This window comes from Paenibacillus sp. 05T425 (genome assembly GCF_056396205.1).
Map to the genome: position 1 here is coordinate 115,343 of NZ_JBFTLA010000012.1, position 93,069 is coordinate 208,411.

Sequence of the window (93,069 nt, forward strand, 5' to 3'; positions counted from 1 at the left end):
ATACGAGTTGGGGATCCTCGAGTAGCGAAAGCATCGCACAAGTTATTACGGCTTTATCCGGCTTTGGGGTAGATGCCCACACGGATGAGCGTTTTATTAAAAACGGCATCTCGGCATTGGACGCGCTATTGGCTTTCGCAGTGCCCGAAGGCGGCTTCAAACATGTCAAGACGGGTAAAGTTGACGGCATGGCAACCGACCAAGGCACATACGCGCTTGTTGCCTACAGTCGATACATTAACGGACTGACGTATTTGTACGATATGACCGACGTAGAGATTTTGACGCCGGATACGAAACAGCCCGTCATCTCGGTTGAGGGGATCGTTAATGGTCAGGAAGTCGATTTGGAACACCTTGGCTTTAATGTTTCGGTTACGGATAATCGAACCAAGGGCATCGTTCCGGTAGTGAAGCTGAACGATACTATCGTTAGCAGCAAGAACGGGAAGTACGAGGCGACGCTTCGCGAAGGAGCGAACACGATTGTCGTAACAGCCGTGGATGCGGCGGGCAATATAGCGGAGAGCACTTTTACATTTACTTATAAGCCTGGAACCGTTCAGACAGCTCAAAATCATTTGAAAAAAAGCTTAACCTATCTGCTTGCGACGGTGAATAACCCGACATGGGGAACGCTTGGCGGAGAATGGTCCATTTTCACGCTTGCGCGGGCCGGACATGACGTGCCTAAAGGGTATTACGAGACGTATTACAATAATGCGAATGCCGCAATTAAAAAGGAAATCGAGGAATACGGTGCGTTTTGGTCGAGCACCGACTACTCCAGAACGATGATCGGACTTGCTTCCATCGGGATGGACGTTTCGAATATCGGCGGAATCGATCTGAAGGACGGTTTGGCGGACTACGATTTCGTAAGCGGGCAAGGTCTTAACGGTCCGGTATTCGCTTTGCTTGCTATCGATGCCTACGATTATGAAATTCCAGAAGCAGCCCCCGGAAAGGTGCAGACGGATAAAGAAAAATTAATTCAATCTATATTGGACAAAGAAATCAACAAAGGCACGGATAATGCGGGAGGATGGACTTTCTACGGAGATGTGGCGGATCCCGACATGACTTCAATGGCCATACAAGCATTAACGCCTTATTGTGCAGCCAGAAGCGATGTCAAAGCCGCGGTGGACAGAGCCGTTGATTGGTTATCCAATGCTCAAATGAGCGATGGAGGCTTTGATAATTGGGGTGCAAACAGCGAAAGCACCGCGCAAGTCATAGTCGCTCTAACGGGACTGGGCATTGACCCTCATACCGATGCCAGATTCATTAAAAACGGCAAATCGGCTTTGAATGCTTTGCTTGACTTCGCCGTTGCCGGTGGTGGATTCAAGCACGTGCAAATGGAGAGCGATGCCAATGCGATGGCTACCGATCAAGGCACGTATGCACTTGTTGCGTATGACCGGTTCCTGAAAGGAATGAACCGTCTCTATGACATGACGGACGTCGAGCTCTATGTGCCCGAACCAACGAAGGACGGTAACGAGCTTGAGCTTCCTGCCGGCGATAAGCCGGAGGTAGTCATTCCGCAGGACAACGAGGATTACACGATTCCGATCACGGCAAGCGACAGCGGCAAAGAAGTGACGATAACGATTCCGGAGGGCAAGTCGTCTAAAGTATCCGTTGACCTTTCAGGCGCAGTGAACCTGCCGGAAATCAAGGCCGTAAAGGGTGGAGCTGCTGCTTTCATTCCAAGCGGTACGCGGGTTGTGAGCGGCGATGCTTCGGCAATCGAGCTGCTGACGTCGAAATCGGTGACGGATCCTGCGTTGATCGCTCAGATTAGCGACAGTCTTCCGGATAATCGCAGCCTGGATGCGCTCGTACAAGCGTTCTCCATGGGCGGCAGCGGAAGAGTCGAGTTCAGCGATTACGTAACGCTGACGTTCATAGGAAAAGCTGGCAAGGATGCGGCTTACATCGAGGGGGGCATCGCCTATCCAATCGGGAAGTTTGCCAACGATGCGGCGGGCAAAGCAAGCGGCAAGAACGAATATGCGTATGACAGCGGATCCGATCTCATCGTCAAAACGAATCATTTTACGGACTATGTCGCTTATTCGTCTTCTGAGGTCGAAGCACCAGGTGGCGGTACGGAGCCTCAGCCGAAAACATATGCGACGTTGTCGGTCGACAAGATGACGATTAATAAATGTTTTGTATTGAGCCCTACTAAAGTTGAGCTGCAGTCCGGGGATACGGTATGGACGGTGCTCAAGCGTGTGCTTGGCAGCAAAAATATTAACATGCAATATTCATGGAGCGAGGAATACAACAGCGTCTACGTAGAATCGATTGCCGGAGACGGTGAGTTCGATCACGGCCAGTATAGCGGTTGGATGTACAACGTGAATGGCATTTATCCGAATTACGGCGCAAGCTTGTATGAGCTTGAAGACGGAGACGTTATTCAATGGCGCTATACGACAAATTTGGGTGAAGACTTGGACATATACGATCCGAGCCAATGTTTCTCGGAGCTCCCATCGGACGGAAAATCGTCAGAACTGATCGTAAACCCTAACGAATCTAACCCGGTCGTTCAAGTACCGAACGATGCTCAGAAAAACTATTTCATTAAATTATCAAAAGAACATAACAATACCGACAACATTACGGTTCAAATTCCTACTACGAACTTAAAGCTGCAACTGCAGCTGGCGGACGTTGCGGACGGTATTCCGCATGTAACGGCCGTTAAAGGAAATATAACCGCGGCGATCGCGAAGGGCACAAAGCTATTGTCTGGCCCGCAAACGATAGAGCTTCTGTCTGCGCCGAGCATTACGATTTCCGAGCTTGAAAATCTGATTAAGTCATCTCTTGCCGGCAGCACAGCTTCTCTTAAAAATGTGAATTACGCTTTCGTACTCGGCAATGACAAGGAACCTGTGAATTTCGATACGCCGGTGACAATCTCACTGAAAGACGCGGCAGGTCAAGTTCCGGGGTACTACGAGAAAAACAAGTTTACGGAAATAAAGGTTTACGATACGGATGAGCAAGGCGCACTGGAAACAAAAGACAACGAGAAAAAAATCTATGCATTCGTGAACGGCAATGATCTTGTTATTAAATCGAATATCGGCGCGGCATTCGTGGCGTATACGAAGCAAGCGATCGACATCGCGAAGCTGTATTCCGATAGCTCATCCATCTCGGCATGGGCTTATCAAGCCATTACCGATGCGACCGGGAAAGGGTTCGTTCAAGGCAGCAACGGAAAGTTCAATCCGAAATCGACGATAACAAGAGCGGAGTTCACGAAGCTGTTGGTATCTGTGCTTGGATTGAAGACGGATATTGACAATGCGATCGCCTTTACGGACGTTGCCAAGGATGATTGGTTCTACCCGTACGTCAATGCGGCATATAAGGCAGGCTTCGTATCGGGCTACGATAATAAGTTTGATCCGAGCAAGAGCATTACGCGCGAACAGATGGCGGCTACGATTGTTCGAGCGCTCGGTTTGAAAGCAGCAACCCCTGTAACGCCTATCAAAGATTTGAGCTCAGTATCGAACTGGGCCAACAAAGACGTACAAACGATTGTCGCATTGGAATTGATGCTCGGTTACGGCAACCAGTTCCAGCCGAAAGCTGACGTTACGAGAGAAATGGCAGCAGTCGTTGCAATGAGGGCTTATGCTCTTACCGGTAAGCAGGCAGAACAGCCTGAAGCTGGGCAGGATCAAGCAGTCAAGCAGGTTATCAATGAGGCTGCATCTTACTTGCAGAAGACTGTAACCAATCCAATTATCGCAAGCATTGGCGGTGAATGGTCAGTACTGGGACTTGCTCGTTCGGGGGTAAACGTTCCAGACGGCTACTATGCCAAGTATGTAGCCAATGTCGAACAAACCCTTAAGGAAAAAGAAGGAAAGCTTCATCATGTCAAATACACGGAATACGACAGGGTCGTCCTAGCGCTTACCGCGCTAGGGAAGAAAGTCGACAATGTGGCAGGATACAACCTGCTCAAGCCGTTGGCCGATTTCAATACCGTCATTAAACAAGGTATTAACGGTCCTATATTCGCTTTGATTGCTCTGGACAGCAAAGGTTACGAGATTCCGGTCGACTCGGCAGTCAAGACGCAAACGACGAGAGCGCTATTGATCGACTTCATACTGGGACGTGAAATCGCAGGTGGAGGCTGGGCGCTTGGCGAGGAAGCGGCTGCGGCCGATCCGGATATTACGGCAATGGCTATTCAAAGCCTTACGTCTTACTATGGCACCAACGAGAAGGTGAAGGCAGCCGTGGATCGCGGCTTGGTATGGCTGTCCAAGGCACAGCTAGCGGATGGCAGTTATGCAAGCTGGGGTTCGTCGAATGCCGAAAGTATTGCGCAGGTCGTCGTTGCTCTATCTGGACTTGGCATCGACGCGGATACCGATCCGCGTTTCGTGAAGAACGGCCATTCGGCGCTTGACGCGCTACTTGGCTTCGCCGTGAAGGGCGGAGGCTTCTATCATGTGAAGCCGGGCGGTATTGACAACGGAGGCGCGAAGCCTGGCGAAGTCGACTTGATGGCAACGGATCAATCCTTCTATGCTTTAGTCGCATATGACAGATTCATTAAAGGGCTTAACCGATTGTATGAGATGTCGGATGTCACTTAATAGAGCAGATGCAAGCAAGGCAGGCGCGACAATATGAATAATAAAAAATGGCTCGCAGCGCTGGCGATAATAGCCGTTCTGGCGGTTGCTTTCTTCTGGGGCGGCGATTATGGCAAAAGCACGCAGCCGAGCAAGAGCAGTGAGGCCGCTTCGCAGGTGGTGGAAGAGGGCGAGGTTTCGTTGGACGAAGAGAGCGAGCGGCCGACAACGACTCCGGACATCGCCGGTGCGAACGAGCCGAGCTTAAATCCGCAGGCGACGGGAAGTGTTATTGTTGAAGCGGGCGAAACATCGCCTGCTTCAACCGAAGCTACCGGCACACCTTCGGCAACGCCGAAGCCGAAGCCAGATAAGCCTGAGGCAACGGCCACGGTAACGAGCCGTCCGGCAGAAACGAAGACGCCGGCAACGACGCAGACGACCAAGGAACCCGATAAGGATAAATATCTTACAGATCCCGTCCCTTCAGGCAAGCCGAAACCAGTGGAGCCACAGGATGTTACGGTCGACAAGAACAAAAAGCTGACCGTCACGTTATCCGTAAGCGCCGCTACTATACTGGACAATTTGGATATGCTCGACGAGGACAAGCTAGAAGTGCTACCGAAGGACGGGGTTATCTACAAGGCTCGCAAAGTGACTTTTTACGAAGGTGAATCGGTATTCGACGTGCTGCTTCGGGAAATGAAGGCGAACAAAATTCATATGGAATTCGAGATGACTCCGATCTATAACAGCAACTATATCGAAGGTATCAACAATTTGTACGAATTTGATTGCGGCGAGCTGAGCGGCTGGATGTACAAGGTGAATGGATGGTTTCCGAACTACGGCAGCAGCCGCTACAAGCTGAAGGACGGCGATGTCGTTGATTGGGTATATACATGCGATCTTGGACGCGACGTGGGCGGCGATGCGGCCACGGGAGGAACGGGACAATGAATAGGGAAGCGAACCGCGACAGCTTCTCCGGTTATCATCCATTCATAAGCTTCGGATATTTTGCCGTAGTGATTGCTTTCAGTATGCTGTTCATGCATCCCGTATTTCAAGCGATAGCGCTATTTAGCGCTATCGCTTACTCTATTATGCTGAAGCGCAGGAAAGCCGTTAGATTCAACGTTCTATATATGCTTCCGCTGCTGCTTGGGATGGCGGCGTTGAATCCGCTTTTTAACCACGCGGGTGTCACGATTCTATTTTACTTGAAAAACGGTAATCCGATTACGCTGGAATCGATCTTATACGGACTCGCTTCCGCATGTATGTTCGTAACGGTTATTGTATGGTTCTCTTGTTATAATGCCGTCATGACTTCGGATAAATTTATTTATTTGTTCGGACGAATTTTGCCCGCGCTGTCGCTTATTTTTTCTATGGCGCTCCGACTCGTGCCACGCTATATGCATCAGATCAAGATCATATCGAACGCGCAGCGGAGCATCGGCAGGGATGTGACGCAGGGCAGCCTGCTTGCCAGAGTTCGCAACGGACTGACGATCCTTTCCATAATGACGACCTGGGCACTCGAAAATGCGATTGAAACGGCCGATTCGATGAAAGCCAGAGGTTATGGGTTGCCGGGGAGGACGAGCTTCTCGCTTTATCGGTTTGATCGGCGGGATAAAGCGGTGCTTGCTATCATGCTGGTACTCATCGCCGCCATTCTATACGGATGGGCAATAGGCGAAAATACGATGCGTTATTTTCCCTCGATGAAAGCGGCTGAAATGAAGGCGGTTAGCCTGGCCGTGTATGTCGCGTATCTCGGATTATGTTTGCTGCCTGTCATTACAAATGCGGTGGAGGAACTGAAATGGAAAGCTATCGAATCAAGGATTTAAGCTTCAAGTTTCCTCTTGCAGAAGAGGAGGCGCTGAAAGGAATCAATCTCACAATCCATAGCGGTGAGTTCATTACGATCTGCGGAAGGTCCGGCTGCGGCAAGAGCACGCTGCTAAGGCAGCTGAAGCCGATGCTTGCGCCGCACGGCGAGCGTACGGGACAAATCCATTTTCGCGGCATTCCCATTGAGCAAATCGACCAAAGAACACAGGCATCGGATATCGGCTTTGTGCTGCAGCATCCCGACAACCAGATCGTAACGGACAAAGTGTGGCATGAGCTGGCTTTCGGCCTCGAGAGCTTAGGCGCAGACAACGCGGCGATTCGTCTAAGGGTAGCCGAGATGGCGAGCTTCTTCGGCATCCAGACTTGGTTTCACAAGAACGTGACGGAATTGTCAGGCGGGCAGAAGCAGCTCCTCAATTTGGCTTCCATCATGGCGATGCAGCCTTCCGTGCTTATTTTGGACGAACCAACTTCCCAGCTCGATCCGATCGCCGCGACCGATTTTCTAGAGACGGTGTTCAAAATCAATCGCGAGCTCGGTACGACGATCATTATGACCGAGCATCGGCTCGAAGAAGCGCTTCCGCTCTCGGATCGCGTCATCGTTATGGACGAAGGCTCGATTATAGCGGACGATTCGCCTTGGGTTGTAGGCGAAGCGCTAGCTCGCATGAACCATCCGATGTTCGCTTCGATGCCGTCTCCCATTCAAATCTGTGCCGGCGTTGACAGCGAGCTGCCTTGTCCGATTACAGTCAAGGAAGGGCGACAATGGCTGAATGCGTATCTGGAAGGCAAGACGGCTGCCGAATCGGGGATCGCTGAGGGACGACGGGACGTATCGAAGAAGTCGCACAGCAAGGCAATCATGTTCCAAGACGTTTGGTTTAAGTACGAGAAGAACGGGGCGGATGTCATCAAGGATTTGTCGCTGGAGGTTGGCGAAGGTGAGTTCCACTGCATCGTCGGTGGCAACGGGACGGGGAAGTCTACCGCGTTATCTTTAATTGGCGGTATTCTTAAGCCTTATAGAGGGAAGGTGCTTATCGGCGGCAAAAACGTCGCGAAACTGAACGACAGAGAACTATTCACACACAATCTTGGCATTCTACCTCAAAATCCGCAGCATCTGTTCGTGAAGAAAACGGTTGAGCAGGATTTGTACGAAATGCTTGATTCGTCCGGATTGACGAATGAGGAGAAGGCCGCCAAAGTTGCGGCTGTAGTCGAGTTCGCCGAGCTGGATCGGTTAATGGCTATGCATCCTTACGATCTGAGCGGCGGTGAGCAGCAGCGTGCCGCGCTTGCGAAGGTACTATTGCTCGAACCAAAGATTTTATTGCTTGACGAACCGACGAAGGGGCTGGACGGTTACTTTAAGGAGAAGCTGGCCGCTTTTCTAAAGCGGTTGAATGGAAAAGGCGTCACGATCGTAATGGTATCGCATGATATCGAGTTTTGCGCCAGGCATGGGGAGGTTTGCTCGATGTTTTTCGACGGGAGCATTATTGCGACGAACGAGACGAAAACGTTTTTTGCAGGCAATAGCTTCTACACAACGGCAGCCAATCGCATGGCTCGCCACGTGTGGCCGGGCGGCGTAACGGTAGAGGATGTGATTGGGCAATGCCGGAGAAGCGGATAGTGAGCGACAGGCTCAGTCGCCGGACGCTGATATCCACCGCGCTTATCTTGCTGGTTATTCCTGCGACGATTTTGTTCGGCATCTTCGTTCTGGACGACCGCAAATATTATTTTGTTAGCTTATTGATTATTTTGTATACGATGCTGCCTTTCGCGCTCGTCTTCGAGAAGCGCAAGCCACAGGCGCGAGAGTTAATCGTTATTGCTGTATTGTCAGCTATTGCTGTTGCCGGACGGGCGGCTTTCTTCATGCTGCCGCAGTTCAAGCCGGTTGTGGCGATCGTTATTATCGCGGGCGTCAGCTTCGGTGCGGAGGCGGGGTTTCTCGTCGGCGCCGTTGCGGGATTTGTCTCCAACTTCTTTTTCGGACAAGGCCCTTGGACGCCATGGCAAATGTTTTGCTTCGGCATCATCGGTTTTGTGGCGGGCATTTTGTTCAAGAAAGGCTTGTTGAAGAAAACGCGGCTGGCGCTTTGCCTATTCGGCGGACTGGCAACGTTCTTCATCTATGGAGGCATTATTAACATCGGATCGTTGATGATGTTCACGTCCACCTTCTCATGGGAGGCGCTGCTTGCAACGTACGCTTCGGGCTTCTGGTTCGATATGGTGCATGCCATCGCGACAGTCGTGTTCCTGGCCATTCTCTCGCGGCCGATGCTGGAGAAGCTGGAACGGATCAAAAGCAAGTATGGGCTGATCGAGCGCTAAAGAAGCTTAAAAAAGCTAGCAATCCGGGGAACGGGTTGCTAGCTTTATTTTTGTTCATTAATTTTAGAAGTAAAACTTCTGCATCTCTGGAGGGACACCGTTACGCCGCAGCAACTCCTCAAGCGTCTCGCTTCTCCCAGGAGCATCACCGGCAGTTAGAAGCCGGACGGCGAACTTGCTTGCCTGCCGCTCATACTTGCCTACATTAAAGAATGATTGCTCGTCCAGCCAAAACCGGTTGAATCCGGGATGCAGACGGTCATGTCCAAGCTCATGCGCGCATACGAACCGACGCCAATCCTCTGGGAGCTGTTCGTGAATGACGATGAAACGTCTGCGTAATATTTTATAATAAATGCCTCTCGTATCCTCGCCTAAATCCGCGTACCGCAAATGGATGCCAAGCCCTTCGGCTATCGTGAAAGGGTCGTTGGTCTGGAACTTTCGGATCAGCTTACGAATTAGTTTATCCATAGCAACAGCTACCTTTCGGCATCGTCAGATCTCGCGTCCTGCGGTGCAGTCTTCTTATGCTTGTTCATTTGCTTCGCTTCCCAGAACAGTCCGGTAAGCACATCCATGACACGCTGACGGTCAGTAGGGCTCATTGGGACACCGTCGAACATCACTTCCCCGTCGTCCTCCAGCAGCTTCTTGAAGTCGCGCTTATCTTTATACGTAGCCCATTCCGGAATAGTTGCCGTGGAATGGTCGCGGCCGAGTAGATAATCGGTTGTCGTTGTTAAAATATCCGCTATTTTCTGCAAGTCCTCGCTCGTCGGCGTTACGCGGTCGTTCTCGATATGGCCGAAGTTGGAACGGCCCATTTCCAGTTTAGCAGCAATTTCCTGCTGAGTCAGCCCTCTTTCGGTGCGCAGCTCTTTGATTCTTGACCCTAGTGACATTTTGAATACCCTCCATTATTGTTGTAACGGTATTTAAACTACTTGACGGTATTATAAATACCGAATACAATGAAATTCATCAGAAGGAAACGTATGGCTGTCTAATGAATAGCGGGGTTGCTATTGAAAATACTTCACAGCTAGTATATTTCTCGATGATGGTATTGTCAATACCGAAGTGTAGTTATATTTTTTTGTTTAGAAGGGTATTTAAAATACTTAAACAATAAATAGGAGGTCGTATCAAATGAATAAGGAAGAAATCGCACTTGAATTGCTGGGCTCATATCGCCGTCTGACGGCGCGCATGAAGCAGCTTGAGAAAACATCGGTCGGACCGGGCATCCGACTTAGCGCAGTGTCAGAGGACGATAAGCTGCAGGAGCTGCACCGAGAGCTTCGTAAGCTGCCGACTTATATGTATCTGGACGAGAGAGAGCAGCAGATTGAATCGGCTGCTCATGCGAACTTAACGAAATATCCGCTTGGGACACGCGCGCAACTTAAGGAAGTGAAACGAATCCAGGCTTCGGCAAGCCCGGAGGACGAGCAGCTGCTCAAAGAGCTGGAGGCCAAGATCAAGAAGGTGCTGGAAGCGAGGGCAGGTGCATCCTCATCGGAAGGGTATCGGGGCGTGCTCGATAAGATTAGCGAGCTTCAGGATCTGGAGCGACAGAAGCGGGAGATCGACGAAGCGCTGGAAGCGTTGGAGGAATGCGAGCCGCAATACGCGCAGTTGTTGAAGCTTCGTTATATAGAAGGAAAGCAAGCGGAGTTCGTTGCCTCAGAGCTTGGTATTGTGGATCGCACGTTCCGCAGATGGAAGCAGAAGGCTGTGCAAGAGCTTGTCCGGTTTATGTCCGCTTAATGTCCGAAGGTTGTCCGCCGGATGTCCGATATCGCCAAAAAAACCGTGCTATTATGATATTGTGCAAGAGATCATGAGCGAGGGACAAGCGGCTGAGGGATAAGCTGCTTGTCCCTTTTTGTACCAAGCCCGAGAGGAGTGATTCAGATGTAGCAGCCGGGCAGCACGATGTAGGCTTTTAGATGATGGAGGTAAGGATGGATGAAGAAAAGCGACAGGAAAGCAGCGAAGCCGGAGCAAAGCTTTAGCAAATCACAGTTGCTTGCAGCGAGCAGGTATTCGACTTCCGAGAAAGACGTTCTAGCCGCAGTGCTGGATGGGGACGGGACTTACTCGCATGAACAAGCAGCGAAACAAATCAGCGTTTATTTGACAAAGGAGGTCATGTAGAACATGGCAGGTGGAAATTGGACAACGCAAAACAAAATTCGTCCCGGCGTTTATATTAATGTGGTTGGCGAGAAGAAGGCAGTAAGCAACATCGGCGAGAGGGGTATTGTTTCAGTCCCGCTAACGCTTGACTGGGGCCAGCCTCAGCAAATGATCGAAATCAATGCGGAATCGGATGTATTCGGCTTACTGGGCTACACTCTTGACGCACCGGAGCTTGGATGGCTCGCAAGTGCGCTGAATCGTGCTAAGACGGTTCTGGTGTATCGCTTGAATGAGGGGACGAAAGCAACGGCTGCGATCGGCAGTCTTACGGCAACAGCGAAGTTCGGCGGCGTACGAGGCAATGAGATCAAGGTTGCTGTTCAGGAGAACGTCGATGACGGTGATTTGTTCGATGTGATCACTTACGTATCGAACGTACAGGCGGATGTCCAGACGGTGGACGGCATTGCATCGCTTGTTCCGAACGCTTTCGTCGTATTCGGCGGTACTGGCGCTCTTAGTGCAACTGCTGGCACTGCGCTTGAGGGCGGAGCGAACGGTTCGATTACGAATCAGCAGCATATCGACTTCCTGTCGAAGATCGAGCTGCTCGACTTCCATACGATCGCGCTCGTATCCAGCGATGATTCGCTTAAAGCGGCGTATGCGGCTTTTGCCCGTCGACTTCGCGAAGTAGAAGGCCGCAAAATCCAAGTTGTCGTTGCGAAATACCCTGCTGCGGATCATGAAGGCGTCATTAGCGTCAAAAACGGCGTTAAGCTGGCGGATGGTACGATCGTGGATGCGCAAAATGCGACGGTATGGGTGGCAGCAGCAACGGCAGGAGCTGCAATGAACAAATCGTTGACTTACGATGCTTACGAGGATGCTGTAGATGCGGATATTCGTTATACGAATACGCAGATCGAGGCAGCTCTGCTGGCCGGCGAATTCGTATTCACGGCAAGCAACGGTCAAGCGATCGTCGAGCAGGACATTAATACGCTGACGACGCTAACGACTGGTAAAAGTCGAGTATTCGCCAAAAACCGTGTCATTCGCGTGCTGGACGGCATTGCGAACGACCTTAAACATATTTTTGAAGCATCGTATATCGGCAAGATCGACAACAACCAAGATGGACGAAGCCTTTTCCGCAGCGAATGCGTGAAATATTTGGATGGCTTGCAGCGCCGCGGTGCTATTCAGCAGTTCGATTCGCAGACGGATCTAACCGTTTCGGGCGGCGAGTCGCCTGACAGCATCTTCATCGATGCTTATATCCAACCGGTAGACAGCGTAGAAAAAGTATATATGAAAGTGACGGTGAAGTAAGATGGCATTTTTGAACGCGGGAGATACGATTTCCGGTCAAGAGGGACGGGCGTATGCCAATATTAACGGAATCAACGAGGAAATGTTCTATATTAAGACGCTGGAGGCAAGCATCGAGAAGACGAAGGCCGAGATCAAGACGCTCGGGCATCGCGGCTTGCAGCACAAGGCGACGGGCTGGTCGGGTACGGGCAGCATGACGATCTATTACGTGACGACGAAGTTCCGCCAAATGATGCTGGACTACGTGAAGACGGGCATCGACTCCTACTTCGACATCGTCATCGTGAACGAGGACCCGGCTTCCTCCATCGGCAAGCAGACGGTTACGCTGTATAACGTCAACCTGAACAAGGTCATCATCGGCAAGCTGGATACGGAAAGCGAGGCGCTGGAGGAAGAACTGGAGTTCACCTTCGAGGGCGTCGATATCCAAGATCAATTTGCAAAACTTGCGGGCAATTAATTAAAAAACCATATAAACGTATCGGAGGACGAACATGAGTGAATTAAGTTTATTTTTTGCGCAACATGCGGCTGCGGAGGAGACCGAACCTTTTATCGTATCGAATCGCTTCAAGAACGCGGAGGGCGAGCCGATTGCATGGCAGCTTCGCAGCATGACCGAGGCGGAGAACGAGGACTGCCGGAAGTCGGCGACGCGTAAGGTGAAAGGTAAGAATGGGGTATTCGTACCTGAGACGAATACGGATGAATACTTGGCGAAGCTGGTTGTCAGCAGCATTCATTACCCGAACTTGAAGGATGCGGAATTGCAAAAGTCGTACGGAGTCATGGGCGCGGAAAATCTGCTTCGCACCATGCTTCGTCCAGGTGAATATGCTTCCCTTGTCCAGCGCGTGCAGGACATTAACGGTTTCAACCAAAGCTTGAACGATCTGGCCGATGACGTAAAAAACTAATTAAAGAGGGCGACGGAGAAGCGAACTACGCTTACTACGCCCTCCACGAGCTGCGCATCTTGCCCCACGAGCTGATGGCGATGTCCCGCCGCGAGAAAGCGGCTATCTATGCCATGATCGACGTCCGCATCGAGAGCGAGAAGAAGCAGCGGGCCAGATCGAAACGAAAATAAGGACGGGCAGCGCTCTCGGCTTCGGGAGCGCTCTTGCCCGTGTGAAGGGGGTGAAGGGATGGCAACGCCAATCAATTCTTCCGGTATTAACAATGCAACAGCGGCGGTTGAAGCGCTAAACAGGGCTCTTAAGACTACGGTTCAAGCTTTTACAAGTGTGAATCGAAAAGCGACTGGTTTGAAAAAGCTAGAGAGTAACTTCGGTAAAATCTATCAAAGGATTTCTGCTACCGAAGTCGCTGCAAAAAAGCTTGAAACAAGATTAAGCAGCTTATCAACTAGTATGAATGCAATCGTGCAAGCAAGCGCTGATTTTAAAAACAATATGAATAGCGTTCAAGTACCGACTGTTCCAGCTCCATCTGCTGCAGCGTCGGACTCTGGGGATGCGAGCAACCTATTGGAAAATGGTAATGAGGCTAAAGCAGACAGTGCCAATGCAGACAGTGCAAAAAAAACTAGGATGCAAAAGCTGAGAACGCCGCCCCCTACAGAACTGATGCCCGTTTTTGGAGCAATAGCTGCATTTACAAGTCAATTAATGATAGCGGCAGGGGCAGTATCCATCAATGAAGCGTTGAAAGAAAAACAAATGAAAGATATGCTAGCTACCCAAACCGGCAGCGAGAAAACGGGTACGCAAATATTCCAAAACGCAAGCGCAAGCGCATTAAAGCTTGGAATCGATAAAAGTGAGGCAGTTAATGTAGCTTTATCRCTTACATCAACAGCACAAGATACGGATCAACTCGGCCGCATGACAAATATGTCTACTCAAATGGGATATTTAAGTAATGGCGGGGCAACGTCAGCTGAGGCAGCGGATGCAATTCAGGTCGCAATGACAGGAGATTTTACGGGCCTCACCGATAAATTCAACATTGCAAAAGAAGAAATTGAGTCAGCGGGCTTATCCAAATTTGTCGAAGCAAAGGATATKAATGGATTTTTGGATGCGATGGATCAAATTCTAGAGAAGTCCAACTTGGGAAAATCGGCATTAGATACGATGTTGAGTAGCCCCTTAAATCAACTAACGGTACTCAAGGGACAATTAAAGTCCAGTTTTGCCAGCGCAGGGCAAGGTGCTGTAGCACTCTTACAGCCTATATTAGCTAAATTGATTGAAGCATTCGAGTCAGGGAAGTTCCAGCCATTCTTCGATATGATTCATGTTGGGTTATCTATGGCGGCGGATCTATTCGGTATGGTTGTTGACAGTGTAATATGGCTTTTTTCTGTTTTTGGTCAATTTTGGCCAATAATCGGTGGGGTATTGACAGCACTAGTAGCGGTACTATTGCCAGCCATACTTATTGGATTATGGGCGATGGTGGCACCATTAGTGGCACAAGCCATAGCATGGCTTGCGCCGTTCTGGCCGATATTCGCGATTATTGGCGCAGTTGCTCTTCTTTTGGCATTTCTTATGAATTTCGGACTTACAGCGGAGATGATCATTGGTTATGTTGTAGGAATGTTTTATTATTTGTACAGTAAAATTCATAATATCATTGCATTATTATGGAATCATTTTGTTAGTTTTGCTGAATTTTTAACTAATGCATTCATCGATCCTCTGTACGCAATTCAAAAGGCATTTTATGATGTTTTTAAAAATATATTTGATTTCGTTATAAATATTTTTAACTCTATTTTTTCTGGTATCGATAAAATGTTGGAATTAGTAGGCAGTGATATGAGGTTAAATATTAAATGGAATTCTGATTTCATAGAGGCCTTTAAGCCAGAAGATTCAAATAGACCTGTAAAAGATTTTTCTAGTATGAAGCTTGATCAAATAAATAGTACCGATGCGTTTAGTGAGGGGTACAAGAAAGGGGGGAGCTTTGTTCATCAAGCAACAGGAGCGATAGACGGATTCAAAGGTAAATTAGATGGTGCTTTTCCAGATTCTAAGGAAATATCAGAGTTACCTACCACTCCTACCGACCAACAAGGTTTTGGGGGAACGCAACCAGACATTAACCGCGTCAATGAAGTCGGAAGCATCAACGAGACGGTTGATATCTCTAGTGAAGACTTAAAGACGATGAGGGAGCTTGCCGAGATGAAGAACATTCAAAACTTCGTATCCCTGCAGCCGAGTGTCAGTGTTCAGACTGGCGATATTAACAGTGGCCACGACATTGATACGATCATCGGACGTATCGAGAAGACGCTCAATGAGCAGATCGCGACCTCCGCGGAAGGGGTGTACGCATAATGCAAATAAACAATTATTCCGAGTATGGAATCTGGCTCAGTTATAACAATCAGCAGGAGGGCTTTCGAATTCCAGTTAACCCTCCAGATATTCAAATTGGGGATTCAGTCGGCGGCAAAACCTTCGAGGTATCCGGCTTAGGTGAGATTAACGTTATTCAGAGTCCGAAGCTGACAGATATTTCATTCAAAAGCATCTTCCCGGTAAATCATTATGCTTTCGTCGCAAGCCAGGCTCTGTACGATCCGGTATATTACGTGAACTTGATCTTGAATTGGATGAAAACGAAGCATCCGATCCGTTTCGTCTTCACCGGCGCTTCATTCGATCTCAATATGGCCGTTAGCATCGAGAAATTCGAGTGGTCGGAAATCGCGGGTTCGTCGGATATCGAATACAGTATCGGGTTGAAGAAGTTTGTTTTTTATGGCGCTCGGAAAGTGATTTTGGGTAATGATCAGACGGGAATCAAGAAAAAGGTGAACCGCTCATCGGATCGTCAGATACCTAAAACGTATCGTATGAAAGAAGGCGAGTCGCTTCTGGACGTGGCCAAGCTGCAGCTTGGAAATGCAAATCTATGGCAAACTCTGCAATATGCAAATGGTATTCCGGACTACGTGCTTAATGAGAAAGACGGACTTGTCGGTAAAATCCTTAAGCTAAGGGGGTTATGAGATGCTAGAGATTCTAATCGATAACCGAAACGGCAATGTATGGGACATTACGAGTATTGTTCCGTCACTGACCTACAAGACGAAGCGAATCGGGTCGGCATCCAGTTTAAGTTTGACGCTCGTTAAGGGCAGCTTGTTCCAAAGCGATCTATTTACGGTGAACGTTGGTGACGTTATTCGCGTGATGAAGGACGGGGCCGGGGTCTTTTACGGCTATGTGTTCGATATTGATTCGGGTAAGGACGAGAGCGTGTCGATTACGGCGTACGACCAAATCCGGTATTTGCTCGCTAACGATACCTACGTGTTCACCAATATTACCGCGTCGGAGATCGTGAAGAAAATCGCTACCGATTTTGAACTGAATCTGGGGGTTATATCGGATACGGGCTACAAAATCCCGAAAATGTCGGAAGACAATAAGAAACTGCTGGACATTATTTGCAAGGCACTGGACCTGACGGTCATTAATGAAAGAGGAAACTTCTTTCTATATGATGATTTCGGCAAATTGTCCCTTCGAAATATTAAGGAGATGAAGCTCGATTTCGTTGTCGGCGATTGGAGCTTGATGCACGATTACGGTTATAAGCGTTCGATTGATAGTGATTCATACAACTATATTAAAGTGTATCAGGACAATAAGAAGACGGGGAAGCGGGATATCCATACAGGTCAGGACAGCGCGAATATCGCCAAGTGGGGCAGGCTTCAACTGTACCAGCAGGCGGATGAGAAAATGAATGAAGCGCAGATCAAGACGCTTGTCGATCAATTGCTTACATTAAAAAATCGTGAGCAAAAGACGCTCAGCATCGAAGCGATAGGCGATCTTCGTGTTCGGGCAGGCTTCTATATTCCAATCGTCATTCAAGAGCTTGCGATTAGCCAATATTTTCTCGTGGAAGATTGTACCCATAAGTTCGATGCGGATGCGCATACAATGAGTCTGGAATTGAGGGTGATTTAATGGCATTGCTGGATTCGATCAAAAAAGCAGGTGCTGCGGCATATGCAGCTGGTAACCCGATGGCCGTTCTGGTCGGTAAAGTAGCGAGTTTAAATCCTCTGGAAGTGAACGTGGATCCACGTTTCACGCTGCCGGAGGATTTTTTGATTATACCGGAAAGATTAATGAAGTTTGAGGTCGACCTGGGAGAGGCAGCGACCGGGGGCAAGGTTGTTATTCGCAAGGGGCTAGAGGCTGGCGATGCAGTGTTGTTGCTCCGCGTGCAGGGCGGCCAGCAATACGTGGTGCTCGATAAGTTGGTGCGACCATGATTCCGCAGGGGATGAGTTTGTCAGAGTCTGAATTGTTGGAGCACACCGAGACGAGCAGGACGTATAGGCTGGACACGGCTGCTAATCGCATCATTGGTTTAACCGATGGACTGGATGCTGTGAGGCAATCGGTCTTTAAAATTTTGCAAACGGAACGTTATCGATTCTTTTGCTATAGCGCTGACTACGGAGTTGAATTGGAAGGTTTGGTTGGCGCTGATCCGGCGTTTGTTCGTTCGGAGCTTAAGCGTAGGATTAGCGAAGCGCTGCTTCAAGACGATCGGATAAGTGAAGTAAATGATTTTACAATGGAGATCGATGGCGAAGGTGTAAAAGCTACCTTTACCGTTGTATCCAACTTTGGGAGCTTTCGAGAGGAGGTGAGGCAAGATGTATGAGAACGTTAATTTCGATACATTGCTGCAGCGTATGCTGGATCGCGTGCCTAATGATGTGGATAAGCGTGAAGGCAGCATCATCTATGACGCGTTAGCCCCAGCAGCGGCAGAATTAGGCGAAATGTACGCGCAGTTGGATATCCAGATGGCGTTAACCTTTGGCGACACGGCCAGCGGTGAGTATCTAAGTAGACGTACAGCGGATTTCGGTATTACAAGGCAATCGGCCACGAAAGCGAAGCGGCTGGGACGATTTTATGGAGAGGGAGATGCGCCGTTCGAGATTCCGGTGGGCAGCCGTTTTTCGGTAAGCCAATTGAACTTCAAGGTATTGGAACGTATTGCTGATGGTCAATACGAGCTCGAATGCGAGTCCTTCGGCCGCAGCGGTAATGAGCCATACGGCGCTATGCTCCCTATTGATTATGTAAATGGGCTTGCGTCGGCCGTGCTGCAAGACATATTGGTGCCGGGCGAGGATGAGGAATCAGACGAGCAGCTGAGGAGTCGCTTTTTTGAAGAGATTCAAAGTCCGGGAACGAGCGGCAATCAGTCTGATTATCGGAAATGGGCGCTATCGATTGCGGGTGTTGGCGATGTGAGGGTAGAGCCGCTGTGGAATGGGCCGGGGACGGTTCGCGTTATCGTCATAGATAGCAACAAACAGCCCGCGAGCAGCCAGCTAGTTCAAGATGTTCAGCAGTATATTAGTCCTGCTGCTGGAGCCGGTGAAGGGGTTGCGCCGATCGGCGCTAACGTCACAGTTGATGCCGCGGAAGGCGTAGAGATTAACGTGTCGGCTAGTGTTGAGCTTACCGGTACAGCGAATCTGGAGACGGTGAAGACTGCTTTTAGTTCAGCGTTGGAAGCTTATTTGAGAAGCATCGCTTTCTCTAGCGATCCGTCACCAAAGTATGTACGCATCGGATCGATGCTGCTTGACGTGCCGAGCATTCATGACTTTGCGAGCATGACGTTAAATGGCGGAGAGGTGAATGTGTCCATATTGCCTGGGCAGGTTGCTATCATCGGGGAGGTGGCCTTGAGTGAATGATTTGACGAGTCCTATGGGACGCGAATGGCTAGGCCACCTGCCTAGCTTTTATGATGGCAATAAAGAGTTCCGATTGCTGGCCGAGGCCGAAGGTGAAGAGTTAGACAGCCTATTGGTGGCAAGTGAAGCTAGCTTCGATCAACGATTCGTTGATTCAGCCACATGGGGTTTGGTGAGATGGGAGCGGGAACTCGGAGTAACTCCGTATGCCGGGCAACCCTATGATCAACGCCGAGCGGTCATCCGCTCGAAGCTTCGTGGGACGGGCACTGTTACTGCGAAGCTGATTAAGTCCGTGGCGGAGGCCTACGCGAATGGGGAAGTCGAGGTGACCGAGGATTACGGCGTTTATAAGGTTACGGTAACCTTCGTATCTATGCTCGGCGTACCTCCGAATTTAGCAGATTTGGAGCAGGCTATACGTGGTGTGTTACCTGCCCATTTGCAGATTGAATATATGTTTATCTATATAACGTTCGGTGAGCTCGAAGACTACGGGACTACTTTCGGCGCACTGGGCGGGCTTACATTCGGACAACTTGAAACGTGGGAGGGACCATAATATGCAGACGCTGCCAAGCGGAATAAAGATACTAGAAGCGACTGATAACGCAACGGTTGCGAATTTTAATGCAAACGCGGATTTACTCGACGCAAAAATTTCGAAGCTCGATGGAGTAGCAACGGGCGCGGGAACGGTAAATAGCGCGACAGATACCGTTATAGGCAACCGTACAATCGACGATACGGTTGTCGCAGCCGCAGGAGCAGATACGCCTACGCGCTTGTGGTCGAAGCTCGCGAACGTAATAAAAGGAGTTATGGGCACCGCTACTTGGTATACGTTACCGTCAATGACGATAACAGCGATTATCACAGCGCTCGGATTAAAAGCATCAAGTGCGTCGCCCACATTTACAGGGACTGTCACGCTCCCGAGTACGACGAGTATCGGCAACGTATCGTCAACGGAACTCGGGTATCTTGACGGAGTTACTAGCACAATTCAAACGCAGTTCGCTGCGAAAGCACCGTTAGCTTCTCCGGCCTTAACGGGTACGCCGACCGTGCCTACTGCGGCTGTCGGTACGAATACGACGCAAGCTGCGTCAACAGCGTTCGCTAACACGGCCGTTGCGGACAAGATTACGAATAAGGTTACGGTAGCTACGACGGCTCCGACGAGTCCCGCTGTTAATGATATTTGGATCGATCTAAGTACGTGAGGTGACGGAATGGCAACGATTAAATATTGGAACGGGTCAGCGCAGGCGAAACCGAAAGCGATACGTGTATGGGACGGATCAGCGTGGACGCAACGGATAGGAAAGGTATGGGACGGATCGGCGTGGAAGGCGTTTATCTCGTATGGCAAGATTTACGCTATCGGAGGCACTACGACAGGCGTGCAAAATGGCGTGAGGAACACGAACTTCGTATATGATCCTATGGCTAACACGTGGGATACAAAGGCCGTATTTCCCTTAACGGCGACGCAATTGGGGGCAGGTTCCGCGCTAGGTAAGGCGTACGTTGGCGGAGGAATGACGAGCGCAGCTACGAATATCGCCGCCACTTACGAATACGATCCGGTCCTCGATACATGGAGTCAAAAGGCAAACATTGCCGGATCATCGACGGGGATTATTCATCAAAAGTTCGCGTCGTACTCCGATAAAGTTTACTGTATAGGCGGCGCTCGCGGCGGTACGGCTCTAAACGCGACGTCCGAGTACTCGCCCACGCTGAATACGTGGACAGCTAAAGCGACGATGGCTAACACGCGTGCCGGACACGTAACTGGCGAGGCTAATGGGTTAATATATGCCGTGGGCGGTTCGACAGCCGATGGTAATCCGTCGACTTCAACAAACTACGAATACTCTCCCGTTACCAACGTTTGGGGATCAAAGGCGGTTTTACCTTACTCAACTTATCGTGGCTCGGGTACGGGACACAATGGCTTAATGTATATGGTCGGCGGCTCGGGCAATTCGACGACCTATTACGATAACACGTATGCATACAACGCCAGCACCAACGCGTGGACAGGACTCGCAGCGGCTCCGAAACAGCTCTACCGCCATTCCGTGAGCGCTGTCGGCGGCGTCCTTTATAGTATCGCGGGTGAAGACCCGTCACTGGCGCGAGCGCTAAACTACGCATACAACATAAATACCAACACATGGAGTGCAATCGCTAGTTTGTCCGAGGCTCGCGCGTATCACGCTACCACAGCCGTATAAAGTGAAAATAGGAGGAGAATGAACATGTTAAACGCATTGCAAATTTATGCCGAGGCGAAGAACACGTACGGCAGCACGCAGAGTTATGCCGCATGTGTCGGGTTTATTAACGCTTTTGATTGGGAAGGCGCGCGCGACGCCGAGCGCGGTAATTACGTTCTAACGCTGTATGATAAGACGTCAACAATTAACGGTATCGCGCCGGACAAAGTCCTCGAGGGCGTTCCGGAGGGCGGCGAGGTAATACTGATTTACGTACGCAGCAAGCTTACGATTATCCAAAGACACGATCCTGCGCAATCCGGATTCGTCGCAATGGATGTAGCGCTTGCTACTGAGATTGGTAACGGTATTATCTATAAATTCGTAGAGTCCAAAGTTGACGAACTCGCACGTGAGACTGTACTGATCCAAATGATTTCTTAAGCTCAGCCTCGGAGGGGCGTTATTATCGAGAGATGAAGAACAGGAAACCGTAATCGTATCGTATGACTTGGCGAACAGGTGATAGGTTAAGAAATTGCAAGCGCGGATTATGTTCGATTTAAGCTCCACTCAGGTGGGGCTTTATTTAGTGTGGCTAGCATGAGCGCTATCTTTAGGTTCAAGTCTTTGATAGTGAAGGCAGTAGTAGCCGTAGCTTAAGGCAAAGGTGTCCTCTGTGAGGAGGCATCTGAATGGAGCCGGCGGCAAATCTAAGATCTGAGGAACACGAACTTCATATAAGGCTAGCGTACGTTGGATGGGTTACTAAACAAACCAAAGTCCTTACTGCCCATGGCGTAGGAGAGTAAATGAAGCAGATACATGGTGAGGAAGATAGCGTTCTTATCTGGGGAGATCTGTACGGAACGCGCGGACATTTCGTAACCCTGCTTGTGAAAGCAGGCTGAACGTACAGAAGTCAGCAGAAGCCATAGTACTTGGGGCTGTTGTAATAGCCCCGCGGAAGGGCTAAACATGGAATAGGAACGAAACTACTTGGCGTTCGAGGATGGGCATGGATAGCAGACAATCCCATTTTTTTTGAAGGAACTTATCTGAGGAAAGTAACGGTGAATACGCGAGGGTACTCAGAAGGGCAGAGTTCATCAACGGCACAAAGAGAAGAGACGTTTACGCAAGGGAGTGTATCGAAGGACGATCGAGGAAGTGTTGTCACGAGAAATTATGCTGTCGGTGCTAGCAAGGGGCGAGGCGAATAAGTGAAGCCATAGCGTAGATAGGATGTCGTAAAAGACTTACGCAGACACATCGTACAAAACTGGCAAGCAATTCACGGAAGCATACGAAACGGAACCTAAGAGCGTGGTCCAGTCCGTCGGGTCGAAATCCCGAAACCGAGTGGTAGAACACGGTTCTTAGGTATTCCAATCGTGACAGATCGCCTTATCMAACAGGCTATCACGCAAATATTAACACCAGTATTCGCCCCAACATTCTCCGAGCAAATCTATGGATTTCGTCAGCAAATAGTGAAGACATGATGCGGTTAGGAAAGCGCTCAGTTACATGCAAGAGAGACATCGTATTGTAATAGACATGGATTTGGAGAAATTCTTCGACCGTATCCATCATGAACGCTTAAAAGGCATACGAATGGGGCAATTTGAGGAAAAAATAATTAGAGAGGGGGAGAAGTCAATGAATCAACTGAAAGAAGCTCTCTCTACCATATTGATAGCCGCCATCGGAACAGGCGGCAAAGAAACCGCCCTCAGCAGCGCAATTGCTGCGGCTGGAATTGTTGTTACCAATTGGCTCGGCGGTTGGGACAAAGCTTTGCAAGTACTCCTGCTGCTCATGCTAGTCGACTACGTGACTGGCGTGCTTGGAGCGATTAAGACGAAGCTGATCGACAGTGAAGTCATGTTCTGGGGCGGCGTTCGGAAGATCACGGTGCTGTTCGTGATCGGGCTTGCCGCGTTGATGGACGACTGGGTGCAGCCAGGCGTTCCGATCTTCCGCACGGCGGCTGTCTATTTCTACGCGGGTCGGGAGGGGCTATCCGTTATCGAGAATCTCGGGACGATCGGTGTGCCGCTTCCCGGCAAGCTCAAGCAGTTCTTAGCCCAACTGAGCGACAAGGGAGAGACTAAGAATGGGAATGGGTAACTACGTTGTCGATCATATTCCGCCTGCGACGCCATGCAATCGCCGACCTGCACATCCCATGCTGCAGCCAACGACGATTACGGTGCACAATACGGGCAATCCAACGAGCACGGCGAGAAACGAGCGGGACTGGCTTACGAATCCAACTAACACTAGAACTGCTTCGTATCACATTGTCATTGACGAGCATCAAGCGATCGAATGCATCCCGCTCTCTGAGAATAGCTGGCACGCAGGTGACGGCAGCGTTCCGGCGAGCGGGAACCGTACTTCGATCTCTATTGAAATATGCGAGAGCGGTAACTACGCACAGACGCTAGACCGTGCAGCTGTACTCATCGCTAAGCTATTAGCCGAGCGAGGCTGGGGAATCGACCGGCTTCGCAGGCATTTTGACTGGTCGGGCAAAATATGCCCTAGGCTTATGTACGACAAAGGAAAATGGACGGGCTGGCTGCAGTTCAAACAGCATATAGCCGCCAAGCTGACACAATCAGCATCAGGGGGAGAGACGATGACGAAGGAAGAGAAAGCGCTGCTGGATAGTCTCAAGACGACGGTCACTCATTTGGCAGAGCGCATCGTCTATCTAGAAAACAAACAAAGAATGAACATACCGGCTTGGGCGCAAGCAGCGGTCGATTCAGCTGTAGGCGCAGGCCTTATTCATAAACCCGATGAGGGGTCGGAGGATTTCTACCGACTCCTTACCGTTATTCACCGCAAAGGTCTGATCTGACCAGCCGAAGCCGTTTATCCGCGAGCCCTGATGGTCATAATGGGTAAAAGACCATCATGAGAATCGGAGTCGGTACATTATGCCAAAGCGCCCTATGCGTCCCATGTTTTCTTCTCGCGCAAAATCGTCCACGAGCTCTGACAAAGAAAAAAACTCTTTCGAGCCATATCCGCCTCACGAGCATACCGGCAAACCGATTGATCCCGATGTTAAGGTCAATATGGAGCGGGTTTGGAGCGAGTTGGGCGGCAGCGATGATCTCGTACTGCGTGAGATTTGTTACGAAGGCAGCGAGAAAATCGCAGCTGCAGTCGTCTATATGGATGGAATGGCGGATAGTGCCATTATAAATAGTTATATTTTTGACGTGTTGAAATTCAGCACATCGACGAATAGCGAGCCGGGGACTGAATCCGATGCTAACGCCGCGGACAAAAAAGATCTGGCTCAATCGTTGCTCCAAGGGATCGGTTCGATCCATCCCGTTCCGGATATGGCGAATCTATATCGCAACCTGCTCTCTGGAGAGGCGATCATTCTGCTCGATGGCAGCACCGAAGCGTATCGCGCCGACATTCGGCAATGGAAGGGACGAGACGTTACCGAATCGACGAACCAGACTTCCATTCGCGGACCAAGGGAGAGCTTCACGGAGACGCTGCGAACCAACACGTCGCTCGTCCGCCGGAAGATCAAGGATCCGAGGTTATGGCTGGAGACAATTACGATCGGGCGCGTGACGAAGACGGATGTGACGCTGCTCTATTTGAATGGGATCGCCAAGCCAGCGGTCGTTGCAGAAGCACGGAGACGTCTAAGGTCGATCGACATTGACGGCATTCTCGAGGGCGGATATATTGAGGAGCTTATTGAGGATGCCAAGTTCTCGTTGTTTCCTACGGTATATAATACGGAGCTGCCGGATAGCGTAGCGGGCGCATTGCTGGAAGGGAAAGTAGCGATTATGGTCGACGGTACACCGAATGCGCTCGTCGTGCCGGCTCAACTCGTCACGTTCTTCCAATCGACGGAGGACTACTACCAACGCTGGAGCTACGCGAGCTTGCTTAGGCTGCTGCGATTCATCAGCGTATTCATCTCGCTGCTGTTCCCATCCATGTATATTGCCATTACGACGTTTCATCGCGATATGCTGCCAACGTCTCTGCTCATAAGCTTAGCTGCGCAGAGGGAGGGAGTACCTTTCCCGGCGTTTATCGAGGCGCTTGCAATGGAGCTGACTTTCGAGATCTTGCGGGAGGCAGGGCTTCGCATGCCAAGGGCGATTGGCCAAGCTGTCTCTGTCGTTGGTACGCTTGTAATCGGCCAGGCCGCGGTGGAGGCTGGCATTGTTTCTGCAGCAATGGTCATTGTCGTATCTGTCACGGCCATCTCGACCTTTACGTTGCCGGCTTATACGATGTCGATTCCTATTCGTATGCTGCGTTTTCTATTTATGGGGGTGGGGGCAAGCTTTGGCTTGTTTGGTATTATTATGGGCTTGTTCGTTTTAATCCTGCATTTGTGCTCGTTACGTTCTTTTGGCGAACCGTTCATGGCTCCATTCACGCCTTATTCGACCGCTGATAATCGGGATTCACTGATTCGCATGCCTCGCTGGCTTACTTATAATCGACCTGGAAGCGCGCAGTCGGGCAACCGGGTTAGACTCAAGCGGCGATCCTGAGGAGGCATGATGCAATGTCAACCATACGCGAACGAATACAGAAGGCGCTTCTACTCTTGCTATGCGTGCTGATGCTCTCCGGCTGCTGGAGCAGACGCGAGCTGAATGAGTTAATGATCGTGTTAGGTATCGGATTGGACTGGGAGGATGGCGAATTTCTTGTTTCATTCCAGGTCGTTAATCCTAGCGAAATTTCGACGTTGCCCAAGGGCGGCGATCGCCCCCCAATGACACTCTACCAGTCTAAGGGAAAGACGTTGTTCGAAGCGGCGCGCTCCTTAACTGCCGAAGCGCCGCGCAAAGTATATATGGGGCATCTGCAAATCTACGTCATTGGCGAGGAGCTTGCGAGAATGGGAATAAGCAAGTTCATAGACAATTCTTTGCGGGATAACGAGCTTCGAATGGACTCCAACCTCATCATTGCGAAAGGAATGAAGGCACAGGATTTATTGAAGCTGTTCACGCCGCTGGAGAGGCTGCCGACCCAGAACATGCTTCATTCTTTGCAGACGTCGGAGAAGTCCTGGGCGCCTACGGTATCGGTCAATCTCGACGATCTATTAAATAAATTATCCACGCATGGCGATGAGCTGGCTGTAACGGGCATTCAGCTTGTAGGTACCAAGAAGAAAGCCACGAGCAAACAAAACGTTGAGACTTATATGCCCTCTACCCGATTTCGATATACCGGCATTGCCGTGTTTAAGACGGATAAGCTAGTCGGTTGGTTGAATGAGCAGGAGAGTAAAGGCTTCACGGATATTAGCGGTAAATTGAAGAGCACCTCAATCGAGCTGCCTTGCGGAGAGAATAGCTATATCGGGATTGAAGTCACGTCTTCCGACACCAAAATTAAAATGAAAATAAAAAATGGGCAGCCGGAGGCGCATATCGATATTAGAGCCGAATCGAATATCGTGGACCGTATGTGTAAAAACATTGATTTGGAAAATCCCGCGACCATTCAACAGCTGAACGAAGAGATTAAAGTGGTCATCCAGAATAATGCCGAAGCTTCTATTAAAAAAGCGAAAAAGCTAAAGTCTGATATTTTTGGATTCGGCAGCACGCTAGGCAAGGAGCATCCGAAGTTTTGGAAGCCAATAATGAAAGAATGGAATGAAGAATGGTTTCCGGGCCTGAAGGTTCAATACCACATCGAATCTCATATTCGTAAGCTGGGCACGACGAGTAACACGACGATGTATTAAAGAAGTGAAAGCTGAAACGGGAGGGAGCTCGGAGCATGGCATCGTTAATTGCAGTAATTGCGTTAGCAATAGGCGTTGCTTTGCTCGACATCCCTCCCCTTGTGCGGAAGAGCAGGAAACGGGAACTGTTCGTATATATCGTTCTGCTTTTGACGGCAACGGCTCTCTATAGCGCACTGGTAATGGAAGTGAATCTTCCTAATCCTTATGCCATTTTGGAGATCGTATATAAACCATTTAAATAACGTAAACAGAAGTGGCAGACGATTGAGGATGGGAGGGTAGTCGCGATGAGTAAATACAATAATGCGAAAATATCGATGCGCCAATTCGCGATTTTAATTGCGTTCGGTTCTATAGGCGACTCCATCCTCATCATTCCGACGCTTACTGCCAAGCTTGCAGGGCAAGACGCATGGATATCGATGCTGATAAGTTTTGTGCCGGGCTTCGCAACGGCTCTTCTCTATGTAGCGATTGCGAATAAGCTTCAAGGAGACGGGTTTATTCATTACGTGCAGAAGTCGCTTGGCGTTTGGCTCGGAAGTGTGGTTGGTTTGTTGTTTCTGTTCTACTTTTTTTTCTGTCATGTCACGTTAACGAGCGAGATGAGCCAGTTCATGACTACGCAAATGATTCCGGAAACGCCTACGAACGCAGTCATCATTTTGTTTATGACAGTTGCTATCATTGCATACCGGTATGGGGTGGAAGCTTTTGCACGAATGGGAGAGCTGCTCTTCCCGATTTTCGTGCTGTTCTTCTTGTTTCTCGTGGTGTTCCTGCTGCCTCAGATTGAATCAGACAACCTGAAACCAGTGATGGCGAAAGGCTTTCTTCCGGTGCTTAATGGCATGAGGCAGTCCTATACTGTTGCTTTTCCAGAGATGATTGTTTTATTGTTGATCGCTCCCCGAGTTATTGGTGCCAACAAGATGAAGCCCATTATGACCGGATTTGCCATCAGCGCTGCAGTGCTGTTCATTACGATGCTGCTATGCGTGCTTGTACTCGGCCCTAATTTGATGGTAACCAAATTTTATCCGACCTTCGTGCTTTCGCAAAAGCTAACGATCGGTAATTTTTTGGAGCGAGTGGAGGCCGTATTGGCATTCATTTGGATTATTACGGTTTTTTTTAAAACATTGCTATATTTCTACGCTTTGGTGCAAGGCATTGCCGAGCTGATGCGACTAAAGGAAAGCAATATGCTGACGATACCGCTTGGGATGATCATACTAGTGTTTTCAACCATGGTGACGCCAAATACGACGATCTATTACTACATCATTGATCATTATTGGGCGTGGTTCGATATGACCTTTTGTGTGGCGCTGCCGCTACTGCTGCTTGGTTGGATTTATGCGAAAGGAATGGTCGCCAAGGAAGAGAATAAGGGCATTGGACCAACTAAATGAGAATGAAAGTGGACGGGTGCGAGGTTGATTGGCCCCAGGTGTGGGCTGCAGGCAAAAATGAGCAAACGCACAATTTATATAATCGCCTATACCGATTGTGCGTTTATACATAGGATACTGTACCTTAAGAAAAAGGAGATGAACAAATGAGCTATGGAGTAGCAGGTGCAAACACTGGACACTGTGCACCATCTTACCCTGTTGCAGGTGTTGGAACTGGACCTTGCGGAACTGGAGTCGGCGGCGCATTCTCGGGCTTAGGAATTATACTTGTACTTTTCATTCTGCTTGTCATTATATCCCGTGCTTGCCTGTTTTAGTAAACCAATGCTTGCTTGCTAATCAGTATAAATGCGTATCCGCTATTTAATGGCAGGATCAAACTTATAAGTTTGATATTCCGAAAATAAAAACCCCCAGTCGGCTGGGGGTTTTGCCATGCCATGCCACGTCGTGATGTGCGGATTAGTAGGCTTAATCGCGAATCTCGGCAATCAGCTCAATCTCGACAGGCGTATGGAACGGAAGATCGCTCGTCCCAATCGCGGAGCGGGCGTGGCGGCCGTTCTCGCCGAACACCTCAATAAGCAAATCGGAAGCGCCGTTTATGACGTACGGCTGGTCACCAAAGCCCGGCGCGCTGTTGACGAAGCCGAGAATCTTAACGATCTTCACGACGCGGTCAAGATCGCCGAGATAAGCCTTCATAGCGGCAAGCAGATTGATAACGACTTGGCGTGCCGCCTCTTGGCCTTGCTCGATCGTTAGATCCGAGCCGACCTTGCCTTCATACATAAGAATGCCGTCCATGCGGCAATCGAAGCCGGACGTATAGATGAGGTTGCCGGTTTGGTTGACCGGAATATAGGAGAACTTGGGCGCCGTTGTTTCTGGCAGCGTAATGCCGAGCTCGGCAAGTTTTTGATCGATTATGGACATTTGGGGACAACTCCTTTGATGTAGTTCATAGTAGGTAGATAAAGTTTTTTGTTATTCGAGCATGCCGCGGGCGGCCACAGGAACTTTGCGAGGTTGGCCGTCGGCATCCACGATGTATACCGAATTGTGCAGGTTAACGGTGCTGCAAATATGGTTAGGAATAAGGGTTAGCCGATCGCCGACGCGATAAGCGCTGCTTGGATGCACGGATATCATGCCGTGCTCCTCATTCATGCGAACAAGGACAGCGCCCGGATCGCTGACAATATGAGCGAACCCTTGGAGATAGAGCGGCGTATTGCCGGGCTGCACATCGGTCGCGAACGTCTTGCTGCCGCCGTCGATGATGATCAGATCGTCGGCTGGACGGCTAACGACCGTAGCGTGCACGGTCGCGGCGCAATCCTCAAGCGAGCATACGCCGAAGGCGGCTTGCATTCGGTCTTGATAAATATAAGTGCCCGGACGGATCTCGGTCACGCCCTCGATCTCGGCCGCATAGATCGCGGTCGGCGTCGAACCGACGCTGACGTCCACGATTGCGATGCCTGCGTCGCGTAGCGACTGCGCAGCTTCGCTCATGAGGCGGCCTTCCTCATATCCGGCCGCCTGCAGATCAAGCGTCGAGGCGCCGCCAAGCATCGCGCCCCGGTACGTGAAGATGCCGCTCAAGCGAATGCCGCCAAGCGCATCGATCTGCTTAGCCAGCGCTACGGCGGCGTCTGCGCTTACGCCTGTACGGTGCAAGCCGGTGTCGATTTCCAGCCGCACCTCCAGCACCATGCCCTTCGCGACTGCAGCCTCGGATAGGCGCATTGCTCCATCCAGGCTGTCAACCGCCACGATAATGCGCACGCCAGCATGGTTAAGCTGTATCGCACGATCGATCTTCCTCGCTCCGACCAGCGAATAAGCGATGAATATATCACGAATCCCGCCTGCGGCCATGACTTCGGCTTCGGAAACTTTGGCGACGGTGATGCCCGTCGCACCAGCCGCTAGCTGCCTCAGCGCCAGCTCCGGCAGCTTATGCGTCTTCGCATGCGGCCGAAGCGCCACGCCGCGGCGGGATGCTGCTTGCGCCATCGCTTCTATATTGGCGTCAATTCGACTGTTCTCGATGACGATGCATGGCGTCTCGAGTTCATCAATGCCGCCGCCAAGCTTGCCTTTTGCCTCTATCTCGCTCATCTACGTCAGCTCTCCTTCGGAATCGTTTTGCTTGGATTCATCCAAGTAGCTGTATAACGTATATTTGGATATGCCCAAGTAACTGCATACTTTCTCGCCCGACTTCTTAATGAGGAATGCGCCCTTCTGATCCAACAGTTGAATAAATCTGATCTTATCCTCCTTGCTCATTACCGCTGCCGGTCTTCCGATCGTTTCTTGCGTCTCCTGAATGAGCGTATCAAGCAGATCGCCGACGTTGCTGACGAACGATTCGCGAACAGGCGCGAGACCGCTGGCGGTAAGCGACTGCAACGTCTTCTCGGCAACCATGAGATCGGTAATATCGAAGTTGATGCACAGAGCGCCTATAATCGTTCCTTCATTATTTTTAATGTACATCGAGGTGGAGCGGAGCAATCGCCCGTCCTTCGTCTGAGTGACATAGTTATGGCGGTTATCGCCGGCTGCCGTGCCGCGCATAATCTCAAGTCCAAGATTCGTGCCGGGATCGCCGACCTGGCGGCTCGTAACATGACCGTTCTCGATAACGACGATCGTACTGTCGACCGGCTTCGACCAATCATGGACAACGACCTCGCAATTGTCTCCGAATTGGGCAGCTATGCCTTGCGCCAATTCCGTTAGAAATAGTAGCTCCTGCGATATGGATTCCATTCGGTTCCTGCCCTTCATGCCTGCCTTCGATCATATGGTACTACCGCCGCGCTTAGAAATCAAACAAAAAGTTAGCTTTCCTAAAAAAAAGTAAGATTAGCTCATTCCTTGGGATGAACCAACGTAATAATTACGATATAATAGATGACGTCAAAGGTAGAATTAACGATTACACAACGGAAACGGGAGTATGCCTATATGGAACATCATGAACGTCTAATTCCAGTACATTTGCTGTCTGGATTTCTTGGTAGCGGCAAGACTACGCTGCTAACTCGAATGCTTGATTATTATAAAGAGCAAGGACTGAAGCCTGCCGTTATTATGAATGAGCTTGGCGACACGAATCTGGACGGCCAACTGCTGGGCGAGGAAGTGCCGATGGCGGAGATGCTGAGCGGCTGTATCTGTTGCTCCATCCGCGGTGATCTTGGCGTGGAGATCAGCATGCTCATTGACGAGCATCGGCCTGACGTTATATTCATCGAATCGACGGGGGCAGCGAATCCGATGGAGACGCTCGACGGCTTCACGGAAGCTGCGCTCTACAAGCCGATCGATCTGCGATCCGTCATAACGGTCGTAGACGGACCGGAGCTGCTTGCACGCTCGCGCAGCGGCAAGGGGCGCACGTTCAAGCTAATGCAGGAGCAGATTCGGTGCGCGACCGTTCTGCTGCTCAACAAGGCGGACAAGCTTGATCCGGAGCAGCTAGTCGAAGCCCAGCAACTTCTGGGTGACTTGAATCCGCATGTGCCTGCAACGGCGACCGTTCGCTGCGCAATCGACGATTGGAGCTGGCTGGAGCGGGCGATGAGCACGTCTGGAGCAGAAACAATCCGTTCATCCAAGCCGAGTAACGAAGCCAACGAACGCGGACATCTCCACGAACATAACGATGAACACCGCCACCAACATGCCCATCACCATTCGCATGATCATGTCATGGTCGTGACCCATTATTGGCAAAGTCCGATTAGCAGCGAGGCATTCGAAGAACTTCTTCAGCAATTGCCGGACAATATTTACCGGGCAAAAGGTATCGTCACGTTCACGGACGCGCCAAGCCGCTTCTTGTTCCAATACGCGTATCGGGAATCGGATTTCATGCGAATCGAGCCGCAGGGCAAGGTGAATGATGTTGCCGTATTCATTGGCGAGCACTTCGAGAAAGACTGGCTGCTGCGCCAGCTGAAGAAGCTGGAGGAACAGGGGCAAGATCAGCAATCGGAGAATTAGCTGCGAGCATATACCCAGCCGATTTTGTCGAATAATGCCAATTTCATGTCTATAGGACGTCTTGCATGGGCAAAATAATCCAGTAGAGGACGGCTTCCTCTTGAGCATCACGATTCTATAGGATGAAGGAGTGGCATACATGTCAGCAAAATGGTTCATACCGGCGCTAGCTTTATCTGCTCTATTGTTCGCAGCCCCTGTCTGGGCGGCAGCAATTCCGGAGGCTAACGTCTCTGAACAGCAAGCGCAAACGCCGGGAGACGCGAAGCAGGAGCATCATCATGGGCATATGACGCGCAAAGATTTCGAAGCGCATCGCCTTGAGCGCCTGAAAGAGATGGCGCAATACTTCGGCATTGACACATCGGGCAAGACGGCGCAGCAGCTTAAGCAGGAGCTTGAGGTTGCGAAGACGTCCAATAAGGACAAATGGGAAGCCTATAAGGCTGAGCATAAAGCGAGAAGGCTGGAGCATCTACGCGATATTGCCGCCAAGCACGGCATTAAGACGGACGGCAAGAGCGAAGAGCAGCTGCGCGAAGAATTGTACAAGCTCCACGGCGGCAGAAGCAGAGGCCATGGCGAGCAGCCTTCCGGGGGCTGGCACATTCATGAGCAGGATGGGGAGCAAGAGCAGGAACAGAAGCAGCAGGTTGAAGAAGCCAAGTAGCAGCCATAATTACTGAGGCTAGAGGAAATGAGTTCTGTTGCTGGCTAATAATGAAGAACCGTTAGGCAAGCGATTTGCTTGCTTAACGGTTCTTTTTGCATGGAATGATGTATAAACATGTGACACTCTTTGCATGGCGCTTTTTGTCGATTATTTTACCTGTAAACTTATGCAAATAGCATTGTAATGACTATATTTTGTCAAGTATACTAGATCCATATCATATTTTGACATATTGCGTCGATTTATGCTTGTCCAACATGGAGGGACGGATAGAGTAATGAGGAAGTTTCGCTTAAGCATCGCCCAGAAGCTTGTCATATCCTTAGGGATGCTTATACTCCTATCTTTCGGAACATTGGTTTCGGTCCATCTTGGCAAGCTTTACGATACGAATCTGAAAGAGAGCGAACTGCTCGCACAGACCGAGTCCATGGCATACTCCCATCGATTCTCGAAGGAAATCGATGAGACAATTGCGATGCTCGAAACGTTAAGAACAACGATGACGCAGATGCGACAGGATCAAACGCAAAATCGTGAAAGTGTTGTCCAAGTGCTGCAGAAGGTGCTGGAAGAGCATCCGGATGTGCTTGGCATATATACATTATGGGAAGCCGATGCATTCGATGGTCAGGACGCGCTGCATCGAAACCGGCTAAGCTATGACGACGGGACCGGGAGGTTCATCCCTTATGCCGTACGCATGGGTGATGAAATTGCAGTACTGCCTGTTCAGAACTACGAGGACGAGGTCGAAGGCGCATTTTATCAAATTCCGAAACAAACGAAGCGGTTTTCAATTATTGAGCCTTTTATGTATGAAGTAGAAGGCAGGCAGCTGCCAATGACTTCACTAGTACTGCCGATTTTGGACGATCAAGGCGAATTCCTGGGCATGGTTGGCGCCGATTATTCGCTTGAGGAAGTTCAAGCGCAGATCGAGACGATCCATCCGCTTGGCGGCTATGTGAATATTATAACATCAGACAATCGATATCTAGCTAACGGACGCAATTCCGAGCTTGTAATGAAGCCTTACATAACGTGGCCAGGCGAAGAAGGGAACGAGCTGCTAAGAAGCGATAAGCCGGAGTTGTCATATACGGATGATTCTGAGCAGACGGGGAAAGTATTCAGATTGTTTTATCCTATTCCGATCAAGGATCAGCTGTGGCATTTCGAAACGATTATTCCAAAAGATAATATGCTGGCGGATTTCAAAAAAAGCTTAGCCGATTCGATCCTTATTTCCATTGTTGCGCTATTCCTGGTGTCTATTATTATTATTTTTTTGGTCCGTATCATTATATTGGAAAACATCCGCAAGGTCATTCATGTAACGAGCGCTGTTGCGGCGGGCATTATGGACCATAAGCTTGACATTCAATCGAATGACGAGTTCGAATACATGGCGCACCAGTTCAACAAAATGATTGATCACCGCATTGAGGCGGAGCAGTTGATTGAATACCAGGCGACGCATGATCTGCTGACCAGCCTGCCGAATCGCAACGCCTATCATCGTTATATTGAGAATCTACTATTATCCGGCATACCTCGCCAAGGACATCTTGTGCTGCTGTTCATCGATTTGGACCGTTTCAAGGTCATTAACGATACACTCGATTATGGAAGCGGCGATAAGCTGTTGAAGCAGATTGCCGATCGGATCGTCCAAGCGGTTGGGACGCAAGGCAAAGTGTTCCGCTTCGGCGGAGACGAGTTCATTGCTCTGCTGGAGGATGTCAATCATCTGCATCGGACGCTGATGCTGGCTGACGACGTTCTGTCGGCAATTGCCGAACAACTCGTCATTAATGAGCGGATGTTCTACATTACGGCGAGTATTGGAATGAGTATTAAGAGCGAGCTGGGGATGGAGACGGGCGATCAGCTTGTGAAAGAAGCGGATATTGCCATGTACGTGGCAAAGAAGGAACGAAACACTTCGAAAATGTATTCGCCGTCCATGAACGATGTGCCGAAGAAAGAGCTTATGCTCGAGAACAGCCTGTACAAAGCGCTTGAGAAAGGCCAATTCACCCTCTTCTATCAACCGAAAATTGATATGATGACGGGCCGGATTTACGGCGCGGAAGCGCTCATCAGGTGGAAGCACCCGGAATTCGGCATGGTGTCGCCGCTGGACTTTATCCCGATTGCGGAAAAAACAGGCTTCATCATTCCGCTTGGGGAATGGGTGCTGCATACAGCTTGCCAGCAAATCCGCGAATGGGAGCGGATGGGGATGACGGACATGTCCGTCAGCGTAAATATGTCGATGCTGCAGTTCCAGCAAAAGCATATCGTCCATACGATCGAACACATTATTTCCAACGCCGGCATCAGGCCGGGGCAGATCGAATTGGAAATAACCGAATCGATCTTCATGGACAATGCGGAGCATACGCTCAAAGTGCTGCATGAGCTTCAGAACCTTGGCGTGAAGCTGTCGCTGGACGATTTCGGTACCGGTTATTCATCGCTAAGCTATCTTCAAAATATACCATTGCATACGCTGAAGCTCGACAAATCGTTCATCAGCGACATCGTATCCGACTTCAAGAAGCAGATGATATTCAAGTCGTTGATCGTCATTGCCCATAACTTGAACCTGAAGGTTGTAACCGAAGGCGTCGAGACGCAAGAGGAACTCAGCATTATTCGCGAGCATAATTGCGATGCCGTACAAGGCTATATTTACAGCCCTCCCGTGCCAGCGGCGCGTTTTGTAGAAATTTATTTGCACCATAACCAATAGCGAACAGGAAATACCGTCTACTAGAAGTCGGTATTTCTTTTAGTACAAAGGAAAGCTATGATAAATAAATCATAAAAACATATAAAGGTGGAAGGTCAGAATGACTTTGTTCGAACAGCAGCTTTTTGCAAATCCATATCCCGGAAGAACCCTGGCAATTGGAATGACACCTTCAGGACAATATTACGCGCAAATCTATTGGATCATGGGAAGAAGCGACAATAGCCGCAATCGTGTGTTCGAGCTCAACGGGCAGAGCGTGAGGAACGCGGCTTATGATCCAGCGAAGCTCGAGGACCCCTCCTTGATCATCTATTACCCGATTAAGGTGTGCGGGGAGCAGCATATCGTATCGAATGGTGATCAGACAGACACGTTATATGACGGATTTACGCAAGGGATTTCATTCGAGGACGCGTTAAAAAAGAGACAGTACGAGCCCGACCCGCCGCATTACACGCCTCGGATTTCAGGTGTGATCGACACTCATGAGCGCCGTTACAGCGTCTCGATCTTAAAGTCAAATAACAACGATCCGTCCGTCTGTATCCGCAATTTCTATCACTATAGTTCCTTTACGCCAGGAATAGGGCATTGCATACATACCTATAGGGCGGAGGAGCAAGGCGTACTGCGGCCGTTCCTTGGTGAGCCTATGGAGGTGCCGATTTTTGATTCAATAGAAGAAACGGCTGAATTTTATTGGCGCAACCTTAACGAAGACAACAAAATTTCATTGGTAGTCAAGTTTATTAGCGTGCAGGATCATTCCGTACAATATGTCATACTGAACAAAAATCGATAAGAAGCGGGGCCGCTAAAGGTGACGAAGAAAAAGCTGCTCGCGGCGATCGCGGGCTTGCTCGTAACGACGGGGATTGTCGTTGGCGTGTTTCTGGTCCTTCGGTTCGTGTTGCAATCTGCGCCGCTTGAGACCGTCATGTCGGAACAGTACGGCAATCGCATGATCGACTTTGAATTGATGGATATGAACGGCAATATGACCCCGGTATCCGCATCGTCGGGCAAGCCGAAACTGATTAACTTCTGGGCTTCATGGTGTCCGGGCTGCCATGACGAGGCAGAGTCATTAAACCGCATCTATGCGAAGTATAAGGATGAGGTCGAGATCATATCCGTTAACGTCAGGACGGAAGATACGGTAGAGGAAGCACAAGCGTTTTTGGATGCGTACGACATCCAAATGCCGGCCTTGCTTGATGAGGATGGTACGGTGTCCGCACAGTACATGATATCGGCTATCCCAACTAATTTTTTCGTCAAGAGGGATGGCACAATCCATAAAATCACGTTCGAGATTACGGAGGCTGGCGCTGAGGCGTTCATTAAAGAGCTGTTAGTCGATAACGAGAACGATGAAAGCTAGACTCTATTATGGAGCAGCTATTCTCTTTCTAATTGCTGCGGGCCTTGGCGTCAGACGTTATTCGGCTGCTTTTCCTCCATTCGTATCGGACCATTTTGGAGACGGGCTGTGGGCGTGCATGATCTATTGCGGCGTTCGATGCTTGTGGGTGAACAAGATGGTAGGATGGGCGGTCGTCATAAGCACGGCCATTTGTTTCGGCATTGAGTTCAGTCAGCTCTATCAAGCGAATTGGATCAATGAGATCAGAGATACGACCCTTGGCGCTTTGGTCCTTGGCCACGGATTTCTGTTTGTTGATTTAGTCAGATATAGCATTGGCATTATGCTGGCGGTGATCGTAGATGGAATAATGAAACGCCTAAGTCCGCGGACTTAGGCGTTTAGTTTAAGTTTTTTGGCAAAATAGCTATACGACTTGTCCGTCGTACATAACTCGTGAAGACTTGCTTGAATCTGCTCCTTGGCCTGCTCGATTGATGGATCCGCTAGCGGAAGCTTGTCCTGAAGCTGCTCGAGCCAATAGTCTGACGTTTCGTAGCACATGCTGCTCCAGCCTCCGTCATGATCGCTTTCTTTCGCTCCGGTAATGACAATGTCTCCGAAGTTCTGGAGTTGAACGAGCGCGGACTCGTAATCCTTCTTCTGCTCCTTCGCATCAAGCCTAGCTGCTTTCCGCAATTGCCTTGTATCTATGTTGCCTGCCTCACGGATAAGCTCGTACAGCCTATAGGCATGTGTCGATAATAGCCCGTCCCGATACCTCTCTTCTACCGATGTTCCACCCGATAGTAACAACCGAACAAGCGGAAAGGCATCGACATGAATGAAGGAGGCCTTCGTACCGAAAAATTTCCCGTACGCTGCATAACCATCCTTCACGATGCGAGTGCGCCAAAGCCAAGGATCGAGCTCTGTGCCCGAATGCCATTCATTATCGGCTGTTGCAGCGGTAAGTGAAGGATATCCAGCTACGAGATCGGAGAATGGAAATATGCGATAGCGGATAACTTGCTCGACAAACTGATCATAGGTTGTCTTACTCATTTTTTTTTCAAAAGCCTCCCCGCAATGGTTATGTTGAAACCTACTGTTAATTATATCCATTGTAAGTTTGGTTTGCTATAGACGATTAGGCCATCACCCATTGCCGGCAAGATGCGTATTCTGATTGTATTGAGGATTGAGCCTAGGGAGGAATCGGGATGGGATATTTTGTGGAAGTGGAGACGGATGTGAAGATCTATGTGGAGGACGTGAATCCGTCCAGCAGCAAAGTGATCTTCTTCATTCATGGCTGGCCGGCGAGCCATAAGCTGTTCGAGTATCAGTTCAACGTGCTGCCGGCAATGGGTTATCGTTGTATCGGTATCGACCTTCGCGGCTTCGGTCAATCCGACAAACCGTGGGACGGGTATAGCTACGATCGGCTGGCGGACGATATTCGCTGTGTCGTCGAAGCGCTCGGACTGCGGAGCTTCGTGCTGGTCGCACATTCGGTCGGCGGGGCGATTGCGATCCGTTATATGGCGCGTTACCAAGGGTACGGCGTGAAGAAGCTCGTACTGCTCGCCGCCGCCGCGCCTAGCTTCACGCGTCGTCCGAATTTCCCGTATGGGCTGGAGAAGGCTGATGTGAATAAGCTTATCGATGCGACGTATAATAATCGACCGCGAATGCTGCAGGATCTCACTTATATGTTCTTTTACCAGAATGTCGGCGAACCGCTCGCGGATTGGTTTTTTCAGATGAATCTCCAGGCAGCAGGTTACTCGACAGCAGCGGTGCTGGAGTCGTTAAGGGACGAGGTATTGTTCGGCGACTTGCCTTGGATTAAAGTGCCTACTTTGATCCTGCAAGGCATTCATGACGAGATTAGCAAGCCGCCGCTGGCGGAAGCGCTGCATGAGGGGATTGCCAATTCACGCTTAATCTGGCTGTATAACAGCGGTCATGGATTGATGTGGGAGCAGCGGAATGAGGTCAACGACGAGATAAGCAAGTTTATTGATCGATGAAGCAACCTATAGAGATTGCGCCCCGTCTAATATGGAAAATAGAGGGGGATTGCCATGAAGCGATTAATCGGAGGCCGATATGCTGTTGCCGTCATGTTATTGATCGTGCTAATCTTGCTTGCGGCAGGCTGCGACGGAGGACAAGGCGGATATAAGGATAATGTTTTAATTGGCCACTTTTCAAGAGTGGATCACGAACAAGGAAAGGTCATCGTCGACATTTCGGAGTGGGCGCATCGGAACGATAAAGGTCAGGTTCGGAATGATTGGGGAATGGAATATCACGGCCAACTGACGAACAGTACTGTCGTTCGCAATGAAACAGGAGAGAAAGTCGAGCTTGCAGCCATAAAACGCGGCCAGAAATTGCGGATTTATCCGCCAGATCCAAGCAATGATAAGATAGATGAGCTTGTTGTCTTGGAGATGACAGTTCAAGAGAAATATAAGCGTATGGGACTGCTTGCCCCAGGCAATGACCGGCTTTACACCGTTGTCATAAGCGGGCAAGATGCCAGCGAGCGATATGTTGACAGCAACATGGAGCAAGAACTCCATAACGCCCTGCAAGGGGGGCTTTCGTTGATGGAATATGATCCGAAAGCAAATGAGCTTGTCGATGTAAAGGACGAGTTCGCGCTTAAGGCGTTCCCGGCGTTTCTCGTATTTGATAATGAGAAACTGGTTTACAAGACATATAAGACAGATGAATTGGAGAAATTTCTGCAATCGAAATAAAAGAAGAACGGCTGGCTTAGAGGGAGGAGTGCCCCTTTAAGCCAGCCGTTTCTTTTTACCTTAGATCGTCCACTGTGAATGAACGATTGCGCTCACATACCAAGCGCCTTCATATTGCTCGAGCACAAGGATAAGGCTTTCCCAATCCATGCCTTCGTACTGGGCATCGAAGCCGCTGAAATGATAATCAACCGTGTAGCTATCAGGGAATACATCCTTTATATTGACGAGCGTATTGCCATGGCCGATAATCTCGTCTTCGCCAACGGTCTCTGCTTCGATAAACGGTTTGTCATAGACAAACTTATCGTAATATTGCGCGAAGGTGAGGGCGATCGGTTCGCCGGAGCCGTCATAAGCACCCCAAGTATGAATGGTCGCATCGGTCAGTGCAGGCAGAGCATCTGCCTGAAAGGTGAGCGCGGATGCTTGATCAATATGGGCATAAGGAGAGAATAGCAGCCCTTTGACCGGATGAACGAGCGAAGCAAGCATCGTTAGATCTTTGTCTTTAAGCGCTTGAATAATAGCATCTGCGGCCTCATGGGTTGTCGCATAGGTTGTTGGGGGCGGAGCTTCGGTCTCGCTGACTGCCGGGCTAGTTGTTGGGCTTGTTGTCGGCTCGTTCTCATTGGAATTGATATTGCCGCCATTAGCTGCACACCCTATTAAGAGTGCGGTTAGCGCGAAGGCAAACAACAGTTTCTTTATCATCATAATCACCTCAACTGGTTATTCATGAATGTTATTGTATGATGTCAGACGTAATCGGCATGCGAATGTTGCAGGCGGTATTGTCATGAAAGCGCTCATTTGCTAAAATAGGCATTGTAACGTTTAGTAAATTTATTAACTAAATAGAAGGTGGAACATGGCAACGATCAAACAGATTGCGCAAGAAGCCGGTGTTTCCGCTGCCACCGTATCTCGGGTACTTAATAACGATATGACTTTATCCGTCAGTGAAGAGACGAGATCACGCATCTTTAGCATTGCCGAACAGCTCCAATATAAGCCGTCCCGATTGCGTCGAATGAAGAAAGAAGAGCTGCTGTCGAGGCAGCAAGTAGGTTTGCTTATGTGGTCATCGATTGAGGATGAACATAACGATCCCTATTTCTCTTCCATACGCAAAGGAATTGAGACGCGATGCGAAGAGCTTGGCCTCTCGATTGTAAAGGTGCTTCGCGGTAATGCTCGTGCTGAATGGCAGTCTTTGCACGAGTTGGACGGTCTCATTGTCATCGGTTCGATTAACGATCAGGATGTCAATTCGCTCTATGCGCATCGCGACCGGATCGTGTTTCTGAACCATAGCACGCCTCCTCACGATTGCGATTCGGTCAATCTCCATTTCGAACAAGCGATGAAGGACGTGCTTGGCCATTTATTCACGCTTGGCCATACGAGGATCGCTTTAATCGGCGGGGAAGAACGTGTCCATTCGCTAGGGCAGCAAACGCAGCAAGTTCAGGTAATTCTCGATCCCCGCAGCTATCATTTCGAGCTGCTCATGCAAGAGCGAGACTTGTATCGTCCTGAATTTGCGATTACTGCAGATTGGTCAACCGGCGGCGGCTATGACGCAATGAACCGGTTGCTGGATCAAGCGGAGCTTCCAACAGCTTGCTTCGTTGCAAGCGATCCGATGGCAGTCGGCGCCTTGCGCGCCCTGCATGAGCGAGGAGTATCGGTCCCGGAGGAGATGGCGGTCATCGGATTCGACGATATAGAGCTGTCCGCCTACTTGAATCCGCCGCTTACGACCGTTCGCGCCCATACCGAGCAGATGGGCAGAACAGCAGCGCAGCTGCTGCTGGAGCGTATTGAAGGTCGCGAGGCAGCCGTTCATGTAAGGGTCAATACGACATTGATGGTAAGGGAAAGCTGCGGTCACGATTTAACGAAATTACATTAATAGGTTAGGGGATATTACGATGTCTATTCATTATGATGAACAGAAAGCATTATTCCATTTGCAATCCAAGGATACGAGCTATGTCATTCAATTAACGAAGCAAGGTTTCCCTGCGCACTTGTATTGGGGCAAGAAGGTTCGCGGCCTGCAACTGGACCGATTGCTTGAGCTTAAAGAGCGCGCATCGTTCAGTCCAAGCACGGATCTAAGCCAGCTTTCGTTGTCGCTCGATACGCTGCCGCAGGAATATCCGACTTACGGAAGCTCCGACTTCCGGACACCTGCTATTCAAGTTGCGCTGCCGAACGGTTCGACTGTTACGGAGCTAAGCTACGAATCCCATACGATTCGCAGCGGCAAGCCGGCGCTAACTGGATTGCCTTCTGTATACACGGAGCAAGACGACGAGGCGCAAACTTTGGAAATAACATTGAAAGACGAGCTATCGGGACTCACTGTCGTTCTTTCCTATACCGTCTTTGAGAACTTCGACGCGATTACTCGCTCGGCAATGATTACGAACAATGGCAGTTCAACACTGCAGTTGCAACGGGCGCTTAGCATGAGTCTTGACTTCGCGCATGATCGGTTCGAAATGCTGCAATTATCGGGTGCATGGACACGCGAGCGTTACGTGCACAAGCGCAAGCTCGAGCCTGGCATGCAATCTGTAGAGAGCCGCAGAGGCTCAAGCAGCCATGTGCAAAATCCGTTCATCGCGCTGCTAGCTGAAGGAGCCGACGAGGATCATGGTGATGTGTATGGAGCAAGCTTCGTATACAGCGGCAACTTCATTGCCGGCGTCGAAGTCGATCAATTCCATTCGGCTAGGCTGTTCATGGGCCTCAATCCATTCGACTTCAACTGGCAGTTGGAAGCGGGTGAGCAGTTCCAGACACCGGAGGTCGTTCTCGTTCACTCTGATCAGGGGCTTGGCGGCATGTCGCGCAGCTTCCATGATTTATATCGCTCTAGGCTGATTCGCGGCCAATTCCGCGATCAGACACGTCCAATTCTCGTCAACAACTGGGAAGCAACGTACTTTAACTTCACCGCAGACAAGATTGAATCGATTGCAAAGGTCGGACAAGAGCTGGGTATCGAACTATTCGTACTAGATGACGGTTGGTTCGGCAAACGTGACAATGACACGACATCGCTGGGCGATTGGTTCGTTGACCGCAACAAGCTTCCTAACGGTCTTGAGGATCTCGTTAGCCGCGTGAAGAAGCTTGATATGCAGTTCGGACTTTGGTTCGAACCGGAGATGATCTCGCCGGAGAGCGAGCTCTACCGCKATCATCCGGACTGGTGTCTGCATATTGATGGGCGCAGACGGACGCAAGCCCGCCAGCAGCTTATTCTTGACCTAAGCCGTGCTGACGTTCGCGAGTACATCGTACGCGTCATTTCGGATATTCTCTCCAGCGCGCCGATCACCTACGTGAAGTGGGATATGAACCGCAATATGACCGAGATCGGCTCGGCGCTTCTGCCGGCGGAACGCCAACGCGAGACGGCACACCGTTACATGCTTGGTTTGTACGAAGTGCTTGAGAAGATCACAAGCGCATTCCCGCATATTTTGTTCGAGAGCTGCTCGGGCGGAGGCGGACGTTTCGATCCGGGGATGCTGTATTACATGCCGCAAACATGGACGAGCGACAATACCGATGCCGTTTCCCGTCTGAAAATTCAATACGGTACAAGCATTGTGTATCCGGTAAGCGCAATGGGCGCGCATGTGTCGGCAGTACCGAACCATCAGGTAGGCCGAATCACGTCGCTTGAGACGCGCGGCAATGTCGCACTCTCGGGCAACTTCGGCTACGAGCTGGATTTGACGAAATTTACGGAACAAGAAAAGGAAACCGTTAAAGAGCAAGTGGCGCTGTATAAGGAAGTGCGTCATCTGGTACAGTTCGGCGACTTCTACCGCTTGCTTAGCCCGTTCGAGGGGAACGAGACGGCATGGATGTTCGTAGCGAAGGATAAGAGCGAGGCATTCGTTGTGTTAGCTGCCGTTCTTCAAGAGCCGTATCCGAAGCTGAACCGCTTCCGTCTGAAGGGCCTTGATCCGAACCGCGATTATGAGCTGGTTGGCGAGGAAGGCGCATACGGCGGCGATGAGCTGATGCATGCCGGCCTTAAGTTGCCGCAGTTCCACGGTGATTACGCTAGCCGTGTCTATCGTTTCCGTACGGTGTAGCAGCAACCAGCCTGCGGGTTAGTCATTTATGAGGATTTTCTCCCGTTATTTTTTAGGGAATGACCAAACAATTAGTGAATAACGGGAAATCCTCATGTTAATTTCAATCCTATCTGCCTGCTATTAAGAATACGGGAAGATTAACGGGAGTAATTCCAGCTATTTGATAAAAACAGGCTTGAACAGCAATAATAACGGTACAATTTCCAGTTATTTCGTTCGAGCGCGCAGTTACGTAAAAAAAACCGTTCTTTGACAAGTGGCGAGAATATCCGCCATCTGAGCAAGGAACGGTTTTTTGTATGCTTACTTTCCCTCCAAGCGTACGAACACAATCCTTACGCTTGAAGACCGCGCAGGTGCTCGGCTAGCCGAGACCAAGTCTGATCCATGCTCGGAATGAGTCCCATCTCCACGGTTCGCTTCAGCGCGCCCGACGAAACGAATTCAACACGGTTAGTCAGCTTGGTCTTGCCTTGAACGTCTTCGAACGTGACGGTTACGAGCAAACCGTCGTTAGCTTCGATGACTCCGTTCTCGTCGGATATATAATCCTCATAGACGAGCTTGTCCGGCGCTGCGATTTCGCGATAGATCGCTTTGCCCCATGATTTCGTCTGACCATCCTTGAATTCCAGGCAATATTGCCAAGCCCCACCTGGCTGGAGGTCGACATTGCATAACGTAAGATTCCAGTCCCTTGGCCCCCACCAGCGTACGAGCTGGGCCGCTTCCGTATACGCTTGAAACACAAGCTCCCGCGGCGCGTCGAAGCTCCGTTCGAGCATGAGGATGTTGCCTTTAGCTTTTGATTTTAGTTTCAATGCTTCCTTTTTCTTAAACATGCGGTTCTCCTTCATTTAGATGAATCAGAGCTTTCATAAGCTCCTAAAGAGTACATGTATTGTGCCAAAATAGCAACAGGAAGGTACGGACTGCACCTTCCTGTCGCTGTTGCTATAATGGATTGGTATGTAGAGAGAAGGTCAACTAGGCTCCCAGTGAAGCAGAGAAAATGCCCACGATCAACACAAAAACCAAGAAATAAAGAATAGTCACAATCAATGCCCACAGGAGAGCAGCTTTGTAGTAGTTCTGTTTAGTAGGATTGCCTTCTCCGAATGCCCACACGAACATCATGATGATGTTGACGATAGGGATGATGAGAATAAGCATTTGCAGCATCCAGTCCTTAACGCTGATTACCGGCGATACTTGCTGATTCGGATTGTACCCTCCGTTGTAAGGATTGACTTGCGGCTGATTGTTGTAATCCAATTGATTCGCTCCCTTAAGTTTGATTAACGTTGTCACACAACGTTCACATGCTTATTATAGCGGGAACAAACTTTATTACAATCCCTTTTTTGCTAAAATCCCCCTAATTTATTAAAAATACTACGATACTTGTCCTATTTTTCGCTAGAATAGTAGATTAATAGACATCTGTTCAACATCCGTTTAGAAAAATTTGTCGATATCTCTACCTATTATCTATTGCTCTTGACGTTACGTCAAGTCTTACACTTAAGGCAGGAGGTGCGGAAATGGAACAAAGTATGAAGTCTAATCAGAAGTACGGTATAGGCGCTTTCGCGAAGCTGACAGGAGTAACAGAAAGGGCGCTTCGATATTACGATCGCAAAGGGCTGCTCGCGCCGTCTAGCCGCAACGAGCACGGCCATCGTTTTTATACCGAACAAGACCTGTTCCAATTGCAAAAAATATTAACGCTTAAATATTTGGATTTTTCATTGGAGGAGATTCGAAGCTATCTAGAGAAGCCGGAGGTCGATCTGCAGCACTCGTTGGCTTCGCAGTATGAAATGCTGCAGCAGAAGCAGAGGCAGCTTGAACGGGTGATGGAGACGATCTCGCGTATGCAGAAGCTATTGGATGGAGCGGGCAAGGTTGACAGCAACATGCTGCTTGTATTCATTCACAGCATTCAGAATGAGGAAGTGCAGAAGGAGTGGCTGTCGCAGCAAATGCCAGCCTCCGTCGTCGAAGCTATCTTTATGAAAGGCATGTCCAAGGAAGCTCGTCTGGAGCAGGAGAAGACGATGATTGCCATATTGCTGCAGTTGAAGGAGCTCCATCAACAAGGCAAGGACCCGACAGAGACGGAGGTCATGGAGAAGGGGGGCGAGCTGGTTGCTATGCTGGAAGGGCTGCTAGCTCCGATAATGGGCGAGCTTACGGAGCAAGAACGCGCTCAGCTTCAAGAGTTGGGTGAGAGGGAAGGGATGGTCGATCCGTTCTTATTCCCGAACGCTTTTACGCAGGAAGAAGAACTTTATTTCGCCAAAGTGTTCGAGCACATCGAGGCGCTTAAGTCGATTACCGGAGGTGAGAGCAGTGAAGGATAAGGGAAAGATGGAACCCGAGACGACAGGGGGAGCTGGTATGAACGTCAGACAATTTGTTCAGCTCATTGCGAAGCATAAGCCAGCAACATGGCTGATTGCAGCCGCCATGCTGCTGGGAATTGGAGAAACGGCTCTATCGCTTACGATTCCGCTGCTTACGATGGATATGGTCGAAGAACTGTCAGCCTCAAGCTTGCGGGCGGTAACGATTGCCGTACTGGGGACGGTATTTCTGACGCAAACGGCGATGTCAGGTTTCTCGGTCTATACGATGTCCTATATCGGCCAATGCATCATAAGCGGCTTGCGGCGGGAGGTGTGGCAGCGGGTATTGAAGCTGCCTGTTCCGTTCTTCGACCGGAACAGCTCGGGAGAGACGATGAGCCGCGTTACGAACGATACGAACGTCATTAAAGACTTTATCATTGGACATGTTATATCGTTTTTGGGAGGCATTATCTCGGTTATCGGAGGCGTTATTCTGCTGCTGACTATCGATTGGCGTATGACGCTGCTCATGCTTGTAGCAGTACCGGCTGCCCTGCTGATCTTATGGCCGCTTGGGTCGAAGATGTTCAAGGTTTCCAAGTCGATGCAAGATGAGACGGCGTTGTTCCAAGGCGATCTAGGACGCGTGTTATCCGATATTCGGCTCGTAAAGGCATCGCTAGCCGAGCCTTTGGAGAAGCGGCAAGGCAGCTTCCGCATCAATAGGCTGCTCCAATTCGGTCTGCAAGAAGCGAAGATCGTAGCAATTGTATCTCCGCTTATGATGTCGGTCATGCTGCTAATTCTTGTAGTGCTGATCGGTTACGGAGGCGTACGGGTTGCGCAAGGGTCGCTAAGCGGCGGAGAATTGGTTGCTATTATTTTGTACATGTTCCAAATCGTGATGCCTTTCACGCAGATGGCCTCGTTTTTCACGCAGTTTCAGAAAGCGATGGGCGCATCGGAGCGATTGCAAGAGCTGCTGGATGAACAGCCGGAACAATCGGAAGCGGTATTGGAAAGCATCAACAAACACGTAGCAGCTGCGACTTTATCGGCAAATAAACAGCCAATCGAGTTTATAAATGTGGGCTTCGGTTATACGCATGACCGCCCCTTGCTTCAATCGCTTTCGCTGCGAGTGGAGCCAGGAAAGACGACGGCCATCGTTGGGCCAAGCGGCACGGGAAAAACAACGTTGTTCTCGTTGATCGAGCGGTTTTATGAGCCAAGCTCGGGCTTCATTACGTATGGTGAGCAGCCGATTGCCGACATGCCGTTGGACGAATGGCGCGGACGAATCGCCTATGTCTCGCAGGATAGTCCGATGATGGCCGGAACGATTCGGCATAACTTGACCTACGGGCTGGATCTCGAAGCGGAAGACAAGCTGAGGGAGGCGATCAAGCAGGCGAACTTGACCTCGTTCTTAGTTTCGCTTCCGGACGGGTTTGATACGGAAGTAGGCGAGCGGGGCATCAAGCTGTCCGGCGGCCAACGACAGCGCTTAGCCATTGCCAGAGCGATCTTACGCGATCCCGATATCTTGCTGCTTGACGAAGCGACGGCACATCTGGACAGTGAATCGGAGCAACTGGTGCAGGAAGCGCTGCAAGCGCTGATGCAAGGCAGGACGACACTCGTGATCGCTCATCGGCTGTCGACGATACGCGGCGCCGATCGGATTGTTATGCTGGAGAAGGGGGAAGTGACAGGCCAAGGAACGCATACGGAGCTTATGGAATCGCATGCGCTATATTATAAGCTTGTACAGCAGCAAATCGTTGCGGACAGCTAGTCCATCGCCAGTAGTCGTCCGCTTCGCGTATGTCCTGTCGGACGGTTAATTCGTTACAAATACAGCGTCGCCAATTGACAGTGTGCCGGTCTGCTCTACATTAGCATAGACGCCAAAGTTCAGACCGAATTTCTCATTCACGGTTCGCAGCAACGAGCTATCCTTCTCCAGCCGATCAGGATCGATCGTAATCATGGAGCAGCGGTCGCATTCGGATTTCACTTGCAGTCTTATATCTCCGATATGCAGTTGTTTGCCGATCCACTCGCGTTCATGACCTGCATCATTGTTGACGGCTATCACAATATTGGCTCTAAAGCGTCGGTAGTCCAACGACTTGCCCCAAGCGTCCTCAAGCAAACGCAGCGACCGATCCGTAATAATAAGTATGCCGTCGCTATCTACAGCCAGCACGCCATCACGGTCAGGTGCATACTCCAGCATGGTGAGCTTGTTTTTCGAATGGGATTCAATCTCAGCTAACAGCTCATCGTTCCATTCACGAATGCGGCCGTCTGGGCCTGTGATCTGGACCTCAGGGAAAGCGTGCGCTGTGCCTTCGCCAACAAGCTTTGCTTTATATTCAAGCATCCCCGCATAATTGCGGGCGGTGTAATAACGATCCCAGCCTTCCTTCGTCTCATCTATGAAGGCGCGCGCACGGTCGCCATACAGGCCGTGAGTATCGACTTGACTCGAAGACAAGCTCTCGCCTGCGAGAGATTTGACAGGATATCTGTTCAATTGAACGATGGTTCCGATTGGTTTGATCGACATCGTAAGTAAGCACCCTTTCCCTACAGCCTATTTCGATAAAAAAAGGGCAGAGAAGCCGGTTCGCCCAAGCTCCTCTGCCGTATTCAGCATTAGTATAATCGAAAATGCCGCGAATGAAACGCGCTACACCGCTGCAAGGACGGCGATAACCGTTCTACCTTGCCGGTATGAATTGTTTCACCCAGTTGCCGAAGCCTGCCGGATTACGGCTTTGGACAAGGATTACGCCTTCGCCGCGGAATCTGCATACGAGTGCTTCGCCGCTCGTTATGCTGGAGAACCAGCCCTTCGATGCCTTCTCAATCGTGTACTGCATATAGCTCGGCCATGCGACCAAATGCCCGTTATCGACAATGACCTCTTCGCCTGGAGCAAGATTAATTGCATGTATGGCGCCGTACGAGGAGAGGAATACAGTGCCTCTGCCGCTGATCTCGACGATGAAGAAGCCTTCGCCGGAAAACAAGCCTTTCGCGAGATTTTGCATTTTCGTATTGACCTGAATACTGTCCGAGCCGGCTAGGAAGCCGTCCTTCTGCACATTGAGCGTGTAGCTTCCGTCAAGCTCGATGGATTGAATATCGCCCATTGCGGTAGGGGCGAGCAGCACCTCTCCATTTCCCCTTGCAGCGGTCATTTCTTGGAAGAAGAACTTTTCCCCGCTAAGCATTCTTCCGAAACCTCTCATTAGTCCGCCGTCGACCGTGCCAGTCAGATCGATCGTTGGCGACATCGATACCATTGCGCCGGACTCGGCTTTCACTTTCTMGCCCCGATTAAGTCCTACCCTCAGAAGCGCGAACGCTCCTTGGTACAGCACCTCGTATTTCATATGTATTCCTCCCATCAGTTGAAATGTTGTCGTCGTTCACATAGGTTAAGTATAATCCATTTCTACCTTGGAGCGTTAGGTCTAACCATATAGTTAGACACTCCTTATGTACGACTGCAGCACTAATTCGTTTCCTTGGAAGCGAATATCCAATCCATTCCAATTAATCGATCATGACAAGCCCCAGAGGAACATATATATCAGACAGGCTATTATAGGGGACTGGTGGATATGTTTTCGTTGAAAAAGATCGGGGCCATCGTTATTGGCAGCATACTCATCGCTATCGGAATCAATTTTTTCGTTGTGCCGCTCGGTATACTGGATGGCGGCATCATTGGCGTTGCGCTCATCATCAATTACGTCTTCGATATCAAGATTGGGTTGATTATGCTGTTGTGCAGCATACCGATCTTCGTGCTTGCATGGTTCTACAATCGCGAGCTGCTCTATATTAGCGTAAGCGGCTTATTGCTATCCAGTTATGTGATCGATTTCATGGAGCCGTATCAATATTATTTCAGCTACTATATTGAATGGACGCCGTTCACAAGAGCCGTAGTTGGCGGCTTGGCGATCGGAACGGGCATCGGCGTTATGCTCAGGCAGCATGTATCGACGGGCGGAATGGATTTGATCGCGGAATACTTATCCGAGTATATCAAGATTAATGTTGGCATCATCGTGTTAATTATCGACTTGCTCATCATCAGCATCGGTGAATGGATACTCCCGGGCGACAGCTTCTTTCTCTCGCTCATGACGATCACCGCGGGGGGACTTGCTACAAGCTTATGCACGTTACAACGTTCAGAAATAAGTTAAAAGTTAAAAGTTAAATGCTGTAGGCCCCAGTCGCTTGATCGCGACTGGGGCTTGCTTTGTTATAGTGGAGGAGCTAGGCGTTGTATCTGTCGCGGATAATATTCATATGATGCAGCTCATGGCCGGCAATAACATACGCAAGCGCATTGACAGACATCTCATGGTTATTGACGATACCGCGTCTTGCAGGTGCGGTAATCGGCAATGTGCGAAGCAGAGACAAGGTTGAACGGCGAATGCTTGTATAACGCTCCAGGAGTTCTTCGTTCGATAGGGTGTCGAAGGACGCGGGCTCTATATAATCATCCTGTTCGAAACCGGGCAGTGCCGTCCGGTCGCCTCTGGCAATGCGAAGCAGTCGATAGCTCATAATGGCTTCCGTGTCGGCGATATGCCCGAGCACTTCCTTCAAGCTCCACTTGTCCGCAGCATAGCGGTATAAGGCTTGCTGCTCGTTCAGTGAAGAAAAGTAGTTGACCGTATCGGTCTGTTGACGTTCTAGCAGCTCAATAATGTTACCCTCGGGTACAAGACTTATGTATTGATTCTGGTAAGGAATATATTCGTCGCTTGCGGGACGCGTGAACATGATGAAACCATCCTTTCGGGTTTGGGATTATAAGCTAGTATAATAGATAAACCGCCTTGCCGAAAGCAAGACGGTTTCTTGGAGGTAAAGCCGTAACGGTTATGCGGAACGAACTTAGCCGGTAGTAACGGATTTCTTCTCTAGCAGACGCTTCAGTTCTTCATCGACCTTCGCGTTGCGCAGCTCGTTCTGTTGTTCAAATGCATGGTTTTGCGTTATTGACGACGATGGGTAATTGCTTTTGGACAGATCTCGCTGAGCTTCCCACTCCATTACCTTTTGCTCGATTCGATCGAACCCTCTCGAAGCTTCGCTGCCTTGGAGCGACTGCGATGACGGTCCGCCGGCAACACCGCCGTTTTGTCTAACGCGGGCAATCAGCTCCGTGCGCTTGCTTTGCAGGCGCGTCTTCTCTTCTTTTAAAGTCTCGATGCGCAGCGCAAGCTCGGCAGCGGCATTGTTTGCAATTTGCAACAAGCGTGTTTTCTCTTCCACTTGCTCCATGTACAGCAGCTTCGCCTCGAGAGCGAGCCTAGCATCCGCTTCACGTTGTTCCGAAGCCGCTTGAATCGCTTTGCCCTCGTAATAAGCAACCTGCTCATTGAGCTCTGTAAGCTTCGCTTGAAGCATGCGGGCTTGTGCTTGCTGCTGCGGCAAAGCGCGCTCAGCCCCTGCAATTTCCTCGTCCAAGTCACGTAAATAATGATTCAGCATCATAACCGGATTTTCCATCTTGTCCAACATCTCATTGGCCGCAGCCTTCGTCATGCTAACTACGCGTTGCAAAATTCCCATCTTCATCAGCTCTCCTTTTATTATCCGTTAATTTTAGTAGTGATCTACGAATCTGAAATCTTGGTTTGCTTTTGGAACAACCAGCGTGGCGATTAAGTAGATGACAGCCACTGCTCCGAAGCTGAAGAACGATGCGATCACGACTAATAGTCGTACAATTGTAGGGTCAATGCCCAACCACTCGCCAATTCCTCCGCAAAGTCCCGATAGTTTGCTGTCCGTTGTTGAACGAAACAGTTTTTTCATGGTTAACCATTCCTTTCTGCCTCTCAGCTATACCTTTATTGTAAAGAGCCGAGGAAGCTTTCGTAACAGTCCACGGTCGGTTTTGGGAACTGGGCTTAAGGCGGGGAGGAGATGCGACGTCTGACGGGGGGAGCTTGTTTAGGAGCTTCTCTGCATAAGGACAGAATCCTTAGGCAGGAGCAGCGCCAGCAGCCCAAGCAGAGGGAGGAAGGCGCATGCTTTGATGATCTGCTCTACGCCGTAGGCGTCGATCATGGAGCCCATAACGACGGAGCCTAGTCCTCCTAGTCCGAACGATACGCCGAAGAATAAGCCGGCAATCGTCCCGACATGCCCAGGCAGCATTTCTTGCGCATACACGATAATGACGGAGAAGCCCGACATGAGAATGAGCCCGATTGCAAGGCACAGCAGGACTGCGCCGGTTGGACTGGCATAGGGCAGCAGAAGCGAGAACGGCGCGGTGCCAAGAATGGAGAACCAAATCACCTTCTGACGGCCGAACCGATCAGCCAAAGGGCCGCCTAGGAAGGTGCCAGCCATGCCCGCGAATTGAAGGGCGAACAAGCACATTTGGGCGCTTTTTAAGCTTAGGTCGTATTTCTCCATATAATAAAAGGAATAGTATCCGCTCATGCTTGCAAGATAGACGAATTTGGAAAATAACATTAGAACGAGAATCGACATGACATACAGGATGAACGGCTTGCTGAATGTAGATTTGGCTGCAACCTTTGCTTTGGCTTTCGGAGCGGAGGAACGGATCTGCAGCCGATACCATTTGCTTATTTTCGTTTGTAATACGATTCCGATGACGGCAAGCAAGGTAAACCATAGAAAACCGTATTGCCCTTGAGGACTAATGATATAGGCCACCATAAGAGGCGCTAGCGCTTGTCCCGTATTTCCTCCCACTTGGAAGATCGATTGGGCGATGCCTTTTCCTTTGCCCGCGGCAAGGTGAGCAACGCGCGACGACTCGGGATGGAGAACAGAGGAGCCGATGCCGATCAATACGGATGCAAGCAGCAGGTAAGCAAGCGAAGGGGCGAGCGCGAATCCGATCATGCCTAGCAGCGTAAATACCATGCCTAGCGGCAATAGACTTGGCATGGGTCTCCGATCGGTGTAATATCCGATTAGAGGCTGCAGCACCGAGGCCGAAATATTCAGCGCGAACGCGACCCAGCCAATCTCGGCGAAGCTGAGATGAAGCTTTTGCTGAAACAATGGGAATACGGCAGGAACAACAGATTGCATCACATCGTTTAACAGATGCGCAGCGCTTACGCCGAGTAGAATCGTGAATGCTGTGTTTGTGCTTGCGGCTACAGCAACTCGTTGTGACATTTAAGAACATCCTCTCTAAATAAATGATTCTCTAATACTACAGCCAAGCGTGCTTTCGCGTCGTTGCGATAGTTGCTGGACTTTGAGCACGATTTGCTATAACGATAGAAATAGGTGATAGACGATGCAGATCCAATTAACGCTGCCGCAGGTTGAGATCGTTCAAATCGTGAACCGGTTCGAAAATATTCTTCATTCTCATGAAGGACATTTTCAAATGACGATTCCGACGCACGGAACCTGCTATTTTACGCATGAGAACAAGCAGATAGCGCTAACGCCAGGGGAAGCGTTGCTGCTTCATCCTAGTGACCGCCACTGCTTCCATATAGGAGATGACGCGGGTGTCATTATCGCAATTGCGCGAGGCGATCGATTTCATGTCGCTCCCCCTGGTGAGCGGGAAGAGGCCGCACTGCGCAAGTGGATCGAACCCGGTATCGTCAAAGCTTATTTTCGAAGATGGATGGATTTAGCCTTTGAGCATCCAAACGTAGAGCTGTTAGCGGCGCAAGAATCGGAAACGCGTATTTTGGACGATTTGCAGCAGCTTATGTGGGGGGGCGAAGGAAGGCGGCAGTTGGATACAGAGCAGAAACGCCGGTTCAGCCCCTCAGACAGACACTTGATGGAGGCAATGGAGTATCTTCGAGCACATTACACAGAGTCTATTAAGATCGACGACGCGGCAGCCATAGCGCTTCAGAGCAGATTTCATTTTATACGATCCTTTAAAGCGGCTACCGGTTATTCGCCCTATCAATACGTGCTTCATCTTCGGGTAGAGGAAGCGAAGCGGCTCCTTCAGCGTACGTCGCATACGGTCACGGAAATAAGCTTCATACTGGGCTTCTCAACGCCAAGCCAGTTCTACCGCGTATTTGAGAAGTCTGTCCTTGCAACGCCGGAGCAATATCGCAACGGAAAATAAGAGAAAGGCGCCGAATCGGTTTCGGCGCCTTTCACTTATTTGCATGTGATTTAATTTCTATGGGTCAAGCACATGCCAGTCCGCATAATTGGTCAAGTCCCCTCATATGATTGGTATCAGTTATAAAACATTGTGCAGAGGGGATGATTTCATGCGTCGCATTGCATGGACCGCGGCAATCTTGTTATGTTTCTCATTAATAGCAGCCGCTTGCGGTACGAAGGACGCCGAGTCCGTGATTAAGGATCTCGACAAAGTAGTCAACAGTATGGAGAGCTATCAAGGAAGCGGGACGATGACGCTGAATACGAGTCAACAGCCGCTCACGTACAAGGTAGAGGTATCTTATCAGAAGCCAAGCTATTACCGGATTAAGCTGACGAATGAGGAAAAGGATATTACCCAAATTGTACTTCGCAACGATGACGGCGTATTCGTATTAACGCCTAAGCTCAATAAAGTATTCCGCTTCCAAAGCGATTGGCCGCAAAATCAAGGCCAAGTGTACTTATATCAAACGCTCGTTCAAAGCATTCTCGTGGACGGCCAGCGTGAATTCGCGGTCGAAGAAAATGATTATGTGTTCGATGTGATGGCCAACTACAATAACGGCTCGCTTGCCCGCCAAAAAATTTGGCTGAACAAAACGAACTATCGTCCATCGAAGGTAGAAGTCAGCGACACGAATGCAGCTGTCATGGTCGAAGTGAAGTTCGATTCCTTCGAGTTCGGACAGAAGTTCGATAAGAGCGTGTTCGAGACGGAAGCCAACATGAACGCGGCACCATCGAGCCAAAGCAGCGATGAACCGACTGTCGCGATCCCTGAGCAGGATGACGATAACGCATCGGCTGAGAATAGCGGCGATGATGCGGCGGTTCAAGAGGATGATGCATCCGCTGAAGGCGACCAAGCAACGGAAGGCGACAAGTCGACGGACAATAGCGCCGTTGGCGGCGAGCAAGAAGGATCGGGCAATAACAGCGATCCGGATGCGGTGAATGAGGACGATGAAGAAACATCGGCTGGAACGGAAAATGATGCGAAAGCGCCATTCGTTGCAATGGGACCGTCTTACACGCCTGAAGGCGCGACTTGGCAAGACATGATTGATATCGTGTTCGGCGGCAACCCAGGCGTCATGAACCGTTACTCTGGCGAATACAGCTACACGCTAATTCAGACGCAGCCGAAGGATATGGCAACCTCGCTCGTCGCCGGCGATATGGTTGATCTAGGCTTCACGATCGGAGAATTGACAAACGCCGCGGATAATGATCAGAAGACGCTTACGTGGACGTACGAGGGCAGTCAATTCCGTCTTACAAGCGCTAATCTGCCGCAAACCGAGATGATTAAGATTGCCCAATCCGTGCAAGGCGAGATCGATAAGTAAAAGAAGCAGCTTACCTTAATTTCCAAGACGTTCTAGTGGAATCTGGATGCCATTTCATTGACAGTCTTAGCAGCAACGTTTAACATTATTTCTATTGATGTTTGCTGCTCGGACTGTTGTGGCTGTCAGATGAGGAGAAGGTGAACGACTTGGAATCGTTTTATCGCCCGACGAGGGTAGAAATAAATTTAGATGCGTTGAATCATAATTTGCAGGCGTTCAGGCAAGCGATGCCGGCGGATTGCCGGCTTATGGCATCGGTGAAAGCCAATGCATATGGACATGGAGCCGTTGAGATTGCAAGGGAAGCGGAGCGCGCCGGGGTTGATTACTTGGGCGTCGCCTTCCTTGATGAAGCGCTTCAATTGCGTAATGCCGGCATTCGCACGCCAATTCTGGTGCTCGGCTTTGTGCCTGCAGATGGGCTGCAGGCAGCTAGAGATAATGATGTGACGATTAGCTTGTTCAGAGACGATATCATTGAAGCGGCAGCCAAGCTTGAAGGAGATCGCGAAGGCCGCAAGCTGAAGGTTCATATCAAAATCGACTCAGGCATGGGAAGACTCGGTATCGTAGGCGCTCAGGCTGCGGAAGCTTTTATTAGGAAGGCGCTTAACGTGGAGCAGCTAGAGGTGGAAGGGATGTTCACTCACTTTGCCCGCGCTGACGAAGCTGACAAAAGCTACACGAAGCTGCAGCATGATCGTTTCAGTGAGGTTGCGGAGTTCGTCCGCCGCGAGAAGCTGCCTATCCCTATTATTCATGCAGCGAATAGCGCTGCTGGCATCGACACGCCTGAATGGGCGGGCGGGATGCTAAGGCTCGGCATCAGCATGTATGGCTTATATCCTTCTGCAGAGGTGAATAACCAGCGAATTGCACTTGAGCCAGTCCTGTCGCTAAAGACCGGAGTTTCGATGGTGAAGAAGGCGCCTGAAGGCTGGGGCATTAGCTATGGCACACGATATTTTACCTCTGGCGAGGAGCTTATCGGCACTCTGCCGATCGGTTATGCCGACGGCTTCAGCCGTATGCTGACAGGCAAGGCGTACGGTCTCGTACGCGGGGTGCGTCTGCCTATTCGCGGCACGATCTGCATGGATCAATGCATGATAGCGCTTGACGGGGCACAGACGGAAGCTCAGCCTGCGCCCGTTCAAGCTGGCGAAGAGGTTGTACTGATCGGTCGTCAAGGTGCGTCTGTTATCACAGCCGAGGAAGTTGCTGACCAGCTAGGGACCATTAATTACGAGCTGATCTGCATGATTGCGGCACGAGTTCCACGGATTTATGTTAAGGACGGACAGGTCACGGCTATTACGAACGCACTCGCTTAAATCATTTTCCAAAAATTACATGTGGTTATTTGTGGTTACGCAAAAGGATTTTCGCACTTTAAAGCGAATGTAGTATGACAGTTGATCTACCGGGATGATGCATGAAGACATACAGCATATTTGATATACGGCCGACATAGATATGTTTGAGTATAGTGTCGGCAATATATTGCAATAATGAGTATTAAGGTTTTGGAAAAGTTTTGGGGGTGCGAGTTCSGTGGCCAATGTGCAAAATACGAAAAGAATCATGATTAGCCTGCCCGATCATTTGCTGGAGGAGGTTGACGGAATTGTCGCCAAAGAAAATTCTAACCGCAGCGAATTTATTCGGCAGGCCATGAAGCTGTATCTCGTGGAGCGCAAAAAACGTCAAATCCGTGAGTCGATGCAGCGCGGATACATGGAGATGGCGAAAATTAACCTGAACATGGCCTCGGAAGCTTTTCAAGCGGAGGAAGAAGCCGATCATACGCTTGGCCGTCTCGTAAGCGGGGTGTAGAGCTTGATCGTAAAACGCGGAGATGTGTTTTTTGCGGATTTATCGCCCGTAGTCGGATCGGAGCAAGGCGGTGTGCGACCGGTGCTCGTTATTCAGAATGACATCGGCAACCGATTCAGCCCGACCGTTATCGTCGCAGCTATTACGGCTCAAATCCAAAAGGCGAAGCTGCCCACTCACGTCGAGATGGAGGCGGCAACGCATGGCTTTGATCGTGATTCCGTTGTTCTGCTTGAGCAGATTCGAACGATCGATAAGCAGCGTCTGACCGACAAAATAACGCATTTGGACGACGAAACGATGCGTAAAGTAGACGATGCACTGTTGATTAGTGTAGGCTTAATCGATTTTTGAAAAGTATAGGAGCAAGTCATAAATAGGGTACGGAATGGTGACATTCCCCATGTTTATGGCTTGTTTTTGTTATGTCGCAAGCCTTTATAGAAACAAATGGAAAAATAATGATAGACAAAATATTCAGTCATTTGCTATTATGAGCGTAGTTGGTTGTTGAATTCATATATGAGAGCAAGTTTTGCGAAGAACGCATGTGGTATAGCCGAGGGGCTGCCGCTGCGTTCTTTTTTTATGCGCTCGGGGGAGGAGAGGCGATGAACAGACGAAGGAATATATGGATTAGCTTGATTGCGGCGCTTTTATCGGCATCGCTCGTAGCAGGGCTGTATCAACTGCAGCGAATCCAAATGGAGAGGGAAGGAACGATTGCGGTTGTTGTGCCAAGTCGCTTCATAAGCGCAGGCGAGAGACTGACGACTGATATGCTGACTTATAAGCATATTCCGGAATCAGCATGGGAGCCAAATATGATGGTTGACGCTGCCGAGGTCCAGGGCAAGGAGACGGTCATACCGCTAGGAGCGGGAGAGCCGATTCTCGATTGGAAGGTCGGCAGCTATTACTTGCAGCCGAAGCCAACGGAATCGACCTTCCAAATTCCGAAGGAGTATGTTCGTTCAATCTCGAATGGCATACGCGCAGGTGATAAGGTGCTGCTCTACGCATCCGGTGAAGGAACAGCATCACGAAGGCTGTTCGGCGAGAGTATAGTCGTGGCCTCCGTGAAGTCGTCTGGCAATGTCGAAATCGACAATATGGACAACCCGAATCTGATGTCGATGGCGGATGGCGATAAGGAGAAGATGTACGCTTCCAGGCGGGAAGCGAACGGGATGATCGAGTATTTGAATCTCAACATGACTGAGGAACAGTGGCTGGAGCTCGACGGGCTGTGCAAGGACGGGAAGCTGAAGGTTGTTGTTGCGTATAGTCCGGAGTCGTTAAATGTCGATGCGGTCGGCGGCGAGGGGGCTGGATCGTGAGCCGGCAAGATGCCTCGCTGGCCGCATTCGTCGGGACAACGCCGAATATCGGTACGACTGCAGCCTCCTTCGCGACCGCCTATCGCATGGCGGGGGCAAGCAGTGATTCGATTGCCTATTTCTGCATGAACCTGAAGAGCGCAAAGCTTCATCGTTTCCTAGGGGAGGATGAGCCCGAGGTGTCGCTCGACAAGCTCAGGCCGGAGCTCATCGCGCGAACGCTGACTCCGGACAAGCTGCGAAGAGCGGCTAGTCCGATTACGAAGCTGCCCAATCTACATGTCTTATTCGGCAACATGGTCAGGGATCAAGCGGAGTTTTTCTCGCCGGAGGAAGTGAATCACTTGTTGGACGTTGCGCGCGAGACATTCGCGTACGTGATTTTGGATGTCAGCGCTTATTGGGACAATGCTGCTACGGTCTGCGCGCTGCGGATGGCAGATGTGCGGATACTTGTGACGACGCCAGCGCTTTCGCATTTCCAAGAGGACGGCAAACGCTGGATTAATCAAGTATCGCCGTTGTTCGGCGTTACACCTGATCAATATGAAACAGTTATTATACACAATTCGCATGGAAGCGGAGGTTATCGAATGAAAGAAATATGCAAAGAGCTCGGTACAACATCGCTCGGTCAGTTCAAGCTTGGCGAGTCATTGTTCAGTCAACTCGATAGCGGGCGCTATGAGGAATGGCTGCGCAGTGACGCACAAGGCAAGCAAGCGATGGACGAGCCTGCCAAACAATTGATGCATCGACATGGAATACACCCCGTTTTCAAGCCGGGCAGGACGCAGCCATGGCATCGCAAGCTAATGACGCATCGCAGAGGGAGCAGTTCATGACGGCCGGGCAAGGGAAGTTCTCGCCAACCGAATTCGCTGCGCAGGTCAGACCCGCCCGTATGATGGCAGACAAACCGGAGGGGATTAGTCATCAAGCGGACCATGAGCCGACCGAATTTCAGCGGCTGGCGGAAGATATACGGTCGTACTTGAGCGCCCCGCAAGGATTGACCGAGTTCGAGCGCAAGCAATATACGGAGACGCTTAATCGGGCGGTGCTTGGCTTCGTTCAAGAGCGGGAGCAGGTGCTCGCGGTTATAACGGATCGCCTCATTCGGCTTCGCATTCATACGCTGGAGGATGTGCAGCAGCCGTATCAGACATTGGCAGAAGCGCTGTTCGCTGAAGTAATCGGACTTAATGTGCTTGAGCTGGTGCTTGCAGATAAGGAGGGGCTCGAAGAAATTCAAGTCGTGGGCAAACGGATCTTCGAGGTGAGGGGCGGCCAGACAACGGCTTCCGCTTATTCCTTCGAGAGCGTAAGAGACGTCGAGCGAATTCAGCAAAACTTAGTGCTGTATAATAACGACCGAATTAATCCGCGCAAGCGATGGGCGGAGGTCATGCTGCGGGACGGTTCTAGGGTGACGATGACCGGCTTCGGCTTCACTTCATCGCCAACGCTGACTATTCGTTTCTACACGGTGCGAAGCTTCAGTCTGGAAGCGCTATGCGCGCCCGCGCTGCGTACGATCAACGGGAGAATACGGAGCATGCTGCTCTCCGTGCTATCCGCGAGCTTCAATGTCGTCATTATCGGCGCGACGAACTCGGGGAAGACGAATCTGATGAAGGCGCTCATTGCCGAGCTTCCAGCCGATGAACGGTCCGAACTTCTCTATATGCGCCATTAATCCTCTTCCACTTGTTGAATTAGTAATAAATACATCGATGATTTATTAGACATAATCAAGGAACAGGCCTGATGATATGTTTGTAATAAGAATGAGCTAATGATTTTGTTATGAGACTCTACTCAGCGGTAGAGTCTTTTTTGTTGAATGTATGAAGGATAATGATGGAAAATGTCGAAATTGCTGAATGGAGTATAACGATATTTGAAGGAGTTTTTTATGTTGAGTATACCATTATGGAATTTGATAAAACTACCATTTATTATAGCGTTAGCATTTGCTGGTGTTATAATAAACGCCATTTACTACAGTCTTTTTGAAGGTAGGTATCGTAAAACTGGAAAGATTAAAGAAGACATGCGTAGAGACTTAAAACTGAGTAATGAGTTTGATGAAGAGGTAGTAGCAATTAGTTGGAGATATTATCTTTTGCAAATTGGTTTTTACTTGCTCTTTTCTCCAAAGGATATAGAGAAATGGTTTCATAAAGTTATCTATAAAGATCTTGCCTTCGAAGGAAAAGATAAGAATTTAACATTTACTTTGAGTGAAGTTCTAGTTGAAACAGATAAAATATCCAATATGACTTTAAAGATTCATAACAGCGAAGAATCAGAATTCATAATAAATAAAATGGAATGCTCTCTAAGGATGAATAATAGAGAGATTGAGAATACAAAACTTCTTAACATTGATGACAATGCATTAGTTTTGAAACCAAGTGGAGAGGCTATCTATAATATTCATTTTAGTGAAGTGAAAAGTAAATATCTAATACCCTCTAATGAGATAATTGTTAATATAACGATTAATAGTGGTTTGAAAAACAGACGCTTTAAGTCCTGTAACTTTATCATTGAGCAAGAAGTTCCTCTAAAAATACAGCAGTTAATTGAAGATAATATTTCTACCTCGAAACTATACTCATTTTTAACTTCTGGAGGGTATTTCCTTATTGGAATACCACTGAGTGTGCTAATCACAATTTTAGCCGTCTTTATAGGGGGAATATTCACTACTCTGATTAGTTCCTTGTTTATAACAGTAATTCTATTGACGTGTTTCTATTTGAATAGAAGGTTCTCACTTATTTATCGATTGCTTGAAAATAAAAGGGCAAAGGAATAGTGAACATGGCATTTCAAAAGCTAATAAATAAGCTCACTGACAGAGATAAGCTTATTAACGAGTTTGATGTATTAAAAAGTAAAGTTAGCCAGTTAGAACATGAAAAGTATATCCTAATAAAGGAACTAACATTAAGAAATGAAGATTTATCTAAACTTCATTCAGTAAACAATGAACTACAGGAATTAACAAAATTAAATAGCGAAACGATTCAACAACTTAAAGAGCAAGCCCAAGAACTAATAATTAAAAACCAAACACTTAGTGAAACTGAGCAAAGTTATAGGGAGCAGTATGGAGACATTCATGTTTTCAAATCAGAAGAAAACCAAGTTGGAGACTGGGATGTGGACAAAGACTTCTTTGACTACATAGAAAAAATAAAAGGGAATCCGTTCAATAAAGACCAGGTTGAAGCTATAAGATATACGATGGATAAAAACTTGCGCATTATTGCTGGGGCTGGAAGCGGGAAGACGGAAACTATATGTGCTAAAACTGCATATCTAATGACGATGGAGAATGTTGAATCTTCGAGTATTTGTATGGTTACTTTTACACGTAAAGCAGCTGATGAGATGAAGGAGCGGGTAAACAAGTTCCTTTCGACAGATAATTCACGTGTAGCTATTGGTACATTCCATAGTATATTTAAATCTCTATTTGAACAGCTTCTAAAACAAGTACCAGCTTGTGCTTCAGTTGGCGTTGTTGGGAATAAACAAGACGATAGTGATGAAAAAGCGAATCGTTTATTTAGGCAGATCATTAAAAAATACAACCTCTATCAGTTAGATAGAGAAGGGGATAAAACAATTAAGGAACGAATTGAATATTGGACTAACTTGGGGCATAGCGCCGAAGAAATGAAAGGGTTTGTAGCCAAGCATTACGATAGTCTTGAACCTTTATCTGATTATCCAATTAATCGACGGTTCTATGACATGTATATAGAATTTGTCCGGATCCGGACAAATGAAAAAATTGTTCTGTTCGATGATTTCTTGCTAAATCTGTATCGAGCATTACAACAATATGAGTCTGCACGTATGTTCATTCAAGGGAAGTTTGATTATATTTTTGTTGATGAATTTCAAGATATCAATCCATTACAAATGGATATTTTGAAGCTGATTGCACCTACGGATGGCAGTGGAGCAAAGTTAATCATCGTAGGTGACGATGACCAGAGTATCTATGCATTTCGAGGTTCAAATCCAAGTTTTATTAAACAATTTCATGAGGTTTACGATACGTATACGTTAGAACTCATGACTAACTACCGTTCTAAACAGAATATCGTACAGGCTGGCAATCGTGTTATAAAACCAAATGCGCATGACAGGATAGAAAAAGCAATGGAGCCTTTTCACAAGGTTAACGGAGATGCTTATATTTGGGCTGCTCCAGACCAAAGCGAAGAGGCAAATTGGATTATTACAAAAGCCCAAGAGATTGGTAAGATTGAGCCATTCTCAGTTAAGGATAGAGTTGAGCCAATAAACTACACGCAATCAACCATTCTGTATCGTTCTGTTGGACAGTTACAAAGTGTATATCAAGCATTAGATTATCGAGGAGTTCCTTTTGTTATTGAGAATAATGATGACGTAATGGGAATTTTTAATATTTTCGAGTTTAAAATTGCATTTAGGAATTGGTTAGATTTATTGGCATCTGAACCGCTCAATCAAATAAGCGCATGGCGAACAGTATTACTAAATGTAGCCAATGCACACTTTATTAAGAATCAGGATTTTAACAGGTTTATAGAGCAGAACCATTTTTCATCTGTTCAAGCCTTACTACAAGAGTTTGTTGCATTTGTTAAGCATGAAAAGAAGAAATCTGAAATTGCATTAATCGAAAAATATCTAAACGGTTTATTCAAGATGATAAAAACAAGTTTTGTCGAGGTGTTGGAATTCATTGAGCCACTTGTACTATTTCCTAAGAATAAGATTAACATGTCAAAAGAAGAAGTGAATTGGATAAATAAAGAGTGTCAGCACTACAGAACTTKGACTGATTTAATTGCATATAATGAACGTTTAAAAGAAAGACGTAGTAATATGAAGAAGCAGCTAGAGCTATATCACAAAGGGGAGTATAATGCCCTTTATTTCTTGACTATTCATAAGAGCAAGGGGCTTGCTTTCAACAATGTTTTTGTCATTGGTGTTAATGATGGAGGATTACCGTCAAATCGTGCGGTGCCATTAAACAAAGTAGATATTATCGAATGCAGAGAAAAAGCGGAGCCTCCAACAACTGTTGAAGAGGAACGTCGGTTAATGTATGTCGCAGCAACTAGAGCAAAACACAATTTATATGTGACATTCCCTAAAACAATTCAAGACAAACCAAGCAAGCGGTCCATATTTATAAAAGAACTCAATCTTCCACTTAGAAATGGTTAACAACGAAAGTGCTATTAATAGGATGCTTTGTAGCTAATGGAGGGCATTATGTCAGTAAAAGATGTAACGTATGTAACAAGGTGTTTAATGATTATAGGTAGCTTTTGCTACCTTCTCATTCCAGAAAAGAACTATATGATTTTTATGACTTTGCTTGTTGCCTGTGCATTTGTTCCTGAAATTATAGGTATATGTTTTGGGGAGAAAAAAGTTAAGGGCAGAATAGCCACTAAGGATAAACAATCAAAAAAAACAAAATTAACCGATGTACCAGAACAATTAAAACCCAAATTAGCAGACCATGAACTGTTGCAAGCTGATGTCGATACTTTATCTGGAACTGACTTTGAAAGATTAATTGCTCTTTATTACCGAGACCAGGGATATCAGGTTCAGATGGTCGGGGGTTCAGGAGATAATGAAGTGGATTTAATCTTAAATGGCAAGGAGGGTTACAAAATCGCTGTACAATGTAAGCGTTGGAAAAAGAATGTAGGGAATGACATTGTACTACGTTTGAAGGCTGGAAAACAGGTTCATGGGTGTTTAGATGCTTTGATAATTACAACAAGTTATTTTACCAAAGATGCAATTGCTGCAGCTGAGAAGTTAAATATTACGTTGATTAATGGTATTACGATTGCGAGTAAACTGAACTCCTGGAAGAAGAAAAAGTATTATATTAGAAATTAAAGGCGGTTGGTAGTGTGGACAATGATTTTTATACTGGAATGTTACCTATAATAGTAGTAATTACATTAATGCTGCTGTTTCTTCTTAGAAATCTCCCTGTTATGGATAAGAAATTATTTAGTAAGCTTATTTTATGGACGTTCTTTTCCTCATTGGCGTTTATAGTTGTTTTCGGATTTTTCTTCTTTATGATGTTCGTTGCAGATTTGAATACTGCAATAGAATCAAAAATAGATGGACAGAGGGTTTTAACTAACTTTGAACATTTTGAAGGACTGATTTTTGATGCGGACAATCCAGGCAATACATATTTTCAATTGTTTTTTTTAAGTGCAACGAGCTATTTGGGGTTGGGATATTCAGTAAGTCTTGTTGGTCCTATTCAAATAGCTATTATTATTGAAAGATTTTTAGGATTAGCCCTACCATTAATGTTTGTTGTTTTGATATTTCAGCATCATACCAAAATTAGACGAGATGGACAGGACACGTTGTTTATTTACTTAAATAGAGGGTGGCAGATATTAAGAGTAAAACAATCAAAAACTTTGAAGCTTCAAGAAGTTGAGTTAGTAAGCCCCAATGCTGATAGGATGACGGAGTTGTTATTTGTAAGCAAAAATCCAGATGTTGATGATGCAATAAAACATTTTAAAATCAAATGGAAGAATGCAGACATTGCTATGGTTCCATTCTTTATGAAGTTACTTTCCGATGAACTTAGAGGAAAAGATAATGAACTTGCGTTTAAAGCCTTAGAATTTAGTCTTATTTGGGATAAAATTGATGTGGAACAGTATTCAACTCTATACTCTTATTTAGAAGAAGTCCAAGGAAATATAAGTCTAGATTCTGATATTTCCTATTCAGACATAATTTCTATACAAAAGATATTAGAGAAAAATATGCCTCAAATAGAGAATGACTTAATAAATACAATTGTTGAGGTATCAGACGATGATAAATAACCCTCATAAGTATGATACACTTGACAGACTCGCATCGTTAGCAGAAAAAGTATTACTTAATTATACTAGAACAAAATTTACTTTGTTTTTCTTAAACTCTCCAATAGTAATAAGTTGTTTATTAGCCTTTGTTTCCATACTACAGCTCAAAATAGTATTTGGAAAATACACAACTGTACTTTCATTGGCTTCTATTTTTTTAGCTTTAATTGCTATTTTCTTAGATTTACGTAGTAATACAAGAATTCAATACAAACAAACGCTGAAAATTCTAGATAAATTGATGAGTCAGTTGCATACTCTGTATCGAACAATTGAGAGAAGTGGAGAAGAAACAGATTACTTAACCTATGAAGGAGTAATTGAGTTGCATGAAAAGAATGTATCTGAGATTATCAATGACCTCAGTTTTCAGTTGAAAACAGCTAAATGTGCCAGAAGAAAAATGAAAAAAACAGTAGAATACAATTGGATTGCAGAAGCAAAATCGTATAATTTAGCTTTTAGAGAGGAATCAAAAAGACAATTGACGTAGACTTTTGCTCCTTGGTATATTATTATCAAAATTATACGTAACGGAAGCACCGTTGAACAAAGCATGTAGAATATGCTTTGTTCAACGGTGCTTTTTGCGTTAAGGAGGAGTTAATATGAAAAGAAAGAAGAGACTGATGCGCCTTATACATGATGAGCAATTTCAGAACTGTATCAACTCTGGTTCAACTGTACAAGCACATATCAATGGGGAGTTAGTAATGGAGGGAATAATATCATCATTTAGTGAGTATGCCATTTTATTTGGCAATGAGGTTTATTTTAGAGAACATTTTTCATTTTTCACTTTACAGAACTACTTTAAAATTAATAATGATTCTCCATTAATTCGATTTAACGAGGAGTATGTGTTTGAGTAGTTCATATCTATAATGAAAGTTTAAATACGGTAGTTTAAGAACAATTATTTAAAGGGTTCAAAGAAAAAAGCTGCTTCAAGTGAAAGCAGCTTCAAAGTAGTAGCGTTGACTGGTTTCGACTGGTCAACGCTTATTTATTTTGTTATGATTAAATGTCTAGGAAGCAGGAAAATACGAACTAAATGGCGAACATTAATTCGTTATGTCGAAATTTGATTTGAGGTAGGGTAAACAACCATGAATAATGCACCAACTATTTTTTCATTTTTTTCTGGCGCGGGTTTTTTGGATTTAGGCTTTGAAAAAACTGGATTTAATGTCGCGTTCGTAAACGAGTATCATCGCCCTTTTATGGAGACATATATGCATTCACGCAGAGTCATGGGTATTCCAGAACCAGAGTATGGATATCATTTACGTGACATTACTGAGTTCGAACAAGAGGCTGAAAGCGAGACCCTTTCAAGACTTATTAATAAAACAAAAAATGAAAAAAAACTAGTTGGATTCATTGGCGGTCCTCCTTGTCCTGATTTCTCTGTTGCTGGAAAGAATAGAGGACATGAAGGAGAAAACGGCAAGTTATCTGCTACATATGTAGATTTAATTTGTGAGCAAAAGCCTGATTTCTTTTTGTTTGAGAATGTAAAAGGGCTTTGGAGAACTACCAAGCATCGTGCATTTTATGAAAAGATGAAAACGAAATTGCATGGATGTGGGTATTTGACTACTGAACGTTTGATTAATTCAATTGAATATGGTGCGCCACAGCAACGTGAACGTATCATATTAATAGGCTTCCAAGAAAGCGTATTGAAAAATCTAGGGATTGGGCTTGAAGAAAATCAATCACTGACAGACATTTTCCCTTGGGAAGAGCATTTGAAATATCGTATTGAAGATATTAACGCAATGCCATGGTCTGGAATGGAAACATTTGTTGAAGATGGAGAACGTGAAAAACCAGAAGGCATTAGTGAAGATTTGACTGTTGATTATTGGTTCAAGAAAAATGATGTAGAGAATCACCCCAATGCTCATCAATATTTTACACCTAGAGCAGGACTGGCGAAATTCTTAGTCATTCCTGAGGGTGATGACTCTAAAAAGTCTTACAAGCGTCTGCATCGATGGAGACCATCCCCAACAGTAGCGTATGGAAATAATGAAGTTCACTTACACCCATATAAAGCTCGTCGTTTATCAGTTGCTGAAGCATTAGCATTGCAGAGCTTACCAAAGGAATATGAACTACCTCCAAACATCACGTTATCAAACGCATTCAAGACAGTGGGGAATGGTGTTCCTTTTGAAGCATCAAAAGGAATTGCTGAAACTATTCTAGACTTTTTGAAGGTGGAACAGAATGAGCAAACTAACCGCAGCTAATCTTGTCCATGAAATTGGATTATTGCCAAAAGGTAATATTTATAATTACGTCCATAGCAAAACTCCAACATTAATAAAAATTGTTAATGTAATCAAGCCAGAAGGACCTATTGTTATTCAAAGAATTCGTCCTAATAAAGGTGAGACGTGGAATAATGCTAAAGAAGAATCGATTTCTACACAAATGATTTGGAGACTTGCTAATGCGCTTTCTCCAAATCATCCAGTTAATGTAGATAGAATCTTTGGTGGCAGCTACAATACTCGTTCCGTTCTGGAAGCTTTGCTTGCTCATACGCCTCAATTTTACTATTGCTATCCAGGTCGTATTGAGAGCATCAGTTCTAATACAAAAATAAAGCCAGGTCATAAACATTTGATGTGGTGTCCAGAAAATCCCCATGCTCCAAATGTTATGGTTAAAGCAGAAGTGGATATGGTCATCTCAGAAGTACCCAATACAGAGATTGTTTATGATTCGTTGGTATTGCCAGATGAATTTCAAACACCTGAATTGGACATTGAAATGAAACGCAGGCATAGCCAAATGCAAGTTGCACTCATTGAAATTGGACAGCATCTAGGATTTAAAACTTGGGTTGCCCAAAACGATAAAGGCATTGTTTATAAAAATCAAAAAATTGGTGAGATGGAAGGAGTCATTGGTTCACTGAAGAAAGAAGAGAATATAATGGCTTCATTTCATGAGGCACAAAAAGCGGCATTGCTCATCGATTGCATTTGGTTTAAAAATGGGAAACTAATGCCAGCTGTTATGGAGGTAGAGCATAGTACAGGTGTAACGAGTGGTTTGACTCGAATGAAGGGGCTTCAAGATGCGTTACCGCCATTTCCAACTCGTTACGTTATTATTGCGCCAGATGAAGATAGAGAAAAAGTATTTAGAGAAGCATCGCGTCCACAATTCCAATCGTTGAACGCTAGATTCTTCTCATACAGTGCGGTAGAAGAGATGTATGCTTTGTTTAAGAGGCGAAAAATTAAAGGAATCACAGAAGAGTTCTTGGATAGCTATATGGAGCCAGTATTGGCTCAACTGGCATAATTTTATGAAGTTAAGACCGGATGAGCCATGTCCATGTGGTAGCGATTTCTTACTAAAAGAATGTTGTTTGCCTGACGAGTCGCCAGTAACTGAAAGAAATCAAGGTTATTCTCAAATAAACTTGAATTCAAGTTTAGAAGATGAGTGTGGTAATCTAGTTGTCCCGTTGTTTGGTATGAAAACGAAATTTGAGATGAGAAAACCACAGCAGCTTTCTAATCAAATATTGATTCTCATGAATTCAATAATTCCACGTATTAATGAAACCAACATGATTTCTAATGAAACGGCAAAGTACTTACATGATATTGATGATGCTCTTCATGCTTGTCATTATCATAAGAGGCAATTTCTTTATAGGTTAAGATTACTTTTTCAAGAAGAAGTATTAATGCATCGTCCAGTTAGAGGAAATGTCATTGTTGAACTGGACGATTTACCATTAAGGTATGAATTTGAAGCGTTTGTGACTCGAATTAGAGTGACATTAGATGTTTTGGCAAAATTCATATCATCTGTAATTGGTAAAAAGAATATCAATACCAATGGTGATATGTTTAGATTCATAAAAAATCCTCAACATCAAAAAATCTACTCAGAGCTTTGTCATATTTATCTTAATAATGAAAATTGGATAACTGACCTTAGAAAGATGCGGGATGCTGTTCAGCATGATGGGGTATTACCAGGATTTAAATCATTTGAATATGAAAAAGGTTTGGTAAGTAATCCAACCATTGAGGGACTCTCTGCAAATCATGTCTGCTTTAAATATTGGAAACTGCTGTTGGGTATGATTGATGATATATTTAAATGCTTATTCAAATCCGAGGAGGGACATTGAATGTTTAACTGTTCCTGTGGTGGGCTAATGCTTGTAATAGAAATTGAAACATATCCATCAAGCTTATCATCATCAGACAAATTAGAGTATGAGCGTAAATGTACAGTTGAATGTCAAAAGTGTCATACTGTATTAAAAGGTCAGAAATATGACTGAAATATTTTGGTGAAATAATAAGCTAAGTCCACGTGTTGGTGAGACTTAGCTTTTTTATATGGCTTTACAAAAATTCATTGTCGTTGTGATAAATTCAATCAAGCTATTGATGACATGGTTAAAGTCAAATTTAATGTCGTGTTCCCATATCCGTAGGATACTCCAATTTTTCTCTTTGTAATATTGAGTTGTTACAGCATCTCTTTGCTTATTGCGTTCGAATTTTGCAATCCAATAGTCTGAATTTGATTTTGGGACGTGTCCATGTATTTCACATGAAAGCCAAAAGCAGCTGTCAAAAAAGATGACGATTTTATATTTTTTATTGCAATGTCAGGCTTGCCCTTTAAATTATGAACATTCCTCCTGAAACGAATTCCACGGTTCCACAGTTCTTTTGTAAACTTATCTTCAATTTTAGTTCTTTTTGAACGAATAACGCTCATATTACGGCTTCTTGCTTGTGGAGAAATTTTATCTGTCATCAGTCTCACCTCCATTATAATACCTTGACCTAAAAGCAACGATTGATATTCAAAATTTGTTATAATAGTCAAATACGTTGTGAAAGAGGTGTAGTTATTGAAAGACCTACTCATAATAGAGCAATCAATTTCTGATGGTATGAGAGAGCAGTATAATTGCTTACTTAACGCTGGTGAGCAAATTGAAAAATTCATTCAGATGAACAAGGAACTTGTTATTAAAGAAAAGTTGATATCTAAGGCTCTCGTAACAAGAATGTTCTATGCGAACCGAGATAGCCGAGAGTATAATGATAAAATTCTTCGAGATAAGAAACCATCACTCTCTGATTTCTTTACTGAATCTGTTGGTCTGTATACGTCTTCATTTCTTAAAAATGTTGAAGGTTTTCAATTAGGTATGGAGAAAGTTTTTCGAAAAAAACGACCTGATATATTGATTATGAAAAATGGTAAAGTTGAGTATGTATTAGAAATGAAAATCGATATGGGTTATAGTCGTAATGAGTGGCAGGAAATTTATAATAAAAAGGTGGATGCATTTGGTTTACTTCCTGAGAGAGTATGCCTTATTGTATTGTCTTCATCAAACTGGTCTGGATTTGAGAAAGACAAGCCCTTAAATTGGGTTTCGCTTTCTAAAAAGCATCCTAATGATGCGAAGAAGTTTCCTCTTTACCATTATGGAAATGATTTGGAGTTAAATGATTTTGACGATTTTATTGAGCCACTACTACAAAGTATTGAAGAAACAATAAGATAGGATGATGTTAATGATAAATGTTCCAGTTGAGCATAAAGAGCGCTTAAATTACGTGCTTAATTTAGCTTGGAGTATTTTTATTAATAGGCTTTCGCTTGGTCGCATCAAAGTGAACAAAGAATCGTCCATGCAGCTCCATTTTGCATCATTGATTAACAGTTTGGGTGAATTAATGTGCTTAGACAAAGAAGATTTTTTTACGGTTGAATTGGAGCATTCTTATCAGTCCAAGAACGTAGATATTGTTTGTTATTACAACGATTTCAAAGCAGCTGTTGAACTGAAATGCTTCAAAAAATCATCGAATCGTGCAACAGATAATGATATGTATGATGTGCTAAAAGACATTGAAAGGCTTTTAGATTTTGAAGATTTTGTAGTGAAAAGATTTTTATGCTTAACTGATAATCCTTATTATATGAATGGACAACATACTGGTCATGCTGATTGTGTGAGTATCAGTCATGGTACTTTGTACATTAATGAAAATCCCATTATTCCAAGTTGGGCTGGTAAATGGAAAGATAAAAGTAGAGACAGAACATTACATTTTAAGAAGGACGTGGGGTTCGAATGGTTTCAAGAAAAGGAATGGTACTACTTGAATATGATGCTAGACTAGAGCATTAATAATAAATATGTTTAGTCTAAACACTCGGTCCATTTGGGCATAACGAGTGTTTATTTAATTTGACTATTCAAAAGTGTTTATCGAGTACTTTAGTGATAAGCCTGACACTGTTATTAACAGGATAGATAAGATTAACAACAAAAAGTAGTACATGGAGGGATAGATTGAAGCAGAACAGGAAATCAAAGCAACTATTCATCCATATTAACACTGATGATTACAATTGATTTTGATATTTAAAATACTCGTTAGTGAGGTTTGTATAGATTCATACGTTAGAAAATGAATTGATACAATTAAATGTGTGGTTTATGTATGGTTACATTTCATTTTATATGAGTTGATGTAGTTCATTAATATGATGAGCAACATCAGTTAAGCTTATGTTCCATCAATTGGAGTTTGAGCATTTTATGTATCGTCGAAAGCACTTACTATCCATTGCTGAGCTTTGACTGTGTAAATTTAAATTAGTGAAAGCCAATTCCCGATGGGTGTTGGTTCTTTTATGGATTTTAATGAATCCTCGCTGATTGGGTTAAACAAAAAAGAAAAGCCTCCCAATTGGAGACCCTTCGATAATTAAAGATAGGTAGCGATTTCACTCGCTTTAAGTAAGTATTGTATTTACCGAATGAAATTTATTTTGATTTAAATCTTTTTAATGGGTCGATGGGTATTATCTCTATGTACCCATTGTTTAAATCTTTATAAGTGGAGTTATTTCTTAAATCAATAGCACCACTTTCAACTAAGCGTTTATATTTAGTTTCTTTGGGGAAGGGATTCCCCAATTGTCCACGTGTTGTTGGAGGTTTGTGGGTAGTTCGTGACATTTTGGTATCCCTCCCTTATTAGTTTTTACTGATGATTCTTTGGATTTTCTTCCACACATCATCTTTAGATTTTGCCTCAAAACTCCAATCTTTGATGCGAGTTGTTTTGTTACTTGCCTTCATTGTCTTCTTACCTTCAACAACCCATTTTTGTTGGTTTTGAGTTAGCTCTAATTGTTTTAAACTTGTTTCTTCAATAAGTGTCCAAACGTTTGTTCCCTTATCGGTATTGTAGTACCAATTTAAGCTTTTGTCAATTTCGGACAGGTCATTCATTATTTCTATTACATTGTCATATCGCTTAGTTTCGTCAACTTCTAGCGCTGTATTAACTATTTTACGCAAAGCTGACGGGATGTGTGGCAAATAAGTTTGACGATTTGGAAACTTTCCATCAAGAATTAAGTCCCTTGCATCTTCAATAGGAATATTGAAGATGTCGTGAGTTCCGTAAAACATTTCATCTCCGTTACACATGCGATATAACGTTAGTCCGACTTGATAAATATCGGCATGTACGGTCATTGACGTTGAAAAAAACCGTTCTGGAGGAATATGACTGCGATACATTTTCTTCTGTTCAGCTACTCCATGCATATTGATGTGTTTTGCTAAACCGAAGTCAGTTAGAATAGCCGTATCTGATTGTGTAAGCAATACGTTGGAGGGTTTGATATCAAAGTGTGCTAACCTCTTGGTGTGAACGTAGTGCAACCCAGTTAAAAAGTCTAATGCATATCGAATAATTTCTTTAACGGACAGAAAGCGATTATCAATAATGGATTGAATTGAACCATTTTCTAAATATGGCATTGAAAAATAAACATGGTCATTATCCTGAGATGCATAATGAATCTCCATTACATGTGGATGCTTAGATTCATATAGTAGTCGTGCCTCTTCAAAATACTCATCAGGATTTTTAATATCACTTTTTTTAACTTGTTTAACGATGATATTTGCATCTAATTGAAGGTCCTTGGCCAGATATACTTCTGAATTTTTGCCTTCATCTTCTCCAATACGTTTGATTTTTTCAAACTTAATCGATGAATCGATGAAAGTAGGCAATATAGGAGCTTTTGGTGCTTTTGGCATTTTAGTCACCTTTCCCAACTGACAAAGCTGCAATTGCAGTAATTAAACCTTCACGTTGTTCTTTGTCCTTAATTGTATTCCAATCGGGGATATCAAGAATATCGTTTTTCTTATCAATGAAGTCTTTTACCGCTGTTGAAGTGTAGCCTAAATGCATTCCAAAAGTGGATAATCTCCCTAGATAATATTTTTTTACTTCTGAATAGGCTAACATTTCTTGCAGAACTCCTTCTAAGTTCATTCTGAACATGTCTTTCGTTGGTGAGTTACCTTCTAATACTCGGATTCCTGCATATTCAACGTTATATTCTTTTAATATTGATAGGAAATTTGTTCGGATATAAGACAAGGAACGGGGGATATCAAGTGCTATTGGGATAACTAGTGAATCATTGCTGATGATATCAAAGTCATCAATGTCTTTGCCATCAACGATACTGTAGTAAACTTTTTTAGGTGTTGCTCTTATTCCAATTGTAATCATTCAGTAGTCCTCCGTATGTAATATCATGGTTTTAATTAGTCTAGTCTTTCAGTCGTGGATTGTCTAGAGTTTGGAAAATTTGGGGGAGGGTCTAACAGTTTCTTTCCTATTTATTTCTATCTATTTATTTAATCCCAATAGAAGCAAATAGGTTGGGATAAATTATGTATAAACGAGTGGTAGAGGAGAATTTGATTAAATCTCATAGTTATCCCCATATAAAAATTCCAAAGCTTGCGCTTAGCCAGTCGCAAAGGCGTATCATCCATGCGGAAATTCGTGACACTCCGGCAGTATGACGACGTTCCACGCAGGTTGTCTTGAGGATGTCCCGGAGGCGATTACAGATATGTGCATGCTGGATGGACGCGGGATGCGGTGCTGCGAGCGATGCTCGCAAATCTGCGGATGAAGGGCTATTAGCAGCAACTTGTACACGATATTGTTCCTTTCCTCGAACTATCTTTAGATACTCCTGGAATGGTATATAAATGGGGCCGCTGAGCTCTTAGCAGGTTGACGCAAAATTGGAAAATTGGTCTAATAAGGGGAGGGAATTCGAGTTAGGAGCTGAATACGGAACGTATGAACAACTTACATATAGCCATGGATATTCCAGCCGAGCTGGTGCAGGAGCGAATTAGAAAGCTGCAATTAGCCATGCAAGCAAGACATATAGATGCTTATCTGGTTACGCAAAACGTTGATATTTATTATTTGAGCGGCTCGATGCAGAACGGTTACTTATTTGTTCCGGTTCACGGCGAGCCGTCCTTCTATGTGAAGCGCAGCTTATGGAGGGCAGGGCAGGAGACGCCGCTGCGCGTGCGGGAGCTGGGCAGCTTCAAGCAGCTGAGGGCTACTATCGAGAAGGATTATCCTGAGCTGTTAGGCGCCGACCAACTGCCAAAGATTGCTTGTGATCTTGACGTGCTGCCCGCTCAAACTTATTTAAAGCTAGCCGAGCTGCTAGGAGTGCCGAATCGTTGCCGTCTGATCGATGGCTCGGGGATCATTCGTACGCTCCGAATGATCAAGTCGCCTTGGGAGATTAGCCGCATTGAGCAGGCAGCTTTAGCCGTATCCGAATCGCTGGAGGAAGCGCTCGGCGAGCTGAGGGAAGGCGTAATGGAGCTGGAATGGATGGCTTCGCTTGAATATAAGCTAAGGAAGCGCGGTCACATCGGGCTGATGAGAATGCGCGGCTATAATCAAGAGATTACGACCGGCATGGTTATTTCGGGGGCGGCAGCAGCTGTACCCTCTTACTTCGACGGTCCTGCCGGTGGCTTGGGACTTGGCGCTGCCTCTCCGCAAAGCGTGAGCCGGATGGCGGTTAACCGCAATGAGCCAATACTTATCGATATTGGCTGCTGCATCGATGGTTATGTCATTGATCAGACGAGGACGGCAGTCATCGGACAACTGAGCGATCCGCTAATGAAGGCCTATGAATTGTCGGAGCAATTGCTGCTGGAAGCGGAGAAGAGTATGATTCCGGGAGCTATATGCTCGCAGTTATATGCTAATGCGCTTACTGGCGCAGAGACAGCGGGATTGGCCGATCATTTCATGGGTTATGGGGCTGATCGAGCTAAGTTTCTAGGTCATGGCATCGGTCTTGAGATCGACGAGTGGCCTGTACTAGCCAAAGGGTTCGATATACCGCTGCAAGAAGGTATGGTTATCGCCGTCGAGCCGAAGTTTACGTTGCCGGGGCTTGGCGTCGTCGGTGTAGAGAACAGCTATCTTGTAGAGTCGGAAGGAGCGAGGGCCTTGACGCGAACGCAGCTTGGGCTCATCGTACTTCCTTAAGAAGAAGGAGTCTTGCTATGAACAATGAACTGACAAAGCGGTTGCATCCCGACTACATCAAGGTGTACAGGATTAGCGAAATGATAACCAATGGCGTATTTTTGCTCATCATTATTACTTATTCGTTATTAGCGTTATGGAAGGACTGGACGTTTATTCCGGTATGGATAAGTATAGGGCTCTTGCTCTTATCGCTTGTTCTCTTTACATGGATTATACCGAAAGCGAAGTATGCGAGGTTTCAATATGAGTTGTTCGAGGATGAGCTGGAAATACGATCTGGGCTTATCTTCATAAGCAATGTGCTCGTTCCGATGGTGAGGGTGCAGCATGTGGAGCTGGAGAGCGGACCGCTTATGCGCAAGTTTGATCTCGCTGCTGTCTCGGTAGTGACGGCCGCGACAACGCATAAGATAAGCGGGCTGAAGCTGGAAGAAGCGCAGCAGCTTAAGCAGCGAATCGGCAAGCTGGCGAAGGTGGACGATCAGGATGAGTGAGATACAGCGCCGCAAGCTGCATCCCGTATATGTGTTTTTTGCGCTTGTGAATACGATCCAAGGCTTTATTCCGCTCCTCCTGATTGCTTTGGTTAAAGGGACGGCGTGGTCGGAGCTGGACTGGTATTGGTATGCGGGAGGCGGTTCTTTGGCCGCGTTATTGCTTGTGCTTGGATATTTGGAATGGCGCAAATTCGGATTTTGGGTGGAAGCGGATCGCATCATCATTCGTAAAGGTGTCTTCTTCCGTGATGAGAAGACGATCTATTTCACCCGCATTCATTCCGTTAACGTAGAGCAGCAGCTTGTGCATCGCTTGCTTCGCGTGGCACAGGTGAAGATCGAGACGCCTGGCGGCAATAAGAAGGCGGATGGGATATTGCCTGCCCTATCGGTTAGCGAAGCCAATCATATCCGGCTTGTGCTTCGCGGTCAGATACCTGCTGATGACACTGTTCTGCACCATCAAGAATTGGAGGCGGATGAAGTACGGCAACTGCCGCAAGGAGAGGAAGCTGTTCAGGCTTTATCTAACAAGCTTGCTGCCCAGAAACGGAACAGTACTCAGGTAGATCCAGAGACAGATCGCGACGACGCAGCGTTTCGTCTTGATGCAGTCAAGCTGCTGAAGGCGGCAGCGACATCGATGAACTTTGGTCTTGTTGCGGCATTTGCAGCGGGTCTGTATTCATTCGCAGATGATTTCGTTCAAGCGCTGCTGCCTGATCATTTCTTCGAAAATGTCGTCGAAGACTCGACGAGTCTAATGCCAGGTTACTTCTTAATCGGCGTTATCGTCCTACTGGGCATTGCTGCGGCCTGGGTGCTTTCCATTCTGCTCTACATATTGAAGTACAGCGGCTATACAGCTAGAAGAGTAGGCAAGGAAATATCGGTGTCCTATGGTTTGCTGGAGAAAAAGACTTTTTTATTCGATCCGAAGAAGGTGCAGGCGGTTATCGTGAAAGAAGGGCTGCTTCGCCAAGCTTTGGGCCATGCCGAGGTGAAACTTCAAATCGTATCCTCGGACAAAAACGAGCAATTGATGCTGCACCCTTACTTGTCGCGGGCAGAAATTCCGCTCCTGCTAGAAGCGTTCGTGCCGCAGATAAAGGACACTCCCAATGCGGCATATGCCGCTGCGCCTAAGCGCGCGCTTCTCTATTATGTAAGAAGCACACTGCTTATAACAATCGTGCTCTGTGCGGCAGCCATCGTATTGTTTAAAGCCGCTGCGCTTTGGTCGCTTATATTGCTACCTCTCGTACTGGGCTGGCGATATGCATGCTACAAGTCGGCAGGTCTTCTCCTGGAGAATGGGCAGCTCACGTTAAGACGAAGGTTTATCGGTAGGTCAACGTATTTGATCCGCCGTCCGCAGATCGTTGTGATGCGGATGAAGCGCTCGCGCAGTCAGATGCGCAAACAATTGCTTACGTTGTCCGTGCAGGCGATGGGAAGTCCATTCGATTACCGGGTAGCATGTTTGGAGCAGACTAAGGTGGAAGAAGCATGGCGTTGGTATAGTCGCAGGACATCCAAATAACAATATACGTATAACGAATAACTGCGAGGAAAAATAATCCTTCGCAGTTTTTTTCATGACGAGTGAACGAAATGGGCAGCTGAAGCGTCAAAGCTATAGATAGAGAGAAGGAGGAAGCGTTGTAGTGGTTGATGAGCATGGTCTAATACGCAAAGCAGCTCGCGGCGATTCCCACGCGCTTTCGGAGTTGCTGCAGCAGCATTATTCTTTCCTATATCAATATGTGCTTAAGCTGACGATGAACAAAAGCTATGCCGAGGACGTTACGCAAGAGACGATGCTAAGAGCGATTGAGAAGATCAGTGGTTTTCAAGGAAAAGCAAAGTTCTCGACTTGGCTCATTACGATTGCATCCCGTATTTATGTCGATCGGCTTCGCAGCAAGGAGCGAGAGCGCAGATGGGTGCAAGAGGAGCAGACGCTCCGAGCGATTCGTTACGAGACGCAGACGGTGCTCGGCGATTGGCCGGAAGCGCTTGACGCTATCGGGCGCATGGCCGGAGATATACGAATCGCCGTATTGCTTAAATATTATTACGGTTATGCCCAGGAGGAAATTGCAAGCATGCTCGATCTGCCAGTCGGCACAGTGAAATCAAGGCTGCATAACGGTTTGAAGCAGTTACGGAAGGAGTTGGGCGACAATGGATAATGACAATCCTAACAAAGGGTCTGACGATGAGCGCTGGTTCGATAGCCGCATTGGAAATTCCCTTAAGCAGTTCGATGATGCGCATAAACCCTATACGCCTGAACGGTTCGAATTCGAGGCGCTAGTAGGCGCTCATAAGCAAGCAATACGCCGGAAGCAATGGAAGGAATTACTGTTGCTTTGGCTGATCGGCTGCTTCCTGTTTGGAGGCATGATGTGGGTGCTGGAGCGGGATATCGTGTGGTTCGCGATTTTGCAGGCCGTTATTGCATGCGCCGCAGTAGGTTATGTAGCTGTCATGTTCGGCAAAAAGAAGGTGAGTCATCGATGGAACAGATGATGCTGGAGTCGGTATGGTTCTGGTTGCTCCTGCTGCTCATCCTAGGTACGCAATCAACTTGGCTGTTTATCGATGCTCGCAAACGGGAGCGTCTTCCATGGTTTTGGGCGTTGTGGGGGCTGATTCAGTTTCCGCTGCCGCTCATTTTCTATTGGATCTTTATCCGCAGCGGTTGGCTTAACCGCAGTAAAGGTAACGACGATTAAAAAATTTGGAGGTGCTTTGCATGAACAATATGAATGAAACGATGGATTTGTCCACCCTTCTGCCCATTATTGCGCCGATTCTCGTTATACAGTTCGTCTTAATGGTAATCGCTCTTGTGCTGTGTATTAAGGCGGATCATACGAGAGGGCCAAAGCTTATGTGGATTCTCATCATCGTGTTCGTTAGCTTATTCGGACCAATCGCATTCTTCCTCTTCGGAAGGAGAGACGGACGATGACCGTATTGCTGAAGGCGGAGGGGCTGACCAAGACGTTCGGCAGCTTCTCAGCTGTAACAAACATGAGTTTCGCTATTCAAGAAAGCCATTGCGTCGCCTTGCTCGGTCCGAACGGGGCAGGGAAGACGACTACCATTCGTATGATTGCCGGACTGCTTGCTCCTACGAGCGGACGAATTAGCTTTCAAGGCATACGAGAAGGCGGCAGCCAGCGTGAGTTGATTGGTTATTTGCCGCAGTCGCCATCCTTCTATAATTGGATGACGGGATATGAATATGCCGTGTATGCAGGCAGGCTATGCGGACTCGCTTCAACGGAGGCGAAGTCGTCTGCCAAGAATCTGCTGGAAAGAGTAGGACTATCTAAGGCTGCCGGCAAAAAAATCGGCTCGTATTCCGGCGGCATGAAGCAAAGGCTTGGCCTTGCCCAAGCGCTTATTCATCGTCCGAAGCTGCTCATAATGGATGAGCCGGTATCAGCGCTTGATCCAGTCGGCAGGCGTGAAGTGCTGAGCTTGCTTCGCGAACTGAAGCAGGAGACAACGGTATTGTTCTCTACGCATGTGCTGCACGATGCCGAGGCATTATGCGATGACGTCATCATTATTCGCGATGGACGAATCGCCCTGCAAGGAGCGATTGCCGCCATTCAGAACGAGAACCGCAGGCCGATTATCGAGCTTACGGTAGATAATGATGCCCACTCGCAGTCATGGCTTGCTGGAATGAAGCAACGGATGAGGCGCGAAGGATCAGTGTCAACGCCCTCGAGTGAAAATTTAGCCGATTTGATTGATGAGATAGAAGTAACTGCTAATCAAGGGCGGATTCAGGTGTCCGAGGTACAAGCAGCAAGGCAATTGCTGCTTGAAGAGCTTGCGAGGGAGAACATTAAGCTGTTGGATATGAAGGTAGGCCATTCTACCCTAGAAGATCTCTTCATGAAGGCGGTGTCCCAATAATGCGCTTATTCGTAATGATTCAGAAGGAGCTGCTCGAGCTTGTCCGCAGCCTCAAGCTTATTTGGGTACCGCTTGTGTTTCTATTGCTCGGCATTATGCAGCCGGTATCGAATTATTACATGCCGGTCATTTTGGAACAAGCGGGCAATCTTCCCGAAGGTGCGGTTATCGACATACCATTGCCGAGCGCGCCGAGTGTAATGGCTGGGACGCTGTCGCAATTCGGGACGATGGGTTTGCTCGTACTTGTACTCGTATTTATGGGAACGGTATCGACGGAGAGGAATAGCGGGGCAGCATCGCTTATTCTTGTGAAGCCGGTAACGATCACCTCGTTTATATTGTCGAAGTGGTTAGCTATGCTAATTCTTGCTTGGGGCTCATTGGCTCTAGGATACGCGGGTGCATGGTATTATACGGGGCTGTTAATCGGTTCAGTGCCGCCTATGCAGATTATAACAAGCGTCCTCGTATACGGCTTATGGATTACGGTCGTGATGTCCTTTACGTTATTGTTCAGCACGCTGCTTCGCAGTCCGGCAGGAGCTGCCTTCTCTTCACTTGGCCTTGCGGCGCTCATTACCTTGCTTGCGTCCTTGCTGCCGAAGCAGGCAGGCTGGAGTCCAGGTGCGCTTGGAGGCTACGCCTCGAAGCTGGCGGCGAATATCGAGTACGGAACAGCAGCAGCAGATTTTGGGTGGTCGCTCGTAAGCAGCATTATTGTAATAGCTGCAGCGCTTATAGCTGCGATCGGTGTACTCCGGGCATCGCCTGCCATAGATTGATAAGGCGTTAACCATGCTCCATTAGCAAAAATCGTAATTTCCAGCAGCTTCTCTATCTCGCGATTGGACACCGCTATTATTTTTTAGTAGGATAATAGTGATAGAATCAGCGGCGATGAAACAGGAGTTGAGGACGATGCTACAATTAGGCACAAAGGTCGTCATAGTGGCTGACCATTTCGAACAAAATTTACCCGTCGGGGATTATGGCTATATTATTGCTTATGACCGTAACGCAGACAACGTATTCGACTATGTGCTGCGAGTGCCGAAGGCGAATCGTAATTTTCTAGTTCCGGACGAGGACGTTGAGCTTGAAGAGGTGCTTATCCAAGAGGAGATCGATCGGATTGAACGAGAGGCTCTCATTGACTATGCGCTCGCTACTCACAACGAGCAGTTGTTCAATCGGATTATGAAGGGCGAAGCGGAGGAAGAGGAAGCCGAGACGGCAAGCACCGAACCGGCTAGCCCTGCGGACTTCATACGCCAGATTAATTTGAAGGCTTGGATTTAGAGACACAGAAGACCGCTTCGTCCGTTATTTGATTAACGGGCTGAGCGGTCTTTCTATTCATCATGCCATAACGTTGATGTTATTCGCGGTCTTAAGCTATAATAGGAAGAATGATTGCAGGATAAGCAACATCTAAACCTTTGAGAGAGGATCATGCACCTATGAGCATAACGATACAAGATGTCGAGCATGTAGCTAGGCTTGCGCGGCTTGAGCTGACCGACGGGGAGAAATCGCAATTCACCGAGCAGCTTAACGCGATACTGAAATATGCGGAGAAGCTGAACAGTCTGGATACCGACAATGTCGAACCGACCAGCCATGTGCTGCCGATTACGAACGTAATGCGCGACGACGTGCAGCGTGAATCGCTGCCGATTGAGAAAGTTCTTCTGAACGCGCCAGACGAGGAAGACGGACAAATTAAAGTGCCTGCGGTGCTTGAATAATAAGAATGGTTTATTTTGAAKGGAGGAACTACTGTTGGCATTGTTTGATTTGCGCCTTCAGGACGTACATAACAAGCTGAACAACAAGGAGCTATCGGTCACTGAGCTGGTCGATGCTTCATACAAGAGAATTGCGGAGACGGACTCTGCAATCAAAGCGTTCATTACATTAAATGAAGAAAATGCGAAGCAGCAAGCGGCAGAGTTGGACAAGCAACTGCAAGAGGGCGGAGAGCGCGGCCTATTGTTCGGCTTGCCTGCGGGCATTAAGGATAATATCGTAACGGATGGTTTGCTTACGACTTGCGCGAGCCAATTCCTAAGCAACTACAATCCGATCTACGATGCAACATCGGTTCGCAAGCTAAAAGCTGCGCAATCCGTGACGATCGGCAAGCTTAACATGGATGAGTTCGCAATGGGCGGTTCCAGCGAGAACTCGAGCTACTTCCCAACGCGCAATCCATGGAACACGGACTATGTGCCGGGCGGCTCGAGCGGCGGTTCTGCTGCATCGGTTGCGGCAGGACAAGTATACTTTGCGCTAGGCTCCGACACAGGCGGATCGATTCGCCAGCCTGCAGCTTATTGCGGTATCGTCGGCCTTAAGCCGACCTACGGCTTAGTATCGCGCTTCGGTCTTGTTGCATTCGCTTCATCGCTTGATCAGATCGGTCCATTGACCAAAAACGTTGAAGATTCGGCTTACGTACTGCAAGCCATCGCAGGGTATGATGCAAGCGATTCAACATCCGCTAACGTAGATATTCCAGATTACACAGCGGCATTGACCGGTGATGTGAAGGGGCTTCGTATCGGCGTACCGAAGGAGTATCTAGGAGCGGGCATCGATCCGCGCGTGAAGGAAGCCGTTATGAAGGCACTGCAAGTATACGAATCGATGGGCGCAACGTGGGAAGAAGTATCGCTGCCGCATACCGATTATGCGATTGCGACTTACTACTTGCTCGCATCGTCGGAGGCTTCCTCGAACTTGGCACGCTTCGACGGCGTACGTTACGGCGTCCGTGCAGATGACGCGGCCAACCTGATCGATATGTACCGCAAGTCGCGCAGCCAAGGATTCGGTCCTGAAGTGAAGCGCCGTATTATGTTGGGCACTTACGCGCTTAGCTCCGGTTATTATGACGCTTATTATTTGAAGGCGCAGAAGGTTCGGACGCTCATCAAGCAGGACTTCGACCAAGTGTTCGAGAAGTTCGACCTTATTATCGGTCCTACGGCTCCGACGCCTGCTTTCCGTATCGGCGAGCAAGTCGGCGATCCGCTTACGATGTACTTGAACGACATTTGTACGATTCCAGTCAGTCTTGCTGGCATTCCTGCGATCAGCGTACCATGCGGCATAGCTGACGGGTTGCCGATCGGGCTTCAAATTATCGGCAAAGCGTTCGACGAATCGACAGTGCTGCGCGCCGCGCATGCATTCGAGCAGCAAACCGAGCATCACCAAATGCGTCCGCAGCTATAAGCGAAAGCGAGCGATAAGCGGTTATATACGTTTACGAAGGGATCGATACGAATGTCTGAAGCAACCAAATACGAGACGGTGATCGGGCTGGAAGTCCATGTGGAGCTCCATACGAATAGCAAAATCTTTTGCGGCTGCTCCACAGCTTTCGGCGCACCGCCGAATACACATACTTGCCCTGTATGCTTAGGGCATCCCGGCGTACTGCCGGTTCTGAACCGCCAAGCGGTTGAATACGCGATGAAAGCCGCTTTGGCGATCAATTGCGAGATTGCTGACGTCAGCAAGTTCGACCGCAAAAACTATTTCTATCCGGATTCACCGAAAGCGTACCAAATCTCGCAATACGACCAGCCGATCGGTCAGAACGGCTGGATCGATATTGAAGTCAACGGCGAGACGAAGCGAATCGGCATTACGCGCCTTCACTTGGAGGAGGATGCCGGCAAGCTGACTCACGTTGACGGCGGTTATGCGTCGCTTGTCGACTTCAACCGCGTCGGTACGCCGCTCGTTGAGATCGTGTCCGAGCCGGATATCCGCACGCCTGAGGAAGCCAAAGCTTATCTCGAGAAGCTGAAGGCCATCATGCAATATTGCGACGTATCGGACGTGAAGATGGAAGAAGGCAGCTTGCGCTGCGATGCCAACATCAGCTTGCGTCCTTATGGGCAAGAGAAATTCGGCACGCGCGCCGAGCTTAAAAATATGAACTCGTTCCGCGGCGTTCAACGCGGTCTTGAATATGAGCAAATCCGTCAAGCTGAGATTCTCGACAGCGGCGGCGAAGTTATTCAAGAGACGCGCCGCTTCGACGATGCGCAAGGCAAGTCGTTCTCGATGCGAGGCAAGGAAGAAGCGCATGACTATCGTTACTTCCCGGACCCGGATCTCGTCCGCCTGCATATTAGCGAGGAATGGAAGCAATCGGTACGCAGCACCATTCCTGAGCTTCCCGATGCGCGTAAGGCGCGTTATACAACAGACTACAGCTTGCCATCATACGATGCGGAAGTAATCACCTCATCGAAGAAACTTGCTGATCTGTTCGAGGAAAGCCTAAGCTACACGAAGGACTCGAAGGCGGTATCGAACTGGATTATGGGCGAGCTGCTTGGTTACTTGAACGCGAACAGCCTAGAGCTGGATGCTGTTAAGCTTACCGGCCAAGGGCTTGGCGAGATGATCGGTCTGCTTGAGAAAGGTACGATCAATGGCAAGATCGCCAAGACTGTGTTCAAGTCGATGCTGGAGTCGGGCAAGCTGCCGCAGCAGATCGTTGAGGAGCAAGGCCTCGTTCAGATTAGCGACGAAGGCGCGCTCGTTGGCATCGTGAATCAAATTGTCGAAGCGAATCCGCAATCGGTTGAAGATTATAGAGCAGGCAAGGATAAGGCTATTGGCTTCCTCGTTGGCCAGATTATGAAGGAAACGAAGGGCAAGGCGAATCCTGCGCTTGTTAATAAGCTGCTGATTGAACGTCTGAAATAAGCCGGCGAATTATATTTGCGGCAAGTGTAATGATAAGCAAGAAGGCAGGTTGTGGAGCTCTAAGGAGCACCCGGCCTGCCTTTTTCTATGATTGTATTAGCCTGTATGGACGATGGTTGGCATACAATTATGTTACAATAACGTGTAGAAAGGTCGGGATGAATCGAACATGAATCCAATTGAAAACCCATGGTACATTAGCGAACTTCATATTTTTTTACGTCTTATGCTTGCCTTGCTGCTTGGCGGACTTATTGGTTTTGAGCGTGAGCAGTCGATGCATGCCGCCGGATTGCGAACGAATATACTCGTCTGTCTCGGCTCATGTTTGCTCATGATGCTGTCCATATACGGTTTCTCGGCGTTCGTCGACGAGCCGAATGTCCGTGTTGACCCTGCAAGGCTAGCCGCGGCTGTTATTACAGGCGTGGGCTTCCTCGGAGCGGGTACGATATTATTCACCGGGAAATCAATTACCGGTCTGACGACAGCTGCGTCGCTATGGGTCGTGTCGGCGATAGGGCTTGCGGTAGGCGCAGGCTTCTACTTCGCTTCGACGGTAACGACGGTGATGGTGCTGCTTACGTTATGGGCATTCAATAAGCTGGAGAAAAGATATATACGTGCGAAGAAGGAGCAATTGCTTAAGATTGAGGCAACGGATCAGGCTGAAATTCTTCGTTCCATTAACACACTGCTCAGCGACAAGCAGATCGTGATTCGTAAAATGCTGCTGCAAGAAAGTGAAGGCGACGGAAACGGGCGAGTAGCACTGCATTTTCACGTTTTAATGCCGAAGTCAGAACCGTTGTTTGATTTGCTGGAGCATATAAAGCATCTGGAGGGCGTGCATTGGGTAAGCTCGGAGTAAAACGCAACAAAAGAAGATGGGTGGCAGTTCTTCTCGCTTTCCTATTGCCTGGTACGGGCCATCTCTATGCCGGCCAATATCCGAGAGGACTGCTGCTGCTGGTCGGTTATTTCATTGATGTGACAGCGATTATAAGGTTGGCGGATTCGGATGGCGGCAGGCATCTGCTGCTAATCGTTTATTTGGGACTGATGCTGCCCGTGTTTTATTTCATGAGCGTATACGATTCGTTGCAGAGCTTGGAGCGGGGAGAAGAAGCTCCTATCCATGTTGGTTTGTCGCATGGAATAGCACTTACTGCTGCTGGCGGACTGCTCTTCTTATTGGTCAAGCCTCCTGATGTTATATTGCCATGGATGAATGAACTGGCTGAACTAAGCGTAGGTCCGGCTATTATAGGAATTGCCGTTGTATTATTGGCGTTTAGGCGAAAGAGGTTGGTGACAATGTTCAAACTAGGTCGATATACGGCAGCCGTATTGATCGTAGCTGTGGGCGCTTTGCTCCTGTGGGATCAAATCCAAGGACGCAACGATATTGCGCTGCTTGGCCAGTGGTGGCCGGTTATCTTTATTATGCTTGGTATTGAAATGATTATATACAGTCTTCGTTCGCGCAAAATCGTGCAGAAGCTAAGACTCGACGTTGCAGGCATTTCGGTTGCGCTTGTTATTTCGTTAATGGCCTATGTAGTTACCCAGTATGCCGACTTTCCTTTTAGATGGCTCGATCAATGGAATGTGGACATAAGCGGCATTTCAGAATATGGGGAAGAAAAAGGCTTCCGTTATGATAAGACGGTTGTTAAAGTACCGCTTGATGAGCAAATCTCGTCTATTCGAATCGTGAATCCGAATGGACAAGTTACCGTTCGTTCCGGCGACGTCGAGGAAATGGAGCTGCTTGCAACGGTATGGGTCGATGTGGAGGATCAAGCCGAGGCAGATTCAATCGCGGAACAATCAACCGTTAAAGTAACGCCGGGCAGCGAGGTTGCCTTTGAAACGAAGGGCCAAGCCTACGGCGCTAACGGCAGCCACAAGCCTAGAATGAATCTGACGTTGACGATACCAATGGCGCTATCCGATCAAGTGTATGTCGAGGAGCCAATTGCTGCCGAACCGCCGCCAATAACGACAGATCAGCCTGGCGTTACGGACGAAGGAACAGCAGTTACGCCTGATGTTACAGATACGGGCACGAATGTTACGGCCACGCCGCTAGCCCCTTCAACTACGAGCATGCAAGATGAGCAACAAGAGATGGAGAGTGCCGTCAGTCTGAAAATCGAATCGGAGCTAGGCGCGGTCGACGTGTCAGGCTTGCTGCTTCCGGGCGGTTTAGACATTCGAATCAGCAGCGGCAATGTGAAGGTCGATCATATCGTAGGCGAAGTTCAGGTTAAAGGGATCAACGGCAATGTTCAGTTGCAAGAGGTGAACGGCGACAGCTCAATCGAGACGAAGAACGGCACGATCGCAGCAATTGGAATCAAAGGTCAGCTGTACGCGAATACATTGAACGGAAGCTTGGAACTGCAGGATGTTGGCGGAGATCTTGAAGCAGAGACGAAGAACGGCAAAATAAAAGTAACCGGAGCGGATGCATCCATCAAAGCGGATACGTTAAATGGATCGATTGAGGTGAGCAGCGATCAAGTGGGCGGCGACTGGGATTTGGACAGCTCGGTAGGCGAAATACGGCTTGTATTGCCCGAAGTCGGCGACTTTGCCATCTATGGGTCGGTAACTTTTGGAAACATTGCAAGCGACTTTCCGTTCGATATAAGCAAGAAAACGATTCGAGGCTCAGTAGGGGCGGGAACACACCGTATTCAAGTTAATGCGAACAACAGTATTTCGTTGAAAAAAGCTGGGCAATGATATAGATGCGCTTTCATTGACAAATTCCGAAAGAAGAACGTACAATAGTAATAAGAATAATTACTAAGAAAGGCGTGAGGGGAATGGGAGCCAGCGTAACACAAGCACTTGAACAGTTGAAAATGAATGGCGTCCGTATGACCCCGCAGCGTCACGCCATATTAAGCTACTTGATGGATTCCATGTCGCATCCGACAGCAGATGAGATTTATAAAGCGCTCTCGCCTAACTATCCGAGTATGAGCGTAGCTACGATATATAACAATCTGCGTTTATTTGTTGAAGCAGGCTTATTGCGTGAATTGACATATGGCGATGATTCTAGCCGGTTCGATTCCGATCTTTCCGACCATTATCATGCGATATGCAAGAAATGCGGGTCAATCGTTGATTTTCATTACCCGCCTTTACTCGATGCGGAACGCGCAGCATCAAGTGAAACGGGATTTATGGTTGAAGGACATCGAATGGAGATTTACGGTGTTTGTCCTCCATGCGCAAGCCAAGTTAATTAACCAGCAGAGCTATGAACCCACACAGAAACGTGCAGCATGCGGCATTCCGCTGATCTGCACGTTTTTTTGATGCTGAGACTTTCCTTCGGAAAGTTTTAGTATGCCCATAGCTGTAACTATTTTGATACAATATTCGTATATAACTCAGTTTATACTGCATCTACTGACATAGAGGAGAGTGATGGTTTGGAGACGGCTCAAAGCCGAACGCCGCGCCGCAAGCGGAAGAGCGGAATCGGAATTATATTTTTGTTATTTGTTATCGCAGCGGCAGCCGTTCTTGGCTGGTACGGATATATGAATTTCATACCGAACAGGGAGCAGACGGAACCTGAGTACGCTTCGGAGCACCCGATCATTGTAGGCGGAGCGGAAGCTGACAAAGGCGCTATTATCGAAAATAATGAGATTAAGCTGCCGCTTCCGGTTCTTGAACAGCTGTTAGGACCGGACAAACCCGTCCGATATGAAGCGGATTCAGGATCCATTATCTTCACAACAGCTAACAAGGTCCTGCATCTGAAGACCGACTCCTTGACGGCGACTGTTAATAGCAAGCCTTTTGACTTGACAATTGCTGCCGAGAAGACGGAGGCCGGCGATGTCTATATACCGGTAGCGCCGATTCAGGAGCTATACGGTCTGCAGGTTGAATATGTGGAAGAGACGGGGATCGTAACCGTGCTCGTCGCTGGAAATGCGGTGCAGCGTGCAGAAGCTACTGATGCCGATGGCGCAGCAATTCGAACGGAACCAACCATTCGAGCGCCGTACACTCAGAAGCTGGAATTGAACGAATTGCTTCGGATATGGGGCGAGGAGGATGGCTGGTTCATTGTGCAGAGCGGGGACGGAAATATCGGCTATATGAATAAAGGCGATGTGAAGCTGACCGAAATTGAACGAGTAGCTGAACCGGACCGCGAGCCTGCTTTTGTCGCCTGGAAGGTGCTTGGCAGCAAAATCAATATGACTTGGGAAGCGGTTTATTCCAAAAACCCAAATCCTTCGGCAATCGGACCTATGCCAGGCGTTAACGTAGTGAGCCCGACTTGGTTCGAATTGGCGGACGGCAAAGGTACGATTAATGGAAAGGCCGATCCGGCTTACGTCAAATGGGCTCATGGGAAAGGCATGCAAGTGTGGGCATTGTTCAGCAACGGCTTCGAGCCGGAACAGACGACAGCTGCACTCGCCACGGTGGAGACACGTTTTCTTATGATCCAACAGCTGTTGTCTTTCGCAGAGCTGTATAATTTGCAAGGGATTAATATTGATTTTGAGAATGTGAAAACGAGCGATAAAGAAAACTTGGTCCAATTTGTTAGAGAACTGACGCCTCTGCTACACGAACAAGGGCTGGTCGTGTCGATTGATGTKACTCCAAAKTCGACTAGTGAGATGTGGTCACTATTTTTGGATCGTCCCGCGCTGGCCAAAGTTGTAGATTATATGATGGTAATGGCCTATGACGAGCATTGGGCTTCGAGTCCTAGATCCGGCTCGGTCGCATCGCTTCCATGGGTCGAAGAATCGCTCCGACGTATTCTGGAGGAGGATGCCGTACCTGCTAATAAGTTAGTGCTCAGCATGCCTCTATACACGAGAATATGGACCGAAGCGAAAGGTGAAGATGGTATTGTGAAGGTGTCGTCCAAGTCGGTTGGCATGGACAAAGTGAAGCAAATCATTGCGGATAAGAAACTGAAGCCCGTATTGGATGAAGCGGCGGGGCAAAACTACGTTGAGTATACAGAGGATGGCGCACTCATGCGGATATGGATAGAGGATGACTTGTCGATGAAGGCTCGCGTTGCGTTAGCCCGCAAGTATGATCTCGCAGGAGTCGCAACATGGCAGCGAACATTCCAGACGGAAGCCATATGGACAACCATAGATGAAGCACTCAACAAGCGCCCGTAATCATACCATAAGAACAAGAAAACACCCTTCCGGAGAAGGGTGTTTTCTTAAAATATAGGAAAGTATAAGTTTCACTCTTATACCTCTGCCTATATTTCAACGCGAAACGAAAGCTTATGCCGCCAAGGGACGGCACAGAACCGAGCTGCGCAAAAACGCAGCTAACGGTTCGTGCGTAGCGACAGCCGTTTAGGAATGTTGCTCCGAAGGCTCTGCAGTCGCTTGAGCGGGATCAAGCGTAAGTATCGTTTTGCAATACATGCAGCGGTCAGTCTTGCCAAGCATCTTCGTAGGACGTCCGCACTCGGGACATTGAAGCATCGTCGCACTTGTTGACATCATGCCCGCCCAGAAGTAGACAGCGACGCTGATTAGCAAGGAGATCATGCCAATAACCATGAAGATTGCGGCAATGATCTTGCCAGCTTGTCCCCAGAACACAATGCCGGCTGTGCCGAGAATCATTACACCCATTCCGACGAGCGTAAAGACTAAGCCCCATAGGCGAAATTCGTTTATTTTAGCTGATTTGAAAAAGATCTTATTCATTGTTCCAATCCTTCCTAAGTCTTTATGCTTATGAAATTGAGACCTGTTTTCTTTTCGGACGAAGCAGGAAATAAGAGCAGACTTGTCGAAAAAGAATTAAATCCGTAGATTAATATTATAGCTTAATGGAATCTGATTAGCTATATGGAGGAAACAGTKGAACATATAAAAAGTCATTTCAACAGCCAATACTGCAACGATACCGATCTAATCAGTCTTGCAGCGATCGAAAATCCGTATCCATACAATCCTTTGATCGATGGACTGGACCTGTTAGTGCTCGCCGTATTGGACAAAGAAACTATAGAGAACAGCAGTGAGCATGTACAATTCGAAGGCGAACGCGTATGGATTAGAACGATTGATAAGAAGAGCTTGGAAGCTTGGATATCGAGCGGTGAAAACCGGAGTATCATTGAATGGATCGTTCGGGGGGAGATTCTGTTGGATCGGGAAGGCTATTTGGGCAGTGTGCGTGAGAGCTTGCTTCAATTTCCTCACTCCTTGCGCGAACAGAAGCAGCTTGTCGAGTTCTCAGGATTTTTAAGAACATACTTGCAGGCCAAGCAGGATCTGCTTGACGGCAACTTGCTTGATGCGTACAGTCATGTATTAACTTCATTGCATCATTGGGCGCATATCGTATTAATAGAAGAAGGACGTCATCCGGAGCTTACCGTATGGAAGCAGATGCGGCTTGTACATCCGGGAATCTATAAGCTATATGAAGAATTGTCTGCAAGTCCGGAGACGCTGGAGCAACGCGTACAGCTCGTTATGCTTGCCTGTGAGTTCTCGGTTATGAATAAGATGAAGTCGAGCTGCTCGCTGCTGCTTAAGATTTTAGCGGATAGATCAGAGCCATGGAGCATTGCGGAGCTTCAGAGTCATCCAGACATTAAAGTACTTCATGTAGACTTGTCCCTTTTATTGCAGAAGCTTGTTAAGCGCTCCTATATTAGCGAGGTTGCTGTAATGAAGGAAATCGATGACTCCGGCATTATCGAGCTTCGGTATAGACTAGCCAATCATAGTGCGTAACCTTGAACCGAACTTGTGGCCGTTGCCCCTTTCAATTGAATGGGAAAGCGGCTTTTTCTTTGCTCAAAAAAGATTCGGCAAGAGGCTTGACTTGTTAGAAGCCTATGTGTTAAATTAGTAATCGCCGCTTTTGAAGAGGAAATATTGAGACAAACGACAGATTAAAAAAAATGTCGAAAGTTGAAAAAAGTACTTGCCAAGAGATAGGCGAACGTGATATATTATAAAAGTCGCCGCTGAGACAAAGCGCCGACAAGCAAGAAACGAAAGACAAGAGATTGTTCTTTGAAAACTGAACAACGAGCGAAACTGCCAGTTAAGAAGCTTCGGCTTCTAACTAAAGCAATACAAAGTAATGAGCAAGTCGAACTACCTTTATGGAGAGTTTGATCCTGGCTCAGGACGAACGCTGGCGGCGTGCCTA

At 47.6% G+C, this 93,069-nt stretch carries 96 protein-coding genes (1 of these 96 running past the window's edge); 76 read left to right on the forward strand and 20 right to left on the reverse strand.

The features are described from left to right. The 5 genes in view from AC1DF0_RS24770 to AC1DF0_RS24790 are tightly spaced (at most 33 nt apart) and all read left to right on the forward strand, a layout consistent with a single transcriptional unit that may run on beyond the window. Nucleotides 1-4,652, forward strand: the 3' portion of a protein-coding gene (locus AC1DF0_RS24770; protein WP_477575766.1) for an S-layer homology domain-containing protein. The gene continues 1,123 nt to the left of window position 1, outside the view; 4,652 of the gene's 5,775 nt are visible here — the last part of the coding sequence; its start codon lies beyond the left edge, outside the window; the stop codon is at nt 4,650-4,652. 33 nt (nt 4,653-4,685) lie between these two features. Then, the gene (locus AC1DF0_RS24775; RefSeq protein ID WP_477575768.1) at nt 4,686-5,594 is read left to right on the forward strand and encodes a DUF4430 domain-containing protein; all 909 of its coding nucleotides are present in this window, start codon (nt 4,686-4,688) and stop codon (nt 5,592-5,594) included. Next, nucleotides 5,591-6,496, forward strand: a complete 906-nt coding sequence (locus AC1DF0_RS24780) for an energy-coupling factor transporter transmembrane component T (RefSeq protein ID WP_477575770.1) — start codon at nt 5,591-5,593, stop codon at nt 6,494-6,496. Before AC1DF0_RS24775 ends, AC1DF0_RS24780 begins: the two co-directional genes overlap by 4 nt. Then, nucleotides 6,469-8,148, forward strand: a complete 1,680-nt coding sequence (locus tag AC1DF0_RS24785; protein WP_477575772.1) for an ABC transporter ATP-binding protein — start codon at nt 6,469-6,471, stop codon at nt 8,146-8,148. Before AC1DF0_RS24780 ends, AC1DF0_RS24785 begins: the two co-directional genes overlap by 28 nt. After that, complete coding sequence (locus AC1DF0_RS24790; RefSeq protein WP_477575774.1) at nt 8,148-8,858, forward strand: ECF transporter S component; 711 nt, start codon at nt 8,148-8,150, stop codon at nt 8,856-8,858. The genes AC1DF0_RS24785 and AC1DF0_RS24790 overlap by 1 nt, the downstream gene beginning before the upstream one ends. A 63-nt stretch (nt 8,859-8,921) precedes the next feature. Here AC1DF0_RS24790 and AC1DF0_RS24795 read toward each other — a convergent pair whose 3' ends face one another. Further along, entirely contained in the window at nt 8,922-9,332 is a 411-nt protein-coding gene (locus AC1DF0_RS24795) for an ImmA/IrrE family metallo-endopeptidase (RefSeq protein WP_475824407.1), read from the reverse strand. A gap of 8 nt (nt 9,333-9,340) precedes the next feature. Next, nucleotides 9,341-9,763, reverse strand: a complete 423-nt coding sequence (locus AC1DF0_RS24800) for a helix-turn-helix domain-containing protein (protein ID WP_475824406.1) — start codon at nt 9,761-9,763, stop codon at nt 9,341-9,343. Nucleotides 9,764-10,010: 247 nt separating this feature from the next. Here AC1DF0_RS24800 and AC1DF0_RS24805 point away from each other — a divergent pair, with 247 nt between their 5' ends. The 21 genes from AC1DF0_RS24805 (at nt 10,011) to AC1DF0_RS24905 (ending at nt 28,493) form a co-directional block, all read left to right on the forward strand. Then, nucleotides 10,011-10,631, forward strand: coding sequence for an ECF-type sigma factor (locus AC1DF0_RS24805; protein WP_337100942.1), 621 nt, complete (start codon nt 10,011-10,013; stop codon nt 10,629-10,631). 201 nt (nt 10,632-10,832) lie between these two features. Beyond that, complete coding sequence (locus tag AC1DF0_RS24810; protein WP_477575777.1) at nt 10,833-11,021, forward strand: hypothetical protein; 189 nt, start codon at nt 10,833-10,835, stop codon at nt 11,019-11,021. Nucleotides 11,022-11,024: 3 nt separating this feature from the next. After that, nucleotides 11,025-12,341, forward strand: coding sequence for a phage tail sheath family protein (locus AC1DF0_RS24815; RefSeq protein WP_477575779.1), 1,317 nt, complete (start codon nt 11,025-11,027; stop codon nt 12,339-12,341). Between the two features lies 1 nt (nt 12,342). Then, the gene (locus tag AC1DF0_RS24820; RefSeq protein WP_475824403.1) at nt 12,343-12,807 is read left to right on the forward strand and encodes a phage tail tube protein; all 465 of its coding nucleotides are present in this window, start codon (nt 12,343-12,345) and stop codon (nt 12,805-12,807) included. Between the two features lie 34 nt (nt 12,808-12,841). Next, nucleotides 12,842-13,264 carry a phage tail assembly chaperone gene (locus AC1DF0_RS24825; protein WP_477575781.1) on the forward strand — a complete coding sequence of 141 codons (423 nt, stop codon included), beginning with the start codon at nt 12,842-12,844 and terminating at the stop codon, nt 13,262-13,264. Between the two features lie 231 nt (nt 13,265-13,495). Continuing rightward, on the forward strand, nt 13,496-15,664 hold the full coding sequence (locus tag AC1DF0_RS24830) for a phage tail family protein (RefSeq protein ID WP_477575783.1): 2,169 nt from the start codon (nt 13,496-13,498) through the stop codon (nt 15,662-15,664). Then, nucleotides 15,664-16,341: a LysM peptidoglycan-binding domain-containing protein gene (locus AC1DF0_RS24835; protein WP_477575785.1), complete on the forward strand. Its 678-nt coding sequence runs from the start codon at nt 15,664-15,666 to the stop codon at nt 16,339-16,341. The genes AC1DF0_RS24830 and AC1DF0_RS24835 overlap by 1 nt, the downstream gene beginning before the upstream one ends. A gap of 1 nt (nt 16,342) precedes the next feature. Further along, nucleotides 16,343-17,311, forward strand: a complete 969-nt coding sequence (locus AC1DF0_RS24840) for an XkdQ/YqbQ family protein (RefSeq protein WP_477575787.1) — start codon at nt 16,343-16,345, stop codon at nt 17,309-17,311. After that, entirely contained in the window at nt 17,311-17,622 is a 312-nt protein-coding gene (locus tag AC1DF0_RS24845) for a DUF2577 domain-containing protein (protein WP_477575789.1), read from the forward strand. Before AC1DF0_RS24840 ends, AC1DF0_RS24845 begins: the two co-directional genes overlap by 1 nt. Before the next feature lie 11 nt (nt 17,623-17,633). Beyond that, complete coding sequence (locus AC1DF0_RS24850) at nt 17,634-18,020, forward strand: DUF2634 domain-containing protein (RefSeq protein WP_477575791.1); 387 nt, start codon at nt 17,634-17,636, stop codon at nt 18,018-18,020. Beyond that, nucleotides 18,013-19,074, forward strand: a complete 1,062-nt coding sequence (locus AC1DF0_RS24855) for a baseplate J/gp47 family protein (RefSeq protein WP_477575793.1) — start codon at nt 18,013-18,015, stop codon at nt 19,072-19,074. Before AC1DF0_RS24850 ends, AC1DF0_RS24855 begins: the two co-directional genes overlap by 8 nt. Further along, nucleotides 19,067-19,636, forward strand: coding sequence for a putative phage tail protein (locus tag AC1DF0_RS24860; protein WP_477575795.1), 570 nt, complete (start codon nt 19,067-19,069; stop codon nt 19,634-19,636). The genes AC1DF0_RS24855 and AC1DF0_RS24860 overlap by 8 nt, the downstream gene beginning before the upstream one ends. Before the next feature lies 1 nt (nt 19,637). Beyond that, nucleotides 19,638-20,300 (forward strand): hypothetical protein, encoded by a 663-nt coding sequence (locus AC1DF0_RS24865; RefSeq protein ID WP_477575797.1) that lies wholly within the window; start codon nt 19,638-19,640, stop codon nt 20,298-20,300. A gap of 9 nt (nt 20,301-20,309) precedes the next feature. Further along, nucleotides 20,310-21,320 (forward strand): Kelch repeat-containing protein, encoded by a 1,011-nt coding sequence (locus AC1DF0_RS24870; RefSeq protein WP_477575799.1) that lies wholly within the window; start codon nt 20,310-20,312, stop codon nt 21,318-21,320. Between the two features lie 24 nt (nt 21,321-21,344). Then, nucleotides 21,345-21,746, forward strand: a complete 402-nt coding sequence (locus AC1DF0_RS24875) for a hypothetical protein (RefSeq protein WP_477575801.1) — start codon at nt 21,345-21,347, stop codon at nt 21,744-21,746. A 1,218-nt stretch (nt 21,747-22,964) separates the two neighbouring features. Beyond that, nucleotides 22,965-23,435, forward strand: coding sequence for a phage holin family protein (locus tag AC1DF0_RS24880; protein WP_477575803.1), 471 nt, complete (start codon nt 22,965-22,967; stop codon nt 23,433-23,435). Beyond that, nucleotides 23,422-24,174 (forward strand): peptidoglycan recognition protein family protein, encoded by a 753-nt coding sequence (locus AC1DF0_RS24885; RefSeq protein ID WP_477575805.1) that lies wholly within the window; start codon nt 23,422-23,424, stop codon nt 24,172-24,174. The genes AC1DF0_RS24880 and AC1DF0_RS24885 overlap by 14 nt, the downstream gene beginning before the upstream one ends. A gap of 79 nt (nt 24,175-24,253) precedes the next feature. After that, entirely contained in the window at nt 24,254-25,861 is a 1,608-nt protein-coding gene (locus AC1DF0_RS24890) for a spore germination protein (RefSeq protein ID WP_477575807.1), read from the forward strand. Between the two features lie 14 nt (nt 25,862-25,875). Continuing rightward, nucleotides 25,876-27,075 (forward strand): Ger(x)C family spore germination protein, encoded by a 1,200-nt coding sequence (locus AC1DF0_RS24895; protein ID WP_477575809.1) that lies wholly within the window; start codon nt 25,876-25,878, stop codon nt 27,073-27,075. A gap of 35 nt (nt 27,076-27,110) precedes the next feature. Next, on the forward strand, nt 27,111-27,320 hold the full coding sequence (locus AC1DF0_RS24900; RefSeq protein WP_442050777.1) for a hypothetical protein: 210 nt from the start codon (nt 27,111-27,113) through the stop codon (nt 27,318-27,320). A 45-nt stretch (nt 27,321-27,365) separates the two neighbouring features. Further along, nucleotides 27,366-28,493 (forward strand): GerAB/ArcD/ProY family transporter, encoded by a 1,128-nt coding sequence (locus tag AC1DF0_RS24905; RefSeq protein ID WP_477575812.1) that lies wholly within the window; start codon nt 27,366-27,368, stop codon nt 28,491-28,493. A 474-nt stretch (nt 28,494-28,967) separates the two neighbouring features. Here the strand turns inward: AC1DF0_RS24905 and AC1DF0_RS24910 are convergent, their stop codons facing one another. From AC1DF0_RS24910 to AC1DF0_RS24920, 3 genes are read right to left on the reverse strand one after another with little or no spacing between them, the layout of a single operon-like run. Continuing rightward, the gene (locus AC1DF0_RS24910; protein WP_442050779.1) at nt 28,968-29,432 is read right to left on the reverse strand and encodes a RidA family protein; all 465 of its coding nucleotides are present in this window, start codon (nt 29,430-29,432) and stop codon (nt 28,968-28,970) included. 51 nt (nt 29,433-29,483) lie between these two features. Further along, nucleotides 29,484-30,623, reverse strand: coding sequence for an alanine racemase (locus AC1DF0_RS24915; protein ID WP_442050780.1), 1,140 nt, complete (start codon nt 30,621-30,623; stop codon nt 29,484-29,486). Beyond that, nucleotides 30,624-31,280 carry a helix-turn-helix transcriptional regulator gene (locus AC1DF0_RS24920; RefSeq protein ID WP_477575814.1) on the reverse strand — a complete coding sequence of 219 codons (657 nt, stop codon included), beginning with the start codon at nt 31,278-31,280 and terminating at the stop codon, nt 30,624-30,626. A gap of 198 nt (nt 31,281-31,478) precedes the next feature. Here AC1DF0_RS24920 and AC1DF0_RS24925 point away from each other — a divergent pair, with 198 nt between their 5' ends. The 6 genes from AC1DF0_RS24925 to AC1DF0_RS24950 all read left to right on the forward strand — a co-directional run bounded on the left by AC1DF0_RS24925 (nt 31,479) and on the right by AC1DF0_RS24950 (nt 37,719). Continuing rightward, a complete protein-coding gene (locus AC1DF0_RS24925; protein ID WP_477575816.1) occupies nt 31,479-32,519 on the forward strand; it encodes a CobW family GTP-binding protein in 1,041 nt (346 codons plus the stop codon). A gap of 139 nt (nt 32,520-32,658) precedes the next feature. Then, on the forward strand, nt 32,659-33,189 hold the full coding sequence (locus tag AC1DF0_RS24930; RefSeq protein WP_477575818.1) for a hypothetical protein: 531 nt from the start codon (nt 32,659-32,661) through the stop codon (nt 33,187-33,189). Nucleotides 33,190-33,469: 280 nt separating this feature from the next. Next, nucleotides 33,470-35,953 carry an EAL domain-containing protein gene (locus AC1DF0_RS24935; protein ID WP_477575820.1) on the forward strand — a complete coding sequence of 828 codons (2,484 nt, stop codon included), beginning with the start codon at nt 33,470-33,472 and terminating at the stop codon, nt 35,951-35,953. A 100-nt stretch (nt 35,954-36,053) separates the two neighbouring features. Then, nucleotides 36,054-36,758: an IMP cyclohydrolase gene (locus AC1DF0_RS24940; RefSeq protein ID WP_477575822.1), complete on the forward strand. Its 705-nt coding sequence runs from the start codon at nt 36,054-36,056 to the stop codon at nt 36,756-36,758. Nucleotides 36,759-36,776: 18 nt separating this feature from the next. Beyond that, nucleotides 36,777-37,340: a TlpA family protein disulfide reductase gene (locus AC1DF0_RS24945; protein ID WP_477575824.1), complete on the forward strand. Its 564-nt coding sequence runs from the start codon at nt 36,777-36,779 to the stop codon at nt 37,338-37,340. Further along, nucleotides 37,330-37,719, forward strand: coding sequence for a ribosomal maturation YjgA family protein (locus AC1DF0_RS24950; protein ID WP_442050787.1), 390 nt, complete (start codon nt 37,330-37,332; stop codon nt 37,717-37,719). The genes AC1DF0_RS24945 and AC1DF0_RS24950 overlap by 11 nt, the downstream gene beginning before the upstream one ends. Here the strand turns inward: AC1DF0_RS24950 and AC1DF0_RS24955 are convergent. Then, on the reverse strand, nt 37,716-38,387 hold the full coding sequence (locus tag AC1DF0_RS24955) for an AlkZ-related protein (protein ID WP_442050788.1): 672 nt from the start codon (nt 38,385-38,387) through the stop codon (nt 37,716-37,718). The two genes, AC1DF0_RS24950 and AC1DF0_RS24955, sit on opposite strands and share 4 nt — an antisense overlap. A 158-nt stretch (nt 38,388-38,545) precedes the next feature. Here AC1DF0_RS24955 and AC1DF0_RS24960 point away from each other — a divergent pair, with 158 nt between their 5' ends. Both AC1DF0_RS24960 and AC1DF0_RS24965 read left to right on the forward strand, forming a co-directional pair. Then, a complete protein-coding gene (locus AC1DF0_RS24960) occupies nt 38,546-39,358 on the forward strand; it encodes an alpha/beta fold hydrolase (RefSeq protein WP_442050789.1) in 813 nt (270 codons plus the stop codon). Between the two features lie 54 nt (nt 39,359-39,412). Then, nucleotides 39,413-40,096, forward strand: a complete 684-nt coding sequence (locus AC1DF0_RS24965) for a hypothetical protein (RefSeq protein ID WP_477575827.1) — start codon at nt 39,413-39,415, stop codon at nt 40,094-40,096. A 60-nt stretch (nt 40,097-40,156) separates the two neighbouring features. On the opposite strand, the gene AC1DF0_RS24970 is transcribed toward AC1DF0_RS24965, so the two are convergent. Continuing rightward, a complete protein-coding gene (locus AC1DF0_RS24970; RefSeq protein WP_477575829.1) occupies nt 40,157-40,813 on the reverse strand; it encodes a hypothetical protein in 657 nt (218 codons plus the stop codon). A gap of 154 nt (nt 40,814-40,967) precedes the next feature. On the opposite strand from AC1DF0_RS24970, the gene AC1DF0_RS24975 reads away from it, so the two are divergent. Together AC1DF0_RS24975 and AC1DF0_RS24980 are read left to right on the forward strand one after the other, a co-directional pair. Further along, entirely contained in the window at nt 40,968-42,014 is a 1,047-nt protein-coding gene (locus AC1DF0_RS24975; RefSeq protein WP_477575831.1) for a LacI family DNA-binding transcriptional regulator, read from the forward strand. 19 nt (nt 42,015-42,033) lie between these two features. Beyond that, the gene (locus tag AC1DF0_RS24980) at nt 42,034-44,223 is read left to right on the forward strand and encodes an alpha-galactosidase (RefSeq protein WP_477575833.1); all 2,190 of its coding nucleotides are present in this window, start codon (nt 42,034-42,036) and stop codon (nt 44,221-44,223) included. Between the two features lie 338 nt (nt 44,224-44,561). Here the strand turns inward: AC1DF0_RS24980 and AC1DF0_RS24985 are convergent, their stop codons facing one another. Both AC1DF0_RS24985 and AC1DF0_RS24990 read right to left on the reverse strand, forming a co-directional pair. Further along, nucleotides 44,562-45,068: an SRPBCC domain-containing protein gene (locus AC1DF0_RS24985; protein WP_477575835.1), complete on the reverse strand. Its 507-nt coding sequence runs from the start codon at nt 45,066-45,068 to the stop codon at nt 44,562-44,564. Between the two features lie 145 nt (nt 45,069-45,213). Continuing rightward, nucleotides 45,214-45,501, reverse strand: a complete 288-nt coding sequence (locus AC1DF0_RS24990) for a hypothetical protein (protein ID WP_442050795.1) — start codon at nt 45,499-45,501, stop codon at nt 45,214-45,216. A 269-nt stretch (nt 45,502-45,770) separates the two neighbouring features. Between AC1DF0_RS24990 and AC1DF0_RS24995 the strand changes: the two genes are divergently transcribed. Further along, on the forward strand, nt 45,771-46,592 hold the full coding sequence (locus AC1DF0_RS24995; RefSeq protein ID WP_477575838.1) for a MerR family transcriptional regulator: 822 nt from the start codon (nt 45,771-45,773) through the stop codon (nt 46,590-46,592). Between the two features lie 7 nt (nt 46,593-46,599). Continuing rightward, a complete protein-coding gene (locus tag AC1DF0_RS25000) occupies nt 46,600-48,378 on the forward strand; it encodes an ABC transporter ATP-binding protein (RefSeq protein ID WP_477575933.1) in 1,779 nt (592 codons plus the stop codon). Between the two features lie 45 nt (nt 48,379-48,423). Here the strand turns inward: AC1DF0_RS25000 and AC1DF0_RS25005 are convergent, their stop codons facing one another. Further along, nucleotides 48,424-49,155: an MOSC domain-containing protein gene (locus AC1DF0_RS25005; protein WP_477575840.1), complete on the reverse strand. Its 732-nt coding sequence runs from the start codon at nt 49,153-49,155 to the stop codon at nt 48,424-48,426. A 154-nt stretch (nt 49,156-49,309) separates the two neighbouring features. Beyond that, a complete protein-coding gene (locus AC1DF0_RS25010) occupies nt 49,310-49,987 on the reverse strand; it encodes a TIGR00266 family protein (protein ID WP_477575842.1) in 678 nt (225 codons plus the stop codon). Nucleotides 49,988-50,218: 231 nt separating this feature from the next. Between AC1DF0_RS25010 and AC1DF0_RS25015 the strand changes: the two genes are divergently transcribed. Beyond that, a complete protein-coding gene (locus tag AC1DF0_RS25015; RefSeq protein WP_477575844.1) occupies nt 50,219-50,812 on the forward strand; it encodes a YitT family protein in 594 nt (197 codons plus the stop codon). A 73-nt stretch (nt 50,813-50,885) separates the two neighbouring features. Here the strand turns inward: AC1DF0_RS25015 and AC1DF0_RS25020 are convergent, their stop codons facing one another. The 4 genes from AC1DF0_RS25020 to AC1DF0_RS25035 all read right to left on the reverse strand — a co-directional run bounded on the left by AC1DF0_RS25020 (nt 50,886) and on the right by AC1DF0_RS25035 (nt 53,792). After that, nucleotides 50,886-51,401: a DinB family protein gene (locus AC1DF0_RS25020; protein WP_442050806.1), complete on the reverse strand. Its 516-nt coding sequence runs from the start codon at nt 51,399-51,401 to the stop codon at nt 50,886-50,888. Nucleotides 51,402-51,515: 114 nt separating this feature from the next. Beyond that, nucleotides 51,516-52,196, reverse strand: coding sequence for a PspA/IM30 family protein (locus AC1DF0_RS25025; protein WP_477575847.1), 681 nt, complete (start codon nt 52,194-52,196; stop codon nt 51,516-51,518). A 33-nt stretch (nt 52,197-52,229) separates the two neighbouring features. Further along, nucleotides 52,230-52,442, reverse strand: coding sequence for a PspC domain-containing protein (locus AC1DF0_RS25030; protein WP_477575849.1), 213 nt, complete (start codon nt 52,440-52,442; stop codon nt 52,230-52,232). 138 nt (nt 52,443-52,580) lie between these two features. Further along, nucleotides 52,581-53,792 (reverse strand): MFS transporter, encoded by a 1,212-nt coding sequence (locus AC1DF0_RS25035; RefSeq protein ID WP_477575851.1) that lies wholly within the window; start codon nt 53,790-53,792, stop codon nt 52,581-52,583. 124 nt (nt 53,793-53,916) lie between these two features. Between AC1DF0_RS25035 and AC1DF0_RS25040 the strand changes: the two genes are divergently transcribed. From AC1DF0_RS25040 to AC1DF0_RS25120, 17 genes are all read left to right on the forward strand, one after another. After that, on the forward strand, nt 53,917-54,723 hold the full coding sequence (locus AC1DF0_RS25040) for an AraC family transcriptional regulator (protein ID WP_477575853.1): 807 nt from the start codon (nt 53,917-53,919) through the stop codon (nt 54,721-54,723). Nucleotides 54,724-54,874: 151 nt separating this feature from the next. Next, nucleotides 54,875-56,119, forward strand: a complete 1,245-nt coding sequence (locus AC1DF0_RS25045; protein WP_477575855.1) for a LolA family protein — start codon at nt 54,875-54,877, stop codon at nt 56,117-56,119. A gap of 149 nt (nt 56,120-56,268) precedes the next feature. Then, nucleotides 56,269-57,456, forward strand: coding sequence for an alanine racemase (gene alr, locus AC1DF0_RS25050; RefSeq protein WP_477575857.1), 1,188 nt, complete (start codon nt 56,269-56,271; stop codon nt 57,454-57,456). Nucleotides 57,457-57,676: 220 nt separating this feature from the next. Next, on the forward strand, nt 57,677-57,958 hold the full coding sequence (locus AC1DF0_RS25055; RefSeq protein ID WP_028609437.1) for a CopG family ribbon-helix-helix protein: 282 nt from the start codon (nt 57,677-57,679) through the stop codon (nt 57,956-57,958). Between the two features lie 3 nt (nt 57,959-57,961). Then, on the forward strand, nt 57,962-58,312 hold the full coding sequence (locus AC1DF0_RS25060) for a type II toxin-antitoxin system PemK/MazF family toxin (RefSeq protein WP_337100886.1): 351 nt from the start codon (nt 57,962-57,964) through the stop codon (nt 58,310-58,312). A gap of 257 nt (nt 58,313-58,569) precedes the next feature. Further along, on the forward strand, nt 58,570-59,298 hold the full coding sequence (locus AC1DF0_RS25065) for an SAF domain-containing protein (protein ID WP_477575860.1): 729 nt from the start codon (nt 58,570-58,572) through the stop codon (nt 59,296-59,298). Then, entirely contained in the window at nt 59,295-60,143 is an 849-nt protein-coding gene (locus AC1DF0_RS25070; RefSeq protein WP_477575862.1) for a CpaE/TadZ family protein, read from the forward strand. The genes AC1DF0_RS25065 and AC1DF0_RS25070 overlap by 4 nt, the downstream gene beginning before the upstream one ends. After that, on the forward strand, nt 60,098-60,997 hold the full coding sequence (locus AC1DF0_RS25075; protein WP_477575864.1) for a hypothetical protein: 900 nt from the start codon (nt 60,098-60,100) through the stop codon (nt 60,995-60,997). The genes AC1DF0_RS25070 and AC1DF0_RS25075 overlap by 46 nt, the downstream gene beginning before the upstream one ends. A gap of 219 nt (nt 60,998-61,216) precedes the next feature. Beyond that, a complete protein-coding gene (locus tag AC1DF0_RS25080) occupies nt 61,217-62,125 on the forward strand; it encodes a hypothetical protein (RefSeq protein WP_477575866.1) in 909 nt (302 codons plus the stop codon). Nucleotides 62,126-62,130: 5 nt separating this feature from the next. After that, nucleotides 62,131-64,545, forward strand: coding sequence for an ATP-dependent helicase (locus AC1DF0_RS25085; RefSeq protein WP_477575868.1), 2,415 nt, complete (start codon nt 62,131-62,133; stop codon nt 64,543-64,545). A gap of 48 nt (nt 64,546-64,593) precedes the next feature. Then, nucleotides 64,594-65,238 carry a restriction endonuclease gene (locus tag AC1DF0_RS25090; protein WP_477575870.1) on the forward strand — a complete coding sequence of 215 codons (645 nt, stop codon included), beginning with the start codon at nt 64,594-64,596 and terminating at the stop codon, nt 65,236-65,238. Between the two features lie 14 nt (nt 65,239-65,252). After that, nucleotides 65,253-66,206 carry a hypothetical protein gene (locus AC1DF0_RS25095; RefSeq protein WP_477575872.1) on the forward strand — a complete coding sequence of 318 codons (954 nt, stop codon included), beginning with the start codon at nt 65,253-65,255 and terminating at the stop codon, nt 66,204-66,206. Further along, nucleotides 66,196-66,741 (forward strand): hypothetical protein, encoded by a 546-nt coding sequence (locus AC1DF0_RS25100; protein WP_477575874.1) that lies wholly within the window; start codon nt 66,196-66,198, stop codon nt 66,739-66,741. The genes AC1DF0_RS25095 and AC1DF0_RS25100 overlap by 11 nt, the downstream gene beginning before the upstream one ends. Before the next feature lie 115 nt (nt 66,742-66,856). Beyond that, entirely contained in the window at nt 66,857-67,120 is a 264-nt protein-coding gene (locus AC1DF0_RS25105; protein ID WP_477575876.1) for a hypothetical protein, read from the forward strand. Between the two features lie 237 nt (nt 67,121-67,357). Then, nucleotides 67,358-68,509: a DNA cytosine methyltransferase gene (locus AC1DF0_RS25110; protein ID WP_477575878.1), complete on the forward strand. Its 1,152-nt coding sequence runs from the start codon at nt 67,358-67,360 to the stop codon at nt 68,507-68,509. Further along, on the forward strand, nt 68,487-69,575 hold the full coding sequence (locus AC1DF0_RS25115) for a restriction endonuclease (RefSeq protein WP_477575880.1): 1,089 nt from the start codon (nt 68,487-68,489) through the stop codon (nt 69,573-69,575). Before AC1DF0_RS25110 ends, AC1DF0_RS25115 begins: the two co-directional genes overlap by 23 nt. A gap of 4 nt (nt 69,576-69,579) precedes the next feature. Further along, nucleotides 69,580-70,419, forward strand: a complete 840-nt coding sequence (locus AC1DF0_RS25120; RefSeq protein ID WP_477575882.1) for a hypothetical protein — start codon at nt 69,580-69,582, stop codon at nt 70,417-70,419. Nucleotides 70,420-70,766: 347 nt separating this feature from the next. Here the strand turns inward: AC1DF0_RS25120 and AC1DF0_RS25125 are convergent, their stop codons facing one another. Continuing rightward, nucleotides 70,767-71,060 (reverse strand): hypothetical protein, encoded by a 294-nt coding sequence (locus AC1DF0_RS25125; protein ID WP_477575884.1) that lies wholly within the window; start codon nt 71,058-71,060, stop codon nt 70,767-70,769. A gap of 97 nt (nt 71,061-71,157) precedes the next feature. Between AC1DF0_RS25125 and AC1DF0_RS25130 the strand changes: the two genes are divergently transcribed. Together AC1DF0_RS25130 and AC1DF0_RS25135 are read left to right on the forward strand one after the other, a co-directional pair. Next, nucleotides 71,158-71,823: a hypothetical protein gene (locus tag AC1DF0_RS25130; protein WP_477575886.1), complete on the forward strand. Its 666-nt coding sequence runs from the start codon at nt 71,158-71,160 to the stop codon at nt 71,821-71,823. 10 nt (nt 71,824-71,833) lie between these two features. Further along, entirely contained in the window at nt 71,834-72,445 is a 612-nt protein-coding gene (locus AC1DF0_RS25135; RefSeq protein WP_477575888.1) for a hypothetical protein, read from the forward strand. Between the two features lie 650 nt (nt 72,446-73,095). On the opposite strand, the gene AC1DF0_RS25140 is transcribed toward AC1DF0_RS25135, so the two are convergent. The 3 genes from AC1DF0_RS25140 to AC1DF0_RS25150 are packed head-to-tail and all read right to left on the reverse strand — an operon-like array spanning nt 73,096 to nt 74,872. Beyond that, nucleotides 73,096-73,290, reverse strand: a complete 195-nt coding sequence (locus tag AC1DF0_RS25140) for a hypothetical protein (protein ID WP_477575890.1) — start codon at nt 73,288-73,290, stop codon at nt 73,096-73,098. Nucleotides 73,291-73,308: 18 nt separating this feature from the next. Continuing rightward, nucleotides 73,309-74,388, reverse strand: a complete 1,080-nt coding sequence (locus AC1DF0_RS25145) for a serine/threonine-protein kinase (protein ID WP_477575892.1) — start codon at nt 74,386-74,388, stop codon at nt 73,309-73,311. Between the two features lies 1 nt (nt 74,389). After that, nucleotides 74,390-74,872: a hypothetical protein gene (locus AC1DF0_RS25150; protein ID WP_477575893.1), complete on the reverse strand. Its 483-nt coding sequence runs from the start codon at nt 74,870-74,872 to the stop codon at nt 74,390-74,392. A 585-nt stretch (nt 74,873-75,457) separates the two neighbouring features. Here AC1DF0_RS25150 and AC1DF0_RS25155 point away from each other — a divergent pair. The 17 genes from AC1DF0_RS25155 to AC1DF0_RS25235 all read left to right on the forward strand — a co-directional run bounded on the left by AC1DF0_RS25155 (nt 75,458) and on the right by AC1DF0_RS25235 (nt 91,055). After that, a complete protein-coding gene (locus AC1DF0_RS25155) occupies nt 75,458-76,687 on the forward strand; it encodes a M24 family metallopeptidase (protein ID WP_477575894.1) in 1,230 nt (409 codons plus the stop codon). A gap of 17 nt (nt 76,688-76,704) precedes the next feature. Next, nucleotides 76,705-77,184 (forward strand): PH domain-containing protein, encoded by a 480-nt coding sequence (locus AC1DF0_RS25160; RefSeq protein ID WP_477575895.1) that lies wholly within the window; start codon nt 76,705-76,707, stop codon nt 77,182-77,184. After that, complete coding sequence (locus AC1DF0_RS25165) at nt 77,177-78,730, forward strand: PH domain-containing protein (protein WP_477575897.1); 1,554 nt, start codon at nt 77,177-77,179, stop codon at nt 78,728-78,730. Before AC1DF0_RS25160 ends, AC1DF0_RS25165 begins: the two co-directional genes overlap by 8 nt. A 124-nt stretch (nt 78,731-78,854) precedes the next feature. Further along, on the forward strand, nt 78,855-79,382 hold the full coding sequence (gene sigY / locus AC1DF0_RS25170; RefSeq protein WP_477575899.1) for an RNA polymerase sigma factor SigY: 528 nt from the start codon (nt 78,855-78,857) through the stop codon (nt 79,380-79,382). Then, nucleotides 79,375-79,722, forward strand: coding sequence for a YxlC family protein (locus AC1DF0_RS25175; protein WP_477575901.1), 348 nt, complete (start codon nt 79,375-79,377; stop codon nt 79,720-79,722). The genes sigY and AC1DF0_RS25175 overlap by 8 nt, the downstream gene beginning before the upstream one ends. Then, entirely contained in the window at nt 79,710-79,928 is a 219-nt protein-coding gene (locus AC1DF0_RS25180) for a sigmaY antisigma factor component (RefSeq protein ID WP_477575903.1), read from the forward strand. The genes AC1DF0_RS25175 and AC1DF0_RS25180 overlap by 13 nt, the downstream gene beginning before the upstream one ends. A 20-nt stretch (nt 79,929-79,948) precedes the next feature. Beyond that, nucleotides 79,949-80,167: a PLD nuclease N-terminal domain-containing protein gene (locus AC1DF0_RS25185; RefSeq protein WP_477575905.1), complete on the forward strand. Its 219-nt coding sequence runs from the start codon at nt 79,949-79,951 to the stop codon at nt 80,165-80,167. Further along, the gene (locus AC1DF0_RS25190; protein WP_477575907.1) at nt 80,164-81,129 is read left to right on the forward strand and encodes an ABC transporter ATP-binding protein; all 966 of its coding nucleotides are present in this window, start codon (nt 80,164-80,166) and stop codon (nt 81,127-81,129) included. Before AC1DF0_RS25185 ends, AC1DF0_RS25190 begins: the two co-directional genes overlap by 4 nt. Beyond that, a complete protein-coding gene (locus AC1DF0_RS25195; RefSeq protein WP_477575909.1) occupies nt 81,129-81,914 on the forward strand; it encodes an ABC transporter permease in 786 nt (261 codons plus the stop codon). Before AC1DF0_RS25190 ends, AC1DF0_RS25195 begins: the two co-directional genes overlap by 1 nt. Nucleotides 81,915-82,050: 136 nt before the next feature. After that, a complete protein-coding gene (locus AC1DF0_RS25200; RefSeq protein ID WP_477575911.1) occupies nt 82,051-82,431 on the forward strand; it encodes an ATPase in 381 nt (126 codons plus the stop codon). Between the two features lie 161 nt (nt 82,432-82,592). Further along, complete coding sequence (gene gatC / locus AC1DF0_RS25205) at nt 82,593-82,880, forward strand: Asp-tRNA(Asn)/Glu-tRNA(Gln) amidotransferase subunit GatC (RefSeq protein ID WP_337100866.1); 288 nt, start codon at nt 82,593-82,595, stop codon at nt 82,878-82,880. 34 nt (nt 82,881-82,914) lie between these two features. Then, nucleotides 82,915-84,372 carry an Asp-tRNA(Asn)/Glu-tRNA(Gln) amidotransferase subunit GatA gene (gene gatA, locus AC1DF0_RS25210; protein ID WP_477575913.1) on the forward strand — a complete coding sequence of 486 codons (1,458 nt, stop codon included), beginning with the start codon at nt 82,915-82,917 and terminating at the stop codon, nt 84,370-84,372. A 51-nt stretch (nt 84,373-84,423) separates the two neighbouring features. Further along, on the forward strand, nt 84,424-85,863 hold the full coding sequence (gene gatB / locus AC1DF0_RS25215) for an Asp-tRNA(Asn)/Glu-tRNA(Gln) amidotransferase subunit GatB (RefSeq protein ID WP_477575915.1): 1,440 nt from the start codon (nt 84,424-84,426) through the stop codon (nt 85,861-85,863). 178 nt (nt 85,864-86,041) lie between these two features. Further along, a complete protein-coding gene (locus tag AC1DF0_RS25220; RefSeq protein ID WP_475824521.1) occupies nt 86,042-86,734 on the forward strand; it encodes an MgtC/SapB family protein in 693 nt (230 codons plus the stop codon). Next, the gene (locus AC1DF0_RS25225) at nt 86,716-88,617 is read left to right on the forward strand and encodes a DUF4097 family beta strand repeat-containing protein (protein WP_477575917.1); all 1,902 of its coding nucleotides are present in this window, start codon (nt 86,716-86,718) and stop codon (nt 88,615-88,617) included. Before AC1DF0_RS25220 ends, AC1DF0_RS25225 begins: the two co-directional genes overlap by 19 nt. Nucleotides 88,618-88,700: 83 nt before the next feature. Beyond that, complete coding sequence (perR, locus tag AC1DF0_RS25230) at nt 88,701-89,132, forward strand: peroxide-responsive transcriptional repressor PerR (protein ID WP_337100862.1); 432 nt, start codon at nt 88,701-88,703, stop codon at nt 89,130-89,132. 186 nt (nt 89,133-89,318) lie between these two features. Further along, nucleotides 89,319-91,055, forward strand: a complete 1,737-nt coding sequence (locus tag AC1DF0_RS25235) for a glycosyl hydrolase family 18 protein (RefSeq protein WP_477575920.1) — start codon at nt 89,319-89,321, stop codon at nt 91,053-91,055. A 189-nt stretch (nt 91,056-91,244) separates the two neighbouring features. On the opposite strand, the gene AC1DF0_RS25240 is transcribed toward AC1DF0_RS25235, so the two are convergent. Beyond that, entirely contained in the window at nt 91,245-91,604 is a 360-nt protein-coding gene (locus AC1DF0_RS25240; RefSeq protein WP_337100860.1) for a YgzB family protein, read from the reverse strand. Between the two features lie 144 nt (nt 91,605-91,748). On the opposite strand from AC1DF0_RS25240, the gene AC1DF0_RS25245 reads away from it, so the two are divergent. After that, nucleotides 91,749-92,645, forward strand: a complete 897-nt coding sequence (locus AC1DF0_RS25245) for a nucleotidyltransferase-like protein (protein ID WP_477575922.1) — start codon at nt 91,749-91,751, stop codon at nt 92,643-92,645. Nucleotides 92,646-93,069 lie beyond the last annotated feature (424 nt).

Bases quoted from the DNA above. Each gene is read 5' to 3' on its own strand.
- AC1DF0_RS24775 (WP_477575768.1), top strand. From the start codon at position 4,686: ATGAATAATAAAAAATGGCTCGCAGCGCTGGCGATAATAGCCGTTCTG.
- AC1DF0_RS24780 (WP_477575770.1), top strand. From the start codon at position 5,591: ATGAATAGGGAAGCGAACCGCGACAGCTTCTCCGGTTATCATCCATTC.
- AC1DF0_RS24785 (WP_477575772.1), top strand. From the start codon at position 6,469: ATGGAAAGCTATCGAATCAAGGATTTAAGCTTCAAGTTTCCTCTTGCA.
- AC1DF0_RS24795 (WP_475824407.1), bottom strand. From the start codon at position 9,332: ATGGATAAACTAATTCGTAAGCTGATCCGAAAGTTCCAGACCAACGAC.
- AC1DF0_RS24800 (WP_475824406.1), bottom strand. From the start codon at position 9,763: ATGTCACTAGGGTCAAGAATCAAAGAGCTGCGCACCGAAAGAGGGCTG.
- AC1DF0_RS24805 (WP_337100942.1), top strand. From the start codon at position 10,011: ATGAATAAGGAAGAAATCGCACTTGAATTGCTGGGCTCATATCGCCGT.
- AC1DF0_RS24810 (WP_477575777.1), top strand. From the start codon at position 10,833: ATGAAGAAAAGCGACAGGAAAGCAGCGAAGCCGGAGCAAAGCTTTAGC.
- AC1DF0_RS24815 (WP_477575779.1), top strand. From the start codon at position 11,025: ATGGCAGGTGGAAATTGGACAACGCAAAACAAAATTCGTCCCGGCGTT.
- AC1DF0_RS24820 (WP_475824403.1), top strand. From the start codon at position 12,343: ATGGCATTTTTGAACGCGGGAGATACGATTTCCGGTCAAGAGGGACGG.
- AC1DF0_RS24825 (WP_477575781.1), top strand. From the start codon at position 12,842: ATGAGTGAATTAAGTTTATTTTTTGCGCAACATGCGGCTGCGGAGGAG.
- AC1DF0_RS24835 (WP_477575785.1), top strand. From the start codon at position 15,664: ATGCAAATAAACAATTATTCCGAGTATGGAATCTGGCTCAGTTATAAC.
- AC1DF0_RS24840 (WP_477575787.1), top strand. From the start codon at position 16,343: ATGCTAGAGATTCTAATCGATAACCGAAACGGCAATGTATGGGACATT.
- AC1DF0_RS24845 (WP_477575789.1), top strand. From the start codon at position 17,311: ATGGCATTGCTGGATTCGATCAAAAAAGCAGGTGCTGCGGCATATGCA.
- AC1DF0_RS24850 (WP_477575791.1), top strand. From the start codon at position 17,634: ATGAGTTTGTCAGAGTCTGAATTGTTGGAGCACACCGAGACGAGCAGG.
- AC1DF0_RS24855 (WP_477575793.1), top strand. From the start codon at position 18,013: ATGTATGAGAACGTTAATTTCGATACATTGCTGCAGCGTATGCTGGAT.
- AC1DF0_RS24865 (WP_477575797.1), top strand. From the start codon at position 19,638: ATGCAGACGCTGCCAAGCGGAATAAAGATACTAGAAGCGACTGATAAC.
- AC1DF0_RS24870 (WP_477575799.1), top strand. From the start codon at position 20,310: ATGGCAACGATTAAATATTGGAACGGGTCAGCGCAGGCGAAACCGAAA.
- AC1DF0_RS24875 (WP_477575801.1), top strand. From the start codon at position 21,345: ATGTTAAACGCATTGCAAATTTATGCCGAGGCGAAGAACACGTACGGC.
- AC1DF0_RS24880 (WP_477575803.1), top strand. From the start codon at position 22,965: ATGAATCAACTGAAAGAAGCTCTCTCTACCATATTGATAGCCGCCATC.
- AC1DF0_RS24885 (WP_477575805.1), top strand. From the start codon at position 23,422: ATGGGAATGGGTAACTACGTTGTCGATCATATTCCGCCTGCGACGCCA.
- AC1DF0_RS24890 (WP_477575807.1), top strand. From the start codon at position 24,254: ATGCCAAAGCGCCCTATGCGTCCCATGTTTTCTTCTCGCGCAAAATCG.
- AC1DF0_RS24895 (WP_477575809.1), top strand. From the start codon at position 25,876: ATGTCAACCATACGCGAACGAATACAGAAGGCGCTTCTACTCTTGCTA.
- AC1DF0_RS24900 (WP_442050777.1), top strand. From the start codon at position 27,111: ATGGCATCGTTAATTGCAGTAATTGCGTTAGCAATAGGCGTTGCTTTG.
- AC1DF0_RS24905 (WP_477575812.1), top strand. From the start codon at position 27,366: ATGAGTAAATACAATAATGCGAAAATATCGATGCGCCAATTCGCGATT.
- AC1DF0_RS24910 (WP_442050779.1), bottom strand. From the start codon at position 29,432: ATGTCCATAATCGATCAAAAACTTGCCGAGCTCGGCATTACGCTGCCA.
- AC1DF0_RS24915 (WP_442050780.1), bottom strand. From the start codon at position 30,623: ATGAGCGAGATAGAGGCAAAAGGCAAGCTTGGCGGCGGCATTGATGAA.
- AC1DF0_RS24920 (WP_477575814.1), bottom strand. From the start codon at position 31,280: ATGGAATCCATATCGCAGGAGCTACTATTTCTAACGGAATTGGCGCAA.
- AC1DF0_RS24925 (WP_477575816.1), top strand. From the start codon at position 31,479: ATGGAACATCATGAACGTCTAATTCCAGTACATTTGCTGTCTGGATTT.
- AC1DF0_RS24930 (WP_477575818.1), top strand. From the start codon at position 32,659: ATGTCAGCAAAATGGTTCATACCGGCGCTAGCTTTATCTGCTCTATTG.
- AC1DF0_RS24935 (WP_477575820.1), top strand. From the start codon at position 33,470: ATGAGGAAGTTTCGCTTAAGCATCGCCCAGAAGCTTGTCATATCCTTA.
- AC1DF0_RS24940 (WP_477575822.1), top strand. From the start codon at position 36,054: ATGACTTTGTTCGAACAGCAGCTTTTTGCAAATCCATATCCCGGAAGA.
- AC1DF0_RS24950 (WP_442050787.1), top strand. From the start codon at position 37,330: ATGAAAGCTAGACTCTATTATGGAGCAGCTATTCTCTTTCTAATTGCT.
- AC1DF0_RS24955 (WP_442050788.1), bottom strand. From the start codon at position 38,387: ATGAGTAAGACAACCTATGATCAGTTTGTCGAGCAAGTTATCCGCTAT.
- AC1DF0_RS24960 (WP_442050789.1), top strand. From the start codon at position 38,546: ATGGGATATTTTGTGGAAGTGGAGACGGATGTGAAGATCTATGTGGAG.
- AC1DF0_RS24965 (WP_477575827.1), top strand. From the start codon at position 39,413: ATGAAGCGATTAATCGGAGGCCGATATGCTGTTGCCGTCATGTTATTG.
- AC1DF0_RS24970 (WP_477575829.1), bottom strand. From the start codon at position 40,813: ATGATGATAAAGAAACTGTTGTTTGCCTTCGCGCTAACCGCACTCTTA.
- AC1DF0_RS24975 (WP_477575831.1), top strand. From the start codon at position 40,968: ATGGCAACGATCAAACAGATTGCGCAAGAAGCCGGTGTTTCCGCTGCC.
- AC1DF0_RS24985 (WP_477575835.1), bottom strand. From the start codon at position 45,068: ATGTTTAAGAAAAAGGAAGCATTGAAACTAAAATCAAAAGCTAAAGGC.
- AC1DF0_RS24995 (WP_477575838.1), top strand. From the start codon at position 45,771: ATGGAACAAAGTATGAAGTCTAATCAGAAGTACGGTATAGGCGCTTTC.
- AC1DF0_RS25000 (WP_477575933.1), top strand. From the start codon at position 46,600: ATGGAACCCGAGACGACAGGGGGAGCTGGTATGAACGTCAGACAATTT.
- AC1DF0_RS25005 (WP_477575840.1), bottom strand. From the start codon at position 49,155: ATGTCGATCAAACCAATCGGAACCATCGTTCAATTGAACAGATATCCT.
- AC1DF0_RS25015 (WP_477575844.1), top strand. From the start codon at position 50,219: ATGTTTTCGTTGAAAAAGATCGGGGCCATCGTTATTGGCAGCATACTC.
- AC1DF0_RS25020 (WP_442050806.1), bottom strand. From the start codon at position 51,401: ATGTTCACGCGTCCCGCAAGCGACGAATATATTCCTTACCAGAATCAA.
- AC1DF0_RS25025 (WP_477575847.1), bottom strand. From the start codon at position 52,196: ATGGGAATTTTGCAACGCGTAGTTAGCATGACGAAGGCTGCGGCCAAT.
- AC1DF0_RS25030 (WP_477575849.1), bottom strand. From the start codon at position 52,442: ATGAAAAAACTGTTTCGTTCAACAACGGACAGCAAACTATCGGGACTT.
- AC1DF0_RS25035 (WP_477575851.1), bottom strand. From the start codon at position 53,792: ATGTCACAACGAGTTGCTGTAGCCGCAAGCACAAACACAGCATTCACG.
- AC1DF0_RS25040 (WP_477575853.1), top strand. From the start codon at position 53,917: ATGCAGATCCAATTAACGCTGCCGCAGGTTGAGATCGTTCAAATCGTG.
- AC1DF0_RS25045 (WP_477575855.1), top strand. From the start codon at position 54,875: ATGCGTCGCATTGCATGGACCGCGGCAATCTTGTTATGTTTCTCATTA.
- AC1DF0_RS25065 (WP_477575860.1), top strand. From the start codon at position 58,570: ATGAACAGACGAAGGAATATATGGATTAGCTTGATTGCGGCGCTTTTA.
- AC1DF0_RS25075 (WP_477575864.1), top strand. From the start codon at position 60,098: ATGGCATCGCAAGCTAATGACGCATCGCAGAGGGAGCAGTTCATGACG.
- AC1DF0_RS25080 (WP_477575866.1), top strand. From the start codon at position 61,217: ATGTTGAGTATACCATTATGGAATTTGATAAAACTACCATTTATTATA.
- AC1DF0_RS25090 (WP_477575870.1), top strand. From the start codon at position 64,594: ATGTCAGTAAAAGATGTAACGTATGTAACAAGGTGTTTAATGATTATA.
- AC1DF0_RS25100 (WP_477575874.1), top strand. From the start codon at position 66,196: ATGATAAATAACCCTCATAAGTATGATACACTTGACAGACTCGCATCG.
- AC1DF0_RS25105 (WP_477575876.1), top strand. From the start codon at position 66,857: ATGAAAAGAAAGAAGAGACTGATGCGCCTTATACATGATGAGCAATTT.
- AC1DF0_RS25110 (WP_477575878.1), top strand. From the start codon at position 67,358: ATGAATAATGCACCAACTATTTTTTCATTTTTTTCTGGCGCGGGTTTT.
- AC1DF0_RS25115 (WP_477575880.1), top strand. From the start codon at position 68,487: ATGAGCAAACTAACCGCAGCTAATCTTGTCCATGAAATTGGATTATTG.
- AC1DF0_RS25120 (WP_477575882.1), top strand. From the start codon at position 69,580: ATGAAGTTAAGACCGGATGAGCCATGTCCATGTGGTAGCGATTTCTTA.
- AC1DF0_RS25125 (WP_477575884.1), bottom strand. From the start codon at position 71,060: ATGACAGATAAAATTTCTCCACAAGCAAGAAGCCGTAATATGAGCGTT.
- AC1DF0_RS25135 (WP_477575888.1), top strand. From the start codon at position 71,834: ATGATAAATGTTCCAGTTGAGCATAAAGAGCGCTTAAATTACGTGCTT.
- AC1DF0_RS25140 (WP_477575890.1), bottom strand. From the start codon at position 73,290: ATGTCACGAACTACCCACAAACCTCCAACAACACGTGGACAATTGGGG.
- AC1DF0_RS25145 (WP_477575892.1), bottom strand. From the start codon at position 74,388: ATGCCAAAAGCACCAAAAGCTCCTATATTGCCTACTTTCATCGATTCA.
- AC1DF0_RS25150 (WP_477575893.1), bottom strand. From the start codon at position 74,872: ATGATTACAATTGGAATAAGAGCAACACCTAAAAAAGTTTACTACAGT.
- AC1DF0_RS25155 (WP_477575894.1), top strand. From the start codon at position 75,458: ATGAACAACTTACATATAGCCATGGATATTCCAGCCGAGCTGGTGCAG.
- AC1DF0_RS25160 (WP_477575895.1), top strand. From the start codon at position 76,705: ATGAACAATGAACTGACAAAGCGGTTGCATCCCGACTACATCAAGGTG.
- AC1DF0_RS25165 (WP_477575897.1), top strand. From the start codon at position 77,177: ATGAGTGAGATACAGCGCCGCAAGCTGCATCCCGTATATGTGTTTTTT.
- AC1DF0_RS25175 (WP_477575901.1), top strand. From the start codon at position 79,375: ATGGATAATGACAATCCTAACAAAGGGTCTGACGATGAGCGCTGGTTC.
- AC1DF0_RS25180 (WP_477575903.1), top strand. From the start codon at position 79,710: ATGGAACAGATGATGCTGGAGTCGGTATGGTTCTGGTTGCTCCTGCTG.
- AC1DF0_RS25185 (WP_477575905.1), top strand. From the start codon at position 79,949: ATGAACAATATGAATGAAACGATGGATTTGTCCACCCTTCTGCCCATT.
- AC1DF0_RS25190 (WP_477575907.1), top strand. From the start codon at position 80,164: ATGACCGTATTGCTGAAGGCGGAGGGGCTGACCAAGACGTTCGGCAGC.
- AC1DF0_RS25195 (WP_477575909.1), top strand. From the start codon at position 81,129: ATGCGCTTATTCGTAATGATTCAGAAGGAGCTGCTCGAGCTTGTCCGC.
- AC1DF0_RS25200 (WP_477575911.1), top strand. From the start codon at position 82,051: ATGCTACAATTAGGCACAAAGGTCGTCATAGTGGCTGACCATTTCGAA.
- gatC (WP_337100866.1), top strand. From the start codon at position 82,593: ATGAGCATAACGATACAAGATGTCGAGCATGTAGCTAGGCTTGCGCGG.
- gatB (WP_477575915.1), top strand. From the start codon at position 84,424: ATGTCTGAAGCAACCAAATACGAGACGGTGATCGGGCTGGAAGTCCAT.
- perR (WP_337100862.1), top strand. From the start codon at position 88,701: ATGGGAGCCAGCGTAACACAAGCACTTGAACAGTTGAAAATGAATGGC.
- AC1DF0_RS25240 (WP_337100860.1), bottom strand. From the start codon at position 91,604: ATGAATAAGATCTTTTTCAAATCAGCTAAAATAAACGAATTTCGCCTA.